Annotated in this window: 105 protein-coding genes, 1 other RNA gene, 2 pseudogenes and 1 riboswitch (1 of these 109 only partly in view); of the genes and pseudogenes, 43 read left to right on the top strand and 65 right to left on the bottom strand. The window is 67.1% G+C overall.

Annotated features, from left to right (window positions below):
- Positions 1–554, top strand: the 3' portion of a protein-coding gene (locus C1924_RS01230) for an NYN domain-containing protein (protein ID WP_254051193.1). 190 nt of this gene lie to the left of the window's left edge; the window shows 554 of its 744 coding nt (coding positions 191–744); its start codon lies beyond the left edge, outside the window; the stop codon is at positions 552–554.
- Here the strand turns inward: C1924_RS01230 and purU are convergent.
- Both purU and C1924_RS01220 read right to left on the bottom strand, forming a co-directional pair.
- Positions 551–1,402: a formyltetrahydrofolate deformylase gene (purU, locus tag C1924_RS01225; protein ID WP_108763718.1), complete on the bottom strand. Its 852-nt coding sequence runs from the start codon at positions 1,400–1,402 to the stop codon at positions 551–553. The two genes, C1924_RS01230 and purU, sit on opposite strands and share 4 nt — an antisense overlap.
- A 60-nt stretch (positions 1,403–1,462) precedes the next feature.
- On the bottom strand, positions 1,463–1,717 hold the full coding sequence (locus C1924_RS01220; RefSeq protein WP_174208924.1) for a DUF2798 domain-containing protein: 255 nt from the start codon (positions 1,715–1,717) through the stop codon (positions 1,463–1,465).
- A gap of 122 nt (positions 1,718–1,839) precedes the next feature.
- On the opposite strand from C1924_RS01220, the gene C1924_RS01215 reads away from it, so the two are divergent.
- Positions 1,840–2,751 carry a LysR family transcriptional regulator gene (locus C1924_RS01215; protein ID WP_108763716.1) on the top strand — a complete coding sequence of 304 codons (912 nt, stop codon included), beginning with the start codon at positions 1,840–1,842 and terminating at the stop codon, positions 2,749–2,751.
- A 3-nt stretch (positions 2,752–2,754) separates the two neighbouring features.
- On the opposite strand, the gene C1924_RS01210 is transcribed toward C1924_RS01215, so the two are convergent.
- The 3 genes from C1924_RS01210 to C1924_RS01200 all read right to left on the bottom strand — a co-directional run bounded on the left by C1924_RS01210 (position 2,755) and on the right by C1924_RS01200 (position 5,792).
- Entirely contained in the window at positions 2,755–3,858 is a 1,104-nt protein-coding gene (locus tag C1924_RS01210) for an NADH:flavin oxidoreductase/NADH oxidase (protein ID WP_108763715.1), read from the bottom strand.
- Between the two features lie 661 nt (positions 3,859–4,519).
- Positions 4,520–5,326, bottom strand: coding sequence for an NAD-dependent protein deacetylase (locus C1924_RS01205; RefSeq protein WP_108763714.1), 807 nt, complete (start codon positions 5,324–5,326; stop codon positions 4,520–4,522).
- Positions 5,327–5,369: 43 nt separating this feature from the next.
- Positions 5,370–5,792: an acyl-CoA thioesterase gene (locus C1924_RS01200; RefSeq protein ID WP_108763713.1), complete on the bottom strand. Its 423-nt coding sequence runs from the start codon at positions 5,790–5,792 to the stop codon at positions 5,370–5,372.
- 91 nt (positions 5,793–5,883) lie between these two features.
- Here C1924_RS01200 and C1924_RS01195 point away from each other — a divergent pair, with 91 nt between their 5' ends.
- Entirely contained in the window at positions 5,884–6,519 is a 636-nt protein-coding gene (locus tag C1924_RS01195) for a LysE family translocator (RefSeq protein WP_108763712.1), read from the top strand.
- An 87-nt stretch (positions 6,520–6,606) separates the two neighbouring features.
- A pseudogene (locus tag C1924_RS20685) lies at positions 6,607–6,675 on the top strand (LysE family translocator); the annotation flags it as partial.
- A gap of 181 nt (positions 6,676–6,856) precedes the next feature.
- On the opposite strand, the gene C1924_RS01185 reads toward C1924_RS20685, so the two are convergent.
- Entirely contained in the window at positions 6,857–7,876 is a 1,020-nt protein-coding gene (locus C1924_RS01185) for a ribonucleotide-diphosphate reductase subunit beta (protein WP_108763711.1), read from the bottom strand.
- Positions 7,877–8,019: 143 nt separating this feature from the next.
- Positions 8,020–10,422 carry a ribonucleoside-diphosphate reductase subunit alpha gene (locus tag C1924_RS01180; RefSeq protein ID WP_108763710.1) on the bottom strand — a complete coding sequence of 801 codons (2,403 nt, stop codon included), beginning with the start codon at positions 10,420–10,422 and terminating at the stop codon, positions 8,020–8,022.
- 566 nt (positions 10,423–10,988) lie between these two features.
- Here C1924_RS01180 and C1924_RS01175 point away from each other — a divergent pair.
- Positions 10,989–11,795: a DUF2884 family protein gene (locus C1924_RS01175; protein WP_108763709.1), complete on the top strand. Its 807-nt coding sequence runs from the start codon at positions 10,989–10,991 to the stop codon at positions 11,793–11,795.
- A 99-nt stretch (positions 11,796–11,894) separates the two neighbouring features.
- Here the strand turns inward: C1924_RS01175 and zapE are convergent, their stop codons facing one another.
- Entirely contained in the window at positions 11,895–12,995 is a 1,101-nt protein-coding gene (zapE, locus tag C1924_RS01170) for a cell division protein ZapE (RefSeq protein ID WP_108763708.1), read from the bottom strand.
- On the bottom strand, positions 12,992–13,663 hold the full coding sequence (locus C1924_RS01165) for a CocE/NonD family hydrolase (protein ID WP_108763707.1): 672 nt from the start codon (positions 13,661–13,663) through the stop codon (positions 12,992–12,994). Before C1924_RS01165 ends, zapE begins: the two co-directional genes overlap by 4 nt.
- Before the next feature lie 43 nt (positions 13,664–13,706).
- Here C1924_RS01165 and C1924_RS01160 point away from each other — a divergent pair, with 43 nt between their 5' ends.
- Positions 13,707–14,564: a hypothetical protein gene (locus C1924_RS01160; protein ID WP_108763706.1), complete on the top strand. Its 858-nt coding sequence runs from the start codon at positions 13,707–13,709 to the stop codon at positions 14,562–14,564.
- Between the two features lie 61 nt (positions 14,565–14,625).
- Here the strand turns inward: C1924_RS01160 and C1924_RS01155 are convergent, their stop codons facing one another.
- The 3 genes from C1924_RS01155 to C1924_RS01145 all read right to left on the bottom strand — a co-directional run bounded on the left by C1924_RS01155 (position 14,626) and on the right by C1924_RS01145 (position 17,759).
- Positions 14,626–16,068 carry an ExeM/NucH family extracellular endonuclease gene (locus C1924_RS01155; RefSeq protein ID WP_108763705.1) on the bottom strand — a complete coding sequence of 481 codons (1,443 nt, stop codon included), beginning with the start codon at positions 16,066–16,068 and terminating at the stop codon, positions 14,626–14,628.
- 354 nt (positions 16,069–16,422) lie between these two features.
- Positions 16,423–16,941 carry a c-type cytochrome gene (locus tag C1924_RS01150; protein ID WP_079224832.1) on the bottom strand — a complete coding sequence of 173 codons (519 nt, stop codon included), beginning with the start codon at positions 16,939–16,941 and terminating at the stop codon, positions 16,423–16,425.
- A 200-nt stretch (positions 16,942–17,141) separates the two neighbouring features.
- Positions 17,142–17,759 (bottom strand): TetR/AcrR family transcriptional regulator, encoded by a 618-nt coding sequence (locus tag C1924_RS01145; RefSeq protein ID WP_108763704.1) that lies wholly within the window; start codon positions 17,757–17,759, stop codon positions 17,142–17,144.
- Positions 17,760–17,917: 158 nt separating this feature from the next.
- Between C1924_RS01145 and C1924_RS01140 the strand changes: the two genes are divergently transcribed.
- Genes C1924_RS01140 through C1924_RS01130 form a run of 3 tightly spaced genes read left to right on the top strand, consistent with a single transcriptional unit; the run spans position 17,918 to position 22,726 of the window.
- Positions 17,918–19,081, top strand: coding sequence for an isovaleryl-CoA dehydrogenase (locus C1924_RS01140; protein WP_108763703.1), 1,164 nt, complete (start codon positions 17,918–17,920; stop codon positions 19,079–19,081).
- Between the two features lie 10 nt (positions 19,082–19,091).
- A complete protein-coding gene (locus tag C1924_RS01135; RefSeq protein ID WP_108763702.1) occupies positions 19,092–20,702 on the top strand; it encodes a carboxyl transferase domain-containing protein in 1,611 nt (536 codons plus the stop codon).
- Between the two features lie 41 nt (positions 20,703–20,743).
- Positions 20,744–22,726: an acetyl/propionyl/methylcrotonyl-CoA carboxylase subunit alpha gene (locus tag C1924_RS01130; RefSeq protein ID WP_108763701.1), complete on the top strand. Its 1,983-nt coding sequence runs from the start codon at positions 20,744–20,746 to the stop codon at positions 22,724–22,726.
- A gap of 17 nt (positions 22,727–22,743) precedes the next feature.
- Here C1924_RS01130 and C1924_RS01125 read toward each other — a convergent pair whose 3' ends face one another.
- Positions 22,744–23,946: a putative peptide maturation dehydrogenase gene (locus C1924_RS01125; protein ID WP_254051192.1), complete on the bottom strand. Its 1,203-nt coding sequence runs from the start codon at positions 23,944–23,946 to the stop codon at positions 22,744–22,746.
- 135 nt (positions 23,947–24,081) lie between these two features.
- On the opposite strand from C1924_RS01125, the gene C1924_RS01120 reads away from it, so the two are divergent.
- A complete protein-coding gene (locus C1924_RS01120; RefSeq protein ID WP_301554015.1) occupies positions 24,082–24,381 on the top strand; it encodes an NHLP-related RiPP peptide in 300 nt (99 codons plus the stop codon).
- Here C1924_RS01120 and C1924_RS01115 read toward each other — a convergent pair.
- From C1924_RS01115 to aceB, 4 genes are all read right to left on the bottom strand, one after another.
- A complete protein-coding gene (locus tag C1924_RS01115) occupies positions 24,368–26,893 on the bottom strand; it encodes a putative peptide modification system cyclase (protein ID WP_108763698.1) in 2,526 nt (841 codons plus the stop codon). The two genes, C1924_RS01120 and C1924_RS01115, sit on opposite strands and share 14 nt — an antisense overlap.
- 15 nt (positions 26,894–26,908) lie before the next feature.
- Positions 26,909–27,949: a GGDEF domain-containing protein gene (locus C1924_RS01110; protein ID WP_108763697.1), complete on the bottom strand. Its 1,041-nt coding sequence runs from the start codon at positions 27,947–27,949 to the stop codon at positions 26,909–26,911.
- Positions 27,950–28,257: 308 nt separating this feature from the next.
- The gene (gene aceA, locus C1924_RS01105) at positions 28,258–29,559 is read right to left on the bottom strand and encodes an isocitrate lyase (protein WP_108763696.1); all 1,302 of its coding nucleotides are present in this window, start codon (positions 29,557–29,559) and stop codon (positions 28,258–28,260) included.
- Between the two features lie 75 nt (positions 29,560–29,634).
- Positions 29,635–31,257, bottom strand: coding sequence for a malate synthase A (gene aceB, locus C1924_RS01100; RefSeq protein WP_108763695.1), 1,623 nt, complete (start codon positions 31,255–31,257; stop codon positions 29,635–29,637).
- Positions 31,258–31,367: 110 nt separating this feature from the next.
- On the opposite strand from aceB, the gene C1924_RS01095 reads away from it, so the two are divergent.
- Both C1924_RS01095 and C1924_RS01090 read left to right on the top strand, forming a co-directional pair.
- Positions 31,368–32,336, top strand: a complete 969-nt coding sequence (locus tag C1924_RS01095; RefSeq protein ID WP_108763694.1) for a LysR family transcriptional regulator — start codon at positions 31,368–31,370, stop codon at positions 32,334–32,336.
- Between the two features lie 131 nt (positions 32,337–32,467).
- Complete coding sequence (locus C1924_RS01090) at positions 32,468–33,376, top strand: LysR family transcriptional regulator (RefSeq protein ID WP_108763693.1); 909 nt, start codon at positions 32,468–32,470, stop codon at positions 33,374–33,376.
- Between the two features lie 117 nt (positions 33,377–33,493).
- Here the strand turns inward: C1924_RS01090 and C1924_RS01085 are convergent, their stop codons facing one another.
- The 7 genes from C1924_RS01085 to arfB form a co-directional block, all read right to left on the bottom strand.
- Entirely contained in the window at positions 33,494–34,750 is a 1,257-nt protein-coding gene (locus C1924_RS01085) for an MFS transporter (protein ID WP_108763692.1), read from the bottom strand.
- A gap of 120 nt (positions 34,751–34,870) precedes the next feature.
- Positions 34,871–35,497, bottom strand: coding sequence for a signal peptidase I (gene lepB, locus C1924_RS01080; protein WP_108763691.1), 627 nt, complete (start codon positions 35,495–35,497; stop codon positions 34,871–34,873).
- A 127-nt stretch (positions 35,498–35,624) separates the two neighbouring features.
- The gene (locus C1924_RS01075; RefSeq protein WP_108763690.1) at positions 35,625–36,071 is read right to left on the bottom strand and encodes a 3-dehydroquinate dehydratase; all 447 of its coding nucleotides are present in this window, start codon (positions 36,069–36,071) and stop codon (positions 35,625–35,627) included.
- A gap of 3 nt (positions 36,072–36,074) precedes the next feature.
- The gene (locus tag C1924_RS01070) at positions 36,075–36,470 is read right to left on the bottom strand and encodes a hypothetical protein (protein WP_108763689.1); all 396 of its coding nucleotides are present in this window, start codon (positions 36,468–36,470) and stop codon (positions 36,075–36,077) included.
- 178 nt (positions 36,471–36,648) lie between these two features.
- Positions 36,649–38,805 (bottom strand): peptidyl-dipeptidase Dcp, encoded by a 2,157-nt coding sequence (gene dcp / locus C1924_RS01065; RefSeq protein WP_108763688.1) that lies wholly within the window; start codon positions 38,803–38,805, stop codon positions 36,649–36,651.
- Between the two features lie 111 nt (positions 38,806–38,916).
- Complete coding sequence (locus tag C1924_RS01060) at positions 38,917–39,477, bottom strand: lysophospholipid acyltransferase family protein (RefSeq protein ID WP_233614934.1); 561 nt, start codon at positions 39,475–39,477, stop codon at positions 38,917–38,919.
- A 46-nt stretch (positions 39,478–39,523) separates the two neighbouring features.
- Positions 39,524–39,955 (bottom strand): alternative ribosome rescue aminoacyl-tRNA hydrolase ArfB, encoded by a 432-nt coding sequence (gene arfB, locus C1924_RS01055; RefSeq protein ID WP_108763687.1) that lies wholly within the window; start codon positions 39,953–39,955, stop codon positions 39,524–39,526.
- A gap of 133 nt (positions 39,956–40,088) precedes the next feature.
- Here arfB and C1924_RS01050 point away from each other — a divergent pair, with 133 nt between their 5' ends.
- Positions 40,089–40,616: a DUF2059 domain-containing protein gene (locus tag C1924_RS01050; RefSeq protein ID WP_108763686.1), complete on the top strand. Its 528-nt coding sequence runs from the start codon at positions 40,089–40,091 to the stop codon at positions 40,614–40,616.
- Positions 40,617–40,701: 85 nt separating this feature from the next.
- Here C1924_RS01050 and C1924_RS01045 read toward each other — a convergent pair whose 3' ends face one another.
- The 4 genes from C1924_RS01045 to C1924_RS01030 all read right to left on the bottom strand — a co-directional run bounded on the left by C1924_RS01045 (position 40,702) and on the right by C1924_RS01030 (position 44,411).
- Positions 40,702–41,439 (bottom strand): pseudouridine synthase, encoded by a 738-nt coding sequence (locus C1924_RS01045; protein WP_108766928.1) that lies wholly within the window; start codon positions 41,437–41,439, stop codon positions 40,702–40,704.
- A gap of 100 nt (positions 41,440–41,539) precedes the next feature.
- Complete coding sequence (locus tag C1924_RS01040) at positions 41,540–42,127, bottom strand: O-methyltransferase (RefSeq protein WP_108763685.1); 588 nt, start codon at positions 42,125–42,127, stop codon at positions 41,540–41,542.
- A complete protein-coding gene (gene ubiB / locus C1924_RS01035; protein WP_108763684.1) occupies positions 42,124–43,779 on the bottom strand; it encodes a ubiquinone biosynthesis regulatory protein kinase UbiB in 1,656 nt (551 codons plus the stop codon). The genes C1924_RS01040 and ubiB overlap by 4 nt, the downstream gene beginning before the upstream one ends.
- Complete coding sequence (locus C1924_RS01030; protein WP_108763683.1) at positions 43,776–44,411, bottom strand: SCP2 sterol-binding domain-containing protein; 636 nt, start codon at positions 44,409–44,411, stop codon at positions 43,776–43,778. The genes ubiB and C1924_RS01030 overlap by 4 nt, the downstream gene beginning before the upstream one ends.
- Positions 44,412–44,585: 174 nt before the next feature.
- Between C1924_RS01030 and ddlA the strand changes: the two genes are divergently transcribed.
- Entirely contained in the window at positions 44,586–45,671 is a 1,086-nt protein-coding gene (gene ddlA, locus C1924_RS01025; RefSeq protein WP_108763682.1) for a D-alanine--D-alanine ligase, read from the top strand.
- A 131-nt stretch (positions 45,672–45,802) separates the two neighbouring features.
- Here ddlA and C1924_RS01020 read toward each other — a convergent pair whose 3' ends face one another.
- The 3 genes from C1924_RS01020 to oleC all read right to left on the bottom strand — a co-directional run bounded on the left by C1924_RS01020 (position 45,803) and on the right by oleC (position 48,721).
- Positions 45,803–45,958 carry a DUF1328 domain-containing protein gene (locus tag C1924_RS01020; RefSeq protein ID WP_107231440.1) on the bottom strand — a complete coding sequence of 52 codons (156 nt, stop codon included), beginning with the start codon at positions 45,956–45,958 and terminating at the stop codon, positions 45,803–45,805.
- 121 nt (positions 45,959–46,079) lie between these two features.
- Complete coding sequence (gene oleD, locus C1924_RS01015; protein WP_108763681.1) at positions 46,080–47,066, bottom strand: 2-alkyl-3-oxoalkanoate reductase; 987 nt, start codon at positions 47,064–47,066, stop codon at positions 46,080–46,082.
- The gene (gene oleC / locus C1924_RS01010; RefSeq protein ID WP_108763680.1) at positions 47,063–48,721 is read right to left on the bottom strand and encodes an olefin beta-lactone synthetase; all 1,659 of its coding nucleotides are present in this window, start codon (positions 48,719–48,721) and stop codon (positions 47,063–47,065) included. Before oleC ends, oleD begins: the two co-directional genes overlap by 4 nt.
- A gap of 104 nt (positions 48,722–48,825) precedes the next feature.
- Here oleC and C1924_RS01005 point away from each other — a divergent pair, with 104 nt between their 5' ends.
- Entirely contained in the window at positions 48,826–49,197 is a 372-nt protein-coding gene (locus tag C1924_RS01005) for a YkgJ family cysteine cluster protein (RefSeq protein WP_108763679.1), read from the top strand.
- 75 nt (positions 49,198–49,272) lie between these two features.
- Here C1924_RS01005 and C1924_RS01000 read toward each other — a convergent pair whose 3' ends face one another.
- The 5 genes from C1924_RS01000 to C1924_RS00980 all read right to left on the bottom strand — a co-directional run bounded on the left by C1924_RS01000 (position 49,273) and on the right by C1924_RS00980 (position 54,848).
- Positions 49,273–50,163, bottom strand: coding sequence for an alpha/beta fold hydrolase (locus tag C1924_RS01000; RefSeq protein WP_108763678.1), 891 nt, complete (start codon positions 50,161–50,163; stop codon positions 49,273–49,275).
- 59 nt (positions 50,164–50,222) lie between these two features.
- Positions 50,223–50,293: non-coding RNA, sX9 sRNA (locus C1924_RS00995), on the bottom strand.
- 62 nt (positions 50,294–50,355) lie between these two features.
- Complete coding sequence (locus C1924_RS00990; protein ID WP_108763677.1) at positions 50,356–51,372, bottom strand: 3-oxoacyl-ACP synthase III; 1,017 nt, start codon at positions 51,370–51,372, stop codon at positions 50,356–50,358.
- Between the two features lie 101 nt (positions 51,373–51,473).
- Positions 51,474–51,791, bottom strand: a complete 318-nt coding sequence (locus C1924_RS00985) for a DUF4156 domain-containing protein (RefSeq protein ID WP_108758334.1) — start codon at positions 51,789–51,791, stop codon at positions 51,474–51,476.
- A 207-nt stretch (positions 51,792–51,998) separates the two neighbouring features.
- Positions 51,999–54,848, bottom strand: a complete 2,850-nt coding sequence (locus tag C1924_RS00980) for a pitrilysin family protein (RefSeq protein WP_108763676.1) — start codon at positions 54,846–54,848, stop codon at positions 51,999–52,001.
- 405 nt (positions 54,849–55,253) lie between these two features.
- On the opposite strand from C1924_RS00980, the gene C1924_RS00975 reads away from it, so the two are divergent.
- Positions 55,254–55,730, top strand: a complete 477-nt coding sequence (locus C1924_RS00975) for a hypothetical protein (RefSeq protein ID WP_108763675.1) — start codon at positions 55,254–55,256, stop codon at positions 55,728–55,730.
- A 69-nt stretch (positions 55,731–55,799) separates the two neighbouring features.
- Entirely contained in the window at positions 55,800–56,279 is a 480-nt protein-coding gene (locus C1924_RS00970) for a tRNA (cytidine(34)-2'-O)-methyltransferase (RefSeq protein WP_108763674.1), read from the top strand.
- Between the two features lie 80 nt (positions 56,280–56,359).
- Here the strand turns inward: C1924_RS00970 and C1924_RS00965 are convergent, their stop codons facing one another.
- On the bottom strand, positions 56,360–57,523 hold the full coding sequence (locus tag C1924_RS00965) for an acyl-CoA dehydrogenase family protein (RefSeq protein ID WP_108763673.1): 1,164 nt from the start codon (positions 57,521–57,523) through the stop codon (positions 56,360–56,362).
- Between the two features lie 223 nt (positions 57,524–57,746).
- Between C1924_RS00965 and C1924_RS00960 the strand changes: the two genes are divergently transcribed.
- Positions 57,747–59,423, top strand: coding sequence for an electron transfer flavoprotein-ubiquinone oxidoreductase (locus C1924_RS00960; RefSeq protein WP_108763672.1), 1,677 nt, complete (start codon positions 57,747–57,749; stop codon positions 59,421–59,423).
- 65 nt (positions 59,424–59,488) lie between these two features.
- Positions 59,489–59,887, top strand: a complete 399-nt coding sequence (locus C1924_RS00955) for a c-type cytochrome (protein WP_108763671.1) — start codon at positions 59,489–59,491, stop codon at positions 59,885–59,887.
- On the opposite strand, the gene C1924_RS00950 is transcribed toward C1924_RS00955, so the two are convergent.
- Positions 59,884–63,504: a transporter substrate-binding domain-containing protein gene (locus C1924_RS00950; RefSeq protein ID WP_108763670.1), complete on the bottom strand. Its 3,621-nt coding sequence runs from the start codon at positions 63,502–63,504 to the stop codon at positions 59,884–59,886. The genes C1924_RS00955 and C1924_RS00950 overlap by 4 nt on opposite strands.
- A 76-nt stretch (positions 63,505–63,580) precedes the next feature.
- Here C1924_RS00950 and C1924_RS00945 point away from each other — a divergent pair, with 76 nt between their 5' ends.
- The 5 genes from C1924_RS00945 (at position 63,581) to pnuC (ending at position 69,082) form a co-directional block, all read left to right on the top strand.
- The gene (locus tag C1924_RS00945; protein ID WP_108763669.1) at positions 63,581–64,219 is read left to right on the top strand and encodes a response regulator transcription factor; all 639 of its coding nucleotides are present in this window, start codon (positions 63,581–63,583) and stop codon (positions 64,217–64,219) included.
- Positions 64,220–64,410: 191 nt separating this feature from the next.
- The gene (locus C1924_RS00940) at positions 64,411–64,782 is read left to right on the top strand and encodes a glycine zipper 2TM domain-containing protein (protein WP_108763668.1); all 372 of its coding nucleotides are present in this window, start codon (positions 64,411–64,413) and stop codon (positions 64,780–64,782) included.
- A 142-nt stretch (positions 64,783–64,924) separates the two neighbouring features.
- Positions 64,925–66,052 (top strand): phosphotransferase, encoded by a 1,128-nt coding sequence (locus C1924_RS00935; RefSeq protein ID WP_108766927.1) that lies wholly within the window; start codon positions 64,925–64,927, stop codon positions 66,050–66,052.
- 108 nt (positions 66,053–66,160) lie between these two features.
- Positions 66,161–66,256: riboswitch (TPP riboswitch) on the top strand.
- A gap of 70 nt (positions 66,257–66,326) precedes the next feature.
- Positions 66,327–68,516 carry a TonB-dependent siderophore receptor gene (locus C1924_RS00930; RefSeq protein ID WP_108763667.1) on the top strand — a complete coding sequence of 730 codons (2,190 nt, stop codon included), beginning with the start codon at positions 66,327–66,329 and terminating at the stop codon, positions 68,514–68,516.
- 8 nt (positions 68,517–68,524) lie between these two features.
- The gene (gene pnuC / locus C1924_RS00925; RefSeq protein WP_108766926.1) at positions 68,525–69,082 is read left to right on the top strand and encodes a nicotinamide riboside transporter PnuC; all 558 of its coding nucleotides are present in this window, start codon (positions 68,525–68,527) and stop codon (positions 69,080–69,082) included.
- Positions 69,083–69,177: 95 nt separating this feature from the next.
- Here the strand turns inward: pnuC and C1924_RS00920 are convergent, their stop codons facing one another.
- Entirely contained in the window at positions 69,178–70,152 is a 975-nt protein-coding gene (locus C1924_RS00920; protein WP_108763666.1) for a Dyp-type peroxidase, read from the bottom strand.
- A gap of 252 nt (positions 70,153–70,404) precedes the next feature.
- Here C1924_RS00920 and C1924_RS00915 point away from each other — a divergent pair, with 252 nt between their 5' ends.
- From C1924_RS00915 to C1924_RS00905, 3 genes are read left to right on the top strand one after another with little or no spacing between them, the layout of a single operon-like run.
- Positions 70,405–71,136 (top strand): hypothetical protein, encoded by a 732-nt coding sequence (locus C1924_RS00915; RefSeq protein WP_108763665.1) that lies wholly within the window; start codon positions 70,405–70,407, stop codon positions 71,134–71,136.
- A gap of 12 nt (positions 71,137–71,148) precedes the next feature.
- Entirely contained in the window at positions 71,149–71,652 is a 504-nt protein-coding gene (locus C1924_RS00910; RefSeq protein ID WP_254051190.1) for a sigma-70 family RNA polymerase sigma factor, read from the top strand.
- Positions 71,649–72,248 (top strand): hypothetical protein, encoded by a 600-nt coding sequence (locus C1924_RS00905; protein WP_108763664.1) that lies wholly within the window; start codon positions 71,649–71,651, stop codon positions 72,246–72,248. The genes C1924_RS00910 and C1924_RS00905 overlap by 4 nt, the downstream gene beginning before the upstream one ends.
- A gap of 434 nt (positions 72,249–72,682) precedes the next feature.
- Here C1924_RS00905 and C1924_RS00900 read toward each other — a convergent pair whose 3' ends face one another.
- Positions 72,683–73,258 (bottom strand): Ax21 family protein, encoded by a 576-nt coding sequence (locus tag C1924_RS00900; RefSeq protein WP_079224758.1) that lies wholly within the window; start codon positions 73,256–73,258, stop codon positions 72,683–72,685.
- A gap of 271 nt (positions 73,259–73,529) precedes the next feature.
- Between C1924_RS00900 and C1924_RS00895 the strand changes: the two genes are divergently transcribed.
- Positions 73,530–74,855: a chloride channel protein gene (locus tag C1924_RS00895; protein ID WP_108763663.1), complete on the top strand. Its 1,326-nt coding sequence runs from the start codon at positions 73,530–73,532 to the stop codon at positions 74,853–74,855.
- Here the strand turns inward: C1924_RS00895 and C1924_RS00890 are convergent, their stop codons facing one another.
- Both C1924_RS00890 and C1924_RS00885 read right to left on the bottom strand, forming a co-directional pair.
- A complete protein-coding gene (locus tag C1924_RS00890) occupies positions 74,856–76,013 on the bottom strand; it encodes an MFS transporter (protein ID WP_159094729.1) in 1,158 nt (385 codons plus the stop codon).
- A gap of 278 nt (positions 76,014–76,291) precedes the next feature.
- Positions 76,292–77,041 carry a pentapeptide repeat-containing protein gene (locus C1924_RS00885; protein ID WP_159094728.1) on the bottom strand — a complete coding sequence of 250 codons (750 nt, stop codon included), beginning with the start codon at positions 77,039–77,041 and terminating at the stop codon, positions 76,292–76,294.
- Between the two features lie 424 nt (positions 77,042–77,465).
- Between C1924_RS00885 and C1924_RS00880 the strand changes: the two genes are divergently transcribed.
- A complete protein-coding gene (locus C1924_RS00880) occupies positions 77,466–77,732 on the top strand; it encodes a hypothetical protein (protein ID WP_108763660.1) in 267 nt (88 codons plus the stop codon).
- Positions 77,733–77,867: 135 nt separating this feature from the next.
- Positions 77,868–78,563: a L,D-transpeptidase gene (locus tag C1924_RS00875; protein WP_108766924.1), complete on the top strand. Its 696-nt coding sequence runs from the start codon at positions 77,868–77,870 to the stop codon at positions 78,561–78,563.
- Between the two features lie 20 nt (positions 78,564–78,583).
- On the opposite strand, the gene C1924_RS00870 is transcribed toward C1924_RS00875, so the two are convergent.
- Together C1924_RS00870 and C1924_RS00865 are read right to left on the bottom strand one after the other, a co-directional pair.
- Positions 78,584–79,444 (bottom strand): methylenetetrahydrofolate reductase, encoded by an 861-nt coding sequence (locus C1924_RS00870; protein ID WP_108763659.1) that lies wholly within the window; start codon positions 79,442–79,444, stop codon positions 78,584–78,586.
- On the bottom strand, positions 79,444–80,355 hold the full coding sequence (locus C1924_RS00865; protein ID WP_108766923.1) for a LysR family transcriptional regulator: 912 nt from the start codon (positions 80,353–80,355) through the stop codon (positions 79,444–79,446). The genes C1924_RS00870 and C1924_RS00865 overlap by 1 nt, the downstream gene beginning before the upstream one ends.
- 75 nt (positions 80,356–80,430) lie before the next feature.
- Here C1924_RS00865 and msuE point away from each other — a divergent pair, with 75 nt between their 5' ends.
- From msuE to C1924_RS00850, 3 genes are read left to right on the top strand one after another with little or no spacing between them, the layout of a single operon-like run.
- Entirely contained in the window at positions 80,431–81,021 is a 591-nt protein-coding gene (gene msuE / locus C1924_RS00860) for an FMN reductase (protein ID WP_108763658.1), read from the top strand.
- Positions 81,022–81,036: 15 nt separating this feature from the next.
- The gene (locus tag C1924_RS00855; protein ID WP_108763657.1) at positions 81,037–82,014 is read left to right on the top strand and encodes a DUF1852 domain-containing protein; all 978 of its coding nucleotides are present in this window, start codon (positions 81,037–81,039) and stop codon (positions 82,012–82,014) included.
- A gap of 42 nt (positions 82,015–82,056) precedes the next feature.
- Positions 82,057–83,088, top strand: a complete 1,032-nt coding sequence (locus tag C1924_RS00850) for a methionine synthase (RefSeq protein WP_108763656.1) — start codon at positions 82,057–82,059, stop codon at positions 83,086–83,088.
- A 99-nt stretch (positions 83,089–83,187) separates the two neighbouring features.
- On the opposite strand, the gene C1924_RS00845 is transcribed toward C1924_RS00850, so the two are convergent.
- The 6 genes and pseudogenes from C1924_RS00845 to C1924_RS00825 all read right to left on the bottom strand — a co-directional run.
- The gene (locus C1924_RS00845; RefSeq protein ID WP_108763655.1) at positions 83,188–83,577 is read right to left on the bottom strand and encodes a hypothetical protein; all 390 of its coding nucleotides are present in this window, start codon (positions 83,575–83,577) and stop codon (positions 83,188–83,190) included.
- A gap of 7 nt (positions 83,578–83,584) precedes the next feature.
- The gene (locus tag C1924_RS20490) at positions 83,585–84,427 is read right to left on the bottom strand and encodes a S41 family peptidase (RefSeq protein WP_254051189.1); all 843 of its coding nucleotides are present in this window, start codon (positions 84,425–84,427) and stop codon (positions 83,585–83,587) included.
- A 39-nt stretch (positions 84,428–84,466) separates the two neighbouring features.
- Complete coding sequence (locus tag C1924_RS20485) at positions 84,467–84,919, bottom strand: hypothetical protein (RefSeq protein ID WP_254051188.1); 453 nt, start codon at positions 84,917–84,919, stop codon at positions 84,467–84,469.
- 167 nt (positions 84,920–85,086) lie between these two features.
- Positions 85,087–85,716 carry a hypothetical protein gene (locus C1924_RS00835; RefSeq protein WP_108763654.1) on the bottom strand — a complete coding sequence of 210 codons (630 nt, stop codon included), beginning with the start codon at positions 85,714–85,716 and terminating at the stop codon, positions 85,087–85,089.
- 365 nt (positions 85,717–86,081) lie between these two features.
- Complete coding sequence (locus C1924_RS00830) at positions 86,082–89,075, bottom strand: TonB-dependent receptor (protein WP_108763653.1); 2,994 nt, start codon at positions 89,073–89,075, stop codon at positions 86,082–86,084.
- A gap of 314 nt (positions 89,076–89,389) precedes the next feature.
- Positions 89,390–89,713, bottom strand: a pseudogene (locus C1924_RS00825) (helix-turn-helix domain-containing protein); the annotation flags it as partial.
- A gap of 116 nt (positions 89,714–89,829) precedes the next feature.
- Between C1924_RS00825 and C1924_RS00820 the strand changes: the two are divergent.
- From C1924_RS00820 to C1924_RS00810, 3 genes are read left to right on the top strand one after another with little or no spacing between them, the layout of a single operon-like run.
- Positions 89,830–90,816, top strand: coding sequence for an MDR family oxidoreductase (locus tag C1924_RS00820; protein ID WP_108763651.1), 987 nt, complete (start codon positions 89,830–89,832; stop codon positions 90,814–90,816).
- A gap of 26 nt (positions 90,817–90,842) precedes the next feature.
- Positions 90,843–91,628 carry an SDR family oxidoreductase gene (locus C1924_RS00815; protein WP_108763650.1) on the top strand — a complete coding sequence of 262 codons (786 nt, stop codon included), beginning with the start codon at positions 90,843–90,845 and terminating at the stop codon, positions 91,626–91,628.
- A gap of 15 nt (positions 91,629–91,643) precedes the next feature.
- Positions 91,644–92,543, top strand: a complete 900-nt coding sequence (locus C1924_RS00810) for an enoyl-CoA hydratase/isomerase family protein (RefSeq protein WP_108763649.1) — start codon at positions 91,644–91,646, stop codon at positions 92,541–92,543.
- 17 nt (positions 92,544–92,560) lie between these two features.
- Here the strand turns inward: C1924_RS00810 and C1924_RS00805 are convergent, their stop codons facing one another.
- The 3 genes from C1924_RS00805 to C1924_RS00795 all read right to left on the bottom strand — a co-directional run bounded on the left by C1924_RS00805 (position 92,561) and on the right by C1924_RS00795 (position 94,382).
- Complete coding sequence (locus tag C1924_RS00805) at positions 92,561–93,082, bottom strand: DUF6622 family protein (RefSeq protein ID WP_108763648.1); 522 nt, start codon at positions 93,080–93,082, stop codon at positions 92,561–92,563.
- A 120-nt stretch (positions 93,083–93,202) separates the two neighbouring features.
- Positions 93,203–93,517 (bottom strand): hypothetical protein, encoded by a 315-nt coding sequence (locus C1924_RS00800; RefSeq protein WP_159094727.1) that lies wholly within the window; start codon positions 93,515–93,517, stop codon positions 93,203–93,205.
- Positions 93,518–93,734: 217 nt separating this feature from the next.
- Positions 93,735–94,382, bottom strand: a complete 648-nt coding sequence (locus tag C1924_RS00795) for an Ivy family c-type lysozyme inhibitor (protein ID WP_108763646.1) — start codon at positions 94,380–94,382, stop codon at positions 93,735–93,737.
- A gap of 166 nt (positions 94,383–94,548) precedes the next feature.
- Between C1924_RS00795 and C1924_RS00790 the strand changes: the two genes are divergently transcribed.
- Positions 94,549–95,010: a nuclear transport factor 2 family protein gene (locus C1924_RS00790; RefSeq protein ID WP_108763645.1), complete on the top strand. Its 462-nt coding sequence runs from the start codon at positions 94,549–94,551 to the stop codon at positions 95,008–95,010.
- A 161-nt stretch (positions 95,011–95,171) separates the two neighbouring features.
- Here C1924_RS00790 and C1924_RS00785 read toward each other — a convergent pair whose 3' ends face one another.
- The 5 genes from C1924_RS00785 to C1924_RS00765 all read right to left on the bottom strand — a co-directional run bounded on the left by C1924_RS00785 (position 95,172) and on the right by C1924_RS00765 (position 98,262).
- Positions 95,172–96,197, bottom strand: a complete 1,026-nt coding sequence (locus C1924_RS00785; protein WP_108763644.1) for an NAD(P)H-dependent glycerol-3-phosphate dehydrogenase — start codon at positions 96,195–96,197, stop codon at positions 95,172–95,174.
- Between the two features lie 20 nt (positions 96,198–96,217).
- Positions 96,218–96,736 carry a protein-export chaperone SecB gene (gene secB / locus C1924_RS00780; protein ID WP_108763643.1) on the bottom strand — a complete coding sequence of 173 codons (519 nt, stop codon included), beginning with the start codon at positions 96,734–96,736 and terminating at the stop codon, positions 96,218–96,220.
- 99 nt (positions 96,737–96,835) lie between these two features.
- Entirely contained in the window at positions 96,836–97,273 is a 438-nt protein-coding gene (locus C1924_RS00775; protein ID WP_108763642.1) for a rhodanese-like domain-containing protein, read from the bottom strand.
- A 57-nt stretch (positions 97,274–97,330) separates the two neighbouring features.
- The gene (locus tag C1924_RS00770; RefSeq protein WP_108763641.1) at positions 97,331–97,762 is read right to left on the bottom strand and encodes a hypothetical protein; all 432 of its coding nucleotides are present in this window, start codon (positions 97,760–97,762) and stop codon (positions 97,331–97,333) included.
- 32 nt (positions 97,763–97,794) lie between these two features.
- Positions 97,795–98,262 (bottom strand): YiiD C-terminal domain-containing protein, encoded by a 468-nt coding sequence (locus tag C1924_RS00765; protein WP_108763640.1) that lies wholly within the window; start codon positions 98,260–98,262, stop codon positions 97,795–97,797.
- A 34-nt stretch (positions 98,263–98,296) separates the two neighbouring features.
- Here C1924_RS00765 and C1924_RS00760 point away from each other — a divergent pair, with 34 nt between their 5' ends.
- From C1924_RS00760 to C1924_RS00750, 3 genes are all read left to right on the top strand, one after another.
- Positions 98,297–99,085, top strand: a complete 789-nt coding sequence (locus tag C1924_RS00760) for a uroporphyrinogen-III synthase (protein WP_108763639.1) — start codon at positions 98,297–98,299, stop codon at positions 99,083–99,085.
- A 104-nt stretch (positions 99,086–99,189) separates the two neighbouring features.
- Positions 99,190–100,188: a uroporphyrinogen-III C-methyltransferase gene (locus tag C1924_RS00755; RefSeq protein WP_108763638.1), complete on the top strand. Its 999-nt coding sequence runs from the start codon at positions 99,190–99,192 to the stop codon at positions 100,186–100,188.
- The gene (locus C1924_RS00750; protein WP_108763637.1) at positions 100,185–101,453 is read left to right on the top strand and encodes a heme biosynthesis HemY N-terminal domain-containing protein; all 1,269 of its coding nucleotides are present in this window, start codon (positions 100,185–100,187) and stop codon (positions 101,451–101,453) included. Before C1924_RS00755 ends, C1924_RS00750 begins: the two co-directional genes overlap by 4 nt.
- Before the next feature lie 136 nt (positions 101,454–101,589).
- Here C1924_RS00750 and C1924_RS00745 read toward each other — a convergent pair whose 3' ends face one another.
- Positions 101,590–102,885 (bottom strand): acetyl-CoA C-acetyltransferase, encoded by a 1,296-nt coding sequence (locus C1924_RS00745; protein WP_108763636.1) that lies wholly within the window; start codon positions 102,883–102,885, stop codon positions 101,590–101,592.
- A 93-nt stretch (positions 102,886–102,978) separates the two neighbouring features.
- On the opposite strand from C1924_RS00745, the gene C1924_RS00740 reads away from it, so the two are divergent.
- Positions 102,979–103,866 (top strand): hypothetical protein, encoded by an 888-nt coding sequence (locus tag C1924_RS00740; protein ID WP_108763635.1) that lies wholly within the window; start codon positions 102,979–102,981, stop codon positions 103,864–103,866.
- A gap of 88 nt (positions 103,867–103,954) precedes the next feature.
- On the opposite strand, the gene C1924_RS00735 is transcribed toward C1924_RS00740, so the two are convergent.
- The 4 genes from C1924_RS00735 to C1924_RS00720 form a co-directional block, all read right to left on the bottom strand.
- On the bottom strand, positions 103,955–104,584 hold the full coding sequence (locus tag C1924_RS00735; RefSeq protein WP_108763634.1) for a superoxide dismutase family protein: 630 nt from the start codon (positions 104,582–104,584) through the stop codon (positions 103,955–103,957).
- Positions 104,585–104,615: 31 nt separating this feature from the next.
- The gene (locus C1924_RS00730) at positions 104,616–105,185 is read right to left on the bottom strand and encodes a superoxide dismutase family protein (protein WP_108763633.1); all 570 of its coding nucleotides are present in this window, start codon (positions 105,183–105,185) and stop codon (positions 104,616–104,618) included.
- A 93-nt stretch (positions 105,186–105,278) separates the two neighbouring features.
- Positions 105,279–106,727, bottom strand: coding sequence for a nitrogen regulation protein NR(I) (gene ntrC / locus C1924_RS00725; RefSeq protein WP_108763632.1), 1,449 nt, complete (start codon positions 106,725–106,727; stop codon positions 105,279–105,281).
- Positions 106,720–107,781 (bottom strand): ATP-binding protein, encoded by a 1,062-nt coding sequence (locus C1924_RS00720; protein ID WP_108766922.1) that lies wholly within the window; start codon positions 107,779–107,781, stop codon positions 106,720–106,722. Before C1924_RS00720 ends, ntrC begins: the two co-directional genes overlap by 8 nt.
- A 225-nt stretch (positions 107,782–108,006) precedes the next feature.
- Between C1924_RS00720 and C1924_RS00715 the strand changes: the two genes are divergently transcribed.
- Both C1924_RS00715 and C1924_RS00710 read left to right on the top strand, forming a co-directional pair.
- The gene (locus tag C1924_RS00715) at positions 108,007–108,288 is read left to right on the top strand and encodes a type II toxin-antitoxin system RelE/ParE family toxin (RefSeq protein WP_108763631.1); all 282 of its coding nucleotides are present in this window, start codon (positions 108,007–108,009) and stop codon (positions 108,286–108,288) included.
- A 12-nt stretch (positions 108,289–108,300) separates the two neighbouring features.
- Entirely contained in the window at positions 108,301–108,597 is a 297-nt protein-coding gene (locus C1924_RS00710) for a HigA family addiction module antitoxin (protein WP_108763630.1), read from the top strand.
- 110 nt (positions 108,598–108,707) lie between these two features.
- Here C1924_RS00710 and C1924_RS00705 read toward each other — a convergent pair whose 3' ends face one another.
- Both C1924_RS00705 and C1924_RS00700 read right to left on the bottom strand, forming a co-directional pair.
- The gene (locus tag C1924_RS00705) at positions 108,708–110,753 is read right to left on the bottom strand and encodes a TonB-dependent receptor (protein WP_108763629.1); all 2,046 of its coding nucleotides are present in this window, start codon (positions 110,751–110,753) and stop codon (positions 108,708–108,710) included.
- Between the two features lie 113 nt (positions 110,754–110,866).
- A partial coding sequence (locus C1924_RS00700) for an IS110 family transposase (RefSeq protein WP_254051186.1) occupies positions 110,867–111,836 on the bottom strand: 970 nt, incomplete at its 5' end.

Genomic DNA, 111,836 nt, shown 5'->3' with positions numbered 1-111,836 from the left:
TCTACGACTGCCCGCCGCTGCAGAAGCGGATGCACAACCCGATATCTGGTGTCTGCATCAACTATGCGCAATCGCCCGAAGCACTATTCAGGGTCGGCCTGCATGACGCTTTGAAGCAGAAACGGAAAGTGGCCTTGAGGCTTGGTCATCTCGCGGACTCCAACGCATGGACGACTGGTTCCCGAACGCTTGATGCGCTCATGAAAGGCAAACGCGAATTTTCCGCGCTCCTGCCGAGCGACCTGCACCCGGAGGTGAGGCAGAAGGGCGTCGATATGCGTATTGGCTTGGACATCTCCTCATTATCACTGAAACGACAGGTTCGTCAGATCATTCTGGTAGCGGGAGATGCGGATTTCATTCCAGCCGCCAAACTCGCGCGGCGCGAGGGCGTTGACTTCATTCTGGATCCGATGTGGTCTTCGATTCCGCCCGGCCTTCTGGAGCACATTGATGGCGTTCGTTCAACTTGCCCCAAGCCCATCAACAGGAAAGATGCGTGGAGCAGCTCCGCCGGGCATGGCCCGGCGGGCGCGGATCAGGTGGAACGTTAACGGAACACGACGGTGCGGTGCCCGTTGAGCAGAATGCGGTGCTCCACATGCCGGCGCACGGCACGCGCCAGCACCTGCGATTCGGTATCGCTGCCCAGCCGCACCAGTTCGCGTGGTGCCATGGCGTGGTCCACGCGGGCCACGTCCTGTTCGATGATCGGGCCTTCGTCCAGATCTTCGGTGACGTAGTGCGCGGTGGCGCCGATGATCTTGACCCCGCGCGCGTGCGCCTGGTGGTACGGCTGCGCGCCCTTGAAGCTGGGCAGGAAGCTGTGGTGGATATTGATCGCGCGGCCCGCAAGTGCGCGGCACAGCGTGGGCGAAAGAATCTGCATGTAGCGCGCCAGCACGACCAGATCGATGCGTTCGCGCTCGACCAGATCGATGATCTGCTGTTCCTGCACCGCACGCGTTTCCGCGTTCACCGGCAGGTGGTGGAACGGCACCTGGTAGGACGCGGCCAGCGGCGCGAAGTCAGCGTGGTTGGAGGCCACTGCGGCGATATCCACCTTCAGCTGGCCGCTGTGCGCACGGAACAGCAGATCGTTCAGGCAATGGCCCTGCTTGCTGACCAGCACCAGCAGGCGCGCGCGGCGGCGCCCATCGTGCAGCTGCCAATCCATGCCGTAGTCGGTAGCCAGCGCGGCCGTGGCCGCATGCACGGTGTCCAGCGGCAGGCTGGCATCGCGGTCGAAATGCACGCGCAGGAAGAAGCGGCCGCTCTCCTCATCGCCGAACTGCTGGGCGTCGAGGATGTTGCAGCCGTGGTCGAACAACAGCCCGGACACGCGGTAGACGATGCCGGTGCGGTCGGGGCAGGACAGGGTGAGAATGGAATCGGGGCGCATCGCCCGAGTGTAGGGCAGCATCCTGCCGCGATGCACAATGCTGTCAGATGCAACCGATCTTCAGTGCGGATGCACCGTCAACGCCACCAGCCGCACCACCAGCGGGCGCACCAGCAGCACACCGCAGAACGCAACCGGCATGGCCATCTGGTAGGCAGCCAGCACCCGCGCCAGATAGCCGCTGCCCAGCCCAGCGTTGGCGGCGGTGATGACCAGGCACATCAGCAGCGCCATCAGGCTGGCCATGAAGAAGGCGAAGACAAACGGCGTGCTGCGGGCGTGCAGCTTCCAGCGGGGCGTTCGGGGGTGGGCCATGGCGCATCGCATCGAGTGAAGTGGGCCGGCAGGCTAGCGGTGCGGCGGCCCGCGCACAGCCCTCTCGCGCTTGGTGCAGACCCAAGCCACGCTTGCCGGCTTCCGTGGCAAGCTGGCCGATCATGAACCTGTTGCAGCTCATCCGCAGCTTCACCCGCACCGCAGAGACCGGCAGCATTGCCGCCGCGGCCCGCCACCTTGGCATCAGCGCCACCGCCGTGGGCCAGAACATCCACCGGCTGGAAGCCCACCTGGGCGTGCGCCTGCTCAACCGCAGCACGCGGCAGCTGGCACTCAGCGAGGCCGGTGCGGTGTACCTGGCGCAGGTGCGGCACATCGAGGCCGACCTGGCGCGCGCGCAGGCGATGGTCACCGCCGGCGATATCGAGCCGTCCGGGCCGCTGCGCATCGCCAGCAGCAGCGCGTTCGGCCGCCACGTGCTGGCACCACTGCTGCCCAGCCTGCAGCAGCGCTACCCGCAGCTGCAGCTGGAACTGTGCTTGAGCGATCGCGCCGTGCAGCACGGGCCGGAAGCGGTGGATGCCAGCATCCGCATCGGCGCGCAGCTGGAAGACGGGCTGGTGGCGCGGCCGCTGGCGCGCATCCCGTTCGTGTTCTGTGCCTCGCCGGGCTACCTGGAGGCGCACGGCACACCGGCCGATCCGGCCGCACTGAACGGCCATCGCGGCCTGCTGCACCGCTTCCCCACCGATGGCCGGCCGCTGCGCTGGGGCCTGCTGAAGGACGGCCAGCGGGTGGATGCGGCGCTGCCGCCGAGCATGGTCTGCGATGACATCGACGCGCTGGCCGAACTGGCCGCTGCAGGCGCGGGCATCACCCGGCTGGCCGCGTTCGTGGCCGAGCCCTATCTGCGCGATGGCCGCCTGCAGGCGGTGTTCGGCCCGGCCAGCGACTGGCAGCCGGAGCCGATGGAGGTGTTCTTCTGCGTGAGCGACCGTCGCGATTTCACCGCGAAGATCCGCGCGCTGTTCGAGCACCTGCAGGCCGGCATCGCGCCGGCCTGGCAGGTCTGAGGCTCAGCGCGCGCGGAACACGTTGCGCGCTTCGCGCGGCTCGCAGCGCAGGTACTGCGGCGACGGCACCACGCTGTCGCCCAGTGCGGCAGCGGCGTGCCACGGCCAGCGCGGGTCGTAGAGGATGCCGCGGGCCAGGGCGATGGCATCGGCCTGGTTGTGGCGCAGGATCGATTCGGCCTGTTCCGGCTCGGTGATCAGGCCGACCGCGATGACCGGCATGCGCAGCTTCTTGGCCTTGATGGCCGCCGCGAACGGCACCTGGTAGCCCGGGCCGACGCTGATCTTCTGGCGCTCGTCGAGGCCGCCGCTGGACACGTGCAGGAAGTTGCAGCCGCGCGCGTCCAGCACCTGGGCCAGTGCTTCGCTCTGCACCAGGTCCCAGCCGCCATCAACCCAGTCGGTGGCTGAAATGCGCACGCCCACCGATACCTTGTCCGACACTGCGGCGCGCACCGCATCGAACACTTCCACCAGCAGGCGCAGACGGTTCGGCAGCGAGCCGCCGTAGCCATCGGTGCGGCGGTTGCTGAGCGGGGACAGGAACTGGTGCAGCAGGTAACCGTGCGCGGCGTGGATCTCGATCAGCTCCAGGCCCAGGCGCTCGGCACGCACCGCGCTGGCCGCGAAGGCGGCGATGATCTCGGCGATGCCGGCTTCATCCAGCGCCTCGGGCACCGGGTCGGCGGCGTGGAACGGTACCGGCGACGGTGCGACGGTGGCCCAGCCGTTGGCATCGTCGGCCGGCAGCTGGCGTCCACCGTCCCACGGGCGGGCGGTAGATGCCTTGCGGCCGGCATGGGCCAGCTGGATGCCCAGCGGCATCGACGACCAGCGGCGGACGCTGGCCAGCACCTGCGCCAGCGCGGCCTCGGTCTCGTCATCCCACAGGCCCAGGTCGGCCCAGCTGATGCGCCCGCGCGGCTCGACCGCGGTGGCTTCCAGGATCAGCAGGCCGGCGCCGGACTGCGCCAGGTTGCCCAGGTGCATGGCGTGCCAGTCGCTGGCGCGGCCGTCTTCGGCGGAGTACTGGCACATCGGCGCGATCACGATGCGGTTGGGCAGGGTCAGGGGGCCGAGGGACATCGGCGAGAACAGCTGGCTCAAGACGGTAAGGACATGCGGAGGGGGTGCGTATTGCACCGCTGCACAGCCTGCGGATCAACCATCTGGATGGATCGCTGTTTCGCGGGGGCGCATTGCACGCTCGCCGGGCATGGCCCGGCGCTACCGGCTGCACGGGGCGATGAACGGTAGAGTCGACTGTCAGTCGACTGCTTTCTGCGATACGGCTGAACACCCCGCGCTGCGCGCGTTAGTCGACTCTACCCGGCCGGATGCTGCCGGGTCGCAAAGGCGGCCAGGGCCTCGGCGCAATCGCGGGGGCGCGTGAACGGTAGAGTCGACCTTTGGTCGACTGCCGTTGGCGATACGGCTGAACACCCCGCGCTGCGCGCGGTAGTCGACTGACAGTCGACTCTACCCGGCCGGATGCTGCCAGGTCGCAATGCGGCCAGGGCCTCGGCGCATTCGCGGGGGCGCGTGAACGGTAGAGTCGACCGTTGGTCGACTGCCGTTGGCGATACGACTGAACATCCCGCGCTGCGCGCGATAGTCGACTGACAGTCGACTCTACCCGGCCGGATGCTGCCGGGTCGCAAAGGCGGCCAGGGCCTCGGCGCAATCGCGTTCATCCCTTCAACGGCTTCGCGGGGGCGGGATGGCTGAACACCCCGCGCTGCGCGCGGTAGTCGACTGACAGTCGACTCTACCGGCTGACGAGGCCAGCCAATGCCTCGGCGCAATCGCGTTCATCCTTGAACTGCAGCAGGTCGTCGGCGCGGGTACGCCCGCGATTCAATGCCGCCACCGGCAGCCCGGCCTTGGCGGCCGCCTGCACGAAACGGAAGCCGGAATAGACCATCAGCGAGGAACCCACCACCAGCACCGCATCGGCCTGGCGCAGATGTTCATGCACGGCCTCAACGCGATCTCGCGGCACGCTTTCACCGAAGAACACCACATCCGGCTTCAACAGGCCACCGCAGTACGGGCAATCGGGCACCACGAAGGTGGAGAAATCGGTCTCCAGATCGGCGTCGCCATCCGGGGCGATGCCCGCTTCCAGCGCCTCCCAGCCCGGATTGGCATCAAGCAGGCGCTGCTGGAAGTCTTCGCGCCCACTGCGGCGCTCGCAGCCCATGCAGCGCACCAGATCGAGGCGCCCGTGCAGGTCGATCACATTCCGGCTGCCGGCACGCTGGTGCAGGCCGTCCACGTTCTGGGTCAGCAGCACCTGCAGGGTGCCGCGGGCTTCCAGCGCGGCCAGTGCCTGGTGGGTACCGTTGGGCAGGGCCAGACCGAAGCGCGGCCAGCCCAGCAGGCTGCGCGCCCAGTAGCGCTGGCGGGTGGCCGCCTCGCCCATGAAGGCCTGGTAAGTCACCGGCGGCGTGCGTTTCCACTGGCCGTCGGTATCGCGGTAATCGGGGATGCCCGAGGCGGTACTGCAGCCGGCGCCGGTCAGCACGAACAGGCGTTGGGCGCGGTCGATGAAGTCGGTCAGCGGCGGGGTCATGGCAGCGAAATGGGGGCGCACGGGCGTCCCCGCAAGCGCGTGGTCAGCTGGCCGGGTCGGCCGCCGGGGCGCCCGGCAGGGCCGGCACCGCGGTCGGATGGCCGTCGTCGCCCAGCGCGATCATCACGAAGTGGCCGCGGGTGCACAGCTTGCGCTCGCCGCTGTGCAGGTCCTCGGCAATCAGCTCCACCTCGACCTTCATCGAGCTGCGGCCCACTTCGACGATGCGGCCCACGGTTTCCACCATCTGGCCGATGCGGATGGGCAGCTTGAAATCGACCTGGTCGCTGCGCGCGGTCACCACGGTGCGGCGCGAATAGCGGGCGGCGGCCAGGAAGGCGGCCTTGTCCATCCACGCCAGCGCCTGGCCACCGAACAGCGTGCCCATGTGGTTGGTGTGGTTGGGGAAGACGATTTCGGCCATGCGCACTTCGATGGGCGGCACGGTTTCGGGGATGGGGGTCATGGCGGGGCCATCGGTGTGGGGTGCGGCGATTTTAAGCCAGGCCCGGTGCAGGCGGCGCTACACTGCGCCACGCCCACTGCACGGACTGCCCATGCCTGCCGCTTCCGACCTGTTGGCCTTTGCCCTGTTGTCGCTGGGCATGGTGCTCACGCCTGGGCCGAACATGGTCTACCTGGTCTCGCGCTCGATCTGCCAGGGCCGCCGTGCTGGGCTGGTGTCGCTGGGCGGCGTGGCGCTGGGCTTCGTGTTCTACATGCTGTGCGCGGCGCTGGGCATCACCGCCCTGCTGATGACCGTGCCCTTCGCCTACGACACGCTGCGCATCGGCGGCGCGCTGTACCTGCTGTACCTGGCCTGGCAGGCGGTGAAGCCGGGCGGTCGCTCGCCGTTCGCGGTGCATGCGCTGCCCGTGGACAGCCCGCGCCGGTTGTTCGCGATGGGTTTCCTGACCAACCTGCTGAACCCGAAGATCGCGGTGATGTACCTGTCCCTGCTGCCGCAGTTCCTGCACCCGGACGGCCACGGCAGCGTGCTGGCCCAGTCGGTGGTGCTGGGCTTCACCCAGATCGGGGTCAGCCTGGCGGTGAACACGGTGATCGTGCTGATGGCCGGCAGCATTGCGGCGTTCCTGGCCGCGAGGCCGAGCTGGCAGGCCGCGCAGCGCTGGCTGATGGGCACGGTGCTGGCCGGGCTGGCCGTGCGGATGGCGGTGGAAGGGCGGCGGTAACCGCTCTCTGTAGCGTCGAGCTTGCTCGACTGCCGTTCGCGGAAAGCAGTCGAGCAAGCTCGACTCTACGAAAGCACGCACGCCGCGCAGCGCTGGTTGATGGGCACGGTGATGGCCGGGCTGGCCGTGCGGATGGCGGTGGAAGGGCGACGGTAACCGCTCTTTGTGGAGTCGAGCTTGCTCGACTGCCGTTCGCGCAGAGCAGTCGAGCAAGCTCGACTCTACAAAGGCGCAAGAGCAGTCGAGCAAGCTCGGCTCTACAGAGGGCCCACGTTCGGCCACAAAAAACCCCGGCATTCGCCGGGGTTTTCTGTTGCGACAGGCCTGACCGGTTCGATCAGAAATTCATGTCGAAGGCGACTTCGCCCTGCACGCCCACCTGGTAGGCCGAGACGCGGCGCTCGAAGAAGTTGGTCAGTTCCTGCACGTCCTGCAGTTCCATGAACGGCAGCGGGTTGCGCACGTTGTACTTCTTTTCCATGCCCAGCTTGGCGAAGTGCTGGTCGGCGCAGTGCTGCAGGTACTGGCGCATGTCGCGGGTCGAGATACCCGCCACGCCACCGGACAGCACGTCCTCGGCAAACTGCACTTCGCACTCGATGGCTTCGGCCAGCATGTCATAGACCTGCTGCTTCATTTCGTCGTCGAACAGGTCCGGCTCTTCCTCACGAACGACGCGCACCGATTCAAACGCGAACTCCATGTGCGCGCTTTCGTCGCGGAACACCCAGTTGGTGCCCGAGGCCAGACCCGGCAGCAGGCCGCGCGAACGGAAGTAGTACACGTAGGCGAAGGCGGCGAAGAAGAACAGGCCTTCGATGCACGCGGCGAAGCAGATCTGGTTCAGCAGGAACTGGCGGCGCTCGGCACGGGTTTCGATGCGCTTGAGGTCCTGGATCGAGTCGATCCACTTGAAGCAGAAGTCGGCCTTCTTCTTGATCGAGTCGATGTTTTCCACCGCGGCGAAGGCTTTGACGCGCTCCTCCGGATCCGGCAGGTAGTTGTCGAGCAGGGTCAGGTAGAACTGCACGTGCAGCGCTTCTTCGTACAGCTGGCGCGACAGGTACATGCGCGCTTCGGGCGCGTTCAAGTGCTGGTACAGGTTCAGCACCAGGTTGTTGGACACGATCGAATCGCCGGTGGCGAAGAACGCGACCAGGCGGTGGATCAGGTGACGCTCACCCGGCGACATCTTGCTGTGCAGGTCGGTGATGTCGATCTGGAAGTTGATCTCTTCCACCGTCCAGGTGTTCTTGATCGCGTTCCGGTACATGTCATAGAACTGCGGGTAGCGCATCGGGCGCAGGGTCAGTTCAAAACCGGGATCGAGCAGCATCTGCTTGGGCGTGTCGGCCATGGGTGTTTCCTTGTCTTCTCGGGTCAAAACGCCGGGCGTGGCCCGGCGCTACCTTGGTGTTTCCGTATTCGAGCAGCAGTGCCGACCAACGGTCGGCACCTACCGCGGGGTTGCCGGCCAGCGGCCGGCACTACCGCACGGCGTTACTGGCAGGCCTCGCAGGCTTCCGGGTTTTCCAGCGAGCAGGCGATGGCTTCGTCCGGGGTGAACACCTTGGCCGGGGCTGCGCTGCTCACCGTGGTCTTGGCGATCTTGGTGGCCGGGCGCGAACGCAGGTAGTAGGTGGTCTTGATGCCCTGCTTCCAGGCGTACATGTACATGGAGGACATCGCGCCGATGTTCGGGCTTTCCATGAACAGGTTGAGCGAGGCCGACTGGTCGATGAAGGCGCCACGCTCGGCGGCCATGTCGATCAGCGAACGCATCGGCAGTTCCCACGCGGTGCGGTAGACCTCGCGCAGGGCTTCCGGAATCTGCGCCACGCCGGCGATGGAACCTTCGGCCAGCTTGATGGCATCGCGCATATCGGCGGTCCACAGGCCCAGCTTCTTCAGCTCGTTCACCAGGTAGCGGTTGACCTGCAGGAAGTCACCGGACAGGGTTTCGCGCTTGAACAGGTTGGACACCTGCGGTTCGACGCACTCGTAGCAACCGGCGATCGAAGCGATGGTGGCGGTCGGAGCAATCGCGATCATCAGCGAGTTGCGCAGGCCGTGTTCCTTGATGCGTGCGCGCAGGGCATCCCAGCGTGCGGTGTCTTCGGGCACCACGTTCCAGGCGTCGAACTGCAGTTCGCCGCTGGCGGCACGGGTGTCGTTGAACGACGGGTGCTTGCCGCGTTCCTGGGCCAGCTCCGAGGAGGTTTCCAGGGCGTGGAAGTAGATGGTTTCGGCAATCTTCTTCGACAGGGCGCGGGCTTCGGCGCTGTCGAACGGCAGGCGCTTGCGGAAGAACACGTCCTGCAGGCCCATGCAGCCCAGGCCGACCGGACGCCAGCGCAGGTTGGCGCGGCGGGCGGTTTCGATCGGGTAGAAGTTCAGGTCGATGACGCGGTCGAGCTGGCGCACGGCCAGGCGCACGGTCTCGGCCAGCTTCTCGAAGTCGAACTCGTTGTGCTCGTCGAAGTGGTTGCCCAGGTTGATCGAACCCAGGTTGCACACGGCGGTTTCATCGTTGGAGGTGACTTCCAGGATTTCCGTGCACAGGTTGGACAGGTGGATCACGTTGCCCGGACGCAGGGTCTGGTTGCTGGCGCGGTTGCACTTGTCCTTGAAGGTCATCCAGCCGTTACCGGTCTCGGCCAGGGTACGCATCATGCGGGCGTACAGCTTGCGGGCGGAGATGGTGCGGTTGGCCTTGCCCTGGGCTTCGGCCTGCAGGTAGGCAGCCTCGAAGGCTTCGCCGAACAGGTCGGTGAATTCCGGCACGACGCGCGGATCGAACAGCGACCATTCCTGGTCGGCCTCGACGCGCTTCATGAACAGGTCCGGCACCCAGTTGGCCAGGTTCAGGTTGTGGGTACGGCGGGCTTCGTCACCGGTGTTGTCACGCAGTTCGAGGAAATCCTCGATGTCGGCGTGCCAGGTTTCCAGGTAGACGCAGGCCGCGCCCTTGCGCTTGCCGCCCTGGTTTACCGCCGCCACGGACGAATCCATGGTCTTCAGCCACGGCACGATGCCGTTGGAATGGCCGTTGGTGGACTTGATGAGCGAACCACGCGAACGCACGCGGGTGTAGCTGACGCCGATGCCGCCGGAGAACTTGGACAGCTGGGCGATGTCGCCGTACTTGGAGTAGATCGATTCCAGCGAATCCTGCGGCGAATCCAGCAGGAAGCACGAGGACAGCTGCTCGTGGGTGGTGCCGGAATTGAACAGGGTCGGGCTGGACGGCAGGTAGTCCAGGTTGCCCATGCGCTTGTACAGCGCCAGGGTCTCGGACACGTCTTCGCTCAGCGCGCTGGCGATGCGCAGGAAGAACTGCTGCGGGGTCTCGATGACCTTGCGGGTGTGCGGATGGCGCAGCAGGTAGCGGTCGTACAGGGTACGCAGGCCGAAGTAATCGAAGTTCAGGTCCAGCGAGATGTCGATGGCATCGTTGAGCTTGCGTGCGTTGGTCTGCACGAAGTTCAGCAGGCGGTCGTTGATCAGGCCCACTTCGTGGCCACGGCTGACCGACTGCGAGAAGGCGTAGATTTCCTGGCCCGACACTTCCTTGGCGATGTAGTTGGCCAGCAGGCGCGCGGCCAGGCGGCCGTACTCGGGCTCTTCACCGATCAGCAGGGCGGCGGTGCGGATGGACAGTTCGTCCAGTTCGCGGGTGGTGGCGCCGTTGTACAGGCCGGAGATGGTACGGGTGGCCACGCGCATCGGATCGACGGCGTGCAGGCCTTCGGAGGAACGCTGCACTGCGCGCACGATCTTGTTCAGGTCCACCAGCTCGGTCGTGCCGTTGCGCTTGGTCACGCTCATCGCGTTGGCCGTCGGCGGCGACGTCAGCAGGAACTCGCTTTCCTTCTCGATGGTGGCGCTGGATTCGGTGGTCACGGCGTGTGTCCTCTTGGCGTGATGTAGGGGTGCTCGATGCATCGGGGGTGACGCAGCCCGGGACATGACAGCCCAGGGTGGCAGGACGGCGTCGCAGGAGGTGAGACCCTGCGCCTTCCGCTGCCGGTTGGCGATCGCTGGCGGGTACCGTGGTGGACCCGCTGCGGACCCGGGAGTTGGGGTAGCTGCGACCGACGGCCACAAGATAGTGGGGGTGATGGGGGCCGTCAACGCCAAATGTAGTGAAATTTGGTAATCCCTTGCGGCGCAAGGATCATGCCATCGACGCCGTGTCCGGACGCTTTGGACCTGCCGGAACGGGCTGCGCAGTCAAGCCCGGAAGGCGTCACATCGGCGGTACAACGTGCTGCGGAAACGGAACAATGACAGCTTCACATGACAGTGATGAAGCTGGCTAGGGACAACCCTGTGGATAGAGGGTGGGCAGCCGGTGGGAAAGCCGGTATGGCCGATGGATGCACACCCGGACAGTGACTTCCGGCCAGTGACGGCACCGCCCTGGCGCGCGATGCTGGGGACCTGCACTGATCGGAAAGGATTCCACCATGCGTCTGCCCCTCCCCGCCCTGGCCCTGCTGGCCGGCCTGGCCACCGCCCCGGTGATGGCCGCCGACGCCCCGACGCTGCGCGCGGACCAATGCGGCATGCGCACCGACTACGACGTGCTGGTGGACAGCGGCGGCATCTGGTTGCGGCATGGCCCACAGGCGCCGCATGAGGTGGTGTTCCACGATGGCGTACTGAGCCTGGACAACACGGTGGTGCCGGTCAGCGAGGCCGATGCAGCCCGCCTGCGGCAGATGGAAGCCGGGGCGCGGCAGCTGATGCCGGCGGCCACGGCGCTGGCGCATGAAGTGAGCGGGCTGAGCTTCGACGTGCTTGATGGAGTCTATGAAAGCCTCACCGGCACTGCCAACAGCCGCAAGGTGCGGCGCCTGCGGCGGCAGGCCGATGACTGGATCGGCAGCACCCTGGGCAAGGGCTACTGGGAACAGGCGGTGTTCGGGCCGGGGTTCGAGGCCAGGGTGCAGGACATGGCCGAGTCGCTGTCGGCGTCCATCGCGCGCAGCATGCTGTGGCAGATGGTCACCGGCCGCAGCGATGCGATGGAAGAGCGCGCCGATCGCCTGGATGCGCAGATGGAGCAGCAGCTGGAAGGCCGCGCCGAGCGCATCGAAGCCCGCGCGCAGGCCCTGTGCCCGCTGGTGGCGGCCGTGGCCGAGGCCCACGATGCGCTGGAAGTGCGCTACCAGGGGCAGCCGCTGCGGTTGATCGAACGTGGCGACACCCTGCAGGCGGCAGCCAGCGCGCGCGAGCAGCCGCAGAGCGATGCGGTGGCGCCGAGCCGATAGCCGAGGGTCTGATGCCGGCCAGCGGCCGGCACTACCGGGACCGCGGCATGGTAGTGCCGGCCGCTGGCCGGCAACGCATCCATCCGCGACGCACCGCGCTTACGCCCGGTGCGGGGTGCCCAGGTACTCGGCGCTCTGCATTTCAATCAGGCGCGAGGCGGTGCGCTCGAAGGCGCCCTGCAGGCGCTCGCCGGCATACAGTTCCACCGGCGAGGTGCTGGCGGTGCAGACCAGGTTGACGTGGCGGTCGTACAGCTCGTCGATCAGGTTGACGAAGCGACGCGCGGCATCTTCATTCAGGCGGTCGAAGGCGGGAATGTCGCCCAGCAGCACCGTGTTGAACTCGTGCGCGATCTCGATGTAATCCGACGGGCCGCGCGGGCCTTCGCACAGGGCGGCGAAATCAAACCAGGCAATGCTCTTGCCGCGGCCGCGCACCGGAATCTTGCGGCCTTCGATCTCGATGTTGCCGGCCTTGGCCGGCTGCCCGCCACTCAGTTCACCCCAGCGGCTGGCCAGCCAGCCATCGCTGTCGGCGGCCAGCGGCGCGCGGTAGACCGGCGAACGGGTCAGCGCGCGCATGCGGTAATCCTCGGTGCCCTCGGCGTACAGCTCCACGCAGTAGCGCTGCAGCAGGCCGATGGCCGGCATGAAGCTCTCGCGCTGCAGGCCGTTGAGGTACAGGTTCTCCACTGCCGTATTGGAGGTGGTCACCAGGGTCACGCCTTCGGCGAACAGGCGTTCGAGCAGCCGCGCCAGCAGCATGGCATCGCCGATGTCGGTGACGAAGAACTCGTCCAGCACCAGCACGCGCAGGTTGCTGCGCCATTCCTGGGCGATCTTCGCCAGCGGGTCGCTCTGCCCCTGGTGTTCGCGCAGGCGCTCGTGGACGCTGCGCATGAAGCGGTGGAAGTGCGTGCGGTACTTCTGCTTGATCGGCAGGCCGTCGTAGAACAGGTCCACCAGGAAGGTCTTGCCTCGGCCGACACCGCCCCAGAAGTACAGGCCCTTCACCGGTTCGGGCTTCTTCCAGAACGAGGACAGGCGGTCCAGCCAGCCGTCCTCGGCGCTGTCGACCAGGCCCAGGTGGATGCGGTCCAGTTCGGCCAGGGCCGCGTGCTGGGCCGGGTCGTCCTGCCAGTCGCCGCTGGCAACCCCGGCCGCGTACCGCTGCGACGGGGTCAACGCCTGCTCGCTCATGCCGCCGCGCCCAGCCAGTGCTTGACGCCGTGGGTGAGCGCACCGCGCAGGTCGATCAGCTTGCGGTGGAAGAAGTGGCTGGTTTCGGGCATGCGCACCAGCTCGTGCGGCGCGCCCAGCGTGTCCAGCCACTGATAGACGGCCTGCGGGTCGACGATCTCGTCCTGCTCGCCCTGGATGACCAGCCAGCGGGCCGGCGGCTGCACGCCGCTGAAATCCCAGCGGCCGGCCGGCGGCGCGATCGAGATCAGCGCTTCGGGCTGCAGCTCGCCCGCGGCCTTCAGCGAAACGAAGGAACCGAAGCTGAAACCGGCCAGCCACAGGCGGTCGTCCGGACGCTGGCTGCGCACCCAGGCGGTGACAGCCTTGAGGTCATCCTGTTCGCCCACGCCATGGTCGAAGCTGCCTGCGGAGCTGCCGACACTGCGGAAGTTGAAGCGCACCGTGGCAATGCCCAGCTCGCGCAGGGTGGTGGCGGCCATGGTGACCACCTTGTTGTGCAGGGTGCCGCCTTCGGTGGACAGCGGGTGGCAGATGATGGCCACGATCGGCTGCACCGGCACATCGGCCTTGGGCAGGTCGACGACCACTTCCAGCGGGCCGACCGGGCCATCCAGTACGAGGCAGGCGGTTTCGCCGGGGGCGACGGGGAACGAGGGCTTGTGCATGGCACCATGATAGCGTCCCCCGCCCCTGCCCTGTGCCCGCCCCATGCTCTACCTGTCCCTGGCCGTGATCTGCAGTGTGCTGGTTTCGGTGTTGTTGAAGCTGGCCAACCGCCGCGCGCTGGACGTGCCGCAGATGGTGACCTGGAATTATCTGGTAGCCGCCACCCTCACTGCCGTGGTGCTGCAGCCGCCGCTGGACGCGCTGCGTGCGCCGCATGCGCCGTGGGTTTCGCTGCTGGCGCTGGCGGTGGTGCTGCCGTCGATCTTCCTGGTGCTGGGCCGCGCAGTGGCCGTGGCCGGCATCGTGCGCAGCGATGTGGCCCAGCGCCTGTCGCTGCTGCTGTCACTGGCCGCCGCCTTCCTGTTCTTCGGCCAGACCGCCACGGCGTGGAAGCTGGCCGGCCTGGGGCTTGGCCTGGTGGCGATGGTGGCCATCAGCCTGCGCCCGCGCGGGCCGACGGTGACTGCATCGGCCGGTGGCTGGGGCTGGTTGCTGGGCGTGTGGGGGGGCTTTGCGGCGGTGGACGTGCTGCTCAAGCAGGTGGCGCTGTCGGGCACGCCGTCGATGGCGGCGGTGCTGGCCAGCTTCAGCGTGGCCTTCGTGCTGATGCTGGCGCTGCAGCTGTGGCGGCATGCCAGCGGCCGCAGCCGGCTGGCGTGGCGCAACCTGGGGGCCGGTGCGCTGCTGGGCCTGCTCAACGGCGGCAACATCCTCTTCTATGTACACGCGCACCAGGCGATGCCGGACAGCCCGGCCACCGTGTTCGCCGGCATGAACATCGGCGTGGTGGTGCTGGGTGCGCTGGTGGGCGTGTTCGCCTTCGGCGAGGCCACCACGAAGTGGAACCGCGCCGGCCTGGCGCTGGCGGTGGTGGCGATCGGATTGATCGCCTGGGGGTGAGCGGGTGTATCGGGGTCAGAGCCCATTCCGTTGGAATGGGCTCTGACCCCGCGCTTGAACGTTATTTCCCGAAGCCCAGCAGCAGTGGGTCGTGGTCGGAGCTGCGCCACGGGCCCGGCACGTTGCGGCCCTGGTAGCCGCTGGCGTCCTGTTCGTCGGCGTTGCTGTGCCATTCGGCGGCACCGCGCAGGCGCTTGGCCATGCCCGGGCTCAGCAGCGCGTGATCGAGGCGGCCGGTGTAGCCGTTGTAGACGTAGCTGTAGGGATGTTCGACCTTGGCCACCTTGAAGGCGTCCTGCCAGCCCAGGTCATGCAGGGTGCGGATCGGGTCTTCCTGCGCATACGCATTGAAGTCGCCCAGCAGCACGATGTCCTTGACCTTCAGGCGCGCCGCTTCGGCATTCACCCACTGGTTGAGCTGGTGCGCCGACTCCACGCGGGTGGCATTCCAGCAGCCCTGCCCATCGTTCTGGTCGGCGTCGGCACCGCTGGCATCGCGGCAACCCTTGGACTTGAAATGGTTGGCCACCACCAGGAACGGGGCGCCATTGCCCTGGAAGGCCTGCGCCAGCGGCGCGCGGCTGTGTTCGGCGAACGGACCATCCAGTTTGGTCAGCGGACCGCCCAACGGCTTGAACTGGCTCCTGCGGTAGATGATGCCAACGCGGATGGGATTGGTGCCCGGGCCTTCGCCGGCATCGACCATGGCCCATTGCTGGGCTGGTTCGAGGTTGGCGTTGAGCGCCGCAAGCAGTTCGGCGATGGCGGACTGCAGGCCGTAACCATCGTTTTCCAGTTCCATCAGTGCGGCGATATCAGCGTCGAGCGCGCTGATGGTTGCCACCAGCTTGGCCACCTGGGCCTTGTGTTCGTCCAGCGTGCGCGCGCCGCGCAGGGTCGGGAAGCCACCGCCCTGACCGTCACCGTTGAAGAAGTTCTCCAGGTTGAAGGCGGCGATATGCAGGTCGCCGGCCACCTTGGGCACCGCCGGGCGCTGCAGGTCCGGCAGCTTCAGCGTGCCCTGCACCTGCAGGCTGGGACGGCCCTGTGCATCCACCCGCACGATGCCTTCCACGTTGCGCAGCTGCATGCCGGTGCGCAGCACCGGGTTGCCGGCCAGGTACGGCACGCTGCCCGGGTCGCGTGCATCGCTGCCGTCATCCAGCACCAGGCGGCGGCGCTGGTTGTCGGCCATCACCTGTTCGATGCCGGCCGTGCCCGGCGCGGCCACTTCGGTGGGCTGCCAGAGGCGGCCATCGAAGGCCACGGTGAGCTGGCCGAAGCGTTCCAGGCCATCGGTGCCGGCCAGGGTGAGCGGGGCGGCGATGCGCACGTGCTGGCCGTCCAGCGCGCGCCAGTCGGCCGGCGCGGTGGTCAGTACGACCGGCGCCTTGCTGCGTGCGGCGGACGGGGTCGAGGTCGGCGCGGCCTGCGACTGGGCCTGGGCAAAAGTGGTGGCCGGCAGCAGCAGGGACAGGGCAAGGGCGAGGGAACGGCGGCGCATCGACGGGCGACTCCACGAAATGGGCGCACAGACTAACCCCGAAATGTGCAGGCCCGCTTGCAGCGCGGGGCACTCTGGGCGATCAGGCCTTGGTGGGCAAAGCGCGGGGGCGCAACGGCGGCGACCGGCGACCGGCGGGGGGCGCGGGGAAACCGGAACCGGAACCGGGGGTAGAGTCGACTGTTAGTCGACTGCTCTTGCCAACGTGGCCGAAAAGCCCGCGCTGCGCGCGATAGTCGACTGACAGTCGACTCTACCCCCCGACCCCACGATTCCCGACCCACGATCCCACGACCGACGATCTGCGATCCCACGATCCCACGATCCCCATTCCGCCGTTCCGGGTGTTGACGCCTATTTCAGGTTACCCAGCATCCAATCCACGGTGGCGTGGATCTGTTCTTCGGTGAGCGCCGGGTTGCCGCCCTTGGGCGGCATGATGCCGCCGTCGGGGCCGGTGTAGCCTTCGATGGCGTGCTTGTAGAGGGTGTCCTTGCCTTGGGCCAGGCGCTGGTCCCAATGCGCATGGTCAAGCGTGGGCGCCTGGCCGACGCCGGTGGTGTGGCAGGCGGTGCACAGGTTGTCGAAGATGACCTTGCCATCCTTGGTGCCGCCGTAGGCCACCTGTGAAGCGGCCTTGGCCAGTGCGGCGGCCTTGGCTGCAGCCTGTGCGGCGGCGCCGGTACTGCCGGCATACACCGCGCCGGTGGGCGAAATGCGCTGCTCGGTGCGCTTGGCCGCGGTGGGCGACACCTCGGGCGGAATGCGGGTGTGGATGTAGGCCGCCAGAAGGATGAGGCCGAGCGTGATGGCTGCCAGCAGCGCGATCACCATGGAGAAGCGTTTCAGGAACTCCAGATCGTAATTCCGCACTCTTCGTTACCCCTGGCTGATAGTCGTTGGACCACGGCTGAGCGACTGCGTGATGAGGCGAGTATAGAACGCGCTCTGCGTGCGACAACAGGCGTCGATGCTGGTGCGGCGCAGCATGCGCGCGGGATGGGGTCAGATCCCTTTTGCATCGCAGAAGGGATCTGACCCCGCCAACAATCGCCGTCGGCCAGCGGCCGGCGCTACCGGGTGACGGGGGCGCCAATCGCGCGCAGGCAGAAGCTGCAGATGGCGTCCACCAGCGCGCCCTCATCGCGGTGCGCTTCGCGGCTGGGTGCGGTCGGGCCGACCATCGCTTCGGTGAACGCCCCCACCAGGCAGGCGGCGGTGGCATGTGCGTCCTGCGCGGGCAGCTCGCCGGCGGCCACGCCCTCTTCCACCAGGCGCAGGAATACATCACCAAAGGCGCGGCGCCCGCGCATGCGCTCGGCTTCCACGTCCGGGTCCACCGGTTCGACGATGAAGGCGTGGGCCAGCCCCGGCCCGGCCAGGGCGCGGCGGACGAAGGCGGTGATGGCCAGGCGCAGGCGCTCGCTGGCCACTTCGGGGCCGCTGGCGATGCGTTCCATGATCTCCACCTCGTGGGCCACGGCGGCGTTCAGTACCTCCACGAACAGCTCGGCCTTGGACGGGAAGTGCCGGTAGATCAGCCCGGTGGACACGCCTGCCTGGGTCGCCACGGCGGTCACCGGGGCATTGCGCCAGCCGCCGGCCGCGACCAGCTCGCGGGTCGCCAGCAGGATCCGTTCACGGGCCCCGGCCAAGCGTTCTTCCATCAATGCAGAGCGTTTGTAGGCCATATCCTGATTCTAGTTTCAATTTTTGAATTTGTGTTCACTTCTTTCCCGAACCCCGCTACGCTGGGGCCATCGCCCGTGCTGGCCGCTGCCTTCAACAGCCACCAGCCTCCCCCTGACGGGTGCGTCCATTCCCCCACCTTCCTCGTGGAGCCGCCGCAATGCACGTGCCATCCCTGAACTTCGATCTTGGCGAAGAGATCGACCTGCTGCGCCAGAGCGTGGCCCATTTTGCCGCTGCCGAGGTCGCTCCGCTGGCCGCCGAGGCCGATGCCAGCAACCAGTTCCCGCTGGCGCTGTGGCCGAAGCTGGGCGAACAGGGCCTGCTGGGCCTCACCGTGGAAGAAGCATACGGCGGCACCGGCATGGGCTACCTGGCCCACGTGGTGGCGATGGAAGAGATTTCGCGCGCCTCCGGCGGCATCGGCCTGTCCTACGGCGCGCACTCCAACCTGTGCGTGAACCAGCTGCGCAAGAACGGCAGCGAGGAACAGAAGCAGCGCTTCCTGCCCGACCTGTGCAGCGGCGCCAAGGTCGGCGCGCTGGCGATGAGCGAACCGGGCGCGGGTTCGGACGTGGTGTCGATGAAGCTGCGTGCCGACAAGCGCGGCGACCGCTACGTGCTCAACGGCAACAAGATGTGGATCACCAACGGCCCGGATGCCGATGTGCTGGTGGTCTACGCCAAAACCGACATGGAGGCCGGCGCCAAGGGCATCACCGCGTTCCTGGTTGAAAAGGGCACGAAGGGGTTCTCCACCGCACAGAAGCTGGACAAGCTGGGCATGCGTTCCTCGCCCACCTGCGAGCTGGTGTTCCAGGACTGCGAAGTGCCGGAAGAGAACGTGCTGGGCCAGGTGGGCGGCGGCGTGCGCGTGCTGATGTCCGGCCTGGATTACGAGCGCGTGGTGCTGTCCGGCGGCCCGCTGGGCCTGATGGCCGCGGCCATGGACGTGGTGATGCCCTACGTGCACGAGCGCCACCAGTTCGGTGAGGCCATCGGCAGCTTCCAGCTGATCCAGGCCAAGATCGCTGACATGTACGTGGGGCTGGGCGCCTGCCGCGCCTACGTCTATGCCGTGGCGCGCGCCTGCGACCAGGGCCGCACCACCCGCCAGGACGCCGCGGGCGCCATCCTGTATGCCGCCGAGAAAGCCACCTGGCTGACCGGCCAGGCCATCCAGATCCTGGGCGGCAACGGCTACATCAACGAATACCCGACCGGCCGTCTGTGGCGCGATGCCAAGCTGTATGAAATCGGCGCCGGCACGTCGGAGATCCGCCGCATGCTGATCGGCCGCGAACTGTTCCAGCGCACCCTGTAAGGCCACCGCCATGACCGTCCTCACCAGCCAGCTGCAACCGGGCAGCGAAACGTTTGAAAGCAACCGCGCGGCCATGCAGGCCGTCGTTGATGACCTGCATGCCACCCTGGCGCGCACCGCGCTGGGCGGCAATGAAGCGGCGCGGACCAAGCACACCGCACGCGGCAAGCTGCTGGTGCGCGACCGCATCGATGCGCTGCTCGACCCCGGCAGCGCCTTCCTGGAAATCGCGCCGCTGGCCGCGCACGGCATGTATGACGATGCCGTGCCCGCTGCCGGCGTGGTGGCCGGCATCGGCCGGGTGAGCGGCGTGGAATGCTTGATCGTGGCCAACGATGCCACGGTGAAGGGCGGTACCTATTACCCGATGACGGTGAAGAAGCACCTGCGCGCGCAGGAGATCGCCGAGCAGAACCACCTGCCCTGCATCTACCTGGTCGATTCCGGTGGTGCGTTCCTGCCGCTGCAGGACGAGGTGTTCCCGGACCGCGATCATTTCGGCCGCATCTTCTACAACCAGGCCAACCTGTCCGCGCAGGGCATCCCGCAGATCGCCTGCGTGATGGGCAGCTGCACTGCTGGCGGCGCCTACGTGCCGGCGATGAGCGATGAAACGGTGATCGTGCGCGAACAAGGCACGATCTTCCTGGGCGGCCCGCCGCTGGTGAAGGCGGCGACCGGTGAAGTGGTGACGGCCGAGGAACTGGGCGGCGCCGACGTGCATACGCGCATTTCCGGCGTGGCCGACCACATGGCCGACAACGACCTGCAGGCACTGGCACGCGTTCGCGCGATCATTGCCCAGTTGAACTGGCGCAAGCCGGAACCGGCGATGGCGGTGCAGCAATCGGAAGAACCGCTGCTGCCGGCGCATGATCTGTACGGGGTGATTCCCGCCGATACGCGCAAGCCCTACGATGTGCGCGAAGTCATCGCGCGGCTGGTCGATGGCTCGCGCTTCGATGAATTCAAGCCGCGCTACGGCGCCACGCTGGTCACCGGCTTCGCCCATCTGAACGGCTACCCGATCGGCATCATCGCCAACAACGGCATCCTGTTCTCCGAGTCGGCACTGAAGGGCGCGCACTTCATCGAGCTGTGCACCCAGCGCAACATCCCGTTGGTGTTCCTGCAGAACATCACCGGCTTCATGGTGGGCCGCAAGTACGAACAGGGCGGTATCGCCAAGGATGGCGCCAAGCTGGTGATGGCCGTGGCCTGCGCCAAGGTGCCCAGGTTCACGGTGGTCATCGGCGGTTCGTTCGGCGCCGGCAACTACGGCATGTGCGGCCGCGCCTATTCGCCCAACTTCCTGTGGATGTGGCCGAACGCGCGCATCGGCGTGATGGGCGGGGAACAGGCCGCCAGCGTGCTGGCCACGGTGAAGCGCGATGGCATTGAAGCCAAGGGCGGGCAGTGGCCGGCAGCGGAAGAGGACGCCTTCAAGTCGCCCATCCGCGACCAGTTCGAGCAGCAGGGCCACCCCTACTACGCCAGCGCACGCCTGTGGGATGACGGCGTGATCGATCCGGCCGACACCCGCCGCGTGCTGGCCCTGGCCCTGTCGGCCAGCCTCAACGCCGCCCCGCAGCAGACGCGCTTCGGCGTGTTCCGCATGTAACCCATGCCATGACCGAGCACGCTCCCATGAAGCCCGTTGCCATGTTCAGCAAAATCCTCATCGCCAACCGTGGCGAGATCGCCTGCCGCGTCATTGCCACCTGCCGTCGCCTGGGCATCGCCACGGTGGCGGTGTATTCCGATGCCGACCGCAGCGCGCGCCACGTGCGCCTGGCCGACGAGGCCATCCACATCGGCCCGGCCGCCGCGCGCGAAAGCTACCTGCGCGGTGACGTGCTGCTGGACGCTGCGCGTCTGACAGGCGCCCAGGCGATCCATCCCGGTTACGGCTTCCTCTCCGAGAACGCCGATTTCGCCGATGCCTGCGCCGCCGCCGGCATCACGTTCATCGGCCCGCCGGCCAGCGCCATCCGTGCGATGGGTGACAAGAGCGCGGCCAAGGCGCTGATGGCCAAGGCCGGCGTGCCACTGACGCCCGGCTACCACGGCGACCAGCAGGAACCTGCATTCCTGCGCGCACAGGCCGATGCCATCGGCTACCCGGTGCTGATCAAGGCCAGCGCCGGTGGCGGTGGCAAGGGCATGCGCAAGGTCGAGCGCAGCGAAGACTTCGTCGATGCACTGGCCAGCTGCCAGCGCGAGGCCGCGTCGGCCTTCGGCAACGACCATGTGCTGGTGGAAAAGTACGTCGAGCGCCCGCGCCATATCGAGATCCAGGTCTTCGGCGATTCCCATGGCGATGCGGTGTACCTGTTCGAGCGCGACTGTTCGGTGCAGCGCCGCCACCAGAAGGTGCTGGAAGAAGCACCGGCACCGGGCATGAGCAGTGAACGCCGCGCGGCGATGGGCCAGGCCGCCGTCGATGCCGCGCGCGCGGTAGGCTACGTGGGTGCGGGCACGGTGGAGTTCATCGCCGGCCCGGAGGGCGATTTCTACTTCATGGAAATGAACACCCGCCTGCAGGTCGAACATCCGGTGACCGAGTACATCACCGGTACCGACCTGGTGGAATGGCAGCTGCGCGTGGCCGCCGGCCAGCCGATGCCGCTGCGCCAGGAACAACTGGCCATCCACGGCCATGCGATCGAAGCGCGCCTGTATGCCGAAGATGCCGACCGCGGCTTCCTGCCCTCCACCGGCACCCTGCGCCGCCTGCGCCTGCCTGCACCGTCGGCGCATGTGCGCGTGGACACCGGCGTGGAGGAAGGCGACAGCATCACCCCGTATTACGACCCGATGATCGCCAAGCTGATCGTCTGGGACGTGGACCGCGATGCCGCGCTGCGCCGCATGAGCCAGGCGCTGGCCGACTGCCAGGTGGTGGGCGTGACGACCAATGCCGGTTTCCTGCGCCGTCTGGTGAATACCGATTCCTTCGCCAACGCGAAACTGGATACCGCGCTGATCGAACGCGAGCAGGCCGCGCTGAATGCCGTGGGCGACAGCGATGATGCGCTCTGGCAACTGGCGGCCATCGCCGCCGTGGCCAGCACTGCACGCGCGGGCAGCGATGCACGCGATCCGCATTCGCCGTGGCAGGCGCAGGATGGCTGGCGCCTGGGGGCTTCCGCACCGCGCGTGCTGCCGCTGCAGCAGGGTGAGCGGACGCACACGCTGAAGGTGTGGGCGCAGGCCGATGGCTGGCGCGTGCAGCGCGACGATGCGGCACCGGTCAGCGTCATCGGCAGTGCCGATGCGAATCGCATGTCGGTACAGCTGCACGGCCGCCGCTGGCAGCTGCAGCTGCTGCGCGAAGGTGACCAGCTGTTCCTGTTCGGTGCAGATGGCCAGCACCGCTTCACCCTGCACGACCCGGTGGGTGAATCGGACAACGCCGTGGCCGATGCCGGCAGCCTGCTGGCGCCGATGCCGGGCAGAATCGTGGCCACCCTGGTCGAGGCGGGCACACAGGTGAAGCGCGGCACGGCGCTGGTGGTGCTGGAAGCAATGAAGATGGAACACACGCTGCAGGCGCCCGCCGATGGCACGGTGAAGGGTTACCGAGCGAAGGCGGGCGACCAGGTGGGGGATGGCGCGGTGCTGGTGGATTTCGAGGTGGGCTGAGCGCCCACCCCGCGCACTCACCCAGCGCGCGTCCAGACCTCGCCGGCCGGGTCCAGCTCGGCCGTTTCCATGGTGGCGGCGCGCCAGCCGAAACCGCACATCGCCAGGGCCCCCTGCTGCACCGGGTCCAGCTGCAGCACCGGCTCCAGGCAGCGTTCATTGATTGCACCGGTAATGAAGGCACCCAGACCCAGATCGGTGGCCGACAGGTACATCGTCTGCGACAGGTGCCCGGCCTCGAGCGCGACCACGCGGTAGCCCTTGGCGTGGCGCCGGTACTTCCAGAACGTGCGGTCGAAGCGGGGCACCAGGGTGACCAGGCAATGCGCGTTGGCAAACCAGTGCTGCTGGCCCAGCGCTTCCATGGCAAACGCACGCAGGCCCATCGGTGGGTCGGGCAGGCGCACCAGGCTGTGCCCTTCCAGCAGGTAGCGGTACACACCCGGTGCCACGCCTTCCACGTTCTGCACCACCAGGAACGCCTCGGTGGGATGCAGGCCGCCACCGGAGGGGCTGCTCTTCTTCTGGAACCGCAGATCATCGCTGACCTGCACATGCGCGCGCGCACCGAACACGCGCGCCAGCATGGTGGAGAACAGGGCCAACGGCAGCGGCCGCGCCTCATCGAAGTTGCGGCAGGTGGCGCGCCGTGCCAGCAGCGCATCGAACGCGGTGTCTTCCTGCAGCGGCAGGCGCTGGCTGGCCGCCTCGGCGGCCACCGCCGTCGGTGCCGGTGGCGGCCCCAGCACCTCCCGCATGCCCACTGCCGTATCGGTGCCGGAATCGCGGGTGTTCTTCACTGCATCAACCCCCTCCCACCGCGTGAACGCGTGCAGCACAGCCGCCAGCGGATGCCAGTACGCCTCGCGGTGGCGGTCGTCGGCCTGGCGCGCCTGCAGCGCTGTCTCATCGCTGGGCGATGCACTGACCAGCAGGCCCTGGCGCAGCAGTGCTTCGCACGCCACGCGCTCGTCATCGTGCTCGGGCAGGTCCTGCCAGTGGGTGGGGCCAATGCGGCCCAGCAGCTCGCGCTGCAGTGCATCCACTTCCACCGGCTCGCCCAGGTGGGGCGCCAGTGCGACCCAGCGCATCTGCCGACGGATGCCGTTGCCGCCGGACAGCAGGTCCTGCAGATCGAAGCCGGTGCTCTCGCGGGGTTCCAGCAGCAGGATCTCGCAACGTCGGATGCGGGTGGAAGGCATGGCAGGGTCAACGGACATGGCATCGTGTTCAGAAGGGCGCAGTTCACTAGCGGCCGCCAGCGACGGAACTTCATCAGGCTCAAGTGCGGACGGTGCGGGCCGATCTAGGAACGTTCGCCGATCTTTCCGCATTTCCCAACGTCGAGGTTATCTGTGTCCCTGCCTGTCCTACCCGCGCCGATCGCCATGGCACTGATCTGTGCGCTCGCTGAAGACGATGCGTTCCGCGCCCTGTTCGCTTCCAATCCTGCTGCCGCGCTGACCCACCTGGGCCTGCCGGCCGCCGATGCGGAGCTGCTGAAGGTGTGCTGCCACGTCAACCAGCTGGCCTCCAAGGAAGCCATCCTCGAAGCCAAGCAGGAACTGCAGACGATGCTGACCAAGGAGCTCGGCCAGCTGGTGCCTTCGCTTGACGCGAGCCCGGGCCCGGGCTGGACGCTCAAGGGGCCGTAATCGCCGCTGCCGTCGGCTCCGGCCGACGGCGCAGGCTGGCCGCCACCCCTGCGGCACGGTTGCTGTCGAGCACGTTGAGCGGCTGCATGCAGTAGCCGCAATCCACTTCGGCATAGGCGCGGCCGCGGTTGCTCGCCAGATAGTCCGCCTGTGCCAGCGCCTGTGCATTGGCCCCCTTGGCCACGTGTGCATCCATCGCCGCCACGCGGGTCTGGAAGCTGGCCTGCCCGGTCAACCAGGGCGCGAGCAGCGCCAGCGCCGCATCCGGTTTGCCCTGCCGGGTCGCCAGGCTGGCGCGCACGACGGCCACCGTCTCCGCCACCGGGGGCTGGCCCATCACCTCATTGATCTTCGACAGTCGCGCCAGCACCCGTTCGGCCAGTTCCGTATCGCCCATCCGGATCGACAACAGCGACGAGGCCAACGCCACCATCGCATCATCGCCGCCGTCGGCCAGAGCACGGTTGTCGACACGCTGCAGTGCACTGTCGACATTGCGGCGCAGCTGCGCGCGCGTGGCGTCATCATCGCCGGCCCCCCACAGCGCCGTGGCCAGGGGTACCAGCATCACCTGCTGGTCAAAACCCGGTATGTCGGCAAACTGCTGAGCGCCCTGGCGGGCAATCTGCACGGCCTGCGCCCACTGCTGGCGGTCCACGGCGATGCTGGTGCGCTCGATGGCCACGTGGCGCGAGGGTGCCGCGCGATCCAGCAGCGACTCGGCGGCGGCGTAGTTGCGCAGGCTGGCCTCGGCCGAGCCCAGGTAACGGTTGCTGGCCGTGCGACCGCCATCGATGGCACGCTTGAAGGCCTGACGGGCCCCCTTGACGTCGCCACGCGCCACCAGGATGCGCCCCAGCAGATCGTGCGCCACGTTGGTCAGCTCGAACCGCGGATCCGCCGCCTGCCGTGCATATGGCAGCGACTCCTCGAAGCGGTTTTCCGCGTACAGCCACAGGGCCGCGTTGTACTGCGCGGCAAAGTAATCCGGATAGAGGCTGGACAGGCGCCGCCACGCCTCGGATGCCTGCCCGCGGTCGAGCAGCGTCGCCGACCATGCTTCCAGATAGAGCGCTTCACGCGGTGGCAGGCGGCGCTTGAGGCGTGTGGCCGTCTCTACCGCCTGCATTGCCCCGGCAAGGTCATCCACCGCAAAGCGCGCGCGCACCTGCGCCATCCAGGCCAGCGCGAAATCAGGATCCAGCTCCACCGCCTGCTGGAACATGGACAACGCACCCGGGTAGTCGTTGTGCGCGTACAGCTTCTGGCCGATGGAATAGGCGCGCAGCGCATCCAGGCTGCCGGTGGTGACTGCAGGCAGCGGAGCAGAGTCCTTTTCGACCTGCCCCAGCGTTTCACCCAGGCGACCGCGCAGCCGCGCCACCACGTCATCGGTGGAGGCCAGCAGCGATTCAAGGCCACGGCCGTCGGCCGATTCCACCGCAAGCGTGGCACGGCTGGCCGGATCCACCACGCCCACGCTCAGGCGCAGCCGGCCACCCGATTCGGACAGCGTGGGCATCAGCACCACCCGCGCACCCACGCGCTGGGCGATCTCCGAAGCGTTGTCCGCATCCAGTGGCGCATCCAGCGAGGCACGCATCTGCTGCAGCACGCTGCGCGCCTTCAGGTCGCTGATCACGTTGATGTAGCGCGACTGTTCCAGGCTCACGCGCAGCGCCTGCTGGGTGGAACCGTCCAGCAGGCTCTCGCCGGTAAGGTTGCGCAGATCGCCGACCACCACCCAGTCACGCTCGGCAAAGGCGATGGCCGGCTGCGGCCGGGTCAGGAACCAGCCGCCGACCAGCAGCGCTGCCGCCAGCGCGACCTCGGCGGTCATCACCAGCGGCTGCCGCCAGACCGGGATGTCGCGCGATGCTTTGGCGCTCTGCCGCGGGCGGCCGATGCCCCGTGTCGCCGGATCCTGCAGGCCGAATACTTCCATCGACTGCGCCACGCCCTTGAAGCGCCAGCGACCGAACGACTTCCACTTCAGCCCCAGCGCGGCGTCACCCAGATCGCCGGCCGCCCGCCGCACCATCGACTCGGCGGTGGCCGACAGCAGGAACTGGCCGGGCTGCGCCAGCTGCATCAGGCGCGCGGCCATCGGCTTGGCCAGGCCTTCCACTTCCACCGGCTTGGCGCCCAGCGCGATCGCTTCGGCACTGTTGTTCCACAGCAGCACTTCGCCCACGTGCAGGCCCATGCGGGCGCGCAGCACAATGTCGCGCTTGCCGCCCAGCGCCTGCAGCCCACGCGGGTAATCCAGCGCGAACCCCAGTGCATCCACCGGGCGCTCGAACAGCATGAACAAGCCGTCGGAGCGGTCGATCTGCTGGCCGTTCCAGCGCTGCTGGAGCGCCATCACCAGACGGTCGTGGTCCTGGAACAGTTCCGCCGCGGCGGCATCGCCCATGCGCTCCACCAGCAGGGTGGAATCGCACAGGTCAGTGAACAGCAGGGCCCGCAGCTGCGTGGTGTGTGGAGTCGACGTACCGGTGTCGCCGTTCATTCGCAAGGCCTCCGTTCACTGTCCGTCCGCGTTGTCGGCCCAATGCAGACAGTTGCCGCCGGCACGCTTGGCCCGGTACAGCGCACGGTCGGCGCCCGCATACCACTCGCTCCAGTCCGCATCGGCCGCCAGCAGGCTGACGCCGATGCTGGCCGGGGTGACGTGCGGGGTGCCGTGGCTGCGCTCGAGCAGGCCATGCACGGCGCTGAGGATGAACTCCGCTGCATGCTGGGCCGCCTCACGATCAGCATGGCGCAGGATCAGGCAGAACTCATCACCGCCCAGCCGGCAGGCCAGGTCGTGTTCACCGGCCATCGAGCGCAGGATGTTGCCCATGCTCTGCAGCACGCGGTCGCCGGCCTGGTGGCCATGGCGATCGTTGACCTGCTTGAAGCGGTCGCAGTCGATCAGCAGCAGCGCCTGCGGCGTGCCGGCAGGCTGGCTGCGGCACTCCTGCAGGTACAGGGTGAGGCCGCGGCGGTTGTGCAGGCCGGTCAGTTCATCGGTACGCACCAGCTCGCGGGTGTGGGTGAGCTGGTGGGTGGTGATGTACAGGTTGTCCAGCGCGGTTTCCAGATCGTGGTTGCGACGGCGCAGCTGGCTGATGAGCGCTTGTTCGTTGGCCAGCACGCGCATGATCGTGCGGCGCAGGAAGTAGGCCACCAGGCCCGGATCGGATTCGACCAGGCAATGGAAATCGGCCGGCCCCAGTTCCAGCACGTGGCAGTCTTCGACCACGCGCGCGCCGGCGCTGCGCGGGTGGTCACCCACCAGCAGGCCCAGTTCACCGAAGAACTCATGTCGCCCCAGCGTCTTGGTCACCAGGTCCTCGCCGAAGTCCAGCTCGATCGAGCCTTCCACGATGACGTACATGCCATCGCCGCGGTGGCCGCGGTGGAACAGCCATTGCCCGGCCTGGACCTTCATGGGGCGTGCAAAGCGCGCGAACAGGGCCACTTCGTCATCCGACAACAGGGCATGCACGATCTCGGCCATCGCCACCTGGGCGATACCGGTCGTCATGTCGATGTTCTCGGCCGTGCCCCTGCCGGTCATTCCCCGCCGCCAGCATCCCCTGGTGAGTTGCGGAGCATAGCAGTGAATCAAACTGTGCGCGTCTTCTCATTTTTCATGAAGAAGCCGCGATCTGACCTGAAATGGCGGGCAACCCGCATTCAGAGGTACCGTCCGGGCGTGAAGGCCGGGCCGACAAACAACAACGCCGGCAGGTCCCCCGACCTGCCGGCGTCGTCTGGCCTTTCCCTGGCCACCCTGATCGGGCTGATGCCCCGGTAGAGCCGGCCGCTGGCCGGCTGTTCCGGAGGTTGCCGGCCAGCGGCCGGCACTACCGGGTCCAGGCAGGGTCAGGCGGCGCGCTCGCTGCGGCTGCCGTGGAACTGCTCTTCCTCGGTCGAGCCGGTCAGCGCGGTGGTCGAGGATTGGCCCTGGTGGATGGCCTGGGTGACCGCATCGAAGTAGCCGGTGCCGACCTCGCGCTGGTGCTTGACCGCGGTGAACCCGCGCTCGGCCGCTTCAAACTCCGCTTCCTGCAGCTCCACGAAGGCACTCATCTGCCGGCGCGCGTAGCCATGGGCCAGGTTGAACATGCCGTAGTTCAGCGCATGGAAGCCGGCCAGGGTGATGAACTGGAACTTGTAGCCGTAGCTGCCCAGCTCGCGCTGGAACTTCGCGATCGTGGCGTCGTCCAGGTTCTTCTTCCAGTTGAAACTGGGCGAGCAGTTGTAGGCCAGCAGCTTGCCGGGGAACTTCGCATGGATCGCTTCGGCGAACTTCCGCGCGAACTCCAGGTCCGGCTTGCCGGTCTCGCACCACACCAGGTCGGCATAGGGGGCGTAGGCCAGGCCGCGGCTGATCGCCTGGTCCAAGCCGTTGCGGGTCTTGTAGAACCCTTCCACGGTGCGTTCGCCGGTGGTGAACGGCTGGTCGTTGCCGTCGATGTCGCTGGTCAGCAGATCGGCGGCCTCGGCGTCGGTGCGCGCCACCAGCAGCGTCGGCACGCCCAGCACGTCGGCGGCCAGACGTGCAGCGTTGAGCTTTTCGATGGCTTCGCGGGTCGGCACCAGCACCTTGCCGCCCATGTGGCCACACTTCTTCACCGAGGCCAGCTGATCCTCGAAGTGCACGCCGGCCGCACCGGCCTCGATCATCGCCTTCATCAGCTCGAAGGCGTTGAGCACGCCGCCGAATCCAGCTTCCGCATCAGCCACGATGGGCTGCAGGAAGTCGATGTCATCCTTGCCTTCGGCGTGGTGCAGCTGGTCGGCGCGCAGCAGGGTGTTGTTGATGCGCTTGACCACCGCCGGCACCGAATCGGCCGGGTACAGCGACTGGTCCGGGTACATCTGCCCGGCCAGGTTGGCGTCGGCCGCCACCTGCCAGCCGGACAGGTAGATCGCCTTCAGCCCGGCCTTGACCTGCTGCATGGCCTGATTGCCGGTCAGCGCGCCCAGTGCGTTGACGAACTCACGCTCGTGCAGCGATTTCCACAGCTTTTCCGCGCCCAACCGGGCCAGCGAATGCTCGATGTGGACCGTGCCACGCAGGCGCACCACATCGGCGGCGCTGTAGTTGCGCTGGATGCCTTCCCAGCGCGGGTGGGTGTCCCAGTCGTGCTGGATCTGTTCGGCAGTGGGCAGGGTGCTCATGTCTTTCTCCAGTTCGGTGTTGTAGCGCCGGGTGCTGCCCGGCTGGGGTGGGTTCGGGCGGCAGCAGAGGTGCCGTCAGTCGATGCGTGCGTAGGCCGGCAGGGTCAGGAAATCGGTCAGTTCGTCGTTGCGGCTCAGTTCGCCCAGCAGGGCGATCGCCTCGCCGATGCGGGCGCCGCCAGGCAGCGTGCTGGTATCGCCCAGCCGCGCCGGCAGCTGGGCCAGGGCGGTATCGAGCAGCGGCAGGTCGATGGCCGTGCCGTCGTCCAGCTGCTGGCCGGGCGTGTGCAGCCACTGCCACAGCTGGCTGCGGCTGATTTCGGCGGTGGCCGCGTCTTCCATCAGGTGGTGGATGGGCACGCAGCCGTTGCCATCCAGCCAGGCGGCCAGGTAGCGCACGCAGACTTCGACGTTGCCCTCGAAACCGGCGCGGGTGATGCTGCCCGGCGGCCGCGCGATCAGGCCATCGCGGCTCACGTGCACATCCTGGCGCAGCACCTGGTGCTGGTTAGGGGTCGGCATGTGCTCATCGAAGATGGCCATCGCCACCGGAATCAGCGCCGGGTGCGCCACCCAGGTGCCGTCATGGCCGGCGCTCACTTCGCGCAGCTTGTCGGCGCGCACGCGGGCCATGGCCTGCTCGTTGGCGGCGGCATCGCTGTTGATCGGGATCTGCGCGGCCATGCCGCCCATCGCATGCGCGCCGCGGCGATGGCAGGTCTGGATCAGCAGTTCCGAATAGGCCTTCAGGAACGGCTGGGTCATGGTCACCTGGCCACGCTCGGGCAGCACGCGGTCGGCGTGGCGGCGGAAGGTCTTCAGGTAGGAAAAGATGTAGTCCCAGCGGCCGCAGTTCAGGCCGACGATGCGTTCGCGCAGGGCGTGCAGGATCTCGTCCATCTCGAACACCGCCGGCAGCGTTTCGATCAGCACGGTCACCTTGATCTGCCCGTGCGGCAGGCCGAGCATGCCTTCGATGTGCGACAGCGCGGTCTCCCACAGCGCGGCCTCTTCCATGCTCTGCAGCTTGGGCAGGTAGAAGTACGGGCCGCGATCCTTGGCCTGCAGCGCGCGGGCGTTGTGGAAGGCGAACACCGCCGCATCGAACAGGCCACCGGCCAGCGGCTGGCCGTCCACGGCCACGTGCTTTTCGTCCAGATGCCAGCCACGCGGGCGAACGATCAGCACCGCCTGTTCCTCGAAGGGGCGCAGGGTGTAGTGCTTGCCATTGGCTGCGGTGAACTGCAGATCGCCGCGAACGGCGGCGGCCAGCGACTGCTGCCCGGCCAGCAGGTTGCGCCAGGTGGGCGAGGTGGAATCCTCGAAGTCGGCCATGAACACCTTGGCGCCGGAGTTCAGCGCGTTGATGACCATCTTCGGGTCGGTCGGGCCGGTGATCTCCACACGGCGGTCCTGCAGCGCGGCCGGCAGCGGGGCCACGCGCCAGTCACCGCTGCGAATGGCGGCGGTATCTTCGCGGAAGTCCGGCAGGCCGCCCTGGTCGAAGAACGCCTGGCGTTCGCGGCGGGCCTGCAGCCGCGCCTGTCGGCCCGGTTCCACTGCCCGATGCAGTGAGACCAGCAGGGCCAGCAGCGGCGCCGGCAGCAGGGTCTCCTGGCCGGCCACGCGGGTCGCCAGGGCGATGCCGGGGGTGGCCTTGGCGGGGGCAGGGGAAATGGCGGAAGCGACGGCGGACATGGGGCAACTCCAGCGGTGGGGGAACGCCCCCAAAGTGACGCCCGGCCCGAGTATTTGGCAAAACAGTTTTTGCAATGTTGTACATAAGGTGTGCTAATACTTATGACGCCATGAACACGCACAGCCCGCCAAGTCCGCGTTTTTCCTACAAATCCGACCGGCTGAAACCGCTGCGCGCGTTCTGCCAGACGGTGCGCCTGGGTTCTGTCTCACGGGCGGCTGAGGCGCTGTTCGTCAGCCAGCCGGCCATCAGCCTGCAGTTGCAGGCGCTGGAGCGGGAACTGGGGGTGCCGTTGTTCGAGCGCAGTGGGCGACGCCTGGTGCCCAGCCGCGAAGGCCAGCTGCTGTACGAGATGGCGCAGCCGCTGGTGGAAAGCCTGGACGGGCTGGAAGCGCGCTTCCGCGACAAGGTGCGCGGGCTGGATGCAGGCGAACTGAACATCGCCGCCAACAGCTCGACCATCCTCTACCTGCTGCCGAAGATCGTTGAACGCTTCCGCCTGCACCATCCGGACGTGCGCCTGACCCTGCACAACGCGATCAGCGCCGATGGCACCGACCTGCTGCGCGAGGATGCGGCCGACCTGGCCATTGGTTCGATGACCGACGTGCCGGCCGACCTGACCTATGCGCCGGCCTATCGCTTCGAGCAGGTGCTGATTGCGCCACACGACCACCCGCTGGCCAGCGGTGGCGAACTGGAACTGGCCGACATCGCGCGCTACCCGCTGGTGCTGCCGCCGAAACGGCAGATCACCTACCGGCTGGTGGACCAGGTGTTCCAGCGCCACCGCATTGCGTACACCGTTGCGCTGGAAGTGGGCGGCTGGGAAGTCATCAAGCAGTACGTGGCGATGGGCATGGGCATTTCCATCGTGCCGGCGCTGTGCCTGCATGAAAGCGACCACACGCGGCTGGCGGCGCGGTCGATGAAGCGCTGGTTCCCCGAGCGCAGCTACGGGGTGATCGTGCGCCTGGGCAAGGCGTTGTCGGCGCAGGCGCGGGCGTTCATCGAGCTGATCCAGCCGGAGTTGTTCAGCCCGCGCGATTACGACCAGAGCGGGCATTCGGAACGGTAGGGTCTGCTCTTGGTAGGTGTCGACCTTGGTCGACACGGTAGATCCACGCCATGCGTGGATGCGCTTGTCCTACCGGGGGTCAGAGCCCGCCGCTGCGCGACGGGGTCTGACCCCATGTATAGACTGGCCCCATGTCCATCGAACTCCGCCACCTGCGCTACTTCCTGGCCGTTGCCGATACGCTGCACTTCGGCCAGGCCGCCGAGCGGCTGGGCATGTCGCAGCCGCCGCTCAGCCAGCAGATCCGCCAGCTGGAAGAACTGATCGGCGCACGGCTGTTCGTGCGCAGCCATCGCCGCGTGCAGCTCACCGCTGCGGGTGAGCTGCTGCAGGAACGCGCACGGGCCATCGTGCAGCAGGTGGAAGCGGCGGTGGATGAGGTGCAGCGCGCGCAGCGCGGCGAGCAGGGTGAGCTGCATATCGGCCTGACCCGGGCGACGCCACTGTCACCGCAGATTCCACGCTCGATCCTGCACTACCGCCAGCAGTACCCGCAGGTGCGGCTGCAGCTGAGCGAGATGAACACCCTGCAGCAGATTGATGCGCTGCTCGATGGCAGCCTGGATGTGGGCATCATCCGCAAGCGCGCGTTGCCGGCGGAACTGGTGGCGCACAGCCTGTTCGTCGATCCGCTGGCGTTGATCGTGCACGCCGACCACCCTGCCCTGCGCCGCTTGTCGAAGCAGGGCACGCTGGCGCTGCGTGACTTCGCCCAGGAACCGTTCGTCGCGTTCCGGCGCAGTGCCGGTGCCGGCATCCACGACCACATGATCGCGCTGTGTGCCGCCGCAGGGTTCACCCCGCGCATCGTGCAGGAAGCCGGTGAGGCATCGACGCTGATCAGCCTGGCGGCCGCGGGACTGGGCGTGGCGGTGCTGCCTTCGTCGTGTGATCACATCCGCGTGGAAGGCGCGCGCTTCGTGGCCCTGGCCGATGCCGGTGCGCATTCGGAAGTGCAGTTGGCGTGGCGACGCGAAGGGGTGACACCGTTGATCCGCAATTTCGCCGGGTTGCTGCGCGGCGAGTTTGCGGAAGGGTGATGCGGCCGGCCCGGCGCCTTTGGTAGACGCCAACCTTGGTTGGCCGCCCTGCCAGAGCGCCGACCAAGGTCGGCATCTACCAGAGCAACACCGCGCCCGTGCGGAACGTGCGTCGGGTCAGGCGGTGACCGGCTGCGGGGCGCGCTGCTGCAGGGCCCAGATGATGCCGCCGCCAAGCGCGGTCAGTGCACCGGTGAACAGGCAGACACCCAGCCAATCCCATGCGGCATAGGCCAGGCCGCCGAGGGCACCAAGCACACTGCTGCCCAGATAATAGGCGAAAAGGTACAGCGCCGAGGCCTCCGCACGCATCGAACCGGCGCGGCTGCCGACCCAGCTGCTGGCCACCGAGTGGCCGCCAAAGAAACCGAAGGTGACCAGGGCGATGCCCAGCGCCATCGTGGTCAGCCATGGCATCGACAGCAGCACGATGCCGGCGCCGATCAGGCCGAAGGCAATGGTCAACACGCGGCCGCGGCCGTAACGCGTGGCCTGCTGCCCCATCCAGGCCGAGCTGAAGGTACCCACCAGGTACACGCTGAAGATCAGGCCGACCACGGTCTGGCTGAGGTGATAGGGCGGCGCCAGCAGGTGGTAGCCCAGGTAGTTGTAGAGGGTGACGAACACACCCATCAGCACGAACGAGGTGGCGAACAGCCACGGCAGGCCCGGGTCGGCGAACAGCGTGCGCCAGCGCGCGGGCAGGTGGCGCAGGCCGCCACGACGGGCCTGGAAGTGCCGCGACGGCGGCAGCTGCAGCCACAGCAGCACGGTACTGGCGACGGCGATGATCGAAACCACACCAATGCCCCAGCGCCAGCCCCAATGGTCGGCGATGATGCCGGCCAGCAGGCGCCCGCTCATGCCACCGATGGCATTGCCGCCGATGTACAGGCCCATCGCCAGGCCCAGCGCACGGCTGTCCATTTCCTCCACCAGATAGGTCATGGCCACCGCCGGCACACCGCTCAGGGCCAGGCCCAGCAGGGTGCGCAGCACCAGCATCGTGGTCCAGTCATCGACCAGCGCGGTGCACAGCGAAAGCAACGCCGAAACCATCAGCGCGACGATCATCATCGGCCGCCGGCCGATCGCATCGGACAACAGGCCGGCCAACAGCATGGCCACCGCCAGCGTGCCGGTGCTCAGCGACAGCGACATCGCGCTGCCGGCGGCGGACACTCCGAAGTGGCGGCTGAACTCAGGCAGCAGTGGCTGCACCGTGTACAGCAGGCCGAACGTGGAGAACCCGGCCAGGAACAACGCGACCGCCGTGCGCCGGAACGCCGGGGTGCCCTGCTGGATACGGGTGTCGACAGAGGAATCAGAAGTATGGGGGCGGCCGCTGAGGGACGCCGCAGTTTCGCCGGTCATGGGATGGAAGGGCCGTGGAGGCGGCCGACGTGGGGGTATGGCGCCCAGCGTAGGCCCCTCCATCCAGTCGATCCATAACCTGAAAAGTCAGGATCAATATGCAGAACGTATCAATTCGGCTCAGAGGTGCGTCCACTCGAAGCCATCGCCGCGGCGGTAGTAGATGGCCACCGCGCGCCCGTAGACCTTACCGGCGTCGACGAAACCGAAGAAGCGGCCGTCGAAGCTGTTGCCGCGATGGTCGCCCAGCACCAGCAGCTTGCCGTCCGGCACCACCAGATCGGTGATGTCCGGGCCGCCGCCCATGTCCAGGTCGAGCTGGGCCCTGCGCTCACCAAAGGCTTCGGTGTCGGCCAGGTCGGCGATCTGCAGGGGCTGGCCGTTGATGGCCAGATGACCACCGTGCAGCTGCACGTGGTCTCCCGCCACGGCCACCACGCGCTTGATCAGGCGGGTGCCATCGGCGGGCGAATCGAACACCGCCACTTCGCCGCGCTGCGGGCTGCCGGTGGCCAGCAGTTGCTTGCTGGTGAATGGCAGACGCAGACCGTAGGCGCGCATGTCCACCACCACGCGGTCGCCCGGCTGCAGGGTCGGCTGCATCGAGCCGCTGGGCACCACGTAATGGTTGGCCAGGGTGTCGCGGGCAGCGGCAAGCAGGCCGAGCATGACCAGCAGCGGCAGCGCTTCCTTCTTCAACCAGGTGAGCGCGCGTTCGGCAAACGGGGGGCGGGCAGCGACGTCCATGACGGGTTCCGGTGGGTGGAAGCTCGGTCAGACCAGCGGCAGGCGCGGGAGGTTCCCGTCTGCTGCCGGGATGGCTGGGGTCAGAGCCCTTTCCGCTGCGTGGAAAGGGATCCGACCCCGGCATCGCTCAGGTGCCCACGTGCACGCGGTTGCCGTGCTCGGCCAGGCCGAGATGGTCCAGGGCGATGTCCAGCGCCAGCACGTAGCTCTGCGCGCCGTAGCCGGCGGCGATGCCCAGGCGTTGGCCGATGCCTGCCGGCAGGCACGGTTCGGCCACGGCGCCATCGTCGTGCACTTCCACGTAGGTGTTGTGCAGGTAGGGCAGCAGGCGTTGCAGGCGCAGGCTGCCGGCGCAGGCGCCGGGATCGAGCAGGGTGACTTCGCCACGGCTGTGGTCGGCCACGCGCAGCGCGTCCAGCAGCTCCTGTTCCGAACCGCAGGCGCGGATGGCCACGCTGGTGCCGGCATCGATCGCGCGATGGACCAGCGATTTCAGCACCGGCGCCGGCAGCGGCTGGGCGGTGCGGATCAGCGCACCGGCAGCTTCCGGGCCGCGGATGATGAAGATCGACATGGCTCAACCCTCCTGCGCCAGTCGGCGGCCAACGATGGCCAACGACAGCGGATAGCCGGCCTGCTGGCTGCGCTGGTCGGCCACCACGGCGGCCGGCCCGTGCTGCAGGCGCAGGCGTGCTTCCAGGCCCGGTTCGTGGGGGGCCTGCAGTTCGATGTACGGCGCGGGCAGTGCTTCCAGTGCCGCCTGCAGTGCGTGGCCTTCTGCCTGCCACTGCGCCTCGTCGGCCACGCCCACGTCCAGCAGCACCCAGTCGGCGGCGCGGGCCTGGCACAGGCACTGGCGCACTTCGGACAGGCTGGCGCAGTCGTTGCACAGCACGCGGTGGCCGCTCAGGTGCGGCGGAAGCTGCGGGCGCGGCGCCGACGACGGCGCGTGCCGGATCACCAGGAGAGTCATACACCACCTTGCGGAAAGCGCCCTGCGGCGCGGTAGGCACACGATGCGCGTGCGGGCCGTAAAGGTGCGATGGCGGGGGATGGCGTGGGGCGTAAAAGGTGCGTAACGCAAACGGGGCCGGAGCCCGCCGCGCGATGCGCGACGGGATCCGACCCCGGAGGTGCAGCGTTCTACGTTGTTATTTCAGCCCGCGGAACTTCAGCAGCGGTTCCACCGACGGATCCTTGCCGCGGAAATCGCGGTACAGGGTCGACAGTTCCACACTGTTGCCGCGCGAGAGGATCTTGTCGCGGAACTCCTGGCCGTTGGCCGCCGTCAGGCCACCGTGTTCGGTGAACCACTGGTAGGCGTCATGGTCCAGCACTTCGGCCCAGAAGTAGGCGTAGTAACCGGCCGAATAGCCGCCGCCCCAGATGTGGTCGAAGTAGGTGGTGCGGTAGCGCGGCGGCACCTGCGGCAGGTCGACCTTGTACTTCTTCAGCGCCGCGGCTTCAAAGGCGCCCACATCCTGCAGCGGGGCGTCAGCCTTCTGCGTGTGCCAGGCCAGATCGAGCAGTGCGGCCGACAGGTATTCGGTGGTCGCATAGCCCTGGTTGAAGCTGCGTGCCTTGAGGATCTTGTCGACCAGTTCCTGCGGCATCGCTTCGCCGGTCTTGTAGTGCTTGGCGTAGTGGGCGAAGACCTTCGGGTCCAGCGCCCAATGCTCGTTGAACTGCGAGGGGAACTCGACGAAATCGCGCGAGGTGGCGGTGCCGGCGATCGACGGGTACTTCACGTTCGAGAACATGCCATGCAGGGCGTGGCCGAACTCATGGAACATGGTGGTGACGTCGTCGAAGCTGATCAGCGCAGGCTGGCCATCGGCCGGCTTGGTGAAGTTGCAGACGTTGTAGACCACCGGCTTGGCACCGGTCAGGCCGTCCTGCTCGACGAACACATCCATCCAGGCGCCGCCGGACTTGGTGTCACGCTTGAAGTAGTCGGTGTAGAACAGGGCCAGCGAGGTGCCGTCCTTGTCGAACACTTCGTACACCTTCATGTCCGGGTTGTAGGTCGGAATGTCGGTGCGCTGCTTGAAGGTGATGCCGTACAGCTGGGTGGCGGCGTAGAAGACGCCGTTCTGCAGCACGTTGTCCAGCTCGAAGTACGGCTTGACCTGCGATTCGTCCAGATCGTACTTGGCCTTGCGCACCTGCTCGGCGTAGAAATCCCAATCGGAGGCGGCAACCTGGAAGCCACCCTTCTGGGCGTCGATCACCTTCTGGATCTCACCGGCTTCGGCACGCGCCTTGGCGGTGGCGGCCGGCACGGTGTCGGTCAGCAGCTTCAGCGCCGCCGCCGGGGTCTTGGCCATCTGGTCGCCCAGCTGGTAGTCGGCGAAGGTCTCGAAGCCAAGCAGCTTGGCCTTCTGCGCACGCAGCTGGGCCAGGCGCTGCACGGTCTCGCGCGTATCGTTCTTGTCGCCGCGCTCGGCGCGGGATTCCGAAGCCTTCAGCACGGCGGCGCGCTGGTCGCGGTCACTCAGCGAACCGAGCACCGGCTGCTGGGTGGTGTTCTGCAGCGGCAGCACGAACTTGCCGTCCAGCTTGCGATCCTTGGCAGCGTTGGCCGCGTTGTTGATCGCGTTTTCGTCCAGGCCGGCCAGCTTGGCCTTGTCGTCCACGACCACGGCCGCAGCGGCGGTGGCCGCCACCAGACGCGTGTGGAACTGGGTGGACAGCGTGGTTTCTTCCACGTTGAGCTTGCGCAGGCTCGCCTTGTCGGCGTCGGACAGCTGGGCGCCAGCGCGCACCAGGCCATCATAGTAATGCTCGACCAGGCGCTTCTGCACCGGGTCCAGCTCCAGGGAATCACGCTGGTCGTACAACGACTTCACGCGGGCGAACAGCTTCGGGTCGAGGTTGATCTCGTCCTGGTGCGCGGCCAGCTTCGGGGCGATCTCTTCCTGGATCTTCTGGCGCGCTTCGGTGCCATCGGCCTGGACCAGGCCGAAGAAGATGCGCGACACGCGGTTCAGGGTCTCGCCGCTGCGCTCCATCGCCACGATGGTGTTGTCGAAGGTGGCCGGCTCGGCGTTGTCGGCGATCTTGCGGACGTCGGCCAGGTGCTGGCGCATGCCTTCTTCAAAGGCCGGCGTGTAGTCGCTGTCCTTGATCTTGTCGAACTGCGGCGCCTGGAACGGCAGCGTGCTGGCGCTCAGCAGCGGGTTGGTGGAGGCTTCAGCCGGCTGCTGGGCCGGGGCATTCTGTGCTTCGGACACGGGGGTGGACTCCTTGCCGGAACAGGCCGCCAGCGCCAGGCTGATGGCGGCGGCCAGGACTACGGTACGCGACATGTAAAACGCTCCTTGGGCGGACGGTATGGGATACCAGCCCTCCACCCTACTCCTGTCGCACGCGCCCGGCATGTGCCGGTCGTGGCGCCTCGGTTGCCGGCCGTGGCCGGCTCAGACCGTGCCGCGGGTCTTGCCCATCCAGGGCCGGTAGAACTCGCGGATGGCGGCCATGTCCGCCGCGTCATCGCCGGTCGGCGTGAACAGCGGACCGATGCCGATGGTCTTTTCCGGGTAGTGGAAATAGGCGGCCAGGACCGGAACGTCGGCCATCCGCGCGATCTTCAGGAAGCCGGCCTTCCAGTCCTTCACCGCCTTGCGGGTGCCTTCGGGGGTGATGGCGAACCACATCTTTTCGTTGTTGCGCAGCAGGTCCACGGCTTGGCCGACAGTACCCTGCGGCGCGCTGCGGTCCAGCGGGATCACGCCCAGCCTGTGCAGCAGCGGGCCCAGCGGCCACCAGAACAGCGAGGCCTTGCCCAGTACCTTCACTTTCATGCCCAGTGCGATCTTGGCGGCCATGCCCCACAGGCCATCCCAGTTGGACGAATGCGGGGCGATGATGAACACCAGCCTGGGGATGTCAGGCAGGGTACCGGTCACCTTCCAGCCGCCCAGGCGCAGGGTGCAGCGCGCCAGCCAACGCAGGAAAGCGTTGGGTTTGACCTGTGGCATGTTTGGCGGAACGGCCGGCAGCAACGGCGTCGGGTTGTTCAAGCAATCACTCCCAGTCACGTGATGAGCGCCCGCGCTTGATCTGCGCGCGCCCGCGTTTGGCGTCCAGACGACGCAGTTTCGACCCGAGGGTCGGCTTGGTGGCCTTGCGCGGTTTTGGCACGCTCAACCCGGCCTGGATGAAGGCCGCCAGCCGCTCGCGCGCATCCTCGCGATTGCGATCCTGGGTGCGGAACCGTTGCGCATCGATGACCAGCACGCCTTCGCCGGTCATGCGCCGGTCGCGCCGCGCCAGCAGGCGCTCGCGCAACGGGTCGGGCAACGAGGGCGAGTTGGCCACGTCGAACCGCAGTTCCACCGCAGTGGACACCTTGTTGACGTTCTGCCCGCCGGCACCACTGGCACGCACGAACCGCTCGACGATCTCGCCGTCGGGGATTTCAAGCTGCGTGCTGATGGTGACCGGTCCACTGCCCATCCGCGCATTGTAGCGGCAGCCGCGTTGCCGTGGCTGCCATCGCGCCCCGTATGCCGCCGATCAGGCACCGAACACGCCGCCTTCGCCTGTGCAGCGGGTATGCTGGGCTTTCCATGTACCGCAGGAAGCCCGCATGACCCGCTTCATTCCCGCCCTGTCCACCGGTCTGCGCCGCGCCGTGCTGCTGGTCGCACTGGCCGTGGCCAGCGCCCCGGCCCTGGCCGCAGCGCCCACCGATGCCGACATCAACCGCCTGCTGGCCGCCTCGCGCGCGCAGAGCCTGCTGGACGGCATGCTGCCGCAGCTGGAAGCGATGCAGCGCCAGCAGTTCGAGGACATCGCCCGGCAGCGCCAGCTCACCCCGCAGCAGACCGAGCAGCTGCAGCGCATGCAGCAGCGCACCACCGCCACCCTGACCAAGGCGCTGTCCTGGCAGCAGCTGCGGCCGATGTACGTGGACCTTTACAAGAAGAGCTTCAGCAAGGAAGACGTGCTGGCGATGGCCGAGTTCTACGAGAGCTCGGCCGGTCAGAGCCTGCTGGACAAGACCCCGCTGCTGATGCAGAACGTGATGGTTGCCATCCAGGAAAAGATGAAGCCGCTGATGGCCGACCTGGAAAAGGACATGCAGGCGATCCTCAACGAGCCGGAAACCAAATGAGGTAGTGCCGGCCGCTGGCCGGCAGCCCGGCATTGATGGGGTCGGATCCCTTTCCCTTTGGGAAAGGGCTCTGACCCCGCATCGGTTACGGCACCTGCCAGCCGAACAGATCCAGCGCCTTCTGGAACTCGCCATCCACCGGCGCGCGCACGTCCACCGTGCCGCCATCGGGATGGGGAAAACGCAGGCGTTCGGCGTGCAGCAGCATGCGGTGCACGCCCTGCATGCGGAAATTGCGGTTGTGGCGCCCGTCACCGTGGCTGGTGTCGCCAATGAGGTGATGCGACAGGTGCTTGAGGTGGCGGCGGATCTGCCTGAAGCGGCCGGTCTGCGGCTGGCAGCGCAGCAGCGCATAGCGCGAACTGGCGAAGTCACCCACCGGTACCGACAGTTCGCCGGTGGCCAGGCGCTGGAAATCGGTCACCGCCGGCTTCTTCACCGGCTTGCCGGGGCCGCCGTCCAGGTCGTGGTCGACCTGCCAGGCCTCCTCGGCCGGCCAGCCACGGCAGATGGCGAGGTAATCCTTGCTCACCTCGCCGCCCATCAGCGCCTTGCCCAGCACGCTGGCGGTCTCGCGGTCGAAGGCCAGCAGCAGGCAGCCGCTGGTGGCGCGGTCCAGGCGGTGCACCAGGAAGATCGGCCGGCCCAGCTGCTCGCGCAGGCGGTCGGCGAGGAAATCGTCTTCGCCACGGGCCAGCTTGCTGTCATGGACCATCAGCCCGGCCGGCTTGTTGACCACGGCCAGGCGCTCGTCCAGGTGCAGCAGCTGCAGGGGGGCGGTTTCAATCTCGACCGCGGCGAGGGTGTCAGGTTCGGTGCTCACCACGCGATTATAAGGGCGCCCTCTTCCCGGTAGAGCCGAGCTTGCTCGACTGGCGCAGGGGATCAGTCGAGCAAGCTCGACTCTACCGGCGGTCCGGTGATCAGCCGTTGCGCACGGCCAGCAGTTCGCCGTTGCCCACCGGAACCAGGCTGGTGCTGAAGGCCGCGTCGGCATCCAGCAGCGCGCGCAGCGGTTCCATCTGTGCGGCGTGCGAGGTGGCGTTGTCGACTACCAGCAGGCCGCCGGGGCGCAGCACGCGACGCAGCTGCGGCCACCAGCCGGCGTACTGTTCGCGGTCCGAATCGAGGAACAGCAGGTCGATGCTGGCATCGGCGGCGCTGGCCAGCCATTGCCCGGCATCGCCGTGCACCAGGCGGATGCGCCCGGCCAGGCCGCTGCGTTCGAAATTCGCCTGCGCCAGCGCGACCTTGTCAGCGGCGTACTCCAGCGTAGTGACGTGGCCATCGATCGCGGCGGCGGCTTCGGCCAGCCACAGCGTGGAATAACCATTGGAGGTGCCGATCTCCAGCACCCGCCGCGCCTGACCGAAACGCACCAGCACCGACAGCAGTTCGCCGGTATCGGCGGTGATGTTCAGCATGCGCCGGCCGCGATCGGTCTCGCGTGCATCGTTGGCCGCGCCGTGGCGGGCCAGTTCGTCCTTCAGCGCCTGCAGTGCAGCGTTCATCGCCACCAGGCGCGGGCCAGGGCGAAAGCGCCCAACGCCCCGGCCCCCAGGCTCAGCACCGGCAGATCGCCCCAGTACCAGCCGGGCGGCTGCAGCACATACATCAGTGTGGCGATGGCCAACAGGCCCACGCCGGTGATCGCACCCACCGCACGCTTCTGCAACCGTTGCAGGCTGGCATCGAGGGTGACCAGATCGCGCGAGCGCATCGCCAGTTCGTGGCGGCCTTCCACCTGCTGGGTCAGCCAGGCGTGCACCAGGCGCGGCATGTCCGGCGCATGGGTCATGATTTCCGGCAGGCGCTTGCCGATCTCGCGTACGACCCGGCGCGGGCTGTAACGCTCGCGCAGGATCTTCGCCAGCACCGGCTTGGCCACCGCCCAGATGTCGATCTGCGGATCCAGCTGGCGGCCCACGCCTTCGATGTTCAGCAGGGTCTTCTGCAGCAGGATCAGCTGCGGCTGCAGGGTCAGCTGGTAGCGCTGGGCCACCCGGAACAGCTTCAGCAGCACCTCGGCCAGCGAGATCTGCGACAGCGGGCGGGTGAAGTACGGTTCGCACACCGAGCGCACCGCCGCTTCCAGGTCGTCGATGCGCACGTTGTCCGGCATCCAGCGCGCCTGCACGTGCAGTTCGGCGATGCGGCGGTAGTCGCGGTTGAAGATGGCCATGAAATTCTCGGCCAGGTAGTACTGATCTTCCTGCGAGAGCTGGCCCATGATGCCGAAGTCCAGCGCGATGAAGCGCGGGTTGTCACGGCGCGCTGGATCGGTATCGACCCAGATGTTGCCGGCGTGCGCATCGGCGTGGAAGAAGTTGTCGCGGAACACCTGGGTGTAGAACACCCGCACGCCCTTGGCGGCCAGCGCCTTGCGGTCGATGCCGGCCTGGTCCAGCGCGACGATGTCATCGGAGGGGATGCCCCACACCCGTTCCAAGGTCAGTGCGCGCTCGGCGGTGTGGCTCCAGATCACTTCCGGTACGTACAGGTCGTCGCTGTTTTCCCAGAAGCGGCGCAGCACGCTGGCATTGGCGCCTTCGCGCTGCAGGTCCAGTTCGGCGGCCAGGGTGTTCTCGACCTCGGCCACCACTTCGCGCGGGCGGATCTTGTCGGCACGAGGATGGGTGCGCTCGACCAGCGCGGCCAGCGAATTGAGCAGGGCGATGTCAGCATCGATCTGCTTCTCGATGCCTGGGCGCAGCACCTTCACCACCACCTGGCGGCCATCGGCGAGGGTCGCGGCGTGCACCTGTGCGATCGAGGCCGAGGCCAGCGGCTCGGTGTCGAAGCTGGCGAAGGCTTCGCTGACCGGCAGGCCCAGCGCCTCTTCAACGATGCGGCGCGCGGTGTCGCCATCGAAGGGCTTGACCCGGTCCTGCAGCAGGGTCAGTTCGCTGGCCACGTCCGGCGGCACCAGGTCGCGGCGGGTGGACAGGATCTGGCCGAACTTGACGAAGATCGGGCCCAGGTCCTGCAGCGCCAGGCGCAGGCGTGCGCCACGCGACTGCGAGGCGATGTCCGCCGAGGCGCGCGGCACGAAGGGCTTGGCCAAGCGCAGCCAGCGCTCGGCCGGCGTGCCCTGCAGCAGATCGTCAAGGCGGTAGCGCAGGATGACGCGGCCGATGCGGTTGGCCCGCAGCAGCGCCTTCATGCGGCACCCCGCAGGCGCTGCACGCGTACACCCAGCCGCTCGACATCGTCGCGCAGTACATCCACGTCGTCGTGGAAAGCATCCAGTTCGGCACGTGGCACCACGTCGCGCGACTCCTCGGTAATGAATTCGGCGGCGCTGTGGGCCAGGTCGATGGCACCCTGGCGCGCGTGCTGCAGGGCGCTGCGCAGGGTGTTGGCGACCTGCACGCCAAGCACCTCGCCGAACACGCTGACGAAGGGCTGCTGCCAGTCCGGGTCGAAGCCCTTGGCCAGCTGCTGCAGGCGGCGCGCCAGTTCGGCATCGCCGGCCACGCGCACGCGGCCTTTGCCGTTGTCGTTGCCGCGGCGGGCGTTGGCCAGCAGCGGCAGCTGGGCAAGCACGCCGGCCAGGCTGCTGCGCACGGCCAGGTCGGCTTCCTGTGCATCCACCGGGCCGACGCGCAGCATGTCGCCATCGACGCTGATGCGCATCGCCAGCGACGGCGCGTCCAGGGTCAGGTCGATGTGGCGGCCGTCGAGGCTGGCCAGGGCGTGCCGGGTATCCGGATCCAGCGCCAATGCGCGGTTCAGTGCGGTCTGCAGGGCGCGGCCGGCGACCGGCTTGAGGGACGAGAGCAGGGAAAGAGCCATGGGGCCATTCTACCTGCGTGGGTGGTGGGCGGATGCAGGCACGTTGCCGCGGTAGAGTCGACCGTTGGTCGACTGCCCTTCCGCGAACTGCCAGTCGACCAACGGTCGACTCTACCTTTCCCCGTGCCGCCGGGCGGTTCATGCTGTGGGACCTCGTTGCACAGGACAATGCCCATGGCACGGACCCGGGTCGGGATCATTTTCGGGGGAATGTCCTCCGAGCACGAAGTATCGCTGCAGTCGGCGAAGAACATCCTCGATGCACTCGATCGCGAGCGCTTCGAGCCGGTGCTGGTGGGCATCGACAAGCAGGGCCAGTGGCACCTCAGCCAGCCCGATACGTTCCTGCTGCATGCCGATGACCCGGCGCGCATCGCGCTGCATCCCTCCGGCATGGCACTGGCGGTGCGGCCCGGTGCCGGGCAGGCGCAGCTGCAGCCGGTGGATGCGTCCACCGCGCTGGGCCAGATCGATGTGGTGCTGCCCATCGTGCACGGGCCGCTGGGCGAGGACGGCGCGCTGCAGGGGCTTCTGCGCATGGCCAACCTGCCCTTCGTCGGTTCGCCGGTGCTGGGCTCGGCGGCGGCGATGGACAAGGACGTGGCCAAGCGGCTGCTGCGCGATGCAGGGCTGCCGGTGGCGCCGTGGGTGTGCCTCCGTCGCCACGAGGCGGCGGACGTGGACGTGCAGGCGCTGATCGCACAACTGGGGCTGCCGCTGTTCGTCAAGCCGGCCAACCAGGGCTCGTCGGTGGGGGTCAGCAAGGTCAAGCAGGCCGGCGATTTCGCCGAGGCGCTGCAGCTGGCGCTGCGCCACGACCACAAGGTGCTGGTGGAGTCGGCCGTGCTCGGCCGCGAGATCGAGTGCGCGGTGCTCGGCAACGACCTGCCGCAGGCCAGTGTCTGCGGCGAGGTGGTGGTGCACGACGAGTTCTATGCCTACGACACCAAGTACATCAACCCCGATGGGGCGGACGTGGTGGTACCGGCGGCGATCGATGGCGATGCGCAGGCACGCATCCAGCAGATCGCGCTGCAGGCTTACCAGGTGCTGGAATGTGCGGGCATGGCGCGGGTGGATGTGTTCCTCTCCGCGGATGGGCAGATCGTCATCAACGAGATCAACACCCTGCCCGGGTTCACCCGCATCAGCATGTACCCCAAGCTGTGGGGCGCGAGCGGGTTGGGCTATACCGCGCTGATCACGCGGTTGATTGAACTGGCGCTGGAACGGCACGCGGCCGATCGGGCGCTGGTGTAACGCCGTTCTGTAGAGTCGAGCCGTGCTCGACTGCGTTGAGATCAGTCGAGCAACGCTCGACTCTACAGAAGGCAGTCGAGCATGGCTCGACTCTACGGGAAGCGATGCCGGCCAGCGGCCGGCACTACCAGCTAGCCGCGCTTGCGGAACATCGAGATCACCGCAAGGATCAGGAACACCACGAACAGGATCCAGGCGATGTTGCTGGCGGCGCCGGCAATGCCCGAGAAGCCGAGCACGGCGGCGATGATGGCGATGACGAAAAAGATGACGGCGTAATGCAGCATGGCGTTCCTCGCGGGTGGTCCGGCCGATATGGCGTTGGGTCCATCCTGCGCATTGGCCGGTGTGCAACCGGTGACGGCGATCTCTGCAGTTGATGAAGCCTTCAGCGCCGTGACACCGCCGTCACGACGCTGCCTTCAGGCGTCGCAGTCCTTCTTCGATGCTCACCTGCGGCACGTAGCCGAAATCACGGCGCGCCGGTTCCATGCTGTACCAGTGCGGCGTGCACAGCTGCTCGGCCAGGAAGCGGGTCAGCGGCGGCTCGCCCGGCAGGCGCAGCAGCGGCCACAGGCGTTCGCTGATGGCGCCGATGCGGTAGGCGGTCTTGAAGCTGAGGGTCTTCTCCACGGCCGGTGCGCCGACGGCCGCCAGCAGCTTGTTGAGCAGCTCGCGCATCGGCAGCGGTTCGCCGTTGGAAATGAAGTAGGCCTTGCCGGCGCAGGCTGCGCCCGGCGCCAGTGCATCCAGCGCGAGGAAATGCGCCTGCGCGGCGTTGTCGATGTAGGTGGTGTCGACCTTGTTGCTGCCATCACCCACCAGGCGCAGGCGACCCTGGCGGGCGCGCTGGGCCAGCCGTGGCACCAGCTGCTGGTCACCCGGGCCCCAGATCAGGCGCGGTCGCAGCGCTACAGTGGCCAGCGTGGCGTCGTTGGCCGCCAGCACGCGCTGTTCGGCAATGGCCTTGGTCGCCGCATACGGCGCCTGGAAGTTCTCGCCATAGGGCACTTCATCGGCACCGAGCCCTTCCACCGGGTGGGTGGCACGATGGGTCACGCTGGGCGTGGAGGTGTAGACCAGCTTGCCGATACTGTGCGTGCGGCAGGCGGCAATGACGTTGTCGGTGCCGACCACGTTGGCCTGGTGGTAGCTGTCATAGCTGCCCCAGGCGCCGGCCTTGGCACCGTTGTGCAGCACCGCGTCGACACCCGCCACCGCGTGCAGCACGGCCTGCGCATCGGCCAGGTCGCCACGGATCTGGCCCACGCCCATCGCCTGCAGTTCCGGGTAGTGGCTGCGGTTGAAGGCCAGCACCTGGTGGCCACGTTCAAGCAGGCCACGGCACAGCGCCTGGCCGAGGAAACCACCGCCACCGGTGACCAGGATCTTCATGCGCGCTTCTCCAGTTGGACGCCTGCCCAGACGGCGAGCTTTTCGCGGCCGATCTTGGCGTTGTGACGGATATCGACGGGAAAGGCCGGATGCACCAGGAAGTGCTGCAGGCCGGCGCCGGCCATGCGCGCATCCGCATGCACACGCAGCGCCTCCTGCAGTGCCGGGCCATCGGACTGCCCGCGCTGCAGTTCCACGCACAGCACCGGCACCTGCGCGCCGGCAGCGCCCACGCCCACCAGCGCGGTGCGGGCCACGCCTTGCACGGTATTGAACACCGGCTCGACCTGTTCGGTGTACAGCGGCCCGCGCGCGGTTTCCACGCGCTGGGTCTTGCGCCCGCAGAACCACAGGCGGCCCTGCGCATCGAAGTAGCCCACATCGCCCATGCGGTGCACCACGCGGGTGCTGCCATCGGCCAGGGTTTCGCGGATCTTGGCGGCCGCCGTGGCCTGCGGGCGGTTGAAATAGGTATCGGTGGTGGTGGGGCCGGCCACGGTGATCTCGCCCACTTCACCAGTGCCCAGCACGCGTGCCTGCGACCAGTCCGGCAGCGGTGCATCGTCGATGGCGATGATGCGCACTTCGTTGGGTGCGACCACGCTGCCGACACAGGTGCCGGCGCCGGCCTCGGTCGCGGCACGGGTGCGTTCCAGTTCACGGCCTTCAACCACGGCCACGGGCAGGCATTCGGTGGCGCCATAGGGCGTCCAGAACTGCGCATCGTCGGGCAGCAGGCGGCGGATGGTGGCCACCACGTCCGGCGGTACCGGCGCACCGGCCGAGGTCACCCGGCGCACGGTCGGCAGCGGCCGGCCGTGCCTGGCCAGCACGCGCATGAGTGCCGGTGAACCAAACAGCTGGGTCACGCCGAAACGCTGGATGGCATCGTGCAGGCGCGCCGGGTCGGCCTGCGCCGGCCGGGTCGGGTCCATGTCCGGGATGACCGAGGTCAGCCCCAGCGCCGGATCGAACAGGGCGAAGGGCGGGAAGGTCGGCAGGTCCATCCCGCCCGCTTCCATGCCGAAGGCGCTGCCCAGCAGCTGGATCTGGCCGACGAAGTGGCGGTGGCGGTAGACCACGCCCTTGGGCACGCCGGTGGAGCCGCTGGTGAACAGGATGGCGGCCATGTCCTCGCCCTCGGTGGCGGCCAGCATCGGGCCGCCGGTGGCACCGGCGCGCTCCAGCGCGGCCAGGGTGGTCCCGCCCCAGCCCAGGCGGCGGCCGACGGTGACCAGGCGGGTGGCCGACGGCGCCCAGCGCAGTGCCAGCCGCGCCACGTGGGCCAGCGGGATGCCGATGAAGGCCTCCGGCTGCGCCTCGTCCAGGCACTGCTTCAGCGCGCGCTTGTCGATGCCCGGGTCCACCAGCACCGGCACCGCGCCCAGCTTGAACAGGGCGAACATCAGCAGGAAGAACTCCGGCGAGGGCCGCACCATCACCACGGTGCGCACGCCACGGCCGATGCCGTAGCCGGCCAGGCCGGCGGCCATGGCGTCGCTGCGGGCGTCCAGCTGGCGGTAGTCCAGGGTCACGTCATAGGCCGCCATGCCGTTGCCGGCACCACGGCGGCCGGGGCAACGGATGGCGATCTGGTCAGGGCGTTCGCGGGCCAGTTCAGGCAGCCGCGCCGCGATATTGCAGGGTCCGTTCATCCGTTCATTGTCGCCGCTTACGGAATTTCTTGCGCGGCCGCCCGCTTCGTGGAAAATCCGCAGCCTCGTTCCCGATTCCCACTGCCGCCCGAGGCGGCTTGCCCATGCAACACCCCTGCATGACCTGCGGCGCCTGCTGCACTCAGTACCGCGTGGCCTTCCACTGGATGGAATCGGACGAGGTCACCCCCGGCGGCGTGCCGCACCAGCTGACCGAGGTGCTGGACCCGCATCGCCTGTGCATGCGCGGTACGCACTCCAAGCCGGTGCGCTGCGTGGCGCTGGACGCACAGATCGGCGTGTATTCGCGCTGCACGATCCACCCCAACCGGCCCAGCGTGTGCCGTGAGGTGGACGCGTCGTGGGAGTATGGCAAGGCCAGCCCGCAGTGCGACAAGGCGCGTATCGCCTATGGCCTGGACCCGCTGACCCCGGCCGACTGGGAAGGCAACGACAACAGCCCGATCGCGGCATAGGCCGTCGTGCCGACCAACGGTCGGCACCTACCGGGGATGGGATGGGTGGGTGCCGACCGTTGGTCGGCACATCCTTCAGATGGGGTTCGCGTCCAGGAAGGCGCGGATTTCCGGCACCAGTACTTCGTGCTTGTCTTCCAGCACGTAGTGGCCGGCATCCTCGAAGGCATGCACCTGCGCCTTGGGCAGCGCGGCCTGGAAGCCCTTCAGGAAGTGGTGGTCGAACACGAAGTCACGCAGGCCCCAGCCGATGAAGGCCGGGCGGTCGGCGAAGGACGGCAGCGCTTGGCCGGCGCGCTCCAGCAGCGACCACGCCTTGTCGGCCGGTGACAGCGGGATGTCCTGCATGAAGCGGATGGTGCTGATGCGGTTGGCATAGCTGTTGTACGGCGACACGTAAGCGCGGCGGACGTCGGCCGGCATCTTCCGCTCCACGCCCAGCCACGACGCGCCGGAGGAGAACGCGTTGAACGTGCGGATGATCCACTCGCCGATCTTCCAGTGCCGGCCCAGGGCGATCTGCCACGGCATTTTCTTGGCTGCCGGCATCGGGAAGGCGGCGGTGTTGAGCACCACCAGGCGCTTGACCTGATCGTGGTGCGACAGCGCCCAGCCGAAGCCGATCATGCCGCCCCAGTCGTGCACGGCCAGCGTGACCGGGCCGGTGATGCCCAGGTGCTTCAGCAGCGCATCCAGATCATCCACGCGCGACTGCAGGGTGTATTCGTAGCGGCGGTCATCGGGCTTGTCCGACAGGCCCATGCCGATGTGGTCGGGCACGATGCAGCGGTATCTGTCCGACAGGCCGGCCACCAGCGTGCGCCAGTAATAGCTCCACGACGGGTTGCCGTGCACCATCACCACTACCTCGCCTTCGCGCGGGCCTTCGTCGAGATAACTCATCGACAGGCCGGGACGGACCTCGAAACGCTGCGGGTGGGCGGGGTAACCGGGAAGCTGGGACATCGGATCGCACCTGTAGAAAGGGCCGGTAGAACCGGCCCTTGGACACTTGGAAAAATCATCGCTGCCCGTCGCGAGCGATTGGCTGGCGGGTGCGGGCGGCGCGCAGGAACCGGAGTGTACGTGGGTACATGAGGATTCCGAGCACCGGCCGCGCCTGCCAGGCAATCGCGCAGCAGGTCAGCGGTGACTTTTTTACCAGACCACTTCAGCCATCGAACAGTTCAGGCCCGAGCCGATGCCGAGCAGCGCGATGCGGTCGCCCTTCTTCAGCTTGCCCAGCTGCTTGAGCTTGCTCAGCACGATCGGCACCGAGGCCGGACCGATGTTGCCGTGCTCGCCGAAGATGGTCATGACCTTCTTCGGGTCGATGCCGAAGTTCTTGATGAACGCGGCGGTGTGCGGCTGGCTGACCTGGTGGATAACGAACTGGTCCAGTTCCTCCACGGCCCAGCCCAGGGCGATCTTGGCGGCGGCAAAGGTCTTCTGCGCCAGCTTGATGCCTTCGATCAGCAGCAGGCGGGTGTCGGTGACCATGCGGTCCAGGTTGCCCAGGCACAGCTGGTTCCACTCGGTGGCCGAGCGGGTCACGCCGCCCTTGTAGCGCGGGGCGTCGGGCACCAGCTCCGAGCGCGCCATCACCATGGCGGCGGCACCCGAACCGGTGGTCAGGGCAGCCAGCTCGTTGCGGAAGTCGTCGGCGGTGACGTCCGGGGCGGTCATGCGCTCCAGGGTCTTTTCGTACACCAGGTTGGCGGTCTCGCCATCCACCACCAGCGCGTAGTCGATGTCACCGCGCTCAAGCATGCGCGCGGCGATATCCATGCCGTTGATGAAGGCCAGGCAGGCATTGGCGACATCGAAAGTCATGCACTCGTCGCTGACACCGAGGTTGCCGGACACGATGGAGGCCGTGGACGGCTCCAGGTAGTCGCGGCTGACCGAGGTGTTGACCAGCAGGCCGACCTGGCCGGCGGTGATGCCGGCATCTTCCAGCGCCTTGCGGCCGGCCATGGTGGCGGCGTCGGAGGCGAGCACGCCGTGGTCCCACAGGCGGCGGGCGTGGATGCCGGCGATATCGCCGAGCACGTCGGTGCGGATGCCGAGGCGATCCAACGTCGGCTGCAGCCGTTCGTTGATTTCCTGGGTCGTCAGCGTATGCGGCGCATCGACATGTGCCAGGCCGGCGATCGAGACATTCTTGAAGAGCATCGAAGTTAGCGCCAAGGCTCAGGCAAAAGGGGGCGCTATTCTATAACCCCCGCGCTTTCACCGCATCTTTACGAATTCAGCCTTGGCCGTATGGTCCCTGTTCAGCGCGGCGGGCACTGGAAGGCGGCGAAGCGCTGGCTGCCGTCCGCCGGGGGCGCAGCGGCCTGCACGGCATTGGCGCCGGCACTGGGGGCCTCGTTGCGGGCCAGGGTTTCCAGCTCCTCCTGCACGCGCAGGGGGTTGCGGTTGTAGAAGCCGACCTTGCTCTTCACGGTCACCACGACCTCGCCCTTGGTGATGCAGCCGGCGGGCAGCGGGCCGGCCGGAAGGACCCGCACTGTCTTGCCGGCCGGTTCCATCGGCACCCAGGTGCAGGCCGTGACGGTGAGCAGCAGGGACGACAGCAGCAGAAGGCGCATGGGCAGATCCTGGAAGGGTATGGGGCGATTCTGCCTGAACCGCCTGAATCGGGGGTAGCCGGGGGTGGGGGTCAGAGCCCCCTGTGGGGGATCTGACCCCGCAGGGAAAGAAGGGGTCGGATCCCCCGCAGGGGGCTCTGACCCCAGTTCAGGACGGGGTCGGAGCCCTCCCGATGGGAGGGATCCGACCCCATTCCCCGTTCTGCCTTATTTCTTGACCGGGTTGCCTTCGGCATCGATCACGGTCACCTCGCCCAGGTTCAGCGCGCGCACGGCCGCTTCGGTCTGCTTGAGGTCACCCACCACCACCCAGGTCAGGCCCTGCGGCGTGATCTCGGCAGCGGCCTGCTGCACCTGCGCCGGGGTCATCGCCTCGATCTCGACCTTGCGGCGCACCACGTAATCATCCGGGCGCTTGAACTGCACGATGGCGCCGATGGTCGAGGCCACCGCAGCGGCGGTCTCGTAGGCGCCCGGCAGGCTCAGGGTCTGGATGTTGCGGATGCGGTTGACCTCGGCGTCGGTGGCCGGCTTGCTGCCATCGGCGAACTGGACGATTTCCTTGCGCATTTCCGCCAGGGCCGGGCCGGTCTTGTCGATCTGCACCGGTGCCATCGCCATCCACGGCCGCTGGCCCACGGTGTTGCTGGCGCTGGTACGGGCACCGTAGGACCAGTGCTTGTCCTCACGCAGGTTCATGTTCAGGCGCGAGGTGAAATCACCGCCGAGCACGCCGTTGGCGATGTCGAAGCGGGTCGAGCCGGTATCGCTGGACGGCGGCACGACCTGGCCGGCGAACAGGTTGGCCTGCACCGCACCCGGCTGGTCGATGAGGAACACGCGCGCAGCCTTGGGCACGGCCACGGCGGTGCTGGCCTTGATCACCGGCGCATCGCCAGTGGCCTTCCAGTCGCCCAGCTGCTTGTCCAGCAGCGGCACGATCTCGGCCAGGGTGGTGTCGCCGACCACGATCAGGGTGCCGTCCTGCGGGCGCAGCCAGTCGCGGTGGAAGTCGACCAGATCTTCGCGGCCCAGGCTGGTGATGGCCGCTTCGTCACCGCTGCCGGTGAACGGGATGGCATACGGATGGCCCTTGCCGTACAGCAGCGGCGGCAGCACGCGCATGGCCACCGCGTTCGGGTTGACCTTTTCCTGCTTGATGCCGGCGATCCACGAGGCCTTGACCCGGTCGATCTCGCCCTGATCGAAGCGCGGCTCACGCAGCAGGTCGCGGTACAGCGCCAGCGACGGCACCAGGTTCTCCTTCAGCGCGGACAGCTCGACGGTCACCGAATCCAGGCCGGCGCCGGCATCCAGGTTCGCGCCCAGTGCGTCGGCGGCATCGGCGAAGGCCAGCGAGCCCAGCTTGCCGGCACCTTCGGTCATCAGGTTCATGGTGAAGTTGGCGGTACCCGGCTTGCGGCCCTGGTCGGCAGTGAAGCCACCGGGGAACTGGTAGCTGAACTGCACCACGGGAATCTCGTGGCGTTCGGCCAGCACCACGGTGGTGCCGTTCTTCAGGGTGGCACGCTGCAGCGCCGGGAACTTCAGCTGCGGGAACTCGCGCGTCTGCGGCACGCCGGCCTTGCGGTCGACCTGTTCCGGCAGGGTGCTGTACTTCGTATCCACGGCCGGCACGTTGAACGGCTTCGGCGTGGCCGACGCTTCTTCCTTCAGCGCCACGCGCTCACCCGGCTCGACCACCAGGGTGTGGCTGCCCTTGTCCAGCCACTGCGCGCCCACGCGCTTGAGGTCGGCGGCGGAGGCCTTGTCGATGTTGGCCAGCGAGGTGCGGAAGCAGCCCGGGTCGCCGGTGTAGACCGCGCATTCGGCCAGTGCATCGGCCTTGCCGCCGAAGCCACCGATACGCTCGATGCCACGGATGAAGCCGGCACGGAAGCCGGTCTTGGCACGCGCAAGCTCGTCGGCGGTCGGGCCGTCCTTCAGCAGGCGCTCGATCTCTTCATCGATGATCTTCTCGACCTGGGCCGGGTCCTGGCCCTGCTTCACCGTGGCCATGACCATGAAGTTGGAGCCCAGCTGCGAGGCATAGGCGCCGGCACTGATGTTGTCCACCAGCTTGTCCTGGTGCTGCAGGCGCTGGCTCAGCCGCGAGGATTTGGCGCCACCGAGGATCTGCCCCAGCAGCTGCAGCTGATCGATGTCGGTGGTGCCGACCTGGGCCACGTTCCAGGCGCGGTAGATGCGCGCCTGTGGCACCTTGTCGGTCATCACTTCACGGGTGTCGGCGGCACGCTTGGCCACGTCCACCTTCGGCTGGGCCATGCTCGGGCCGGCCGGGATGCTGCCGAAGTATTTGGCGGCCTTTTCCTTGGCGGTGGCCAGATCGATGTCACCGGCCAGCACCAGCACGGCGTTGTTGGGGCCGTACCAGGTGCGGAACCAGGTCTTGACGTCATCCAGCGACGCCGCGTTGAGGTCATTCATCGAACCGATGACGCTGTGGTGGTACGGGTGGCCCACCGGGTACAGCGAACGGTTGATCTTCTCCCACACCTGGCCATAGGGCTGGTTCTCGCCCTGGCGCTTTTCGTTCTGCACCACACCGCGCTGCTCGTCCAGCGCCGCCTGGTCGATCGCGCCGAGCAGGTGGCCCATGCGGTCCGATTCCATCCACAGCGCCATGTCCAGCGCAGTGGTCGGCACGTTCTCGAAGTAGTTGGTGCGGTCGGTGTTGGTGGTGCCGTTCTGGCCGGTGGCACCGACCTGCTTGAAGGGCTCGAAATACTCGCCGTCGTGGTTCTCGCTGCTCTGGAACATCAGGTGTTCAAACAGGTGGGCGAAACCGGTGCGGCCGGCCGGCTCGTCCTTGCTGCCGACGTGGTACCAGATGTTGACGGCGACGATCGGCGCCTTGCGGTCGGTATGCACGATCACGCGCAGGCCGTTGGGCAGGGTGAACTGCTCGAACGGGATATCGACCTTGGTGGCGGCGGCCGGCTTGGCCGCCAGTGCGGCGGTCGGCGCAAGCGTGCCGAGGGCGGTACTGAGGGCGACGGCCAGCAGCGCGGTGCGCGGGCGCAGGGCGAGAGACATTTCCGGATCCTTGGTCACGTTGGTGAATCGCGATCCTAGCGCGCGGGCGCCGGGGCCGGTATCGGCCACCAGTCACTGGGGGTGATTGCCGCCACGCCCCATCCGGCCCGCCTTCGACGCGCGGGTGAACGGCCGGATTCATCGCGCGGACAGTGTCCGCGGCAGTGCGAACGGACAGGTGTCCGCCCTGCGGACACTCCGGAACCTACAAAAAACCCTTTCAGATCAACAACTAAAAGTTGGCACAGGGATTGCTTTGTACTTCCTGCGCCAGGAAGGGCTTCAGATCCAAAATGACTGGATGCTGAACAAAAGCAGAAAATTGAAAATTTTCCTTGCAAGCCCAGAATTGGTGTACTACCTTACTACCACACCACCGCTCACCAACACTAAACAGGCCCCGTCATGAACACCAAGACCATTGCCATCGCCATCGCCCTGGTTGCCGGCACCGCGGTTGTTTCGTCGGTGCAGGCCTCCGAATCCATCAAGACCCTGTCCACCGTGCAGGTCCGCCCCGCCGCCGACCAGCTGGCCCAGCAGGCCTGGGAAAAGGCCAGTGGCATCGTCACCCTGGCAACCGTGGAAGTGCGTCCCAGCGCCGAACAGCTGGCCGAACGCGACAGCTTCATCGCCGCCCCGGTCGCCGCCGCGATGCCGATCACCACCCTGGCCGCCGTCGAAGTCCGCCCGAGCCTGGAACAGCGCGTCGCCCTGGCTGCCGAACTGGAAGCCCAGCGCTACGCCGCCACCCTGGCCGCCGCCGCCACCAGCGTCGCCAACCAGGTCATCACCAACCTGCCGGCCCTGCAGGTCCGCCCGAGCGCTGCCGATCTGCAGGCCCTGGCCACCGAAACCGCCCAGGTCCTGCTGCGCCCGTAACCGGTGCCGCCCTGCCTTGCGCAGGGCGTGCGCCGTAAAGGCAGCGGCCGTCGCAGGTACACTGCGCCGATGAATGCCGCGCCCCTGTTCCACGTCATCCTGTTCCAACCGGAAATCCCGCCCAACACGGGCAATGTGATCCGTCTCTGCGCCAACACCGGCGCGCAGCTGCACCTGGTCGAACCACTCGGCTTCGCACTGGAAGACAAGCAGCTCAAGCGCGCCGGCCTGGATTACCACGAGTATTCGCGCCTGCAGGTGCACCCGGACCTGGACACCGCGCTGGCACGCATCGCGCCCAAGCGGCTGTTCGCGCTTAGCACGCGGGCCAGCGTGCGCTATGACAGCGTCGGCTTTGAAGAAGGCGATGCCTTCCTGTTCGGGCCGGAAAGCCGCGGCCTGCCGCAGGACCTGCTGGACACCTTGCCCGAAGGCCGCCGCCTGCGCCTGCCGATGCGCCCGGACAACCGCAGCCTCAATCTGTCCAACACCGTGGCCGTGGTGATGTACGAAGCCTGGCGCCAGCATGGGTTTGCCGGCGGCGCGTAATGCCAACCAAGGTTGGCATCTACCGGTAGATCCACGCCATGCGTGCGTCACAGTAGATCCACGCCATGCGTGGATGACGCTCAGAACGCGTTGATCCCGGTCAGCTCGCGGCCGATCACCAGCTGGTGCACGGTCTCGGTGCCTTCATAGGTGATCACCGATTCCAGGTTCAGCGCGTGGCGGATCGCCACGTGCTCGGTGGTGATGCCCGCCCCGCCCAGCAGGTCGCGGCATTCGCGGGCGATATCAATGGCCATGCGGCAGTTGTTCCACTTGGCCAGGCTGACCTGCTGCGGCTGCAGCTGGCCCGCTTCCTTCAACCGGCCCAGCTGCAGGGCCAGCAGCTGCGCGGTGGTGATCCGGCGTGCCATCTCGGCCAGCTTGATCTGCGCGCTCTGGGTAGCGGCCAGCGGGCGGCCGAACAGCACGCGCTCCTTGGCATAGCCCAGCGCTTCATCCAGGCAGGCGATGGCCGAACCGATCGGGCCCCAGCTGATGCCGAAACGCGCCTGGGTAAGGCAGCCCAGCGGACCCTTCAGGCCCTTCACGTTCGGCAGGCGGTGGCTGTCGGGCACGCGCACGTCATCGAAATACAGCGCACCGGTCAGCGAGGCGCGCAGGCTCATCTTGTGCTTGATCTCCTGCGTGGTGAAGCCGGCCATGCCTTTTTCAAGCACGAAGCCCTGGATGCCATCCTCGGTCTGCGCCCAGACAATGGCCAGGTCGGCCACCGGTCCGCTGGTGATCCACATCTTGCTGCCGGTGATGCGCCAGTCGCTGCCGTCGCGCACCGCACGGGTCTTCATCGCGGCCGGGTCGGAGCCACCGTGCGCTTCGGTCAGGCCGAAACAGCCGATCAGTTCGCCGCGCGCCATCGCCGGCAGCCACTGGCGGCGCTGCTCCTCGCTGCCATAGGCGTAGATGGGGTACATGCACAGCGAACTCTGCACCGACACGAAGCTGCGCAGGCCCGAATCGCCGCGTTCCAGTTCCTGGCAGATCAGGCCGTAACTGACCGCGCCCAGCCCGCCGCCGCCGTACTCGGTGGGCAGGGTCGCGCCGAGCAGGCCCAGCGCCGCCACTTCCGGTACCAGTTCGTCCGGGAACCGAGCCTGGTCGAAGGCATCGCCAATGATCGGCAGTACGCGCTCGTTGGTGAAGCGGGCCACGCTGTCCTGCACCGCGCGCTCTTCCTCGCTGAGCAGGGAACGGACATCGAACAGGTCGTACGGATGCAGAGCCATGGCACTCACGCGCAGTCAGGACCGGACCATTGTCGGTCATCCGGGGCCCGGACACTGCGCTGCACTGCAGCAAACGCGACGTGAACATCGCCGATCTAGCTCGATCACGCGCGTCCCGGTACCCTGACACATTCAAACAAGCGTTTCGCACGTGGTTGCACGCGCGATTCCCAGGCACCGCCGGTGGCCCCGATGCCGGCACTACCCACGAGTCATGCATTCGATGAGCGCTGAAGCCAACGCCCTGCCCCCGCGTGAAGTAATGGAGTTCGACGTGGTGATCGTCGGCGCCGGTCCTGCCGGCCTGGCCACCGCCATCCGCCTGCGCCAGCGCGCGGTGGAAGCCGGCCGCGAACTGTCGGTGTGCGTGCTGGAAAAGGGCTCCGAGCCGGGTGCACACGTGCTCTCCGGTGCGGTGATGGACCCGCGTGCGCTGGCCGAACTGTTCCCGGACTGGGCCGAGCGCGGCGCGCCGTTGAAGCAGAAAGTCACCCGCGATGAATTCCTGTTCCTCAGCGAAACCGGCGCGCGCAGCACGCCCAACGCGCTGCTGCCGGAGTGCTTCCACAACGAAGGCAACTACATCATCAGCCTGGGTGAAGTGACCCGCTGGCTGGCGCAGCAGGCTGAAGCGCTGGAAGTGGCGATCTTCCCCGGCTTCGCCGCCGCCGAGGTGCTGTACGGCGAAAGCGGCGAAGTGATCGGCGTGGCCACCGGCGACATGGGCATCGAAAAGGACGGCAGCATCGGCCCGGCCTTCGAGCGCGGCATGGCGCTGCACGCGAAGTACACGATCTTCGGCGAAGGGGCGCGCGGTCATCTCGGCCGCCAGCTCATCGCGCGCTTCAAGCTGGATGAAGGCAAGGACCCGCAGGCCTACGGCATCGGCATCAAGGAGCTGTGGCAGATCGACCCGGCCAAGCACGAGCCGGGCCTGGTGGTGCACGCCGCCGGCTGGCCGCTGGACAACGACACCTACGGCGGCGCGTTCCTGTACCACGCCGACGGCGGCAAGGTCGCCATCGGCTATGTGGTCGGCCTGGACTACAAGAACCCGTGGCTGAGCCCGTTCGAGGAATTCCAGCGTTTCAAGACCCACCCGTCCATCCGCAAGCACCTGGAGGGCGGCACCCGCATCGGCTACGGCGCCCGCGCCATCACCGCCGGTGGCCTGATGTCGCTGCCGAAGACGGTGTTCCCCGGCGGTGCGCTGGTCGGTTGCGAAGCCGGTTACCTCAACGTCAGCCGCATCAAGGGCAGCCACGCCGCGATCAAGACCGGCATGCTGTGCGCCGATGCCGCCTTTGATGCCTTGGCCGCCGACCGCCAGCACGATGAACTGGACGCCTATCCGAAGGCCTTCGAGGCCAGCTGGCTGTTCACCGAGCTGCAGCAGGCCAAGAACTTCAAGCAGTGGTTCAAGAAGGGCCAGACCGTGGCCACGCTGATGACCGGCATCGAGCAGTGGCTGCTGCCCAAGCTGGGCGTGCGCAACCCGCCGTGGACCCTGCGCCACAGCACCCCGGACCACGCCTGCCTGGAACCGGCGGCCAGGCACACGCGCATCGCCTACCCCAAGCCCGATGGCGTGCTCACCTTCGATCGCCTCAGTTCGGTGTTCCTGAGCAGCACCAACCACGACGAGAACCAGCCCAGCCACCTGACGCTGAAGGACGCCAGCATTCCGGTGAAGGTGAACCTGGCCGAATACGCGGGCCCGGAAGCACGCTACTGCCCGGCCGGTGTCTACGAGTTCGTCGGCGAAGGCGACAGCGCGCGCCTGCAGATCAACGCGCAGAACTGCGTGCACTGCAAGACCTGCGACATCAAGGACCCCACCCAGAACATCGTCTGGGTGACCCCGCAGGGCGGCGGCGGCCCGAACTACTCGGGCATGTGATGGCACGGGGCTGCGACGCCCTGTCGCAGCCCGTTGCCGCGGGCAGGCCGTTATCCTGCCCGCCCATGCGTGCCTGCCTGCCCCTGCTGCTGATCCTCACCCTGGCCACTGCGGCCTGCCAGCGCACGCCACCGGCACCGCTGACGCCTGCACAGGCCCGCCTGCAGGCCCAGCAGCAGGCCTTCGAGATCTGCGCCGGCTGCCACACGGTCAAAGCCGGCGGCATCCATCGCTTCGGCCCCAACCTGCATGGGGTGATCGGCCGCCGCGCCGGCAGCCTGCCCGACTATGCCTATTCGGACGGCATGCGCCGCGCCGGCTTCGTGTGGAGCGCGCAGACGCTGGACACCTTTCTGCAGTCGCCCACCCACGTGGTGCCGGGCACGCGCATGTACAACGCGTTCCCCAGTGCCGAGCGGCGTGCGCGGGTGATTGCCTACCTGCAGGAACAGGCGGCCCGTTAGCCCGCCGTAGAGCTGGCCAGGCGCTGCAGCTGCTGCTGCAGCTGCTGCACGAACTGACCCACCTGCCGCAGCACGGGCGCCGCATCGGCATCGCTGGCCTGCTGCAGCTGCTGTTCCAGCGCCGCCGCGCGGTCGGCCAGGCCACGCGCGCCCACCGAACCCAGCGCGCCGCCCATGCGGTGCAGCTGCTGGATCGTGCTGGCGCGATCACCTTCACCCAGCGCCCGCTGCAGCTGGGCGATGTCCGTGGCCGTGGCCTGCAGCAGGCTGTCGCGCAGCTGGGTGGCCACCTGCAGGGAACCGAACCGCTGCTGCAGGGCGGCCAGATCGGGCAGTTCCTGCGTGGTGGTGCCCTCGGCGGGCGCTGCCGGTGCCTCCTGCGGTACCGGCACGTCCAGCGCCGCCGCCTGCGGCAGCCAGCGCAGCAGTGCCTGGCGCAGCGTGGCCAGCGACAGCGGTTTGGCCAGCACGTCATCCATGCCGGCCTCACGGCAGCGCCGTGCGTCATCGTTGAGCACACTGGCGGTCAGCGCGATGATCGGCAGGCGTGGCAGACCACTGCGGCTTTCACGCTCGCGCAGCAGGCGGGCGAAGGCGAAGCCATCCAGCACCGGCATGCGGCAGTCGGTGATCACCAGATCGAATTCCTCGACCGACAGGCGGTCCAGCGCCTGCTGGCCGTCATCCACCAGCACATGCGGCACGCCCAGCTGCTGCAGGCGCCAGTCCATCATCGCCTGGTTGGTCGGGTGGTCCTCCACCACCAGCACGCGCGCCTGGCGCAGCGCCGGTGGCAGCAGGGCGGTCTGTTCCTGTTCGGACAGCAGCGCCTGCACATCATCCGCACGTGCTTCCACCAGCGACAGCAGCACATCCACCCGCGTGCCTTCGCCCAGCACGCTGTGCAGGGAGATCTCGCCGCCCATCTTCTGCACCAGCCGGTGGCAGATGCTCAGGCCCAGGCCGGTGCCTCCGTGCTCCCGCTGGATGTGCGCGCCGGCCTGGGCGAACGGCGCGAACAGATGTGGAATCTGATCGTCGGCGATGCCGATGCCGGTGTCGGACACGGTCAGCCGCAGTGGCTGGCTGCCGTCTTCGGTGGTGGCTCCCAGCACATCCACCTGCAGGCGCACGCTGCCCTGCGCGGTGAACTTGATGGCATTGCTGAGCAGGTTGAAGACGATCTGCCGCAGGCGCACGCCATCGACTTCGTGTGCCTGTGCCAGCCGCGGATCGATGTCCACCTGCAGGGCCAGGCCACGCGCGGTTGCCTGCGCCGAGAGCAGCCGGCACACGCTTTCCAGCAGCGGCCGCAGCGGCATCGGCACCGGCGCCAGGCGCAGTGCCCCCGCTTCCATGCGCGAGTAATCGAGGATGTCATCCAGGATCTGCCGCAGCATCTGCGCGGAGTCTTCGATCACCCCGATGATGCGCTGCTGTTCCTGGTCCAGGGGCGAATGCGAGAGCACTTCCAGCATGCCCAGCACACCGCTCATCGGCGTGCGGATCTCGTGGCTCATGGTTGCCAGGAAGCGGGCCTTGGCTTCCACCGCCTCTTCGGCCTCGACCTTGGCCGCCGCCAGCGCATCGGCCTGCGCGCGCGCTTCGCTGACATCCACCCAGTAACCACTCCAGGTGACCGCACCCGCTTCTGCGGCATACGGATGGGCCTGGCTGCGCACCCAGCGGGTGATGCCTTCGGGGGTGTTCACCCGGAACTCGAATGACCAGGACGAGAACGCACGCGCGGCCTGGTCGGTGCCCCGCAGCACCACTGGACGGTCCTCCTCGTCGATGCGTTCCAGCAGCAGGTTGGCATCGTCCATCGCCTGCTGCCGGGATATGCCGAACAGTGCATGGACGTCGCCGGCGATGAAGGGAAAGCTGAGCGTGCCATCGGCAGCGCGACGTGCCTGGTAGACGATGGCCGGCAGGTTGTCGGTCACATCGGCCAGGCGCTGCTCGACATCGCGTCGCCCCGCTACTTCCCTGCGCAGCCGCCATCTCCCCAGCGCGTACACCAGCCCCGCGGTGAGCAGCACCAGCAGCGCGGGCACGCCCCAGTGCAGGAGCGCACTCCATTGCACGTCATGCTGGTACTCGGCAGCCAGCCAGCGGTCACGCAGGGCATCACGCTCGCGGGGCGTCATCTGCAGCAGCAGGCGGTCGAAGGTGGTGGCAAGAACGCCGTGCTGCGCATCCACCGCCAGCGCAAGCTCGTCGTTGAAGTTGGCCGGCGCGGCAATCTGCAGGCGCCCGGGGAAACGGGTCCGCATCAGCTGGTCGACCAGTGCCAGGTTGCCCACGTAGGCATCGGCTTCGCCATCGGCCAGCCGCTGCAGTGCCTGCTCTGCGCTGCGTGCCGGAATGATGCGGGCCTGCGGCGCCTGCTGCAGCACGTAGCCACGCACCCGTTCCGGGTCGGACAGCAGCACCCGCTTGCCCTGCAGATCGGCCAGGCCCAGCATCACCGGGCTGCGCTGGGGGGTGACGATGACATTGGGCACGCTGATGAAGGGTTGGCTGAAGACCCAGCCCGGCCCCAGGTAACGGGAATCGATCGGAATGCCGATGACCGCCTGCAGTTCGCCGCGCTTGGCCTTCTCGCGGACATCGAACCAGTCATGGCTGGGATCGATCTGCAGGGTGGCCCCGGCCTGCTGCAAGCGCTGCAGGTAGCCGCTGGTCAGCCCGTCGGGCTGGCCGTCCTCACCGGCGAAGGACAAAGGCGCCGCGTTGGGTGCGAATCCAATCTTCAACGGCTCCTGCAGTACGCGCTTCTCGGCCTGGCTGAGGGCAAGCTGGGCCGATGTGGACCACTTCAGGGGCGGCAGCCAGTGCTGCGTCAGTGCATCGCGTTGCGAGGGACTGGTCCCTGCCAGAGCCACATCCAGCGCTTCGGCCAGCGGATGGGCGCCATGGGAAACTCCGAAATGCAGGCGCTCGGGTGGCAGATCGCTGGGCCGCAGCATCACCACGCCGTCGATCTTCTGCAGGGCGATCAGCTCGGTTGCGACGTAGGCATTGCCGATGAATACATCCGCCTTGTCGTCTCTGACCATATGCAGCGCGGTCTGCGTGTCAGTTGCGACGAGTTGTCGGGCACGCGGAAAACGGGCACGCACCTGCGGGGCGGTCATGAAATCCTGCTCGATGACCACCCGCAGTCCATCGAGGTCCGGCGTTTCGGATGCGCGCAGGTCACCCGGCCGCCCCACCATCGCCAGCGGCGCTTCCACGTAGGCGCGCGTGTAGTCCATGCAGCGGGCGCGTTCGGCACTGAACGCGACGTTCATCACTACGTCGATTTCGCCACGGCATGTCGCATCCAGCACTGAATTCCAGTCCGGGTAACGACGAAACTGAACCTCCACCCCCAGCTGACGAGCCAGAAGCGACAGGTAATCCGGCCCCAGGCCCACCGGTTGACCCTGCTGCAGGGCCTCGAACGGGGGCCAACCACTGTCATACTGGCCCGCAATGATGACCGGGTGCGCGGCCAGGAACTGGCGCTGCGGCGGGGTCAAGGGCAACGGTCCCGGCTCGGCCTGTGCCAGCGTGGACAGGCCCAGCAGCCCCAGCACAAGGACCCATCCACGCATTGCCCGGTTCCCCATCTGCGACGTTCTCCCAGAAACCCGCCCGGTACCGCGCCGCTCGCGGCCGGCACTGCCCGAAAGGCCATACTAGAGCATGACCTTGCGCATCATCATCGCAGACGACCACCCCGTCGTACGCATCGGTACCCGAGCCGTGATCGAATCCAGCGGCGTCGGCCGGGTCGTGGGCGAGGCCGATGGCGTGCAGGCCCTGATGGCCCTGCTGGCCAGCCAGCCCTGCGACATGCTGGTGACCGACTATTCGATGCCCGGCAGTGCGCAGGCCGATGGCTTCGCGATGATCGGCATGATCCGCCGCCGCTACCCGGACCTGCCGGTGCTGATGCTCAGCGTGTCCAACAACCTGGCCATCCTGCGCATGGTGCTCGATTCGGGCGTGCTGGGCCTGGTCGACAAGAGTTCGTCGATGGAGGAACTGCCGCAGGCCATCCAGACGGTCTATCGCGGCCAGTCCTACATCAGCCGCAGCCTGCGCGAGCGCGTGGAAGAAGCCGGAAGCTGGCGCATGCGCGAAGGCGATGGCAAGCCGCTATCGCCGCGTGAAGTGGAAGTGCTGCGGCTGCTCGGCACCGGGATGACGGTCAAGGAAATCTCCCTGCAGCTGCACAAGAGCGTCAGCACCATCAGCCGGCAGAAAGGCGATGCAATGCTCAAGCTCGGCCTGAAGGGCGATGCCGAACTGTTCGACTACCTGCGTGACGGCAAAATCTGAACCCTGTCCCTCTGGCGATTGAACTTTCAGGCTGGCTTCATGCCGTTTGACGCTAGATGAATACGCAGGCCGCACGGTGGGCACGCGCAATGTTCCGACAATGTTGGACGACCAGCGTGGACATCACGGCAGCCAGGGCGCCCCCCGCCCTCCCTGCCCACCGTGGCATGCCCCAGACAGGAGAACCGAACATGATCAGTACGTCCGCAATCAGCTTCCGTGGCCTGGCAATGGCGCTGGCCCTGCTGGCCGGCGTGGCCGTGGTCAGCGATGCCAGCGCGATGTCGCGGAAGGACAAGCGCACCGTCGTCGGTGCGGTGGTGGGCGGTGTGGCCGGCCATCTGATCTCCAATGGCGACCCGACCGCGACCATCGGTGGTGCCGTGGCCGGTGGTGCCATCGGCAACCTGACCACCAAGGACCGCCACGACAACCGCTATGACCGGCGTTACGACAACCGTCGTTATGACCGTGGCTACAACCGGGGCTACAGCCGCGGCTACCACGACCGGGGCCATGACCGCCGCCATTACCACGACCGCGGCCGCCATCGCGGCTGGTAAGCGCGCCATCGGTTGAGCGGTATCGCAACGGGCAGATCCTGGATCTGCCCGTTTTCGTTCCTGCCTGCGCAGGTTGCGTCGTCAGCGCCCATGGCGTTGAATGCGCAGCCTTGGTGATTCCTTTCCCGGCAGCGGCTGCGGCATGACTTCTTCCCCCCATCGCGTGCAGGGCCTGAACAACGACGAGGTCGCTGCCGACTGGCCGGCAATCAGCGCCGACGAAGTGGCCTGGCTGTGCACGCAGTACCCGGCCTTGGCGGCCGACAGCACACTGCGCTGGCACAGCCCGCGCCCGCTGTCGGCGGCGGCGATCGTCGAGGGTGCAATGGGCAGGATCTTCATCAAGCGCCACCATCACAGCGTGCGCAGCGCCGCCTGCCTGCAGGAGGAACACCGCTTCATTGCCCACCTGTCCGCACAGGGCGTGCCGGTGGTGCGGGTGCTGGCCAGCGCGGACGGCCCGACTGCGGTCGAACACGGGCCATGGACCTATGAACTGCACGCGGCCGGAGCCGGCGCGGACCTGTATCGCGACGCGGTGTCGTGGTCGCTGCTGACCGATACCGCCCAGGCGCTGCAGGCCGGGCGCATGCTCGCAGGCCTGCACCAGGCGTCGGCCAGCTACGCGGCGCCCCAGCGCAGTACCCACATCCTGGTGGCCCGCGACGACCTGATCCGCGCCGACGATCCCATCGCCGCACTGCAGGGCCAGCTGCCGGACCGGCCTTGCCTGGCCCGCTACCTGGCACGCATTCCCTGGCAGGCGCAGCTGCGCGCCGAGGTGCTGCCCTGGCACGCAGGCCTCGCGGCGCGCCTGCGCGACGAGCCGCGGCTGTGGGCACACAACGACTGGCACGTCTCCAACCTGCTGTGGGATGCCGACGGTGCGGTGGCCACGGTGCTGGATTTCGGCCTGGCCTCGCCCACCAGCGCCGTGTTCGACCTGGCCACGGCCATCGAACGCAACGCGGTGGCCTGGCTGGAACTGGAACGCGGCCTCGGTGCCGTGCGCATCGACATCGCCCTGGCCCTGCTGCAGGGCTACCGCCAGGTGCTGCCGCTGTCGGCTGCCCGCGTGCAGCTGCTGGCGGACCTGTTGCCGATGGTCCATTTCGACTTCGCGCTGTCCGAGGTGGAGTACTTCGAGGGCGTCACCGGCTCCACCGCCAACGCCGACGTGGCGTGGAAACCCTTCCTGCTGGGGCATGCGGCGTGGTTCCACACCAAGGCAGGCCAGGCCTTGCTGCAGGCGCTGCGCGCGGCGGCGTAAGGGCAGGTGGGGTCCGCGAGGGGGTCGGATCCCTTTGCGCAGCAAAGGGCTCTGACCCCCTCGCGGCCCCCACCGCTCGCAAATCCGTACCGTTTGTAGTGAAATGGTCACCTGAAGCGGGGGTGCCTGGATCTGCCAGGCTGAGAGAGTCCCTTGGAACCTGATCCGGTTTGCACCGGCGTAGGGAGCTTTGAGCAGCAGTCGCACCCCCACTCCGGGCGGGTGCGCGTGCGCGCCGTCGCTTCGTCTCCCTTGTTGTCAGAAGACGAACCGAATGAACCGCTGCCTGCGCCCCACCCTGCTCGCCCTTGCCCTCTGCGCCGCCCTGCCGCTGCACGCCCGCGCAGCCGAGGCATCCCCCGACGTGGACGCCACCGCCGCCGAGCGCTCGCCGACCGAACTGGCAGCGGTACGCGTGCAGGCCGGCAGACCGGCCGGCGATACCTCGCACGCCAATGCCTTCGGTGGCGGCAGCTGGCAGGACACGCCGGCCTCGGTGAACGTGCTCGACCGCGATTACCTTGATCGACGCCAGGTACGCTCGCTGTCCGAACTGGCCAGCAACGATGCCTCGCTGGGCGATGCCTACGCGCCGGTCGGCTACTACCAGAACATCGCCATCCGCGGCTTCGCCCTGGATGCGGCCACCGGCTACCGCTTCAACGGCCTGGCCGTTGCCGGCGAACAGCGCCTGGCCCTGGAGAACGTGCAGGAGGTGCAGATCCTCAAGGGCGAAGCCGGCCTGGCCGCAGGCGTGATGGCTCCGGGCGGCCTCATCAACTACGTGGGCAAGCGTCCGGCCGAAGTGCGCAACGTCACCCTGGCCACCGATTCGGAAGGCTCGCGCTATGTCGCCGCCGATGTCGGCCACTGGATCACGCCCCGGTTCGGCGTGCGCGTCAATGCGGCCTGGGATGCCAGCGAAACCTACGTCGAGCATGCCGAGGGCCGGCGCAATTTCTATTCGGTGGCGGCGGACTGGCTGATCGGCGAACGCGGCAAGCTGGAAGTGGATGCCAACTACCAGACCAGCTCGCAGCGTTCGGCGTCCGGCTACCAGCTGCTGGGGGCCAGCGAGCTGCCGCGTGGCGTCGACCGCGAGCACCTGCTCGGCTACCAGCCCTGGCAGCGCCCGGTGGATATCGCCAGCACCAACATCACTGCCCTGCACACCTACGATTTCAACGAGCGCTGGCAGTCGCGCGTATCGGTGGGCTACAGCCGTTCGGTCATCGATGACAACGTGGCCTTCGCCTACGGCTGCTACTACACCGCGCAGTGCGCCGATGGCAGCGTGCCGGGCAACTATTTCGCGCCCAATGGCGACTACGACATCTACGACTATCGCAGCCCGGACGACACCCGCCGCAACCAGCAGGCGCGCGCCGAACTGCGGGGCCGCTTCGACACCGGCAGCATCGGCCACGAGCTGACGGTCGGCGCCGACACCTTCCGCCGCACCGTTGATCGCCGCCCCAGCGTCAACGAGTACGTGGGCAGCGCCAACATCCACGATGCGCAGGTGCCGGTATACGACCCTTCGCCGCTGCAGCCGGGCCCGTCCGCACGCCGCCTGGACAGCCGCCAGACCGCCGTGTTCGCGCTGGATCGCATCCGCTTCGGCGATGACTGGCAGTGGCTGGCCGGTGGCCGCTTCGTGCGCCTGGATGAGCGCGCCTATGACAAGCGCGGCACCCCGCAACGGCACAGCCGCCTGTCGCGCTTCCTGCCGCAGACCGCGCTGGTGTGGAAGGCCAACGACCAGCTCAATGTGTACGGCAGCTACGTGCGCGGCATTTCGCTGGGCCAGGAAGCACCGTTCTGGACCTCCAATGCCGATGAATTCCTGCCGGCCGTGCAGTCGCGGCAGCTGGAAGTGGGAGTGAAGTACGTGCCGGTGCAGACGCTGACCGTGGGCGCGGCACTGTTCCGCATTTCCCAGCCCTACCAGTTCGCCCAGCCCGATGGCAGCGACGCCGGCTACACCTTCGTCCAGCAGGGCACGCAGACCCATACCGGCCTGGAACTGACCGCCAATGGCCAGCTGACCGATGCGCTGCAGATCGTGGCCAGCGCCAGCGTGCTGCAGGCGCGTGCGCGCGATGCCGGCACCCCGGTCTATGAAGGCCATCAGCTGGTGAACGTGCCCAAGGTGCGGGCCAGCGTGCACCTGGCCTACGCGCTGCCCTTCGTGCAGGGCCTGGACGTGACCGGTGGCTGGCGCTACGCCGGCGCCAACGTGGCCCGTGCCGATGGCAGCGTGCGCGCGCCGGACTATTCGGTGTTCGATGCCGGCCTGCGCTTCCAGCATCGCCTGCACGAACGGGCCGTCACCTGGAACCTGTCGGTGGACAACGTGTTCAACCGCTTCTACTGGCGCGATACCGGCAGCAGCGGCGGTGATTACTACCTGTTCCCCGGTGCACCGCGACAGGCACGCCTGTCGGTGACGTTCGCACTGTGAGCGGCGTCCTGCTCGAATGGACCGCCGCGCTGTGCAGCGTGCTTGGCGTCTGGCTGATGGCCCGGCGCCGGCTGGCGGCGTGGCCGGTGGGCCTGCTGTCGGTGGCGCTGTATGGCCTGGTGTTCGCCGAGGCCAAGCTGTATTCGGACACGCTGCTGCAGGTGGCCTTCGGTGGCTTCCTGGTTTACGGCTGGCTCAACTGGCGCCGCCACGCCGCCGATGAAGGCAGCATCCGCATCGTGCCGCTGCCACGCGGCACACTGCTGCGCGACCTGGCCATCGGCGTGTGCGGCGGCATCGCCCTGGGTGCGGCCATGCACAGCTTCACCGATGCAGCGCTGCCCTGGCTGGATGCCCTGCTGACCGGGCTGAGCCTGGTCGGGCAATGGTGGCAGGCGCGCCGGCACGTGGCCTGCTGGTGGGTGTGGATCGGTGTGGACGTGGTCTATGTGGGCACGTACCTGTTCAAGTCGCTGCACGTGACCGCGGCGCTGTACGTGTTCTTCCTGGGCCTGGCCGTGTATGGCCTGCGTGCGTGGAGCGCTGCAGCACGCACGCATCGGTAATGGCGCGGATCTACCGGTAGTCGCCAACCTTGGTTGGCGCGCTTCTGCCAACCAAGTTGGCATCTACCAGAGAGACATCCACGCGTGGCGTGGGGTCATCCGCCCAGGTCGGCCAGCACCTTGCGCGAGGGCGCGAAGAAGGTCACGCCGGTGGTGGCCGTCGAGAAATCCAGGATGCGATCGTGCAGCGGTGCCGGGTTGCCGATGAACATGCGCTCGAGCATGGTCTCGATCACCCACAGGCGGCGCGTATAGCCGATGAAGTACGTGCCGTACTCGCCACGGCCAGGGTTGGCGAAGGGCATGTTGTCACGCAGGATCTCATGCTCGCCGTCGGCATCTTCGATGGTGCACAGCGTCTTGTGCGATTTCTGCGCATCGGCCGGCGCATCGTCCAGTTCCATGTTGTTGTGCTTGGTGCGGCCGATGATCGCTTCCTGCGCCTCGGTCTTCTGCGCACGCCAGGCATCGAGGTTGTGCAGGTACTTCTGCACCACCACGTAGCTGCCACCCGCATGTTGCGGGTCTTCATCGCCGACGATCGTGGCCTCCGGCAGGGACAGCCCTTCCGGGTTGGCCGTGCCATCGACGAAGTCCAGCAGGTCACGGCCATCGAAGTAGCGGAAGCCGGCCACTTCATCCACCGTTTCCACCGCATCGCCGAAGGCCAGCAGCAGATTGCGCTCGAACGCCACGATCAGATCCTGGGTGCGTGCGCGGATGTGGTACAGCAGATCGCCCGGGGTGGACACCGCGGTGTGGGTAGCGCCCTTGATCTCGCGGAACGGCTTCAGTTCGCGCGGCGGCGTGCTGCCCACCAGCGCTGCCCATGCGCGGTGGCCAATGGCCACATTGCAGGTGAAGGTACGCTCGATCTCGCGGATGGCGGTGTTCTTGATGAGGTCATCGGTGCTGCCCAGCACCTCGCGCGCCCGGGCGATGGAATCGGCATCGTCCTTGACCTTCAGCACCAGGAACGCTGCGCAATGGGTCAACGGCGCGGTGATCTGCTGCGGCTCGTTGTCGAGCGTGTGGTTGAGGGCGGTGATCGGGGCGGGCTGGGAATTCATGGAACATCCTGCTGGCGTGGGGCGGGCACATCGCACATGGCGAGGTGCGGGCGATTCTAGCTGAACCCCCTGCTGATGGTGGAGCTGCAGTAGCGCCACGCCATGCGTGGCTGAGGAATGCATCCCCCTACGGCGTGGCGCGACTGAAGCGCATTGCCGGTGGCCACGCGTGGGCGATTCCAACGGAACCGATGTCAGGTTTTCTTCGCTGGCCCCGTCTTCAGTCTCCAATACACCCCGCCTGGAGCCCGCATGCACGCCACGGACATCGCCGCCCCCATCGCCCCGCCACGCCGACACTGGCCCACCCGGCGCCTGCTGCACTGGCTGGCACTGAGCGCGCGCCTGCTGCGGCGGGCGCCCCTGCGCCTGTTCCTGCTGGCCCTGCTGCCGATGCTGGTGGAGATCGTGCTGCAGTTCGGCGTGCCGGTGGCTGGCGTGGTGCTGTCCAAGCTGGTGGTACCGCTGTTTTCGATGTGGGCCCTGCTGATGCTGGATGCGTTCGTCCGTGACGGACGCTTCGCGCCGTTGCAGGCGGGCCGCCGCCTGTGCGCGCGCCCGGTGGCCGTGGCAGTGCTGGCCGTGCTTTCGGCGCTGGTCTTCGCTGGACAGGTAGCGATGGCCGGCGTGCTGGCCGGTCCCTCGGCGGCAATGGCCTTCGTTGTCGGCGACAGCGCAACGCTGGCGGGCTTGGTCAGCCGCCTGCAGATTGGCCTGGTGCTGGCCAGCGGCCTGCCGCTGGGCATGCTGCTGCTGACCACCGTGCCGCGTGTACTGCTGGATGGCATGACGGTCGCGACGGCCCTGCGCGACAACCTGCGCCTGCTGCGCGCAGGCTGGCGCCCGCTCGGGGCCTACCTGCTGCTCAACGCGGTGCTGCTGGTCGCGCTGCCCTACCAGCCATGGCTGCTGCTGCCCCTGCTGCTGCTCGGCTACGTATCCTATTGGGTCTACCGCGATGCGTTCGCGGATGACGTTGGCTGAGGAGCGGCACGGTTGGGCAATACGCTGTCCATGGATATCGCCGGGGTACTGCAGGCGCATTGGCCGATGCTGGTGCGCATGGCTGGCAGCTATGCGCGCGAGCCCGCCCGCCGTGATGACCTGCTGCAGGAAATCAGCATTGCCCTGTGGCAGGCACTGCCGCGCTGGCGTGGTGAAGAGGGCACGCTGCGTGCCTTCATTGCGCGGGTCGCGCACAACCGCGCGATGGATGCACTGGCCGGGGAACAGCGCCATCGCAGCAGTGCGCTGGATGACCGTCTGCCGGATCCGGATGCTGACCCGCTGCAGCACACCGCGCGCGCCCAGCAGCACGACAGCCTGCTGCAGGCCGTACGGCAGCTGCCACTGGGCCTGCGCCAGGTGGTGCTGCTGGCGCTGGAAGGCTTTTCGCAGCGCGAGATCGGCCAGGCCTTGGCACTGGAAGAGAACACCGTTGCCCAGCGCCTGAGCCGCGCACGTCGGCAACTTCGCGAACGGATGGGAGGCGCCCGATGAACCCGGCTACCGACAGCAACGAGTGGAGCGACCTGCAGGCGCTGTGGCAGCAGCAGCCCACCCTGCCGGCGGTGGATGTGGCCGCGCTGCAGCGCGAAGCCGCGCGTCGCAGCCGCTGGATCCGCCTGCGTTCGGCACTGGAACTGCTGGTCACGGCGATGGCGGTGGGCAGCTGCGTCCGCGCCCTGCTCGACCCGCGCCACCTGGTCGCCCCTGGGCTGCTGTGGGGCCTGATCGTATTCGTGCTGGCCGTGGCGGGCTGGATCTTCGTGCAACGCCGGCGGCAGTGGCGCAGCCATGGCCTGGCCCCGGCCGCACTGCTGGCCTTCGAGCGCCAGCGCGCGCGCATCTCGATGCAGATCTGGCGGCTCAACATCTGGCTGTCACTGGCAGTCTGGGGCGGGCTGGTGCTGCTGGCGCGCGATGCGATGCAGGCCGGCCCCGATGCCCCCGGCGCGCTGCCGCCGCAGACGTGGGCGCTGAATCTGTGGTTGAACGCTGCCGTGGTGCTGGGCGCCGCGTTGGCTGGCGCCTGGGCCGGACGGCGCCGGCAGCGGCGGTTGCAGCGGCTGGCCGAGCTGGAAGCACAGCTGTAGCGCCACGCCATGCGTGGCTTGGGTAGCCAGCGCGCTGCGCAGCCACGCGTGGCGTGGCTCTACTGCACACTTCAGGCGGAGGTTCTCCGGAAGCCGGGGAGCGCCACGCCATGCGTGGCTGGGGCAGCCAGCGCGCTGCGCAGCCACGCGTGGCGTGGCTCTACTGCACACTTCAGGCGGGGGTTTCCGGAAGCCGGGGAGCGCCACGCCATGCGTGGCTGGGGCAGCCCGAGCGCTACGCAGCCACGCATGGCGTGGCTCTACTGCACTTCGTAGCGCCACACCACAGTAGAGCGGCACCCGCCCAAGGTGGTATCCATCCGTCGCGAGGGACAGGAAAAAAAGAAGCCCGGCGCGAGGCCGGGCTTCGGGTGGCGTGCGGGAGAGAGAGAGAGAGCACACGCCGGTAACGCACTTTTACTGCACTGCTGTTCTTACCAGGTGAAGCGCGGGCCCACGAACCACTCGCGATCGCCGGCCTTGGCCAGCTTCACTTCGCCGCTCAGGCCCCAGTTCGGGGTGAACTTGGCGGTGGCGCCGACGCGGCCGTAGAACTCACCTTCCGGGTTGATACCGTGCTTCTTGCTGTAATCCTCGTAACCGGCCAGCGCGTAGCCTTCCAGGTTCGGGGTAAATGCCGTGCGCAGGCCCACTTCGGTGGAATAGCCGTTGAAGTCCAGGCCGTGCTTCATGTCGAACTTCTGGTACGCAACACGTGCCACCAGGTCGGTGTTCGGTGCGATGCCATAGTTGTAGCCGGCGCCGATGCGCCACTGGTCAACGTCGTTCTTGAAGGTGTCGGTTTCCTGCTTGCTGTAATCAGCGAAGACCGAGAAGTTCGGGTGCACTGCAACCGAGCCCTTCACGCCCCAGCCATCGGCGTCGCCGCCCTTGGCATCGGTGTTCACGTAACCGCCTTCGACATAGTTGTACGACAGGCCGTCAGCAGCCGATGCAGCGAACGGCAGTGCAGCCAGCAGACCCAGGGCGAGCAGCGAATTCTTGTTCATCGGGACACACCTTTAATTATTTTTGGTTTTGCCGGCCGCCTCCTCTCGGGAGAGAGGGAGAGAAGAGGCGGTCGACAGGTGTGAATTATCCGTTTGCTGGTGAAATCGACCCTGAATATTGAACTGACCAGTACATGAATAAGGTTCCTGTTCAGGGAACTCTGCGCGATTGTCATGACTTGCACCAACCTGCCTGTTTCACCGTGTCCGGCAAGGTCAACGGCCCCGCCTTCGGCTTTCGCCCGCTCTGCATGCGGGACATACTCACCGCATGATCGAGCCCCAACGAATCCCGGCCCGCCTGCTCGCGCAGCTGCGCAGCGAGGCCTGGCGCCGCCGTGCCGCGCTGTGGATCGGCGCTGTGGCGGTGGCCCTGGTCGCCATCCTGTTTGCCAAGGCCAGCGATGCAGCCTTTGCCGTGTTCCGGCGCATCATCGAGCACTCGCCCTGGTGGGCGCTGTTGCTCACCCCGGGCATCTTCGCGCTGCTGGCCTGGTTGACCAGCGGTGCGATGCGGCCCACGCGCGGCAGCGGCATTCCGCAGGTCATCGCCGCGCTGGACAAGCCCGATGAGGCATTCCGGAAAACCAATCTGTCCCCGGCGGTGTCGGCCGGCAAACTCCTGCTGACCTCGCTGTCCCTGCTGGGCGGCGCCTCGGTCGGGCGCGAAGGTCCGACCGTGCACGTGGGCGCCAGCCTGATGTACCTGTTCGGGCGCTGGTTCGGCTTCAAGGATCCGCGCGAACTGTCGCACTTCCTGCTGGCCGGCGGTGCCGCCGGCATCGCGGCGGCATTCAACACGCCACTGGCCGGCATCGTGTTCGCCATCGAAGAGCTGAGCGGCCGTTTCGAGCACCGTTTCTCCGGCACGCTGCTGACTGCGGTGATCGTGGGCGGCGTGGTGTCGCTGGGGCTGCTCGGTAACTACACGTATTTCGGCCATGTGAGCGCGCGCCTGCCGCTGGGCCAGGGCTGGTTGGCCATCCTGCTCTGTGGGGTGGTGGCCGGGCTGCTGGGCGGTCTGTTTGCCCGCATGGTGCTGGCCAGCGTGGCCGGGCGTCCGCGCTGGCTGGGCACGCTGCGCCAGCGCCACCCCGTGTTGCTGGCGGCGGCCTGCGGGCTGGTGGTGGTCGGCCTGGCGCTCGTGTTCGGCGAAGGCGCCTTCGGAACCGGCTACGAGCAGGCGCGCAGCCTGGTGCAGGGCCAGGCGGTGGTCGGCCATGAGTTCGGGCTGATGAAGCTGCTGGCGAACCTGGCGTCGTACATCGCCGGCATTCCGGGCGGCCTGTTCTCGCCCGCCCTGGCAGTGGGCGCCGGGCTGGGCCACAACCTTGCGGTACTGATGCCCGACGTCGACCCGCGCGCATTCGTGCTGCTGGGCATGTGCGCCTACCTCACCGGCGTCACCCAGGCCCCGCTGACCTCGGCGGTCATTTCGCTGGAATTGACCGACAGCGGCGATCTGCTGCTGCCGATCCTGGCCACGGTGCTCATCGCCCGTGGCGTGTCCGGGCTGGTGTGCCGGGTGCCGATCTACCGTGGCCTTGCAGAACAGCTGCTGCCGCCGCAAACGCGCACTGCCGAAGGCGGCACCTGATCAGCGTGCGTCGAACCGCTCGGCGCTGACCGGCGTGGCCCGTGCTGCCAGTACCAGCGCGGCGGCGGTCACGCAGGCCATCGCCACCCACGCCACACTGAGGTCGCCGACGGTGTCGCGGATCGAACCGGCCACGAAGGGCAGTACGCCGCCGACCAGATAGCCCACGCCCTGCACGAACGACACCAGGATGCCCGCCTTGGCCGGCTGTCGGCAGTGGTCCATCACCAGGATCAGGGTCATCGGGAACAGTCCGCCGATGGACAGGCCAAGCAGGCACATCATCAGCCACGGTACATACATCGGGGCCAGCCCGATCAGCACATAGGTCAGTGCGGTGGCCACCAGGAACATGCCCAGCAACGCACGGCGATCGCGGAAGCGTGGTGCCAGCCAGGAAACAAGGAAGCCACCGGCCACCTCGGACAGGCTCAGCGCCGCCAGCATGAACCCGGCTTCGTTCGCGCGCACGCCGGCTTCCATCATGTACGGCGCGATCCACGCCAGGCACAGCGTGTAGCAACTGCTGGACACGCAGAACAGCGCGACCAGCAGCCAGGTGCGCCCCTGCTGCCAGGGACGGAACGCGGTGGGTGCGGCAGCCGTGGCCGATGCGCCGCCCGCCGGTGAGTCGGCATGCCCGCTGTTGGGCAGCCACAGTGCGATGCCGGCCAGGGCCAGCAGCGCCCAGAACGCCATCGTGCCCTGCCAGTCCAGCCATTGCAGCAGCGTGGATGCGCTGGCCGCTGCCAGTGCCGCGCCACCCATGATCATGCTCACGTACAGGCCCATCAGCAGGTCGACGCGGTGCGGGAAACGGGTCTTGATGTAGCCGGGAATGAGTGACTGCACGATGCCGATGCCCAGGCCCGCAGCAATGCTGGACCCCATCAGCCACAGCGGTTCATGCGAGGCCAGCTTGGCCAGCGCCGACGCGGCAGTAAGGGCCATGCCTATGGCCACGCCACGCCGGTAGCCCATGCGATAGACCAGGCCGCCGGCCATGGCGATCAGGCCCATGGCCATCATCGGCAGGCTGGTCAGCCAGCCGATCTGTTCAAAGCTCATGCCATTGCTGGCACGGATGGAATCGGTGAGCAGGCTGACCACGGCCAGCACGGGGCGCAGGTTGAGGCCGACCAGCAGGAGGGCCAGCACCGGGACCAACCCGGGACGCGAAGTTGCAGGTGATTTCATGTAGTGCGGCCGCAGGCATGCGGCCGGTATTCCTTGGTTGGATCTTTACGGGGCCCGTGTGGCAGGCGGCGCCTGGCCGGGCAGGCATTCAGTGTGGATGGCCGCAGATGCGTCCTCTTGCGAGGAAGGAACATGCGCAGGCGCACGATCGGCCGCGATGGAAGGCCATCGGCGCGCATGATAACAAACGTGGCTCATGGGCCTGGAGCCGCCCATGGCGCGGACAGGGGCAGCGGCGTCTAGGAGCGGTCCGACAGCCGCTGCGCCAGTCGATCCCACGCCGTCATCAGCGGATCTTCCGCTGCCGGCGGCGTCACCACGTCCACCTGCTGGCCGCTTTCATCCTCGAAGCGGATGCCCGCATTCCCGTAACACGCGGCCAACTGCTCCTCGCTGGGCCGACTGCCGACGAACACTGCCTTGTGCAGATCGCACCCCTTGAAGCTGGCGCCATCGAAACTGCAGCGCACGAAACGCGCCCGCGAAAAATCCGTCCCTGAAAGGTTGGCATTGCGGAAATCGCAATCGGTGAAGGTGGCGTTGGAGGCACACTTGAGCAGCTTTGACTGCACGAAGCTGCATCCATCGAACGCACCGCACAGCTCGACCTGGTTGAACGAACAGAGATCGAAACGGCAGGCAACGCATGACTCCGAAACGCTTCCCATCGCCACACCCGTGAAATCACAGTCCACCAGGATGGCGTTGACCAGGAAGGTCGGTCCGTCGCTGGGCTGCGCATGGGAAAGATCGATCGACTGCAGATTCTGGTACTGCGGAATCGGATAGGGAAACCCGCGGTAATCCCGTCGGCCGTCGATGGTTGTCCCGAAGGGCGAAGATTCCCAATGGCGGTTGACGATGGTCTTGTCGCGCCAATCATCCTTGTGCCGGGGGTTGGACAGATGTGGCACAAGAGCCGGCGTCCAGCGTGCGCGCAGCACCGCGATTTCCTTCTTCGGCAACGGTGTGAGGCGCGAGGCGGCCATGCATCCATCCATGAGGCAAGGGCGCGCAGTCTAGCAGGTGGCGGAGCGGCTTCAGGAAGCCACGCGGATGGTGCAGCCACGTCTGTGCGTGCGGAAAAAACGATGCGCGAACGTCGTTTCCCTGCGCAGTTCATCAGGCTATCAGCCACCACGCTCTACGCACAAACGCATCCCGGCGAAGCGTCGCTCGCGATGCCATGCAGATGTACATCCGGATGACGTCGCGCAACGAACACACCGCTCATTCAGGGGTGATCGGCGCTAGCACAGGCCCGCCTCAGACAGCTGAATTCGCGGCAAATTCAACCTGACTGCGCGTTCTTCACGCTGCTTCCACGTCTTCCAACTGCAGCTGAAAAGGCATTCATGGAACTAACAAAAAGCCCGCTATATTCCAGACTCCCCAGACGAAGGAGGGAATGCAATGACCCTTTCCACACAGCACCTGAAAATCGCTCGTCCCCTCGGCGTGGCAATCCTTGCCCTCAGCCTCGGCGCGTGCGCCAGCTACAAAGAAGACTTCGCGAAGGTCAACTCGCGCCTCGACGCGCTTGACGTGAAGGTGCAGGGCGCGGCGCAGAGCGCCGAGTCCGCCAACCAGTCCGCACAGCAGGCCAACCAGCGCCTGGACCAGATCGAAGGTCGCGTGCAGCGCCTGGAAACCGCACCCCGCCGTACCCCGCGCGGCTAAGCGGAACAGGGAACCAGTGGTCTCCCCCGGCCACTGGTTCCCTTGCATCATCTGCAACTGCGTAACTGCAATCACCCGAGGATCCGCGCCATCCGTACGTTCACTTCCCCCGCAATCCGCACCGCCTGCGCCGCGCTGACCCTCGCGCTGGCACTGGCTGGTACCGGCGTGGCCAGCGCCAAGGGCGCCAAGGATGTCGCTACGCCATCCACCGCCGCCGTCGATGAGCTCCCGCAGGGCCAGGAAGTGTCCGACACGGTGATCGAACTGGCCGGCTGGGTGGTTGCCAGCAGGGACAGCGAAGGCTATCCGTTCGCGATCATGGACAAGGCCGCCGCACAGGTGCTGATCTTCGGCAGTGACGGCAAGCTGCGCGGCGCGGCACCGGCACTGTTTGGTTCGGCCAAGGGCGACCATTCCGCACCCAACGTTGCCAAGGTCGCGCTGAGCGCGATTCCCGGCCACGACCGCACCACCCCTGCAGGCCGCTTCATCGGTGGCTACGGCCCTTCCGACGACGCTGGCCGCGTGTTGTGGGTGGATTACGATTCGGCCGTCTCGATGCATCCCCTGCCGCCGGGCACCCCGAAGGAGAAGCGCGCCGAACGGTTGGCAACACCCACGCCGGACGACAACCGTGTGACCCACGGCTGCATCAACGTCAGCGCCAACTTCTATGAGCAGGTGGTGCAGTCCACGTTCGAGAAGGGTGGCGTGTTCTACGTGCTGCCGGACAAGGACTCGCTGGAAAAAACCTTCCCCGAATTCGCGCAGAGCCGCGCGAAAGCAGAGCACGAAGGCAGCAGGGACGCGCACTCGGCCAGCAAGTGAGGTCTTGCGCACCCGGCTGACTAAGGATCCGCACGCTGCCGGTACTGCGCCACCCAGTCCAGCGACGGCGCGATGCCGCCGAACGGGAACAGGTGCGGGCTGACCTGCCCGTGCGCGTCGGTCAGTCCGGCCACCAGCCGATCCACGAAGACATCCGGCCCGGCCGTGCCCAGCAGCCGGCCGATCGAAATGCCGTACCGGGCCAGCATCGCCGTGCTGGCCCCCACACCGCACATGGCCGCATAGCGCAGCAGCCGGGAAACACTGGCCGGCCCCGGCACGCCCACCAGTACTGGATGACCGAGGCCACGCGCCCGCAGCGCGTCCAGCCAGGCCAGCACGGTATCGGCGTCGAACGCGAACTGGGTGATGATTTTCGGCGTCATGCCGCGTGTCTGGATGGACTGGCACTTGTGTTCCAGCACCCGCCAGCGCGCGGCGGCATCCATCACCGGATGGCCTTCCGGGTGCCCACCCACGGCCACGACCCGGATGCCGGCGCGCTCGAGAATGCCGGTGTCGATGACCGATGCACTGTCAGCGAAGGGACCGGCGGGCGTGGCCAGATCGCCAGCGATCAGCAGGCACTGCTCAACACCGGCCTCACCCACCGCCCGCGCGATGAAGCGCTCAAGCGCCGCCTGCGAGCCGATGCGGCGGGCAGACAGGTGTGGCATGGGCTGCAGGCCCACTTCACGCACCGCGCGTGCCGCTGCCAGCCGCGCCTCATCGTCTTCGCTGGCCAGGTAAGGAATGGAGATCGTCGTACCGCGCGCGATGCGGCCGGCTTCGGCGCGCAGCGCGGGCATGGCCTTCGCGCTCACTTCCAGCGAGCAGGCGTCGATGAAGGCGCGTGCCGCCGGCCTGGAACCTGCGGACATCACTTCTTCCCGCGCAGCGGGCCGGCCCGGGAACTGCCCCGCGCCAGTTCCACGAACGCCTGCAGGTAATCAATGCCGGTGTCGGCCTCGCGCGCGCCCAGGTAGATCTGCTTGGGGATGCCTTTGGCGCCCAGACGCACCGGCACCACGTCCATCCGCGCGGCGTACTCTTCCACCAGCCAGCGCGGCATGGCCGCCACGCCGCGGCCGCTGGCCACCATCTGCATCATGATGTCGGTGGTTTCGATGGCCTTGTGCCGGCGCGGGGTGACCCCGGCCGGCAGCAGGAACTGGTTGTAGATGTCCAGGCGCTCGAACGGCACCGGGTAGCTGATCAGCACTTCCTGGGAAAGCTGCCGGGGCTTTACGTAGTCCACCTTGGCCAGTGCGTGGTTGCTGCCCACCACCAGTACCTGCTCGTAATCGAACACCGGCACGAACGTCAGGCCAGGCTTCAGCAGCGGGTCGGGCGTTACCAGCAGGTCGATCTCGTAGCCGAACAGCGCGCCGATGCCACCGAACTGGAACTTCTGCTTCACATCCACATCCACGTCCGGCCAGGCCGCCAGGTAGGGCGAGACGATCTTCAGCAGCCACTGGTAGCAGGGATGGCACTCCATGCCGATGCGCAGCGAGCCGCGCTCGCCCTGGGCGAACTGGCCCAGCCGCTCTTCGGCCAGATCCAGCTGCGGCAGCACCCGGTTGGCCACCGCCAGCAGGTACTGGCCGGCCTGGGTCAGGCGCAGGCTGCGGCCTTCGCGCAGCCAGACATCGGTGCCCAGCTGCTGTTCCAGCTTCTTCATGCTGTGGCTCAGGGCCGACTGGGTGAGGTTGAGCACGCCGGCGGCGGCGGTGAGCGAGCCCTGCCGCTCAACCTGCTGCACGATGCTCAGGTGGATGCGTTCCAGCATGTCGATGAACACCATTCATGGATACGTGAAGTAAAACCATTTTACGTCATGGAATGCCCTGACTAGCATCGGGTCATGCTTTCCCCCGACCGCCCTCTCCGTATCGTCGCCGTCTCCGGTGGCCTGCAGCGCCCTTCACGGGCCGCCACGCTGTGTGAGCACCTGCTGGACCTCATCGGCGAACACGTCCCCAGCGAACCGCAGCTGATCGAACTGGGCCAGCTGGCCCCGCAGCTGGCCGGTGCGCTGTGGCGCTCTCAGCTTCCTGACCCCGCAGAACAGGCGCTGGCCACGGTCGAACAGGCCGATGTGCTGGTGGTCGCCACCCCGGTCTACCGCGGCTCGTACACCGGGCTGTTCAAGCATTTCTTCGATTTCATCCACCAGGATGCGCTGGTCGACACCCCCATCCTGCTGGCCGCCACGGGCGGCAGCGAGCGCCACGCATTGATGATCGACCACCAGCTGCGGCCGCTCTTCAGCTTCTTCCAGGCGCGCACGTTGCCGCTGGGCGTCTACGCCACGGACAAGGATTTCGCCGATGGCCGCGTGCATGACCCGGCCCTGCAGCAACGGGCACTGCTGGCGGTGCAGCGCGCGCTTCCCCTGCTCGCACTGTCCCGGCGCGTGGCGCCTGCGGACAGCGAAATTCTTGAAGCCTTCTGAACCGGACCCTCGCCGATGACCACCGACGCTTTCACCTTCCAGATCACGCGCATCCCGTTCAACGAGGATTACCAGCCGGCCGACGGCACGCGCATCACCACCAACTTCGCCAACCTGGCACGCGGTGCCTCGCGCCAGGAGAACCTGCGCAACACCCTGGGCATGATCAACAACCGCTTCAACGATCTGGCGCACTGGGACAACCCGAATGCCGATCGCTACGCGGTCGAGCTGGACATCATTTCGGTGGAGATGCACATCGATGGCGCCGAGGGCAGCGATCCGTTCCCGCTGATCGAAGTGCTGCGCCCGACCATCGTCGATACCCACACCGGCACGCGTACCGAAGGCATCGTGGGCAACAACTTCTCCTCCTACGTGCGCGACTACGATTTCAGCGTGGTGCTGCCAGCCAGCAACGAAGGCCGGGCCACGTTCGGCATTCCCGAAGGCTTTGGCGATCTGCACGGCAAGCTGTTCAAGCACTTCCTGGACTCGGATGCCTACCACGCCCATTTCAGCAAGGCGCCGGTCATCTGCATCAGCGTGTCCAGCAGCAAGACCTACCACCGCACCGAGAACCACCATCCCATCCTGGGCGTGGAGTACCGCCAGGGCGAGTTCTCGCCCACCGACCAGTACTTCGACAAGATGGGCCTGCAGGTGCGCTACTTCATGCCGCCGGGCAGCGTTGCCCCGCTGGCCTTCTACTTCCAGGGCGACCTGCTGGGTGATTACTCGAACCTGGAACTGATCGGCACGATCAGCACCATGGAAGCCTTCCAGAAGATCTACCGGCCGGAGATCTACAACGCCAATTCGGTGGCCGGGAAGGTCTATCAGCCCAGCCTGAAGCACCAGGATTACTCATCCACCCGCATCGTCTACGACCGCGAAGAGCGCAGTCAACTGGCAGTCAAGCAGGGCAGGTTCACGGAAGAGCACTTCATCAAGCCCTACCGGGCCGTGCTCGAACAGTGGGCTGCCCGCTGATCCACCGCTTCTCCCTCCCCAGGACACAAGACCCCGCACACGATGAAGAAACTACTGCCCACCTCCACCGCTGGCAGCCTGCCCAAGCCCTCCTGGCTGGCCGAGCCTGAAAAGCTCTGGTCGCCCTGGAAACTGCAGGATGACGTACTGACCGAAGGCAAGCAGGATGCGCTGCTGTTGGCGCTGCAGGAGCAGCAGCTGGCCGGCATCGATATCGTCAGCGACGGCGAGCAGACGCGGCAGCACTTTGTCACCACCTTCATCGAACACCTCGATGGCGTCGATTTCGACAAGCGCGAGACCGTACGCATCCGCAATCGTTACGACGCCAGCGTGCCGACCGTGGTGGGTGCGGTCAGCCGCCCGAAGCCGGTGTTCGTCGAAGATGCAAAGTTCCTGCGCAGCAAGACCACGCAGCCGATCAAGTGGGCCCTGCCCGGCCCGATGACCATGATCGACACGCTGTACGACGCGCACTACAAGAGCCGCGAGAAGCTGGCGTGGGAGTTCGCGAAGATCCTCAACGAGGAAGCGAAGGAACTGGAAGCCGCAGGCGTGGATATCATCCAGTTCGACGAGCCTGCCTTCAATGTGTTCTTCGACGAAGTGAACGACTGGGGCGTGGCCACCCTGGAGCGCGCGATCGAAGGGCTGAAGTGCGAAACCGCCGTGCATATCTGCTACGGCTACGGCATCAAGGCCAACACCGACTGGAAGCAGACGCTGGGCTCAGAATGGCGCCAATACGAGGAATCGTTCCCGAAGCTGCAGAAATCCAGCATCGACCTCATCTCGCTGGAATGCCACAACTCGCACGTGCCGATCGATCTCATCGAACTGGTGCGCGGCAAGAAGGTGATGGTGGGTGCAATCGACGTGGCCTCCAGCACGGTGGAAACGCCTGAGGACGTGGCCAACACACTGCGCAAGGCACTGCAGTTCGTCGATGCCGACAAGCTCTACCCGTGCACCAACTGCGGCATGGCACCGCTGTCGCGCGAGGTGGCGCGCGGCAAGCTGCGTGCACTCAGTGCCGGCGCGCAGATCGTGCGCGAGGAACTGGCCGGGCGTTGACGCAGCGTCGAGCGTGCTCGACTGCCTTCGGCTCTGCCCTACCGTAGCGTCGAGCTTGCTCGACTGCCTTCAGGCAAGAAACCACGAGCAGGCTCGACGCTACACTCCACCGGCCGCAGCGCACGCCTGGCAGAGATCATGGCGGATTCTGCTGATTCCCCAGACCTGCCGAGTGCTGTCATAGCGGAAACAGACATCAGTCCCCGGCGAATCCTGGAAACGGAAGCGGATGACCTGCGTGGCCACGCCATTCACCTTGAACGTGGCGCTGTACGTCCCGACCGTCTTCAGCACGGCAAACGACACCAGCGTATCCGGAGACAGCACGCCCATCTGGTAGCCGTTGCTGAAGGAAACGTCATGCTTCTGCCCCGGCTTGCCAGGTGTACCGCCGCTGATGCAGGCCAGCGACTCATCACCCATGATGGGTGTGGAGGCGTGTGCGAACGGTACCAGCAACATCAGGACGGCAAGCGCAATGGTCTTCACGCACCATCTACCGGGTGGCTCGCAGCCACGCTGCGGCTGCAGTGATCGCGTCCTGCTCGGCGGCAACAGGCATTTCGGGCCGGATCCCATCTGGATACGCGGCTCCATCGCGGTCAACCATCTGCGCGACGGTCAATTGCAGGCCACCGCCATCAGGAAGGTCATAGGTCTGGTTGGAGGTCGCCAACCCGGCCGTCTTCTGGCCGAGAAAGCGCGTGGCAAGCCGGCCCCTGAACGCAACGGCCACTGCTTCGCCGGAACTTGCAGTCCTGGGGCCGACCAGCACCGCCACCGGGTGATGGGAGAAGTCACCCTCACACGCATGGGTGGGCCTGGGCCGCCAACGGATGATCCGCCCGTCTCTGTCACGCAGGCCGCCAATGTCGCCGTTGCCGAGCAGCGCGTGCAACCCATTCACCATCGGCCACATGTTACCGCCGGTGTCCCGACGCAGATCGACGATCCATCCGCGCGTTGCAGAGGGCGCCAGCGCAGCAATCGTTTCGCAGAGCTGCGTGCTGAACGCCGCACTGGCTTCGGCACCCATTCCCCGCAGGCCCGGCACCAGCACATAGCCGACGCCATCGACGGCCTTCGATTGGATCGGCTCTGAAGCGACTGCGGTAGTGCGCGTGGTGGAGACCTGTCGCGGCACCTGCAGGAAACTATGGTGGTCTGCCAGCGCAGCCAACACACCACGTAGCTTGCCGTAGGCCTCCATGGCAGGAAGCTGCTTCATTTCCGGCACAAGCAGCGCCTTCTCCTGTGCGGCCCAATCGACGTTGTCAGCGTTCAGCGCATGGGCCCGGAGGATGGGCAGCACGTAGGCCGCCATGTCATAGGCGGACACGTCGGTGGACGTGGGCGTTTGCGCCACCAGCGTCAGGTGCTAGACATCGATGCGGCCCGCGCTGCTCAGTGTGGCGCCGAAACTGATGCGCGTCGCAGCGGATGGAATGTACAACCAGATTTCCCGCTCCTGCGGCCCATCGCCCTTGCGCACCGGGGTCAGGCGTGCGGTGGTCGTGAAGGCCACCCGCCCGTCGGCTCCATCCGCACGCAACCACAGGGCACCCGCACCCGCACCATCGGCCACTGCCAATGCGCCGGCCAAGCGTACTTCCCTGTCACGGAACGCGCCGGCATCCAACGATGTGACGGCGCCGACAAACCCGGCATCGCCTGTAGAGGTGCCGGACGCCGCGAAGGCGCTGCCACCTGCTGTCAGCACATCGCCTGATCCATGGACAACGGAGCCGCTGGCAGCGCCCTTCCAGTCCGTCGCCACCGATGCGTCGGCACTGGACAACGCCAACAGACAGAGAAACACAGCACGCCGCATGGTGCACATCCTTGTACAGGCCAAAGCTGCATCGTAATACGTGCGCAGTACAGAGACCAACGCCGCCGGTAGCGCAGGGCAATGTCCCCCGGCCTGTCACGTCTGCGCTACTCGAAAAACTGCCACTGTGCGCGATTTCGCTGCAGCTTCGCCACCCACGAAGCGATTCAGTATCTAGTTAGTCCGGCATCTCTCAGTGTCTGCAGAAGCTCGTAGGCAATCTGCCTGGAGCTGTGCATCTCAACTCCCTGCATCGCCTGCATGCCATGTACGCTAGACGCCTCCCAACCAAGACTATTACCCCGAGTAAGCGACGCATAGGCTTGGCCAAGGTCTGGGTCAACGTGCGCTCCACCGTCCTTGTTTGTGAGTGCAAGCACGAGATCCTTACGGCTAAATCTCTCACCTGCACTATCTAGGATTACAATCTCTCCCCACCAATCTCCGAAAGATACCTTTGGACGCTGGCGGCTGGGAGGGCCATCTCCAAGCGGAGCGTGATAATTCACCCCGTTTTTGTCAGCTCTGAAATTAACCAGTCCGCTATGGCTCAAAAGATTTTTATGGCTGAGCGGATTCGCCGTATTCACATAGGCGAGCTTCTCTTTCTCTCCAAGCAGCCCGAGAAGGGATTTTGACCTAGCCGTGTCATGCAGCAAGACTCGTACTGTAGCTGCGAGCCGCTTTGCCTCTCCATGAAAACCCCCATCAAAAGCTGCAGCAGATGAGATCAAGAAGCGAACATGGTCATCCAGATGTTGCTTCAGTTCCTCTTGCGTCTGCTCAACCTTACTCATATCGAAACCCTGTCAGATTAATTTAACTAGCACTACTTTTACGGGCGGTTTGACGCATGGCTCAGAGAGCGCGTCAGCGTAACCGATTGGCCACTCTAGCGAGTTGGCGCGCGTCTGACCTGAGTGAGCGGTTCTCTCTCACAGCCCCAAAGTGCGGAATTCCCAGTGAAATCCAAGAGCACGCCCCGCCGGATGGGAATCAGCCACGCTTGGTCGTAGCGTTGAGCATGCTCGGCTCACCCCGCAAACAGCCGTCGAGCAAGCTCGACGCTACGCATGGCTTCAAGACCATGGCAGCGCCGGGCCATGCCCGGCGGCTTCGTAGCGTCGAGCGTGCTCGACTAGTCCGTAGGGTCGAGCTTCCCTCAGTAGTCGTAGCTCACGCTCACCCGCAGCGAGCGCGGGGCCTGGCGCACCGTTGCCGCCCCGTACAGCGGGTCCGGCTGCCCCGGGTCCAGCTCGGAATACGGCGATTTCCACAGCGCCACCTGGCTGTTGAACACATTGAACACATCCAGGTTGAAGCCCAGCCGTCCCTCTGCGGCCGCAGGCCGGTAGGACACGCCGAGATCCAGCTGCTTCAGCCACGGCAAGCGCCCCTGGCTGCCCGGAGGCGCCGGCTGGCCGTTGTAGAAGTGGTAGGCAATGCCATAGCCGGAGGGATCTTCAAAGTCCGGGCCATAGGAACCCAATGCGCTGAAGGGCGTACCGGAGAGCAGCTTGAGGTTGGCCGAGACCAGCCATTCCGGCGTCAGCTGGTAGTACCCGTGCAGCTTGAACTGATGCGTGTGGTCGTTGCTCTGCGGGCCGTTGGTGTGCTCCATCAGCTGCGCGTAATCCCAGGCCTGCGTGGTCGATACCGCGGTCTGGCCAATGCCTGACAGCAGCTGGCCTTCGGTGGTGCCGTAGCTGCGCGACCAGGTGTAGTCCGCGCGCCCGTACCAGCGGCCATCGAACGGATGCTCCAGCGACAGGTTCACGGCGTAGTAGTTGCGCTTGAACTTCGGGAAGCCCATTTCGGCGTTGGTCAGCGGCACGCTCACGTAGTTGCCGCTGGTGTCGACCAGGTTGAAGGTGTTCGCACGGCCAGGGTTGATCAGCCAGCAGCTGACCGGATTGCTGTCCTTGGTAACGTTGTAGCCCAGGCTGCTGGCCTTGCCGAGCACTGCATCGATATCGCAGTAATCATCCACGCCGCTGCGCAGGACGCGATAGGTCGCCTTCGCGCCGTACACCCAGTCCTGTCCCAGTGCCTTGGTGAAGCCCAGGATGAACTCATCCTGGAAGGACGGCTTGATGCCGGAGGTCGCCACCGTCTTCGCATCCGGCAGCAGGCCGTAGTTGTTGTTGGATGAGACCGCGTCGGAGAACTGGGTGAGGTCGGTCGGGTAGCCGTTGCTGTCGATGCCACCGTAGGTGTAGTACGTGGAGGTGGCCAGCGTTGCGCCGGCCGCGTTGAACGCCGGATTCAGCGGCAGCGCCAGGTAGTAGCGCCCCACGTTGCCGAATACCTTGAAGCGCCCATCGCCGCCGACGTCCCAGCTGAAGCCCAACCGGGGCGCCCATTGGCCACTGGTCTGCTTGATGTAGGCATCGCCATCGCGGTTGTAGTTGGTGAACTGGTCCAGGCGCAGGCCCAGGTTCAGCAGCAGGCGATCGGTCACCTGCCAGTTGTCCTCGATGTACTGCGCCCGCTGCGAGGCCCGCACCGAGGCCAGCGCGCTGTAGATGTACTGGCGCACGTAGTAGCCGTCCTGGCCATTGCGGATGCCGCCGGTGGCCGGCACACCCAGGCCGGTATTGATGGGTACGTTCGGGTTGGACTGGCCATAGATCCAGTAGTAGCCATCGGCCGACGCCACCGAACCCCGGTTGAGCGCGCGCGCGTTCTGGTTGTCGATGCCCACCGTGATGCTGTGGTCACCCCAGACATAGTTGGCATCCAGGCGCAGGTTGTTGCTGCGGTTGCCGCGGTCGGGGTTGACCAGCAGCGACGTGGTCTGCGCATTGGTGATCGGCGTACCGCCATTGAGGGCCGGGTTCTGCAGGTTGGCGCTGTTGATGTAGGTCAGGCTGCCGTCGTAGGCGGGATTGCCGATGTAGTCATCGGTCTTCATCTCACCGTACTGCGCACTGACGGTGAGGCGGTCGGTCAGGTAGCCGGTGTACTTGGCCGTCCACAGGTCGCCGCCGGTCTTGGTGGTGTCTTCCTTGCCGCGCTGCGCGCCACGGGCCAGCGTGTCGTAGTCGTAGGCGAAGATGTCGCCGCGGAACACGTTGCGGCTTGAGGCGCCGGTCAGCTCCAGCAGGTGGTTGTCGGTGATGTTCCAGTCCAGCTTGGCGTACCAGCGCGGACGGTTGTACTCATACTTCGAGTAGGAATTGGTCGCCTCGACGTTCTTGACGTCGGTGCCTTCGCGGCGCTCCAGTTCGTAGGAACCGAAGAAGAACAGCTTGTCTTCAATCAGGGGGCCGCCGGCGTAGATGCTCTGCGTGGTCACCCACTCGCGGTCCTTGCTTTCCGGCGAGTACAGCGCGCCGTTGCCGGGGTAGCGCACGTCGTCCTTGTCCGAGCGCGTGGAGGCCGGTTCCCAGGTGAACTGCCCACCGAAGTGCCAGTCATTGGTGCCACGCTTGCCCACGGCATTGATGACACCACCATCGGAGCGGCCGTACTTGGCGCTGTAGCCGCCGGTATAGATTTCCTGCTGGTCGATGCTGCCATAGGGCAGGGTCAACCCGCCCAGGCCACGCAGCGGATCGGTGCTGTTGAAGCCGTTGATGTAGTACGCGTTTTCAGCCGCCGACGAACCGCCGAAACTGACCAGCTGCACGCCGGTCGGGCCGGCATAGCTGCCGTTGCCACCGTTGCCGACCACGCCCGGTGCGAGCTGGGCGATGGCCTCGGCCGAGCGGCCCAGCGGCAGGCGCTGCAGCTGCTCAGCGGTGATCACTGTGCGGGAATCCACGCTGCTGACGTCGATGGCAGCCGCCGCGCGATCGGCGCTGACCTGCACGCCATCCAGGCGCGTGACCTCACCGAACGACACCTCGGTGCTGGTACCCACCGTCAGCGCAACGCCCTCACGGGTCTGCAGCACCTTGCCGTCGGCATCGCGTGCTTCCACCGAATAGCGGCCCAGCGGCAGCTGGCCGATGGTGTAGCGGCCACGCGCGTCCACCGTCACTTCACGGGTGAGGCCGGTGTCGCTGCGGACGAAGATGCGCTGCGCCGAAGGAGGCGCGAGGCCGGCGATGGCGCCGGTGGTGGACTGGGCATGCAGTGCGGGGGACGCGGTGGCAAGCAACACCGCCAACGCCAGCAATCGCGGGCGCAGTGAGGAACGAGCAGTGATCATCGAGGAACGTACGGGTAGTGGGGGAAGCGATGCCTGCACGACGCCACGGGCGCCGCAGACATTGCAGGTTCATTAACCCCGCTCGCGCCCCAATGCAGAAATGCCGAGTGGTTATCTGCTGTTGGCCGATGGCCATACCCGGGCGGCCGGGTGGCCGCTGTCACCCGACGCGGTCAGCCGTGCGGCACTTCGTCAGGCACGGCGCGTGCGGCAGCCTTGCCTGCCGCTGCCCGGCCCGCCTTGGCCGGCCTGCGCGGCTTCGCGCCACCCGGTGACGCATCGCAGGCAGGCTCCATGGGTGGCAGCCGCTGCTCATGCTGCCGGTAGTTCTCTCCCCATTCCCGCAGGCTCAGCATGACCGGGGCAAGGGTACGTGCAAGCGCGGTCGCCTCATACTCGACGCGGGGTGGCACTTCTGCATACACATGGCGGTTGATCAGGCCATCGGCTTCCAGCTCGCGCAGCTGCAGTGTCAGCATGCGCTGTGTCGCCGTGGGAATAAGCCGCGTCAGCTCCATGAATCGCTTCTTTCCAGTAAGCACATGGAACAGCAGCAGCGGCTTCCACACGCCACCGATGACGGACAGTGTCAGCTCCACGGCGCAGCCGCTCTTGGGGTCCAACCGGTTGGTACGCATGCGTCGTCTCCACGCCTGATAGGCACACGGATGATAGTAGCGGCGGTAAATGTGCGTTCTTACGAACATGGCCAGGCTTGCCTATATTCGCACCGTGCCTACCACGAGGATACGCCGTGTCATTCAGAGCCCTTGTTTCCAACCGATCCGCAGACGGCCCGGTCACCACCTCCCTGCAGCAGCTGGACGCATCCTCCCTGGGCGATGACGCTGTCACCGTGCGGGTGGCGTGGTCCAACCTGAACTACAAGGATGCCATTGCCCTGGCCGGCATGCAGATCATCCAGACGTTCCCGCTGGTGCCAGGCATCGACTTTGCCGGTACGGTCGAAGCATCGTCAGATCCCCGCTTCAGTGTGGGTGATACGGTCGTGGCCACGGGATGGGACCTCAGCCAGACGCACCACGGCGGGTTCTCGCAGCTTGCACGGGTTCCGGGCGATTGGCTGGTGAAGCTGCCCGCTGCCATAGACGCGCGGGCGGCCATGGCAATCGGTACGGCCGGACTTACCGCCATGCTCAGCCTGCTGGAGATTGAACGCCACGGCGTCACCCCGACCGCAGGAGAGGTGCTGGTCACCGGCGCGTCGGGCGGCGTGGGTTCCATCGCCGTCGCTCTGCTCTCCAGCCTGGGCTATCGCGTGGTGGCGTCCACCGGCAAAGCCACCGAAGCCAGCTATCTGAAAGCGCTGGGCGCTGCCGAGATCGTGGATCGCGCCACCCTCTCTGCGGAGGCGCCGCCAGTGCAGGCTGAACGATGGGCGGCCACGATCGATGCCGTTGGTGGACGCACGCTGGCCAACGCACTGGCCCAGACCCGCTACCGCGGTATCGCGACCACCTGCGGCTTTGTGGGTGGCCGCGAACTTCCCGCGACGGTGCTGCCTTTTATCCTGCGCGGCGTAACGCTGGCAGGCATCGATTCGGTTCGTGCGCCGGCCGAGCTTCGCCAACGCGCGTGGCAACGACTGGCGGCTGATCTGGACCTTGCCAAGCTGGCATCCACCACCCGCGACATCGGCCTGGGCGATGTTCCGGCGGTTGCCGCGCAGATGCTGCAGGGAACCTCGAAGGGCCGCACCCTGGTCGACGTCAATCGCTGATGAACGCCTTTCACCAAGGAACGACAATGAACACCCGACCTGTCGCGCTGATTACCGGCGCGTCTGCTGGAATCGGGGCGGTCTATGCCGACCGCCTTGCCCGTCGTGGCTACAGCCTGGTGCTGGTGGCCCGCGACGCGCACCGGCTCGGCGCATTGGCCGATTCGCTGCGCGCCGATACCGGCGTGGCAGTGGAGGTGCTGGTGGCTGACCTGACGCTGGCCGAGGGGCTGGATTCGGTGGAACGACGCCTTGATGCAGGCGATATCGATCTGCTGGTGAACAATGCCGGCATGTCGCTCAAGGGCGGCCTGCTGGACAACGCGCCCGCCGCGCTCGAGCAGATCATCGCGTTGAATGTCACTGCGCCAACGCGCCTGTGCGCGGCTGCAGCCCGCGCATTCCTGCCCAAGGGGGCAGGTGCCATCATCAACCTGTCGTCGGTGCTGGCGCTGGCACCGGAGATGTTTGAAGGTGTCTACAGCGGAACGAAGGCCTACCTGTTGAATCTCAGCCAGGCGCTGGCGGCGCAGCTGGGCGAGCGCGGCATCCTGGTCCAGGCAGTGCTGCCCGGCGCCACGCGCACCGAGCTGTGGGAGAAGGCCGGACGTGCCTTGGATGAGTTCCCTGAGGGCTTCCTGATGGAGGCCGGCGCCATGGTGGATGCGGCACTGGTGGGCTTCGACCGCGGCGAGCGGGTCACCATTCCCCCGTTGCCCGATGAAGGCCAGTTCCTGGCCCTGCAGCAGGCGCGCCTTGCGATGGCGCCGAACCTCTCACGCAGTGAAGTACCTGCGCGTTACCTTCGCTGACAAAGGATCACAACGATGACGAACGCAGACGACGTGCGCGTGGAGATCCACGCGCAGGGCAACATCCTGCATGCCACCCTGCATGCAGGCCGCTACCAGCAGTTCGGTGCCCGGTTGGCCCTGCTGCTGGAGGAGCTCCTGGAGCACGTTGAGGCCGATCCGGAAATACGTGCCGTGGTGTTCAGCAGTGCGCACCCCGAACGGTTCATCAGCCATGCCGATGTGCAGTGGCTGCAGGAAGGCGGCGCGGAGTATCTGGCGCGGCAGCAGGCGATGCCGGAGCCTGCCCCGCCGGCTGCAGATCATGTCGGCCTTGACCGGCTGCACCGTCTGTTCCTGCGCATGAACGGCCTGGGCGTCATCTTCATCGCCGCGCTGGAGGGACATGCGCTGGGCCTGGGTGCAGAGTTTGCCTGGGCCTGCGATCTGCGGGTGATGGCCGATGAGGACGCCTTCATCGGTCAGCCCGAGATCCTGCTGGGCATCATGCCCGGTGGCGGCGGCACCCAGCGGCTGTCGCGCCTGGTGGGTGTGCACGCGTCGCTGGCAGCCATCCTGGAGGGCCGGCCCTTCACCTCGAAGCAGGCGCTTGCGCTGGGCGCCGTGGATGCAGCCGTTCCCAAAGCGGACGTGCTGGGCCATGCGCTTACCCTTGCCCATCAGCTGGCGGGCCGGCACAAGCCCAGCATCGGTTCGATAAAGCGGGCCGTGTACTTTGGAAGCAGCCTGCCGCTGCAGGATGGCATCGCCCTGGAAGCCAAGGAGTTTCTTGGTCTGGATGTAGCGCCGGAGGGGCAGGAACGGATGCTGGCCTACCAGGCCGGTACCGAAGCGCTGTTGGATCTGCCTCTGTACGTCGGTGATTACTACCAGAACGCGATCACCACCGGTCGCCTGCCAGCACGCTACGGCTGACAGGCACCGGTGCCGCCTCAACCCACCGGTTCCAGCGTCCCGCCCCGCACTCCACGCCGCTGCGCAGCCAGATACCGGCAGAATTTGCCGACGAAGATGCCAGCAAACCCACCCGACGAGAGCAGATACGCAGCGCTGAATCCAGCGTGCCCTGCCAACGCCGGGGACACCGCAAACGCCACTTCAAAGGCGTACTTCAACACGAAGGTGACCAGCAGCAGCGGCAGCAGGCTGTAATCCGCACTGCGCCGAAGCTTTCCGGTTGCCGGGTTCAGGGTGAGCGTCGCGCGGCGCAGCAGCAGCCAGCCAATGGCCGTGCCCGCCGCGATGCCGGCCAGCCATTCACCCCAGGCCTGCAGTGACGCGCCATAGCGGCTGCTGATTGACCAGGCGCCCCACGCAATGAACAGCACGGGCACGATCGACAGCCTCACCAGCGAAGTTTCACCGGGCTTCATGGCCGCAATGCCACGGGTAATCAGGAAGGCCAGCAGCACCCAGACCCAGATGGGCGTGTGCGAGAGGATCTGCATCATCATGACGACGGAAATTCCTTGTAGGCAGGTTGAGTAAGTGCGGTGGCCAGGAAGCGTTGATTGCCGTTGGGCATGGCCCGGCCACACGCAGACAGGGCGAGCGAGTTCTCAAGCAAGCACCGCTCAGTGCGCTAGACGGATGGGCTGCGAAGCGACCGGAACCTCATCGCCGTTCGGACGCATGACCGCCAACCCTGAAAGGGTGGATCGATAAAGCGTCTCTTTGCTGCGCATGCCCCACCATTTCGTTTCGGTGATGCGCATGCGGTCGTTGCCCACGAACTCGATGGTATTGCTGCGCCAGGTAGCGGTGATGGCAATGAGTCCTGCCGCCATCAGCAGGCAGAGGACCACCGCGAATGCGTTCTCTACGAAATGCAAAAAGCCACTTCCACGCGTCGATGATGCGACGGTGGATGAATCACGTTCTGCTGTCATGGTTCCCCCTGAACCCGATAAGCAAAAGCTCCATGGACCATCCGCTGCAGCATGAGGCGGAATCTGCCGATGGCAGCACCGCACTTCAGCATGGCGAGATTATCCAGTTTTAGTGGTTTTCGATACTGGCCAACGCGCGCATACGCCCCGAGTAGATCCACGCCATGCGTGGATGGACCGCGCGCAATTCCCACACGCCCCCGGCGCATCCTCGCCCTCACTCGCAGAGCGCGCTGTCTTCGCTCAACGTTGCATCATCCAGCGGGCGCAGCTGCTCGATCTGCTCACGCTGTTCCGGCGTCGGCTCGCCCAGCCACCACACGCGGCAGCGCGCGGTCAGGCGGCCGACCATCTTCGACTGGCCGGGCGAATACAGCATGGCCAGTGCGGTACCCGGGCAATCGTGGGCCTGACAGGCGGTGTAGAACCACCACGGCTCGCCCTGCAGGACGACGAGTTCACCCGGCCCGCTGGGCCCGCTCAGCAGGCGTTCGCGCAGCGGCGCAATGTCCTTGTTGCCGGCCTCGGCTGCGGCGGTGTTCTGCATCAGGGCGTTGAAGGCGGCCAGCACCTTCGGGTCCTGGCGGCCGCAGTCGTCCACGGTGTTGCCGCCCATCAGGGTGAAGAAGTGGGTGGCCAGCGGATAGTCCTTGCAGGTGAGCGCTGCGCCCGGCGTTTCATGTTCCGGCTCACCCTCGTTGTCCCACACGGCAGTGTCCACGCCGGCTTCGCTGCTGGCGTCAGGTTCAACCGCCGTTGCGATGGCAACGGGTGCTTCGCCTACTGCTGCAGCCGGCGGCGGTGCCTGCGAACACGCGGCCAGCAGCGCGATCATCCATGAAAAGCCAATGTAGCGGGACATCATTCCCTGTCCTTGGGTGTGTGGAGTGCGACGGAGGGATTCTACGCAGTAGATCCACGCCATGCGTGGATACATCGTGCACCCCCAACATTCCGCCGGACATGGCCCGGCGCTGCCCATGGCGTTAGGCTTGCGCTGGCCACATCCCCAACCACCCGGACCCGGATGCATGCGCTCTTCAAGGTTTGCCGTGATCTTCCTCTGTGCCGCGTTGCTGGCCGGCCCCGCCGCTGCGCAGCAGCCCACCCCGCGCCCTCCCGACAGTCCCCTGCCACCCGACCTCGACCGCGTACTGCGCGATTACGAGCAGGCGTGGCGCACCGGCGATGCGAAGGCGCTGGCGGCGTTGTTCACCGAGGATGGGTGGGTACTGCAGAGCGAACATGCGCCGGTGCGCGGGCGCGCGGCCATCGAGGCGGCGTATGCCGGCCAGGGCAGCAGCCCGCTGCGGCTGCGGGCGTTGGCACATGCCGTGGAGGGGAACATCGGCTACATCATGGGTGCGTATACCTACGGCAGCAATGTGGGTGATACCGGGAAGTTCACGCTCACGTTGCAGCGCGTGGCCGATGGCCCGTGGATGATCTTTTCCGATATGGACAACACCAGCGCGCCGCCACGGGCGAGGTGACGTCTACCTCCGGACATGAATCCCCCGCCGTGGCAGACGGCAGGCTTTGCGCGCAGGGCGATGCATGCCCGGCGCTACCGCTGCCAACCAAGGTTGGCCGCTACCAGATGCAGATTCGCGCGCACAAAAAAAACCCCGGCACGTAGCCGGGGCTTTTCGATTCACTTGAACAGCGTGTCCGGGTATTCCGGTTTCTGTTCGCGCGCCAGCAGTGCGCGCAGGCCTTCTGCAGGCGTCTGTTCGCCGTGCAGCACGGCACGCACGCGGTCGGAGATCGGCAGGTCGATGCCATGGCGGCGCGCCTGTCGCATCACTTCGTCGGCGGTCTGTACCGATTCCACCACCTGGCCGATTTCGCGCACGGCATCGGCCAGCGTCTGCCCGCGGCCCAGGGCAAGGCCCAGGCGGCGGTTACGCGACAGGTCGCCGGTGCAGGTCAGCACCAGGTCGCCCAGGCCAGCCAGACCCATCAGGGTTTCCGGCTTGGCACCGATGGCGGCGGCAAGCCGCAGCATCTCGTTCAGGCCACGCGTGATCAGGCCGGCACGGGCGTTCAGGCCCAGCTGCATGCCATCGGCCACGCCAGTGGCCACGGCCAGCACGTTCTTCATCGCGCCGCCCAGCTCGGCACCCACCATGTCATCGCCCGTATAGGCGCGGAACGCCGGGCCATGCATGGCTTCGGCCACGGTCTGCGCGAACTCCGGCACGTCGCCGTGCACGGTGATGGCGGTGGGCAGGCCCAAGGTCACTTCCTTGGCGAACGACGGCCCGGTGACCACGGCCAGCGGCACGTCGTCCCCCAGGATCTCGCGCGCCACTTCATGCAGGAAGCGGCCCGAACCGGGTTCAAAACCCTTGGTGGCCCAGGCCACGCCGGCACCGGCCGGACGCAGCGGTGCCAGCGCACGCACGGTTTCGTTGAACGCGTGCGACGGGGTCACCACCAGGATCCAGGCGGCACCTTCCACCGCCGACGCGAGGTCGGTGGTGGCGCGCAGCGATTCCGGCAACGGAATGCCCGGCAGGTAACGCGGGTTCTCGTGGCGCTGGTCGATGGCGTCGACCACGGCGGCATCGCGCCCCCACAGCACGGTCGGGTGACCGTGCCGGGCAAGCAGCGTGGCCAGCGCGGTTCCCCAGGAACCCGCGCCCAGCACGGCGATCTTGTCAGCGGTAGTGCTCATCCGTGACGTCGCGGCGGTGATCAGGCGTTGCCGGCCGGCTCGGAGTCAGCCAGCGACGGTGCGTCGCCCTGCTCCTGGCGCTGGCGCAGGGTTTCTGCGTACAGGCCTTCAAAGTTGATCGGCTGCAGGAAGAACGGCGGGAAACCGCCGGCCTGGATCAGGTCGCTGACCAGCTGGCGCACATACGGGAACAGGATGTTCGGGCATTGGGTGCCGAGCAGCACGTCGATGGACTGCGGGTCCAAGCCGACCAGACCGAACACGCCGGCCTGCTTCACTTCGGCCACGTAGGCGGTGCGCTCACCGGCCTGGCAGGTCAGGGTGACGGCCAGCACGACTTCAAAGGCGTTCTCGCCCAGGCGCTGCACCTGCTGGTTCAGGTTGAGCTGCAGTTCCGGCTGCACTTGGTCATTGAAGATGGTCGGCGCGTTGGGCGACTCGAAGGAAACGTCCTTGACGTAGATCTTCTCGACGGTGAACGCGGGGCCGGTGGCGGCATCGACCGGCGCAACGGCGCCGTTGGTGGTCTCTTCGGACATTTCCAGTAACTCCAATGAATGCGATTAAAACGATGGTCGAACTACAGCGATGGGGGCGGCGGCGGGCCCATACAAGGCCACTTCCGCCATCCCCTGCAATCAGTTGCGGCCCTTGACCAGCGGCAATTCGGCCTGCTGCCAGGCGGGAATGCCGCCTTCCAGCACGAACACCTTCTCGAAACCGGCCTTCTTCAGGGCCTTGGCGGCGGTTTCCGATGCGTTGCCGCTGCGGCACACCAGGACCACTGGGCTCTGCCTGGCGTTGGCCACCAGCTTGTGCTCGGCACCGAAGGCGCTGGCCTGGGCGTTGCGGCTGCCGGCGATGTGGCCCTTTTCAAAGTCACCACTGGGCGAAAGATCGACGACGACCGCGCCACCGGCATTCATCAGGTGGGTCAGTTCAGCCGGCTTGATTCCCTTGTAGCCACGGAACAAGCGGCGGATTTCGGTGACGATGAGGGCCACGGTCAGGCCGACCAGGGCCGCGGACAGCATCGGGTTTCGGCCTGCGAAGGCCAGCAACTCTTCGTAATTCACTCAGGTCACGGGTCGATTAAGCGGGCGCCGATTGTCGCACAAGCCACAGGGGGCCGGTCACTGGCCCTTCCACAGGTCCGGCAGACCGGCGGCCTGCCACCAGCGCTTGGCTTCCGGATCCCAGCGCCAGCGCTCGACCACCACCACAGTGCGCTCGGCCTGGGTGTTCTGGTTGATCACCCCGATTTCCACGCGGCGCTCGACCTGGCCACCGTCCAGCGAAGCGCTGCTGCGCTCGCGGTAGGAGGACACGCGCAGCTGCGCATAACGGTTGAGCTCGAATTCGGTGGGCGGCTTTTCCTTGCGCAGCTCCGGGTCCAGATAGGCGATGGCGTCGTCCATGCTGCCCCAGCGGATGGTGGCGCCGTACGCGATCTGGGTTTCTTCCAGCAGTTTGCGCTGCTTGCGGGTGAGGTCGTCGGCGGCCGCACCGGCCACGGCGCTGACCAGCAGCAGGGAGCACATCAGGATCTGGATCAGGCGGCGCATCGGTGGTTTCCCCAGGACGTCAGCCTGCCATCCTACCCTTTGGCGAAGGCAACGAAGCGACCGCTCAACTCGGCGGCCGACCGGCCATCGGCCCCCGGCTGGCGGGCGACGATGCTGATGCGGGCCTTGCCGCGCTGGCGGAAGGTGGCCAGGAACGTGTCCCAACTGCTGGCTTCGGCGGCTTCGGCATGGGCATGCAGGTCTTCATAGACCGGTGCCAGGTAGCGCAGGTTGCTGTCGGCCACATAGACCTCGGCATCGTGCCCGGCCAGGCGCAGGCGCAGGCTGACCAGTGCCCAGCCGGACAGGGTAAGCACCGAGGCCAGGCTGCCGCCGAAGGCGTTGCCCTTGTCGTTGACGTTGGCCGCCAGCGGCGCGGTGATGCGGAGCACGCCGTCGGCATAGCCGTCCAAGCGGATCTGCATCGCACGGACCGCCGGCATGCAATCGAGCACGTCCTGCAGGGCGGCCAGCGAGGAGGTCAGGGCATCAGCGGACATCGAGCAGCAACCACGACAACGAAGGGCCCGCATAATGACGTCAATGGCCAACCATACGATACCCACTGGCTGGACCCTCATTTCACTGCGCCCGCAGGGGCAGCATGCCGGGCTGAGGCAGGCTGCGGCCAAGCGGGGCGGGGCCACCGTGGCGTTGTCGCCGTGGCGGCTGCAGCGCCTGCAGGGTGCGGCGGTCGAACAGCGGCTGAACCAGGCGCTGGCCTGCCCGCGGGTGGTGTTCACCAGCCCGGCGGCGGTCGCGGCCGCTGCTGCACTGCAGTGCCTGCCATCGGCCCAGCGCGGGCCTTGGCTGACCGTGGGCGAAGGCACGGCACGCGCCCTGCACGCGCAGGGCATCGCCGAAGTGAATGCACCGCAGCGCATGGACAGCGAAGGCCTGCTGGGCCTGCCGGTGCTGGCCGATGTACGCGGCATGCAGATCGGCCTGGTGACCGCGCCGGGGGGCCGTGGCCTGATTGCTGCGCAGTTGCAGGCGGCCGGCGCGCAGATCGTTCGCGCGGACGTGTACCAACGCGTGCCGCTGCGGGTATCACGGCGGAATCTGGCGCGATTGGCCCATTCGGCCCGGCCATGGCTGCTCGCCGTCAGCAGCGGTGAGGCACTGCAGCGCTTCTGGCAGCAGTTGCCCGCCCCGTGGCAGCAGCGCTTGAGCGAATCGGTGACGGTGCTGGCCGCCAGCGACCGCTTGGCCGCGCAGGCCCGTGCGTTGGGAATGGCCCGCGTGGTGCGCAGCGAAGGCCCCACCATCGCCCAGATGACGGCGGCCGCACACGGCGCCCTCACTGCCCCGGCAGCGACCTGAACAGGCGTCCGGCGCACGCTTGCCGGGGTCATCGCCAGCGGTGATGCTGTGCACAACGCTGCCTGCCGGTTCTCCGCCGGCGACGCCGCCGACAAGGAAGCCCGATGAACGACACTCCACCTTCGCCCCCCCGCCGCCCCGTGCGCTGGCTGCTGCCGCTCGCGGTGGTACTGGTCGTGGGCGCCGGTGGCTACGCCGGCTGGCACTACTGGCAGCAACAGCAGCGCGCCCATCTGGCCGAGGCGCAGACCACGGCCGTGCAGTTGCAGGGCCTGGAAGCGACCGTGGAAGCGCTGCGCCGCGACCAGCGCGCCACCAGCCAGCGCCTGCAGGATGCGGCCGCTACCAACCGCGTGCTGCGCGATGAAATGCTGGGCCTGTCCCAGCGCAGCGCCCTGCTGGAAGAGAACCTGACCCGGCTGACCGAAAGCGCCAACCAGGGCCGCCAGGCCGTGCAGCGCGATGAGGCCGAGCTGCTGTTGACCCAGGCCGCGCAGCGGCTGGCTTTTGCCGATGATGTGGATGGTGCGCGCCGCCTGTATGCGCAGGCTGCCACCGCACTGGCCGATGTGCCCGACAACGAAGGGCTGAACCTGCGCCAGGCCCTGGTGCAGGAGCGCGATGCGCTGGATGCACTGGGCCGTGGCCCGCGGGTACAGGCGCTGCACCGGCTGGATGCGGTGGCCCAGGCCCTGCAGGGGTTGCCCTCCGAACTACCGCCCTCGCCGGCCGAGGCGGCCGCCAAGCCGTGGTGGCAGGCCGCGCTGGCGCCCTTCGTGGATATCACCCCCAGCCGCTTGAACGGGCCGCTGACCCAGGCCGAGCGCTCCGCCGCCGATGATGCGCTGCAGCTGGAACTGACCCTGGCCCGTGCGGCCATCGAACGCGGCGACCGTAGCGGCCGTGATGCCGCGCTGAACCGCGTGGCCCACTGGGCACAGCGGCGCTGGCCGGATTCACCGGGCCTGCGCGCGCAGCATGCTGAACTTCAGGCCTTGCGCCAGGCTCCGCTGCAGGCCGAAAGCAGCGTACTTGGCAGCACCCTGCAACTCCTGCGTTCCCAGCTCGATGCTCCCAGACCGACCGGAGGTAATACCCCATGAAACCGCTGCAATCCCTGGTCGTGCTGTTGCTGGCCGTGGCCATCGGCGTGGTGGCCGCGCAATGGCTGGGCACCGATGATCTGAACCGCTACGGCGAAGTGACCCTGCGCTACGGCGGCTACGACTACCACAGCAACCTGCCCAAGGTGGCGCTGCTGTCGGTGATCGGCGTGCTGGTGCTGTGGCTGCTGTGGAGCCTGGTGGCCGCCCCGTTCCGTGCCTGGGGCCGCTACCGCCGCAAGCAGGGCCGCGTGCGCCTGATCGACGGCCTGCAGGCCTACGAACACGGCCAGTGGCAGCGCGCGGAGAAGCTGCTGGATGGGGCTGCCGCCGACCCGGAGGTCAGCGCGGTGGCCTTGGCCAATGCGGTGCGCAGCGCGCAGTCGCGTGCCGATGCCGCGGCCGGCGAGGCGCTGCTGCAGCGTCTGGGTGAGCGCGATGCCACCCTGCACGCGCTGCTGCGCGCCGAACAGCTGCTGGCGCGCGATCTGCCCGTCGATGCGATCAATACGCTGGACGTGGCGGCGATCCAGCCGCTGCCGCCGCGTGGGCTGTGGCTGCGTACCGAAGCGCTGGCCCAGGCCGGACGCGCGCACGAGGCTTACGGCCAGCTGGGTGCACTGCGCCAGAGCAAGGTGCTGCCGACCGACGCCAGCAGCGAACTGGAAGCCCGCCTGGCCGCGCAGGCCCTGCTGGAAGCGGGCGACGTGAACGCGCTGGCCGCGCAGTGGGAAGCCACACCGAAGGCGCTGCGGCCGACCCCGGACGTGGTGGCCGCCTATGCCACCCGCGCGGTGGCGCTCGATTGGGACGAGCCGGCGCTGCTGGCGCTGGAACAGGCCCTGGACCATCGCTGGGACGACGAACTGGTGGCGCTGTATGGCCGCTTGCCCGCCGAACGTCTGGCCACGCGCCAGGCCAATCTGGCGCGCTGGCGCAACGTGCACGACGATTCGGCCGCGCTGCGCCTGGCGCAGGGCCGCATTGCCCTGGCCCAGCAGCAGTGGGATGCCGCCGATGCGTTCCTGCACGAAGCCATTGCTGCCGGCGCCGGTGCGCCGGCCTGGGAAGCGCTGGGTGAAGCGTTTGCACAGCGCGGCGAACACGCGCTGGCCGCGCAGTGCCTGGCCAATGCGCTGCGCCTGCAGCGTGGTGAGGACAGCGTGGCGCTGGTGCATGCAGGCGATGCGCCGCCGCGCAGCACGGTGGAAGACCTGCCCACCGCCGCGCAGCCCCCGGTGTATGACGCCGATAAAGAGCGCTGAAGTGTGCCGACCAACGGTCGGCACCCACCGGAGCAACAAAAAACGCCGCCCAATGGGCGGCGTTTTTTTGCCTGGTAGTCGCCAACCTTGGTTGGCGCTCGGGATTGCCGGCCAGCGGCCGGCACTACCTTTGCAATCAGCGTTCGAGGATCGCCACCACGCCCATGCCGCCTGCGGTGCAGATCGACACCAGCGCGCGGCCACCGCCGCGTTCGGCCAGCTGCTTGGCTGCGGTCGCGATCACGCGGGCGCCGGTGGCGGCGAACGGGTGGCCGGTGGCCAGCGACGAACCCAGCAGGTTGATCTTGTCCGGGTCGATGCGGCCCATCGGCGCATCCAGGCCCAGGCGGTTGCGGCAGTAATCCTCGCTTTCCCACGCACGCAGGGTGCACAGCACCTGCGCTGCGAAGGCTTCGTGGATCTCGTAGATGTCGAAGTCCTGCAGGGTCAGGCCATTGCGCTTGAGCATTTCCGGCACGGCCACGGTGGGCGCCATCAGCAGGCCTTCGCCATGCACGAAATCGACCGCCGACACGTGCGCATCGCGCAGGTAGGCCTGCGGTTCGTGGCCATGCGCGCGTGCCCATTCCTCGCTGGCCAGCAGCACCGCAGCGGCACCGTCGGTGAGCGGGGTGGAGTTGGCGGCGGTGAGCGTGCCACGGCCGGACACCTTGTCGAACGCCGGCTTCAGCGTGGCCAGCTTTTCCAGCGAGGTATCCGGGCGCAGGATGTTGTCACGCTCGACGCCACGGAACGGGGCGATCAGATCGTTGAAGAAGCCGCGCTCGTAGGCAGCGGCCAGCTTCTTGTGCGAAGACACTGCCCATTCGTCCTGCGAATCACGCGAGATGTTCCATTCCTTGGCCATGTCCTCGCAGTGGTCGCCCATGCTCTTGCCGGTGCGCGGCTCGGCCACGCCGGGGAATTCGGGCTTGAGTTCGGAAAGCTTGAAGCCGGAGGTGAGCGCGCGGATCTTGTCACCGGTGCTCTTGGCGCGGTTGGCAGCCAGCAGGCGCGCGCGCAGCTTCTTGCCGTAGACGATCGGCACGTCGGAGGTGGTGTCCGAACCGCCGCCGATGCCCGATTCGATCTGGCCCAGGGCGATCTTGTTGGCGACAGTGATGATGCTGTCCAGCGAGGTACCGCAGGCACGCTGCAGGGTGATGCCCGGGGTCAAAGGCGACAGGCCGGAAGACAGCGTGGCTTCACGGCCCAGGTTCCAATCGCTGGAATGCTTGATGACCGCGCCCATCGCTACTTCACCCAGCTGCTGGCCATGCAGGCCGAAGCGCTCGACCAGTGCACCCAGCGTGCGTACCGACATGCCGAGATTGCCGACATCCGAATACGCGGTGTTCTGGCGGCAGAACGGAATGCGGACGCCACCGAGGATGGCGACGGGACGAGCGTTGGGCATGGAGATACCTGGCATGGATGAGGGTGTCTGCAACATGGCCTGCACGGCAGAGCAGGCATAATGGGGCCAAGTGTAGCTGCCGCCCTGTGATGGGCCAACCGTGGAACCATGAGCAAACCCGACCCCGCGATGAATGCCCTTGGCGTGCTGGCCCTGGAACTGGCCGGCGGTGAAATCCCCCGCCAGGCGGTGCTCAGCGCCGACCAGGCCGGCGAACTGGCCGAACGCATCGGCCGTGACCTGGCCAAACTGGTGCCGCAGGTGGCCGAGCTGGACCTGGTGTTCGCCGCCGCCCATTTCGACCCGGCCGAAGTCCTGCGCCCGGGCTGGCCGATCCACCGCCGCCTGGAAGAACTGCAGATGCGTGCCCCCGGCCGCAACCAGGGCGCGCGCCTGCTGGCCTTCGGTGCCGGTGCCGATGGCGAAGTGCCGCTGCCGTTCCAGGCCGATGCGACGCTGGCCGGTGGTGGACTGCGCGTGGTGCCCTTCCTGTTGACCGGCAGCGACGTGGCCACCACCGCCGCCGTGGCCGATGCGCTGGAAGAAGTGCTGCTGGCCAACGGCATGGCCCATGCCGATACGGCGCTGATGGCGCAGAACAGCTTCGGTGCGCGCATCGAACATGCGCGATACTTCACCGTGAATGATCTGGCCGCAATGATGTCGATGCAGTACGACAACCAGGGCCTGGCCGCGCTGTGGCCGCTGATCGAGACCGCGATCCTGGCCCCGGGCGAGGATGAGTGGCTGGACAACGCGCCCGAGCCGCTGCTGCGCTATACGCAGGGCGAGGCACGCATGGCCTTGTTCGATCCGGCGGGCTGGTGTGCGTACTACAGCCACAGCAAGAACGACTGCGACCGCCTGCAGGGCATCTACGAGCAGTTCCTGATGCGCCAGCGGCAGATGGCGGCGGTGCTGGAAGCGCACGGCGTGCCGGTGCTGTTCGTGCATTGCGAAGCCGGGCAGGACGCGCGCGAGCTGCTGGCGCGTTGATCCACACCCCCGGATCCGTGATTGCCGGCCAGCGGCCGGCACTACCGTTGAAGAAAAACGCCGGCTTTCGCCGGCGTTCTTCATTGGCTTACGGGGCCTTCTGGATGACCGCGCAGGCCAGGCGTGCGCCGGCGTTGCCGGTCGGCTGGGTGTGGTAATCGTCCGCGTCGGCGTGGACGATCAGGCCGCGGCCGATGATGTCGAAATCATCACCCTTGCCGATGTTGACGTTGCTCGAGACCGGGCCGTCGATGGTGGCCACGCCCTTGTCATCGGCCTTGATGTTGGGCATGTCGCCGCCGTGGTGCGGGTCGGCCGACACGTTGCCGTGGTCCTGCTTGCCCGGGTTGAAGTGGCCGCCAGCGCTCATGCCGTCCGGCGCGCTGCAGTCGCCCTTCTCGTGGATGTGGAAGCCGTGCTCGCTGCCCGGCTTCAGGCCAGTGATCTGGCCGGTGACATGCACCTTGCCGTCGACAACCTTGAAGGTGACGCTGCCCTTGGTTTCGTTGCCCTGGGTCGGTGCCAGTTCGGCGGTGGCCGTGGCATCGGTGGCCGGGGCGGCGTCGGTCGCCGCTGCAGCGGCCGGATCAGCCGGTGCTGCCGAGCCCTCTGCCGGGGTGGTGGCCGGGGCTTCCGGGGCCGCTGCCGGCTGCTGGTTGCAGGCCGCCAGGCCCAGGGCGGCGATGGCCGCGAACAGCGAAGTGTGGATCAGACGCATGGAACTCTCCTTGGAATGATGCCCGTGGCGATCAGCGGGAAACCTTGATCACACCGCAGGCGATGCGGACGCCGGCATTGCCGGCGGGCTGGCTGCGATAGTCATCCGCGTTGGCATGCACGACCAGTGCACGCCCGACGATATCGGTGGCGGCGCCTCCTCCAAGGGTAACGCCCTTGAGGTGCACATCAACGTTTGCCCTGCCCTGCGCATCGGCCTGTAGGTTGTCGATGTCGCCCAGATGGTGCTTGCCATTGCCGGCGCGCCCATGCGTGCTGGCCGTGGGATTGAAGTGGTTGCCGGCACTGCTGGCGTCGACCGCACTGCAGTCGCCACGTTCGTGGATATGGAAACCGGCCTGCTGCATCGGTTGCAGCCCCCCCACCAGACCGGTCAGGTGCACGCCGCCGCTTTCGGTCTTCAGCACCAGGCGACCACTGACGATGCTGGCCGAGGCCGGCGCCAGATTGGCTTCGGCCAGCGGGACCAGCGGCCTGGTGACGGCCGGCGGCGGCGTGGGCTGCGGCTTCTGCGGCGCGCTGCCACAGGCAGACAGCAGCACGGCGGCGGACAGCGGCAGGATGGCGAATGACAGACGCATCGGGAACTCCTTGCAGGGAACACTACGGACGGCATCGTCCATGGCGGATCAACAGTTCAGCAAGCGGGCGCGAGGACGGCGTGCAGAGGCCGTTCAATGCCCCCCACGGCGGCGGCCGGCACCCAGCTTGCGGGTGAGCGTGTTGCGGCCCAGGCCAAGCCGCGCGGCGGCCTCGGCACGGCGGCCGTGGGTGATCTGCAGCGCCGCTTCCAGCAGGGCATGGTCGACCCGTTCACGCACCTGCGCGTGCAGGCCTTCGGTGCCCTCGGCCAGCTGCCGCCGCGCCCATTCGGACAGCAGGGTTTCCCACTGGCCCGGATCGGCACCTGTGGGGCTGCTGCGGCGGCTGCGGGTGCGGTTCAACGCGGTATCGACATCGGCTACGCCGATGGTGTCGGCGGCGGCGAGGGCCGCCATGCGCCAGCAGACGTTTTCCAGTTCGCGGACGTTGCCGGGCCAGTCGTGGTCGCGCAGCGCCTGCAGGGCGGCCGCGGTCAGGCGCTTCGGCGGCGTGTCCAGCTTGCGCGCGGCGGCCGCCAGGAAGGTGGTGGCCAGCTGTGCGATGTCCTCGCGGCGATCACGCAGTGGCGGCAGCTGCAGGCGCACCACATCCAGGCGGTGCAGCAGATCGGCGCGGAACCGGCCCTGTGCCACCAGCCCTTCCAGATCCTGGTGGGTGGCGGCCACCACGCGCACGTCCACGTGGATCAGTTCGCGACCACCCACGCGGAAGAATTCACCCTGGGCCAGCACTCGCAGCAGACGGGTCTGCAAGGGCAGCGGCATGTCGCCGATTTCATCGAGGAACAGGGTGCCGCCGTTGGCCTGCTCGAAGCGGCCGATATGACGGCGCTGTGCGCCGGTGAAGGCGCCGGCCTCGTGGCCGAACAACTCGCTTTCCAGCAGTTCGGCGGGAATGGCGGCGGTGTTGAGCGCGACGAACGGCGCCTGCGCGCGCGGCGATTCGCGGTGCAGGGCATTGGCCACCAGTTCCTTGCCGGTGCCGGTTTCGCCGGTGATGAGCACCGCCAGCGGTGCCTGCGCCAAGCGGCCGATGGCCCGGAACAGCGCGCGCATCGGCGGCGTATCGCCCACCAGCTGGGGCGGCTGGTCGCTGGGTGCCTCGGCCACTACCGTGGGCGCAGCCAGCGCGGGAGCCACGGCAGGCAGCACACGCTGGGCCAGGGCCACGGCATCGTCCAGGTCGAAGGGCTTGGACAGGAATTCATGCGCGCCACCGCGGAACGCGCCGGCCGTGCTGGCCACATCGGTGTAGGCCGACATCACCACCACCGGCAGCTGCGGCAGGGCGGCTTTCAGCTTGTCCAGCAGCACCAGGCCATCATCGCCGGGCATGCGCACATCGGTGAACAGCAGCGCGGGTGCCGGGCCTTCGTTCAAGGCCGCAAGGGCGGGCGCGGCGCTGTCGAAATCGACGACCTGGTAACCGGCCTCGCGCAGCGCAGTGCTCAGCACGAAGCGCACGGCGCGGTCATCGTCGACCACCCAGATGCGCTGCGCGGAGGGAGGGGAATCAGACATCGCGCGGGGCCTCCTCGGCCAGGGCGGCGCCGTTGCCGATCGGCAGCAGCAGAGTGAACACGGTATGGCCCGGGCGCGAACGGTAGGTGAGCGTGCCGCGGTGTTCGCGCGCCACCTGCTGGGCCAAGGCGAGCCCCAGCCCGGTACCTTCGGCGCGGCCGCTGACCAGCGGCAGGAACAGGTGCTCGGCCAGCTCCTCGGGCACGCCACGGCCGTCATCGGCAATTTCCAGGCGCAGGGCCAGCGTGTGCAGCTGCTCGGCGATGCGCGCGCCATGCTCGACGCGGGTGCGCAGGGTGATGACCCCGGCGCCGGCCTGGATGGCATTGCGCACCAGGTTCCACACCGCCTGGGTAAGGCGGTCGGCATCGCCATCGAACTCGGGAATGCTGGGGTCGTAATCGCGCTGCAGGCGCACCGCCCACCCGGCTTCACTTTCGGCCAGGCGCAGCACCCGTTCCAACGCGGCGTGGATGTTCAGCGGTGCATGCGGCGCGGCCGGGGCGGGCGACAGCAGCTGGTCGAGCAGGCCGTTGAGGCGCTCGATCTCCGAACCAATGAGTTCGATCAGTTCGCGCTCGCTGGCGTCACGCTGTGCCGCGCGGCGGGCCAGCAGCTGGGCGGCGCCCTTCAGCCCAGCCAGCGGGTTGCGCAGCTCGTGGGCCAAGCCCTTGAGCGCGGCACTGAGCGCGCTGGGCAAAGCCTGGGTCGGGTCCAGGCCGGGGAATTCGTCGACCGGGTGGGCTTCCAGCAGCCAGCCGCCATCATCGCGGCGGCTCATCCAGCCCTCGGCGAAGCGCGCCGCCTCGCCCGGCAGGGCCAGCGCCAGACGGTTGAGCCGCAGGGCGTCGCGCTCGTCACGGGCGAGGAAATGGGCCAACGCCTCGCCCTGCACTTCCAGCGCGGCCAGCGGCTGGCCGATGAGGCGGCGGCCGCTGACACCCAGCCAGCGGGCGAAGGCGGGGTTGCAGCCGCTGATGCGGCCATCGGCCCCGGCCCAGGCCAGCGGCGTGCCGAGGGCATCGAGGGAAGGCGGGGGTGCGGGGTCGGACATTGCACCAATGTAGTGCAAAAGCGGCGGCATGGGGTCAGAGCCCTTTCCTGCGGAAAGGGATCTGACCCCTTGCAGGGCGGGGTCCGGGGTCGGATCCCTTTCCGCAGGAAAGGGCTCTGACCCTTCGAGCGGAATGCGTCGTTGATCGTCGTACCTGGGAATTACCTGCCGCCCTTGTACGGAGAATACTAACGCCTTACGATACTATCGCTGATCGTTACTACCATGCCGATCCAATCATTTGCCTGCAAACGCACGCAGGCGCTGTTTGATGGCCAGCGCGTGCCGAGATGGCGCCACATCGAAGGCACTGCACTCCGCAAGTTGGCGATGCTCAATGTTGCGGCTGATCTGCGGGATCTGCGCATACCGCCGGCCAATCGCTTGGAGCCATTGCGCGGAGTCCGCTGCGGCCAGTACAGCATCCGCGTCAATGATCAGTTCCGGCTGTGCTTCGTCTGGACCCGAGAAGGCCCTGCGGAAGTTGAAATTGTCGATTACCACTAAGGAGTCGCGCTCATGCGAACCGTCCCCTACCCCGCTCCCGGCGAGATCCTGCTGCACGAGTTCCTGGAACCTCTTGGCATCACCCAGTACCGCCTGGCGAAGGCGATCGGCGTGTCGCAGCGTCGGATCGGCGAGATTGTTACCGGTCAGCGCGCGGTGACGGCAGATACCGGCCTGCGCCTTTCCCGCTACTTCGGGCTGTCAGACAAGTTCTGGATTGGTCTGCAGGCCGACTTCGATGCGGCGATGACCAAGGAGAAACTGGCCGACGTGCTGGCGCGGATCGAGCCTTACAGCGCGGCGGTGTGAGGTTCATCCGGGGTCAGAGCCCTTTCCTGCGGAAAGGGATCTGACCCCTTGCAGGGCGGGGTCCGGGGTCGGATCCCTTTCCGCAGGAAAGGGCTCTGACCCCATGCCGGCTACAGCTTCATGTTGAAGCCGACGAACACGCTGCGGCCCGGGGCGGGCGAGAACATCGGGCGAGCGCTGTCCCAGAAGAAGCTGTCATACCAGGCGTAGGCGTACTCGCGGCCGGTGACGTTCTTCAGCTGCAGGTCCACGCTCCAGCGCGGGGTGATCTGGTACGCGGCACTGAGGTCGAGCACGGCAAAGCCACCGAATTTGCCGGCCACATTGCGTTCTTCCAGGTAGTAGTCGCCCTGTGCGCGTGCCTGCAGGCCCAGCCGCAGTGCGTCGCTGGCGCGGTAGTCCACGCCCAGGTTGCTGATGTGGCGCGGGGTGGCAGCAACTTCCCTGCCCTGCAGCGAAACGCTGGCATCGCGGTCGTCGCGGGTGATCTTCGCTTCCTGGTAGGCATGCGAGGCCCACACCGTCCAGTCGTCGCCCAGCTGCAGGCTCAGCTGCGCATCCACGCCACGGCGGCGGGTCTTGCCCAGGGTGACCGTGGTACCGGTGGCCGGCATGTTGGACACCTCGTTTTCCGCATCCTGCTGCCACACCGCCAGGCGCGCCTGGCTGCCCGCAAACGGCTGGAATTTCAGACCCAGCTCCATGCCGGTGTTGGTGGACGGCTGCATCGGTGCCTGCCCCGGGGTGAGGTAGGCCGGCGCGGTGGAGCCGGTGAGCACCTGGAAGGTGCGGCCCCAGTTGGCGTAGACGTGGGTGGTCTGGCCCAGGCTGTGGATGACGCTCAGCTTGGGCTGGCCGATGCTGCCGTAGTCCTGCAGGCGGCCGCTGACACCGTTCATCAGATGGGTGCGGCCACTGAAGCGGTCCACACGGTAGGCCGGCACGATCTTCCATGCCTCGGCGGGCTGGTAGATGGCCTGCACGTAGGCACCCCAGTTGTCGAAGCTGTGGCGGTCGTCGTTCTGCACGCGTGCCGGCGCCTGGCTGAAGTCGGTGGGTTCGGCGTAGGCGTAACGCTCGCGGAGGTAGCCGTTGTCCTGGCGCTCGTAGTTCAGGCCGCCTTCCAGGGTGAGCGCGGGGCTGGCCTGCCAGGTAAGCGTGCTGAGCAGGCCGGTCTGGCGTTCATCCCACACGCGGCGCTGGCGCGGCAGGTTGCCGGTGGGCAGGTCGCTGAAGGTCACCCGGCGATCGTCTTCATAGCGGTTGTCGTACAGCCGCGTGCCGAAGGTCAGTGCATCGGACAGCGCCAGATCCAGATGCACGGCGATCTGCCGCATGTCGCGGTCATCGCCATCATTGCCGTTGCGCAGGTCGCTGCCACGACGATGGGCGCGCAGTTCTTCGGCCGTCATGAAGCCGGGCTCGTCGGCCTCGTGGTGGTAGGCGCGCGCGGTCAGGCCCACGCGCAGGCCGTCGTCCAGCGAGCCATAGAACCATTTGCCGCCCAGCGAATACTTCCTGGAGGTGTCATGGTCGCGGTAGCCATCGCTGGCCTGGGTGCCCACGAAGTAGTTCTGGGCCAGGCCGTTGGCTTCGCGGCCGACCGCCAGCTGCGCATCGCGGGTGTTGTAGCTGCCATAGGCCAGCCGCGCATCGGTGTAGTTGCCACCCTGGCGGGTACCGAAGTTCACGTTGCCACCGATGTTGTGCAGGCCGTAGCGCGGGTCGTTGGTGCCGCGCACGACTTCGATGTAGCTGATTTCCAGCGGGAACAGCATGTCGATGAAGCGCTGGTTGCCGCTGTTGACGTTGCTGGGAATGCCGTCGATGAGCGTCTTGATGGCGTTGAGGTAGCCCTCGCCGTTGAACGCGCGGAAGCTGACCTTGCCCGATTCGGCGCCCTGCCGGGTTTCAGTGAGCTGAATGCCGGGCATCTGGCCGAGCAGTTCCCAGCTGTGTGAGACGTTGCGGTCTTCGATCTGGTCCGCGCCCAGTACGTCCACGGAGGTGAGCACCTGGTGCGCGCTCAACTGGCCTTCGCCGTGCTGGTGCACCTGAACCTTGCCGAGGGTGAGAGCGGCGTCGGCCGATTGTGCGAACGCTTCAGGGGCGAACGGGGCAGCCGCGAGGGCGGCCACCAGCGTGGGGGTTTTCATGGGGGTGGAAGGGCGCGGATGAATTGTAATCATATAACATTTCGCGCGCCAGCTTTGTGGAGTCGGGCTTGCTCGACCGCCGCTTCTGTAGAGTCGAGATCCTATGTTCGCAGTCAAGCCTGCTGGAAGCGGGCTTGGCCCACCTTCAACAGGGCTGGATCGAAATCCTTGCCGCTCTTGAATACACCCCACGCAATCCTGGCCAGCTTTCTGGCCAGAATGTTGAATACGGCTGTGCTTGGGTGTCCGCGCCCTGATAGATCGTCGTAAAGCGGCTGCCCGCCGCGGCAACGCTTGAGACCCATAGCCGCCATGTACAGCATCTGGCGCAGTACGGGCGCGCCTTGTTTGGACAGTCGACGCCGCCCCGTTCTGCCGCCGGATTCGTTGGGCCGAGGGTCCAGGCCGGTGCAGGCGATCCATGCGTTGGCGTTGGCCAGCGGCCAGCGCGTCATGTAGTAGACCAGATGCGCCGCCACGGCCGGACCGATCCCCGGAATGGTCAGCAGACGCTTGTAGAGCGCTTCGTGCTCTCCATCTCGGCACAACTGCTGCAGTTGGCTTTCCAGTTCCGACAGCGTGCTGGCCATTGCCTGAAGGATATCTGCCAGTTCGCCTGGGGCGCTCTTGGTGACCTCGAAGGACTGTTCCAAACGCGCCCGGGTCTCCACCAGCGTCTGTCGCTTGCGCAGCAGGTCGTGCATCTGCTGCTGCTCGTCGCTGCGTGGCACGTATTCACGCAAGCGGTCGCTTTCTTTCTTCACGTACCGGGCGATCACCTGGGCATCCATCGCATCGGTCTTGCCGCGCGCGCCGGTCGCCTTGCCGTAGTTCTTGATCCAGCGAGGATTGATCACGTAGACCACGTGACCGGCTTGAATAGCCATACGCGCCACCAACTCATAGTGCTTGCCGGTCGCTTCCATGCCAATCCGGCATCGCGGCGGGAGCGTCTTGAGCCATCTGGCGATGCCAGCCTTGGTGTTCGGGATTCTGTCACCCGCCTTGCAGTCGGCCACCGCTGGCACGAGCTCCTTGGAGTCCACATCCAGACCAATCACAAGAGAATCGGACATTTGCACT

Source organism: Stenotrophomonas sp. ESTM1D_MKCIP4_1 (assembly GCF_003086895.1).
Lineage (GTDB): Bacteria > Pseudomonadota > Gammaproteobacteria > Xanthomonadales > Xanthomonadaceae > Stenotrophomonas.
The sequence above is the reverse complement of the archived record's forward strand: the minus strand, read 5'-3'. Positions and strand labels throughout refer to the sequence as shown.

Excerpts from the sequence above, each read along its gene's own strand:
- C1924_RS00815 (WP_108763650.1), top strand. The coding sequence starts at position 90,843 with ATGAACACCCGACCTGTCGCGCTGATTACCGGCGCGTCTGCTGGAATC.
- C1924_RS01050 (WP_108763686.1), top strand. The coding sequence starts at position 40,089 with ATGACCCGCTTCATTCCCGCCCTGTCCACCGGTCTGCGCCGCGCCGTG.
- C1924_RS01215 (WP_108763716.1), top strand. The coding sequence starts at position 1,840 with ATGAACCTGTTGCAGCTCATCCGCAGCTTCACCCGCACCGCAGAGACC.
- secB (WP_108763643.1), bottom strand. The coding sequence starts at position 96,736 with ATGTCCGAAGAGACCACCAACGGCGCCGTTGCGCCGGTCGATGCCGCC.
- ddlA (WP_108763682.1), top strand. The coding sequence starts at position 44,586 with ATGGCACGGACCCGGGTCGGGATCATTTTCGGGGGAATGTCCTCCGAG.
- C1924_RS00940 (WP_108763668.1), top strand. The coding sequence starts at position 64,411 with ATGATCAGTACGTCCGCAATCAGCTTCCGTGGCCTGGCAATGGCGCTG.
- C1924_RS01070 (WP_108763689.1), bottom strand. The coding sequence starts at position 36,470 with ATGACTCTCCTGGTGATCCGGCACGCGCCGTCGTCGGCGCCGCGCCCG.
- C1924_RS00865 (WP_108766923.1), bottom strand. The coding sequence starts at position 80,355 with ATGCTGGAACGCATCCACCTGAGCATCGTGCAGCAGGTTGAGCGGCAG.
- C1924_RS00705 (WP_108763629.1), bottom strand. The coding sequence starts at position 110,753 with ATGAAAACCCCCACGCTGGTGGCCGCCCTCGCGGCTGCCCCGTTCGCC.
- C1924_RS00870 (WP_108763659.1), bottom strand. The coding sequence starts at position 79,444 with ATGTCCGCAGGTTCCAGGCCGGCGGCACGCGCCTTCATCGACGCCTGC.
- msuE (WP_108763658.1), top strand. The coding sequence starts at position 80,431 with ATGCTTTCCCCCGACCGCCCTCTCCGTATCGTCGCCGTCTCCGGTGGC.
- C1924_RS00805 (WP_108763648.1), bottom strand. The coding sequence starts at position 93,082 with ATGATGATGCAGATCCTCTCGCACACGCCCATCTGGGTCTGGGTGCTG.
- C1924_RS01175 (WP_108763709.1), top strand. The coding sequence starts at position 10,989 with ATGCGTCTGCCCCTCCCCGCCCTGGCCCTGCTGGCCGGCCTGGCCACC.
- lepB (WP_108763691.1), bottom strand. The coding sequence starts at position 35,497 with ATGGACGTCGCTGCCCGCCCCCCGTTTGCCGAACGCGCGCTCACCTGG.
- C1924_RS01040 (WP_108763685.1), bottom strand. The coding sequence starts at position 42,127 with ATGAACGCTGCACTGCAGGCGCTGAAGGACGAACTGGCCCGCCACGGC.
- C1924_RS00850 (WP_108763656.1), top strand. The coding sequence starts at position 82,057 with ATGAAGAAACTACTGCCCACCTCCACCGCTGGCAGCCTGCCCAAGCCC.
- C1924_RS01110 (WP_108763697.1), bottom strand. The coding sequence starts at position 27,949 with ATGACCGGCAGGGGCACGGCCGAGAACATCGACATGACGACCGGTATC.
- C1924_RS00730 (WP_108763633.1), bottom strand. The coding sequence starts at position 105,185 with ATGCGTCTGTCATTCGCCATCCTGCCGCTGTCCGCCGCCGTGCTGCTG.
- C1924_RS00755 (WP_108763638.1), top strand. The coding sequence starts at position 99,190 with ATGAACGACACTCCACCTTCGCCCCCCCGCCGCCCCGTGCGCTGGCTG.
- C1924_RS00750 (WP_108763637.1), top strand. The coding sequence starts at position 100,185 with ATGAAACCGCTGCAATCCCTGGTCGTGCTGTTGCTGGCCGTGGCCATC.
- C1924_RS01000 (WP_108763678.1), bottom strand. The coding sequence starts at position 50,163 with ATGTCCCAGCTTCCCGGTTACCCCGCCCACCCGCAGCGTTTCGAGGTC.
- C1924_RS01020 (WP_107231440.1), bottom strand. The coding sequence starts at position 45,958 with ATGCTGCATTACGCCGTCATCTTTTTCGTCATCGCCATCATCGCCGCC.
- C1924_RS00970 (WP_108763674.1), top strand. The coding sequence starts at position 55,800 with ATGAATGCCGCGCCCCTGTTCCACGTCATCCTGTTCCAACCGGAAATC.
- C1924_RS00880 (WP_108763660.1), top strand. The coding sequence starts at position 77,466 with ATGACCCTTTCCACACAGCACCTGAAAATCGCTCGTCCCCTCGGCGTG.
- C1924_RS00830 (WP_108763653.1), bottom strand. The coding sequence starts at position 89,075 with ATGATCACTGCTCGTTCCTCACTGCGCCCGCGATTGCTGGCGTTGGCG.
- ntrC (WP_108763632.1), bottom strand. The coding sequence starts at position 106,727 with ATGTCTGATTCCCCTCCCTCCGCGCAGCGCATCTGGGTGGTCGACGAT.
- C1924_RS01165 (WP_108763707.1), bottom strand. The coding sequence starts at position 13,663 with ATGCACAAGCCCTCGTTCCCCGTCGCCCCCGGCGAAACCGCCTGCCTC.
- C1924_RS00945 (WP_108763669.1), top strand. The coding sequence starts at position 63,581 with ATGACCTTGCGCATCATCATCGCAGACGACCACCCCGTCGTACGCATC.
- C1924_RS01185 (WP_108763711.1), bottom strand. The coding sequence starts at position 7,876 with ATGGCCGACACGCCCAAGCAGATGCTGCTCGATCCCGGTTTTGAACTG.
- C1924_RS00895 (WP_108763663.1), top strand. The coding sequence starts at position 73,530 with ATGATCGAGCCCCAACGAATCCCGGCCCGCCTGCTCGCGCAGCTGCGC.
- C1924_RS01115 (WP_108763698.1), bottom strand. The coding sequence starts at position 26,893 with ATGAACGGCGACACCGGTACGTCGACTCCACACACCACGCAGCTGCGG.
- C1924_RS00965 (WP_108763673.1), bottom strand. The coding sequence starts at position 57,523 with ATGGCTCTGCATCCGTACGACCTGTTCGATGTCCGTTCCCTGCTCAGC.
- C1924_RS00740 (WP_108763635.1), top strand. The coding sequence starts at position 102,979 with ATGAGCAAACCCGACCCCGCGATGAATGCCCTTGGCGTGCTGGCCCTG.
- C1924_RS01125 (WP_254051192.1), bottom strand. The coding sequence starts at position 23,946 with ATGTCCGTTGACCCTGCCATGCCTTCCACCCGCATCCGACGTTGCGAG.
- oleC (WP_108763680.1), bottom strand. The coding sequence starts at position 48,721 with ATGAACGGACCCTGCAATATCGCGGCGCGGCTGCCTGAACTGGCCCGC.
- purU (WP_108763718.1), bottom strand. The coding sequence starts at position 1,402 with ATGCGCCCCGATTCCATTCTCACCCTGTCCTGCCCCGACCGCACCGGC.
- ubiB (WP_108763684.1), bottom strand. The coding sequence starts at position 43,779 with ATGAAGGCGCTGCTGCGGGCCAACCGCATCGGCCGCGTCATCCTGCGC.
- C1924_RS01135 (WP_108763702.1), top strand. The coding sequence starts at position 19,092 with ATGACCGTCCTCACCAGCCAGCTGCAACCGGGCAGCGAAACGTTTGAA.
- oleD (WP_108763681.1), bottom strand. The coding sequence starts at position 47,066 with ATGAAGATCCTGGTCACCGGTGGCGGTGGTTTCCTCGGCCAGGCGCTG.
- C1924_RS00765 (WP_108763640.1), bottom strand. The coding sequence starts at position 98,262 with ATGTCCGCTGATGCCCTGACCTCCTCGCTGGCCGCCCTGCAGGACGTG.
- C1924_RS00980 (WP_108763676.1), bottom strand. The coding sequence starts at position 54,848 with ATGTCTCTCGCCCTGCGCCCGCGCACCGCGCTGCTGGCCGTCGCCCTC.
- C1924_RS00715 (WP_108763631.1), top strand. The coding sequence starts at position 108,007 with ATGCCGATCCAATCATTTGCCTGCAAACGCACGCAGGCGCTGTTTGAT.
- C1924_RS00745 (WP_108763636.1), bottom strand. The coding sequence starts at position 102,885 with ATGCCAGGTATCTCCATGCCCAACGCTCGTCCCGTCGCCATCCTCGGT.
- C1924_RS20485 (WP_254051188.1), bottom strand. The coding sequence starts at position 84,919 with ATGCGGCGTGCTGTGTTTCTCTGTCTGTTGGCGTTGTCCAGTGCCGAC.
- C1924_RS00710 (WP_108763630.1), top strand. The coding sequence starts at position 108,301 with ATGCGAACCGTCCCCTACCCCGCTCCCGGCGAGATCCTGCTGCACGAG.
- C1924_RS00790 (WP_108763645.1), top strand. The coding sequence starts at position 94,549 with ATGCGCTCTTCAAGGTTTGCCGTGATCTTCCTCTGTGCCGCGTTGCTG.
- aceB (WP_108763695.1), bottom strand. The coding sequence starts at position 31,257 with ATGTCCGCCGTCGCTTCCGCCATTTCCCCTGCCCCCGCCAAGGCCACC.
- C1924_RS00810 (WP_108763649.1), top strand. The coding sequence starts at position 91,644 with ATGACGAACGCAGACGACGTGCGCGTGGAGATCCACGCGCAGGGCAAC.
- C1924_RS01085 (WP_108763692.1), bottom strand. The coding sequence starts at position 34,750 with ATGACCGGCGAAACTGCGGCGTCCCTCAGCGGCCGCCCCCATACTTCT.
- C1924_RS01205 (WP_108763714.1), bottom strand. The coding sequence starts at position 5,326 with ATGACCCCGCCGCTGACCGACTTCATCGACCGCGCCCAACGCCTGTTC.
- C1924_RS00985 (WP_108758334.1), bottom strand. The coding sequence starts at position 51,791 with ATGCGCCTTCTGCTGCTGTCGTCCCTGCTGCTCACCGTCACGGCCTGC.
- C1924_RS00955 (WP_108763671.1), top strand. The coding sequence starts at position 59,489 with ATGCGTGCCTGCCTGCCCCTGCTGCTGATCCTCACCCTGGCCACTGCG.
- C1924_RS01140 (WP_108763703.1), top strand. The coding sequence starts at position 17,918 with ATGCACGTGCCATCCCTGAACTTCGATCTTGGCGAAGAGATCGACCTG.
- arfB (WP_108763687.1), bottom strand. The coding sequence starts at position 39,955 with ATGGGCAGTGGACCGGTCACCATCAGCACGCAGCTTGAAATCCCCGAC.
- C1924_RS01160 (WP_108763706.1), top strand. The coding sequence starts at position 13,707 with ATGCTCTACCTGTCCCTGGCCGTGATCTGCAGTGTGCTGGTTTCGGTG.
- C1924_RS00960 (WP_108763672.1), top strand. The coding sequence starts at position 57,747 with ATGAGCGCTGAAGCCAACGCCCTGCCCCCGCGTGAAGTAATGGAGTTC.
- C1924_RS00795 (WP_108763646.1), bottom strand. The coding sequence starts at position 94,382 with ATGATGTCCCGCTACATTGGCTTTTCATGGATGATCGCGCTGCTGGCC.
- C1924_RS00990 (WP_108763677.1), bottom strand. The coding sequence starts at position 51,372 with ATGCTCTTCAAGAATGTCTCGATCGCCGGCCTGGCACATGTCGATGCG.
- C1924_RS00930 (WP_108763667.1), top strand. The coding sequence starts at position 66,327 with ATGAACCGCTGCCTGCGCCCCACCCTGCTCGCCCTTGCCCTCTGCGCC.
- C1924_RS00855 (WP_108763657.1), top strand. The coding sequence starts at position 81,037 with ATGACCACCGACGCTTTCACCTTCCAGATCACGCGCATCCCGTTCAAC.
- C1924_RS01195 (WP_108763712.1), top strand. The coding sequence starts at position 5,884 with ATGCCTGCCGCTTCCGACCTGTTGGCCTTTGCCCTGTTGTCGCTGGGC.
- C1924_RS00800 (WP_159094727.1), bottom strand. The coding sequence starts at position 93,517 with ATGACAGCAGAACGTGATTCATCCACCGTCGCATCATCGACGCGTGGA.
- C1924_RS00920 (WP_108763666.1), bottom strand. The coding sequence starts at position 70,152 with ATGAATTCCCAGCCCGCCCCGATCACCGCCCTCAACCACACGCTCGAC.
- C1924_RS00885 (WP_159094728.1), bottom strand. The coding sequence starts at position 77,041 with ATGGCCGCCTCGCGCCTCACACCGTTGCCGAAGAAGGAAATCGCGGTG.
- zapE (WP_108763708.1), bottom strand. The coding sequence starts at position 12,995 with ATGAGCGAGCAGGCGTTGACCCCGTCGCAGCGGTACGCGGCCGGGGTT.
- C1924_RS00935 (WP_108766927.1), top strand. The coding sequence starts at position 64,925 with ATGACTTCTTCCCCCCATCGCGTGCAGGGCCTGAACAACGACGAGGTC.
- C1924_RS00950 (WP_108763670.1), bottom strand. The coding sequence starts at position 63,504 with ATGGGGAACCGGGCAATGCGTGGATGGGTCCTTGTGCTGGGGCTGCTG.
- C1924_RS01005 (WP_108763679.1), top strand. The coding sequence starts at position 48,826 with ATGCAACACCCCTGCATGACCTGCGGCGCCTGCTGCACTCAGTACCGC.
- C1924_RS00785 (WP_108763644.1), bottom strand. The coding sequence starts at position 96,197 with ATGAGCACTACCGCTGACAAGATCGCCGTGCTGGGCGCGGGTTCCTGG.
- aceA (WP_108763696.1), bottom strand. The coding sequence starts at position 29,559 with ATGAGCACCCTGCCCACTGCCGAACAGATCCAGCACGACTGGGACACC.
- C1924_RS00760 (WP_108763639.1), top strand. The coding sequence starts at position 98,297 with ATGACGTCAATGGCCAACCATACGATACCCACTGGCTGGACCCTCATT.
- dcp (WP_108763688.1), bottom strand. The coding sequence starts at position 38,805 with ATGTCGCGTACCGTAGTCCTGGCCGCCGCCATCAGCCTGGCGCTGGCG.
- C1924_RS00720 (WP_108766922.1), bottom strand. The coding sequence starts at position 107,781 with ATGTCCGACCCCGCACCCCCGCCTTCCCTCGATGCCCTCGGCACGCCG.
- C1924_RS00915 (WP_108763665.1), top strand. The coding sequence starts at position 70,405 with ATGCACGCCACGGACATCGCCGCCCCCATCGCCCCGCCACGCCGACAC.
- C1924_RS01090 (WP_108763693.1), top strand. The coding sequence starts at position 32,468 with ATGTCCATCGAACTCCGCCACCTGCGCTACTTCCTGGCCGTTGCCGAT.
- C1924_RS01060 (WP_233614934.1), bottom strand. The coding sequence starts at position 39,477 with ATGCCACAGGTCAAACCCAACGCTTTCCTGCGTTGGCTGGCGCGCTGC.
- C1924_RS00905 (WP_108763664.1), top strand. The coding sequence starts at position 71,649 with ATGAACCCGGCTACCGACAGCAACGAGTGGAGCGACCTGCAGGCGCTG.
- C1924_RS00900 (WP_079224758.1), bottom strand. The coding sequence starts at position 73,258 with ATGAACAAGAATTCGCTGCTCGCCCTGGGTCTGCTGGCTGCACTGCCG.
- C1924_RS00975 (WP_108763675.1), top strand. The coding sequence starts at position 55,254 with ATGAACACCAAGACCATTGCCATCGCCATCGCCCTGGTTGCCGGCACC.
- C1924_RS01030 (WP_108763683.1), bottom strand. The coding sequence starts at position 44,411 with ATGGCTCTTTCCCTGCTCTCGTCCCTCAAGCCGGTCGCCGGCCGCGCC.
- C1924_RS01095 (WP_108763694.1), top strand. The coding sequence starts at position 31,368 with ATGAACACGCACAGCCCGCCAAGTCCGCGTTTTTCCTACAAATCCGAC.
- C1924_RS01200 (WP_108763713.1), bottom strand. The coding sequence starts at position 5,792 with ATGACCCCCATCCCCGAAACCGTGCCGCCCATCGAAGTGCGCATGGCC.
- C1924_RS01155 (WP_108763705.1), bottom strand. The coding sequence starts at position 16,068 with ATGCGCCGCCGTTCCCTCGCCCTTGCCCTGTCCCTGCTGCTGCCGGCC.
- C1924_RS00770 (WP_108763641.1), bottom strand. The coding sequence starts at position 97,762 with ATGCGCCGCCTGATCCAGATCCTGATGTGCTCCCTGCTGCTGGTCAGC.
- C1924_RS00735 (WP_108763634.1), bottom strand. The coding sequence starts at position 104,584 with ATGCGTCTGATCCACACTTCGCTGTTCGCGGCCATCGCCGCCCTGGGC.
- C1924_RS01130 (WP_108763701.1), top strand. The coding sequence starts at position 20,744 with ATGTTCAGCAAAATCCTCATCGCCAACCGTGGCGAGATCGCCTGCCGC.
- C1924_RS01220 (WP_174208924.1), bottom strand. The coding sequence starts at position 1,717 with ATGGCCCACCCCCGAACGCCCCGCTGGAAGCTGCACGCCCGCAGCACG.
- C1924_RS01145 (WP_108763704.1), bottom strand. The coding sequence starts at position 17,759 with ATGGCCTACAAACGCTCTGCATTGATGGAAGAACGCTTGGCCGGGGCC.
- C1924_RS01075 (WP_108763690.1), bottom strand. The coding sequence starts at position 36,071 with ATGTCGATCTTCATCATCCGCGGCCCGGAAGCTGCCGGTGCGCTGATC.
- C1924_RS00835 (WP_108763654.1), bottom strand. The coding sequence starts at position 85,716 with ATGAGTAAGGTTGAGCAGACGCAAGAGGAACTGAAGCAACATCTGGAT.